107 protein-coding genes (2 of these 107 only partly in view) are annotated in these 115,343 nt (G+C 62.1%); 57 read left to right on the top strand and 50 right to left on the bottom strand.

Annotated elements, in window-relative coordinates:
* Positions 1-642, bottom strand: the 5' portion of a protein-coding gene (disA, locus tag ACN50D_RS14045; protein WP_024487741.1) for a DNA integrity scanning diadenylate cyclase DisA. 444 nt of this gene lie to the left of the window's left edge; 642 of the gene's 1,086 nt are visible here — the first part of the coding sequence; it begins with the start codon at positions 640-642; the stop codon falls past the left edge of the window.
* Positions 643-738: 96 nt separating this feature from the next.
* Here disA and ACN50D_RS14040 point away from each other — a divergent pair, with 96 nt between their 5' ends.
* Positions 739-1,299: a PaaI family thioesterase gene (locus tag ACN50D_RS14040; protein WP_003945494.1), complete on the top strand. Its 561-nt coding sequence runs from the start codon at positions 739-741 to the stop codon at positions 1,297-1,299.
* Between the two features lie 23 nt (positions 1,300-1,322).
* Here ACN50D_RS14040 and radA read toward each other — a convergent pair whose 3' ends face one another.
* Both radA and ACN50D_RS14030 read right to left on the bottom strand, forming a co-directional pair.
* Positions 1,323-2,756: a DNA repair protein RadA gene (gene radA, locus ACN50D_RS14035; RefSeq protein ID WP_003945739.1), complete on the bottom strand. Its 1,434-nt coding sequence runs from the start codon at positions 2,754-2,756 to the stop codon at positions 1,323-1,325.
* Between the two features lie 98 nt (positions 2,757-2,854).
* Positions 2,855-3,490 carry a lipoprotein gene (locus tag ACN50D_RS14030; protein WP_007726888.1) on the bottom strand — a complete coding sequence of 212 codons (636 nt, stop codon included), beginning with the start codon at positions 3,488-3,490 and terminating at the stop codon, positions 2,855-2,857.
* A 265-nt stretch (positions 3,491-3,755) separates the two neighbouring features.
* On the opposite strand from ACN50D_RS14030, the gene carD reads away from it, so the two are divergent.
* Genes carD through rlmB form a run of 5 tightly spaced genes read left to right on the top strand, consistent with a single transcriptional unit; the run spans position 3,756 to position 7,822 of the window.
* Positions 3,756-4,244, top strand: a complete 489-nt coding sequence (gene carD, locus ACN50D_RS14025) for an RNA polymerase-binding transcription factor CarD (RefSeq protein ID WP_003945666.1) — start codon at positions 3,756-3,758, stop codon at positions 4,242-4,244.
* A gap of 22 nt (positions 4,245-4,266) precedes the next feature.
* On the top strand, positions 4,267-4,965 hold the full coding sequence (gene ispD / locus ACN50D_RS14020; RefSeq protein ID WP_039972758.1) for a 2-C-methyl-D-erythritol 4-phosphate cytidylyltransferase: 699 nt from the start codon (positions 4,267-4,269) through the stop codon (positions 4,963-4,965).
* A complete protein-coding gene (ispF, locus tag ACN50D_RS14015) occupies positions 4,966-5,442 on the top strand; it encodes a 2-C-methyl-D-erythritol 2,4-cyclodiphosphate synthase (protein ID WP_003945901.1) in 477 nt (158 codons plus the stop codon).
* Between the two features lie 11 nt (positions 5,443-5,453).
* A complete protein-coding gene (gene cysS / locus ACN50D_RS14010; RefSeq protein WP_003945830.1) occupies positions 5,454-6,848 on the top strand; it encodes a cysteine--tRNA ligase in 1,395 nt (464 codons plus the stop codon).
* Positions 6,849-6,850: 2 nt separating this feature from the next.
* The gene (rlmB, locus tag ACN50D_RS14005; protein ID WP_003945749.1) at positions 6,851-7,822 is read left to right on the top strand and encodes a 23S rRNA (guanosine(2251)-2'-O)-methyltransferase RlmB; all 972 of its coding nucleotides are present in this window, start codon (positions 6,851-6,853) and stop codon (positions 7,820-7,822) included.
* Positions 7,823-7,856: 34 nt separating this feature from the next.
* Here the strand turns inward: rlmB and ACN50D_RS14000 are convergent, their stop codons facing one another.
* Positions 7,857-9,638, bottom strand: coding sequence for an ABC transporter ATP-binding protein (locus tag ACN50D_RS14000; protein ID WP_211921423.1), 1,782 nt, complete (start codon positions 9,636-9,638; stop codon positions 7,857-7,859).
* Positions 9,635-11,263 carry an ABC transporter transmembrane domain-containing protein gene (locus tag ACN50D_RS13995; RefSeq protein WP_211921425.1) on the bottom strand — a complete coding sequence of 543 codons (1,629 nt, stop codon included), beginning with the start codon at positions 11,261-11,263 and terminating at the stop codon, positions 9,635-9,637. The genes ACN50D_RS14000 and ACN50D_RS13995 overlap by 4 nt, the downstream gene beginning before the upstream one ends.
* 200 nt (positions 11,264-11,463) lie before the next feature.
* Between ACN50D_RS13995 and ACN50D_RS13990 the strand changes: the two genes are divergently transcribed.
* Positions 11,464-12,453 carry an iron-siderophore ABC transporter substrate-binding protein gene (locus ACN50D_RS13990; RefSeq protein WP_003945426.1) on the top strand — a complete coding sequence of 330 codons (990 nt, stop codon included), beginning with the start codon at positions 11,464-11,466 and terminating at the stop codon, positions 12,451-12,453.
* 4 nt (positions 12,454-12,457) lie between these two features.
* On the opposite strand, the gene ACN50D_RS13985 is transcribed toward ACN50D_RS13990, so the two are convergent.
* Both ACN50D_RS13985 and ACN50D_RS13980 read right to left on the bottom strand, forming a co-directional pair.
* On the bottom strand, positions 12,458-13,255 hold the full coding sequence (locus ACN50D_RS13985; RefSeq protein ID WP_031332820.1) for a helix-turn-helix domain-containing protein: 798 nt from the start codon (positions 13,253-13,255) through the stop codon (positions 12,458-12,460).
* A 180-nt stretch (positions 13,256-13,435) separates the two neighbouring features.
* Positions 13,436-14,155 (bottom strand): hypothetical protein, encoded by a 720-nt coding sequence (locus ACN50D_RS13980; protein ID WP_003945935.1) that lies wholly within the window; start codon positions 14,153-14,155, stop codon positions 13,436-13,438.
* Between the two features lie 365 nt (positions 14,156-14,520).
* Here ACN50D_RS13980 and ACN50D_RS13975 point away from each other — a divergent pair, with 365 nt between their 5' ends.
* On the top strand, positions 14,521-15,162 hold the full coding sequence (locus ACN50D_RS13975; protein ID WP_047269642.1) for a hypothetical protein: 642 nt from the start codon (positions 14,521-14,523) through the stop codon (positions 15,160-15,162).
* Between the two features lie 88 nt (positions 15,163-15,250).
* Here the strand turns inward: ACN50D_RS13975 and ACN50D_RS13970 are convergent, their stop codons facing one another.
* The 7 genes from ACN50D_RS13970 to ACN50D_RS13940 form a co-directional block, all read right to left on the bottom strand.
* Positions 15,251-15,943, bottom strand: a complete 693-nt coding sequence (locus ACN50D_RS13970; protein ID WP_211921427.1) for an LpqN/LpqT family lipoprotein — start codon at positions 15,941-15,943, stop codon at positions 15,251-15,253.
* 77 nt (positions 15,944-16,020) lie between these two features.
* Complete coding sequence (locus ACN50D_RS13965) at positions 16,021-16,893, bottom strand: biotin-dependent carboxyltransferase family protein (RefSeq protein ID WP_065456158.1); 873 nt, start codon at positions 16,891-16,893, stop codon at positions 16,021-16,023.
* A 57-nt stretch (positions 16,894-16,950) separates the two neighbouring features.
* Positions 16,951-17,565: a 5-oxoprolinase subunit PxpB gene (gene pxpB / locus ACN50D_RS13960; RefSeq protein ID WP_082845682.1), complete on the bottom strand. Its 615-nt coding sequence runs from the start codon at positions 17,563-17,565 to the stop codon at positions 16,951-16,953.
* Positions 17,562-18,323: a LamB/YcsF family protein gene (locus ACN50D_RS13955; protein ID WP_064443091.1), complete on the bottom strand. Its 762-nt coding sequence runs from the start codon at positions 18,321-18,323 to the stop codon at positions 17,562-17,564. Before ACN50D_RS13955 ends, pxpB begins: the two co-directional genes overlap by 4 nt.
* A 34-nt stretch (positions 18,324-18,357) precedes the next feature.
* Positions 18,358-19,239, bottom strand: a complete 882-nt coding sequence (locus tag ACN50D_RS13950; protein ID WP_003945811.1) for a metal ABC transporter permease — start codon at positions 19,237-19,239, stop codon at positions 18,358-18,360.
* Positions 19,236-20,078 carry a metal ABC transporter ATP-binding protein gene (locus ACN50D_RS13945; RefSeq protein WP_020723636.1) on the bottom strand — a complete coding sequence of 281 codons (843 nt, stop codon included), beginning with the start codon at positions 20,076-20,078 and terminating at the stop codon, positions 19,236-19,238. Before ACN50D_RS13945 ends, ACN50D_RS13950 begins: the two co-directional genes overlap by 4 nt.
* Before the next feature lie 120 nt (positions 20,079-20,198).
* Positions 20,199-21,149, bottom strand: coding sequence for a metal ABC transporter solute-binding protein, Zn/Mn family (locus ACN50D_RS13940; protein WP_042920537.1), 951 nt, complete (start codon positions 21,147-21,149; stop codon positions 20,199-20,201).
* 139 nt (positions 21,150-21,288) lie between these two features.
* On the opposite strand from ACN50D_RS13940, the gene ACN50D_RS13935 reads away from it, so the two are divergent.
* Entirely contained in the window at positions 21,289-22,377 is a 1,089-nt protein-coding gene (locus tag ACN50D_RS13935; RefSeq protein ID WP_003945452.1) for a LacI family DNA-binding transcriptional regulator, read from the top strand.
* Between the two features lie 3 nt (positions 22,378-22,380).
* Here the strand turns inward: ACN50D_RS13935 and otsB are convergent, their stop codons facing one another.
* Positions 22,381-24,921, bottom strand: a complete 2,541-nt coding sequence (gene otsB, locus ACN50D_RS13930) for a trehalose-phosphatase (protein WP_003945932.1) — start codon at positions 24,919-24,921, stop codon at positions 22,381-22,383.
* An 87-nt stretch (positions 24,922-25,008) separates the two neighbouring features.
* Entirely contained in the window at positions 25,009-25,647 is a 639-nt protein-coding gene (kstR, locus tag ACN50D_RS13925) for a cholesterol catabolism transcriptional regulator KstR (protein WP_003945752.1), read from the bottom strand.
* Between the two features lie 94 nt (positions 25,648-25,741).
* Here kstR and ACN50D_RS13920 point away from each other — a divergent pair, with 94 nt between their 5' ends.
* The 6 genes from ACN50D_RS13920 (at position 25,742) to ACN50D_RS13895 (ending at position 32,782) form a co-directional block, all read left to right on the top strand.
* The gene (locus tag ACN50D_RS13920; protein ID WP_211921429.1) at positions 25,742-27,904 is read left to right on the top strand and encodes an acyl-CoA dehydrogenase; all 2,163 of its coding nucleotides are present in this window, start codon (positions 25,742-25,744) and stop codon (positions 27,902-27,904) included.
* A gap of 83 nt (positions 27,905-27,987) precedes the next feature.
* A complete protein-coding gene (locus ACN50D_RS13915; RefSeq protein ID WP_050657065.1) occupies positions 27,988-29,028 on the top strand; it encodes an acyl-CoA dehydrogenase family protein in 1,041 nt (346 codons plus the stop codon).
* Positions 29,013-30,164 carry an acyl-CoA dehydrogenase family protein gene (locus ACN50D_RS13910; RefSeq protein ID WP_007734012.1) on the top strand — a complete coding sequence of 384 codons (1,152 nt, stop codon included), beginning with the start codon at positions 29,013-29,015 and terminating at the stop codon, positions 30,162-30,164. The genes ACN50D_RS13915 and ACN50D_RS13910 overlap by 16 nt, the downstream gene beginning before the upstream one ends.
* Before the next feature lie 7 nt (positions 30,165-30,171).
* Positions 30,172-31,173 carry a bifunctional MaoC family dehydratase N-terminal/OB-fold nucleic acid binding domain-containing protein gene (locus tag ACN50D_RS13905; protein WP_211921623.1) on the top strand — a complete coding sequence of 334 codons (1,002 nt, stop codon included), beginning with the start codon at positions 30,172-30,174 and terminating at the stop codon, positions 31,171-31,173.
* Between the two features lie 2 nt (positions 31,174-31,175).
* A complete protein-coding gene (locus tag ACN50D_RS13900) occupies positions 31,176-31,616 on the top strand; it encodes a MaoC family dehydratase (RefSeq protein WP_020968404.1) in 441 nt (146 codons plus the stop codon).
* The gene (locus ACN50D_RS13895; protein ID WP_003945661.1) at positions 31,613-32,782 is read left to right on the top strand and encodes a lipid-transfer protein; all 1,170 of its coding nucleotides are present in this window, start codon (positions 31,613-31,615) and stop codon (positions 32,780-32,782) included. Before ACN50D_RS13900 ends, ACN50D_RS13895 begins: the two co-directional genes overlap by 4 nt.
* 111 nt (positions 32,783-32,893) lie before the next feature.
* Here the strand turns inward: ACN50D_RS13895 and ACN50D_RS13890 are convergent, their stop codons facing one another.
* Entirely contained in the window at positions 32,894-34,204 is a 1,311-nt protein-coding gene (locus ACN50D_RS13890) for an HNH endonuclease signature motif containing protein (protein ID WP_211921431.1), read from the bottom strand.
* An 85-nt stretch (positions 34,205-34,289) separates the two neighbouring features.
* On the opposite strand from ACN50D_RS13890, the gene ACN50D_RS13885 reads away from it, so the two are divergent.
* The 6 genes from ACN50D_RS13885 to ACN50D_RS13860 all read left to right on the top strand — a co-directional run bounded on the left by ACN50D_RS13885 (position 34,290) and on the right by ACN50D_RS13860 (position 40,163).
* Positions 34,290-34,856: a GNAT family N-acetyltransferase gene (locus ACN50D_RS13885; RefSeq protein ID WP_073512042.1), complete on the top strand. Its 567-nt coding sequence runs from the start codon at positions 34,290-34,292 to the stop codon at positions 34,854-34,856.
* A 31-nt stretch (positions 34,857-34,887) separates the two neighbouring features.
* Positions 34,888-35,889, top strand: coding sequence for an AraC family transcriptional regulator (locus ACN50D_RS13880; RefSeq protein ID WP_211921433.1), 1,002 nt, complete (start codon positions 34,888-34,890; stop codon positions 35,887-35,889).
* A 134-nt stretch (positions 35,890-36,023) separates the two neighbouring features.
* Entirely contained in the window at positions 36,024-36,434 is a 411-nt protein-coding gene (locus tag ACN50D_RS13875; protein ID WP_047269632.1) for a VOC family protein, read from the top strand.
* A gap of 126 nt (positions 36,435-36,560) precedes the next feature.
* Positions 36,561-37,754, top strand: a complete 1,194-nt coding sequence (locus ACN50D_RS13870; RefSeq protein ID WP_070160475.1) for a serine hydrolase domain-containing protein — start codon at positions 36,561-36,563, stop codon at positions 37,752-37,754.
* A 103-nt stretch (positions 37,755-37,857) separates the two neighbouring features.
* On the top strand, positions 37,858-38,706 hold the full coding sequence (locus tag ACN50D_RS13865; RefSeq protein ID WP_047269630.1) for a mycofactocin-coupled SDR family oxidoreductase: 849 nt from the start codon (positions 37,858-37,860) through the stop codon (positions 38,704-38,706).
* Positions 38,703-40,163, top strand: a complete 1,461-nt coding sequence (locus ACN50D_RS13860; RefSeq protein WP_047269629.1) for an MFS transporter — start codon at positions 38,703-38,705, stop codon at positions 40,161-40,163. Before ACN50D_RS13865 ends, ACN50D_RS13860 begins: the two co-directional genes overlap by 4 nt.
* Positions 40,164-40,193: 30 nt before the next feature.
* Here the strand turns inward: ACN50D_RS13860 and ACN50D_RS13855 are convergent, their stop codons facing one another.
* Positions 40,194-41,741 carry a glycoside hydrolase family 71 protein gene (locus ACN50D_RS13855; protein WP_211921435.1) on the bottom strand — a complete coding sequence of 516 codons (1,548 nt, stop codon included), beginning with the start codon at positions 41,739-41,741 and terminating at the stop codon, positions 40,194-40,196.
* Between the two features lie 278 nt (positions 41,742-42,019).
* On the opposite strand from ACN50D_RS13855, the gene ACN50D_RS13850 reads away from it, so the two are divergent.
* The 3 genes from ACN50D_RS13850 to ACN50D_RS13840 are packed head-to-tail and all read left to right on the top strand — an operon-like array spanning position 42,020 to position 44,433.
* Positions 42,020-42,976, top strand: a complete 957-nt coding sequence (locus tag ACN50D_RS13850) for a daunorubicin resistance protein DrrA family ABC transporter ATP-binding protein (protein ID WP_019746865.1) — start codon at positions 42,020-42,022, stop codon at positions 42,974-42,976.
* The gene (locus ACN50D_RS13845; protein WP_003945537.1) at positions 42,973-43,773 is read left to right on the top strand and encodes an ABC transporter permease; all 801 of its coding nucleotides are present in this window, start codon (positions 42,973-42,975) and stop codon (positions 43,771-43,773) included. The genes ACN50D_RS13850 and ACN50D_RS13845 overlap by 4 nt, the downstream gene beginning before the upstream one ends.
* A gap of 30 nt (positions 43,774-43,803) precedes the next feature.
* A complete protein-coding gene (locus ACN50D_RS13840; protein WP_007734052.1) occupies positions 43,804-44,433 on the top strand; it encodes a TetR/AcrR family transcriptional regulator in 630 nt (209 codons plus the stop codon).
* Here the strand turns inward: ACN50D_RS13840 and ACN50D_RS13835 are convergent.
* Positions 44,424-45,218 (bottom strand): putative protein N(5)-glutamine methyltransferase, encoded by a 795-nt coding sequence (locus ACN50D_RS13835; protein ID WP_058039241.1) that lies wholly within the window; start codon positions 45,216-45,218, stop codon positions 44,424-44,426. The two genes, ACN50D_RS13840 and ACN50D_RS13835, sit on opposite strands and share 10 nt — an antisense overlap.
* A gap of 209 nt (positions 45,219-45,427) precedes the next feature.
* On the opposite strand from ACN50D_RS13835, the gene ACN50D_RS13830 reads away from it, so the two are divergent.
* A complete protein-coding gene (locus ACN50D_RS13830; RefSeq protein ID WP_007734054.1) occupies positions 45,428-46,588 on the top strand; it encodes a lipase family protein in 1,161 nt (386 codons plus the stop codon).
* 10 nt (positions 46,589-46,598) lie between these two features.
* Here the strand turns inward: ACN50D_RS13830 and ACN50D_RS13825 are convergent, their stop codons facing one another.
* Positions 46,599-47,165, bottom strand: coding sequence for a TetR/AcrR family transcriptional regulator (locus tag ACN50D_RS13825; RefSeq protein ID WP_007734055.1), 567 nt, complete (start codon positions 47,163-47,165; stop codon positions 46,599-46,601).
* 127 nt (positions 47,166-47,292) lie between these two features.
* On the opposite strand from ACN50D_RS13825, the gene zapE reads away from it, so the two are divergent.
* Positions 47,293-48,240 carry a cell division protein ZapE gene (gene zapE, locus ACN50D_RS13820; protein WP_211921437.1) on the top strand — a complete coding sequence of 316 codons (948 nt, stop codon included), beginning with the start codon at positions 47,293-47,295 and terminating at the stop codon, positions 48,238-48,240.
* Positions 48,241-48,249: 9 nt separating this feature from the next.
* Here the strand turns inward: zapE and ACN50D_RS13815 are convergent, their stop codons facing one another.
* Positions 48,250-48,999, bottom strand: a complete 750-nt coding sequence (locus tag ACN50D_RS13815; protein ID WP_042920562.1) for a helix-turn-helix transcriptional regulator — start codon at positions 48,997-48,999, stop codon at positions 48,250-48,252.
* On the opposite strand from ACN50D_RS13815, the gene ACN50D_RS13810 reads away from it, so the two are divergent.
* Together ACN50D_RS13810 and ACN50D_RS13805 are read left to right on the top strand one after the other, a co-directional pair.
* Complete coding sequence (locus ACN50D_RS13810; protein WP_007734065.1) at positions 48,974-49,819, top strand: ABC transporter ATP-binding protein; 846 nt, start codon at positions 48,974-48,976, stop codon at positions 49,817-49,819. The genes ACN50D_RS13815 and ACN50D_RS13810 overlap by 26 nt on opposite strands.
* Complete coding sequence (locus ACN50D_RS13805) at positions 49,816-51,123, top strand: FtsX-like permease family protein (protein ID WP_070160491.1); 1,308 nt, start codon at positions 49,816-49,818, stop codon at positions 51,121-51,123. Before ACN50D_RS13810 ends, ACN50D_RS13805 begins: the two co-directional genes overlap by 4 nt.
* 18 nt (positions 51,124-51,141) lie before the next feature.
* Here the strand turns inward: ACN50D_RS13805 and ACN50D_RS13800 are convergent, their stop codons facing one another.
* From ACN50D_RS13800 to ACN50D_RS13785, 4 genes are all read right to left on the bottom strand, one after another.
* Entirely contained in the window at positions 51,142-51,990 is an 849-nt protein-coding gene (locus tag ACN50D_RS13800) for a sterol desaturase family protein (RefSeq protein WP_070160493.1), read from the bottom strand.
* A gap of 82 nt (positions 51,991-52,072) precedes the next feature.
* On the bottom strand, positions 52,073-52,882 hold the full coding sequence (locus tag ACN50D_RS13795) for a PE-PPE domain-containing protein (RefSeq protein ID WP_003945630.1): 810 nt from the start codon (positions 52,880-52,882) through the stop codon (positions 52,073-52,075).
* A gap of 188 nt (positions 52,883-53,070) precedes the next feature.
* Positions 53,071-54,258 (bottom strand): serine hydrolase domain-containing protein, encoded by a 1,188-nt coding sequence (locus ACN50D_RS13790; protein WP_050794088.1) that lies wholly within the window; start codon positions 54,256-54,258, stop codon positions 53,071-53,073.
* Between the two features lie 133 nt (positions 54,259-54,391).
* Entirely contained in the window at positions 54,392-54,679 is a 288-nt protein-coding gene (locus ACN50D_RS13785) for a MerR family transcriptional regulator (protein WP_003945791.1), read from the bottom strand.
* A 484-nt stretch (positions 54,680-55,163) separates the two neighbouring features.
* On the opposite strand from ACN50D_RS13785, the gene ACN50D_RS13780 reads away from it, so the two are divergent.
* Entirely contained in the window at positions 55,164-55,400 is a 237-nt protein-coding gene (locus ACN50D_RS13780) for a hypothetical protein (protein WP_007734072.1), read from the top strand.
* Between the two features lie 135 nt (positions 55,401-55,535).
* On the opposite strand, the gene ACN50D_RS13775 is transcribed toward ACN50D_RS13780, so the two are convergent.
* The 3 genes from ACN50D_RS13775 to kstD form a co-directional block, all read right to left on the bottom strand.
* Complete coding sequence (locus tag ACN50D_RS13775; protein ID WP_042449392.1) at positions 55,536-57,299, bottom strand: cholesterol oxidase substrate-binding domain-containing protein; 1,764 nt, start codon at positions 57,297-57,299, stop codon at positions 55,536-55,538.
* 69 nt (positions 57,300-57,368) lie between these two features.
* Entirely contained in the window at positions 57,369-58,226 is an 858-nt protein-coding gene (locus ACN50D_RS13770; protein WP_003945880.1) for a MaoC/PaaZ C-terminal domain-containing protein, read from the bottom strand.
* Positions 58,216-59,940, bottom strand: coding sequence for a 3-oxosteroid 1-dehydrogenase (gene kstD / locus ACN50D_RS13765; protein ID WP_007734077.1), 1,725 nt, complete (start codon positions 59,938-59,940; stop codon positions 58,216-58,218). Before kstD ends, ACN50D_RS13770 begins: the two co-directional genes overlap by 11 nt.
* Positions 59,941-60,055: 115 nt before the next feature.
* Between kstD and ACN50D_RS13760 the strand changes: the two genes are divergently transcribed.
* The 6 genes from ACN50D_RS13760 to ACN50D_RS13735 are packed head-to-tail and all read left to right on the top strand — an operon-like array spanning position 60,056 to position 65,635.
* The gene (locus tag ACN50D_RS13760; RefSeq protein WP_211921439.1) at positions 60,056-61,654 is read left to right on the top strand and encodes an FAD-binding protein; all 1,599 of its coding nucleotides are present in this window, start codon (positions 60,056-60,058) and stop codon (positions 61,652-61,654) included.
* A gap of 3 nt (positions 61,655-61,657) precedes the next feature.
* Positions 61,658-62,443 carry a 2-keto-4-pentenoate hydratase gene (locus ACN50D_RS13755; RefSeq protein WP_211921441.1) on the top strand — a complete coding sequence of 262 codons (786 nt, stop codon included), beginning with the start codon at positions 61,658-61,660 and terminating at the stop codon, positions 62,441-62,443.
* An 8-nt stretch (positions 62,444-62,451) separates the two neighbouring features.
* Positions 62,452-63,354 (top strand): acetaldehyde dehydrogenase (acetylating), encoded by a 903-nt coding sequence (locus ACN50D_RS13750; protein ID WP_007734082.1) that lies wholly within the window; start codon positions 62,452-62,454, stop codon positions 63,352-63,354.
* Positions 63,351-64,394 carry a 4-hydroxy-2-oxovalerate aldolase gene (gene dmpG, locus ACN50D_RS13745; protein WP_020906144.1) on the top strand — a complete coding sequence of 348 codons (1,044 nt, stop codon included), beginning with the start codon at positions 63,351-63,353 and terminating at the stop codon, positions 64,392-64,394. The genes ACN50D_RS13750 and dmpG overlap by 4 nt, the downstream gene beginning before the upstream one ends.
* A 3-nt stretch (positions 64,395-64,397) precedes the next feature.
* Positions 64,398-65,150 (top strand): SDR family NAD(P)-dependent oxidoreductase, encoded by a 753-nt coding sequence (locus ACN50D_RS13740; protein ID WP_003945607.1) that lies wholly within the window; start codon positions 64,398-64,400, stop codon positions 65,148-65,150.
* Complete coding sequence (locus tag ACN50D_RS13735; protein ID WP_064688613.1) at positions 65,147-65,635, top strand: VOC family protein; 489 nt, start codon at positions 65,147-65,149, stop codon at positions 65,633-65,635. The genes ACN50D_RS13740 and ACN50D_RS13735 overlap by 4 nt, the downstream gene beginning before the upstream one ends.
* Here ACN50D_RS13735 and ACN50D_RS13730 read toward each other — a convergent pair.
* Complete coding sequence (locus ACN50D_RS13730) at positions 65,622-67,229, bottom strand: FAD-dependent monooxygenase (RefSeq protein ID WP_211921443.1); 1,608 nt, start codon at positions 67,227-67,229, stop codon at positions 65,622-65,624. The genes ACN50D_RS13735 and ACN50D_RS13730 overlap by 14 nt on opposite strands.
* 140 nt (positions 67,230-67,369) lie before the next feature.
* Here ACN50D_RS13730 and ACN50D_RS13725 point away from each other — a divergent pair, with 140 nt between their 5' ends.
* The 7 genes from ACN50D_RS13725 (at position 67,370) to ACN50D_RS13695 (ending at position 72,571) form a co-directional block, all read left to right on the top strand.
* A complete protein-coding gene (locus ACN50D_RS13725) occupies positions 67,370-67,846 on the top strand; it encodes an HIT family protein (RefSeq protein ID WP_007734089.1) in 477 nt (158 codons plus the stop codon).
* Positions 67,847-68,017: 171 nt separating this feature from the next.
* A complete protein-coding gene (locus ACN50D_RS13720; protein WP_211921445.1) occupies positions 68,018-69,193 on the top strand; it encodes an alkane 1-monooxygenase in 1,176 nt (391 codons plus the stop codon).
* On the top strand, positions 69,190-69,360 hold the full coding sequence (locus tag ACN50D_RS13715) for a rubredoxin (RefSeq protein WP_007734092.1): 171 nt from the start codon (positions 69,190-69,192) through the stop codon (positions 69,358-69,360). The genes ACN50D_RS13720 and ACN50D_RS13715 overlap by 4 nt, the downstream gene beginning before the upstream one ends.
* A 30-nt stretch (positions 69,361-69,390) precedes the next feature.
* Positions 69,391-69,582, top strand: a complete 192-nt coding sequence (locus ACN50D_RS13710) for a rubredoxin (RefSeq protein ID WP_007734094.1) — start codon at positions 69,391-69,393, stop codon at positions 69,580-69,582.
* Entirely contained in the window at positions 69,582-70,838 is a 1,257-nt protein-coding gene (locus ACN50D_RS13705) for an NAD(P)/FAD-dependent oxidoreductase (RefSeq protein ID WP_007734096.1), read from the top strand. Before ACN50D_RS13710 ends, ACN50D_RS13705 begins: the two co-directional genes overlap by 1 nt.
* Positions 70,839-70,912: 74 nt before the next feature.
* Positions 70,913-71,539 (top strand): TetR/AcrR family transcriptional regulator, encoded by a 627-nt coding sequence (locus tag ACN50D_RS13700; RefSeq protein ID WP_007734097.1) that lies wholly within the window; start codon positions 70,913-70,915, stop codon positions 71,537-71,539.
* 198 nt (positions 71,540-71,737) lie between these two features.
* Positions 71,738-72,571, top strand: coding sequence for a hypothetical protein (locus ACN50D_RS13695; protein ID WP_003945441.1), 834 nt, complete (start codon positions 71,738-71,740; stop codon positions 72,569-72,571).
* 70 nt (positions 72,572-72,641) lie between these two features.
* Here the strand turns inward: ACN50D_RS13695 and ACN50D_RS13690 are convergent, their stop codons facing one another.
* Together ACN50D_RS13690 and ACN50D_RS13685 are read right to left on the bottom strand one after the other, a co-directional pair.
* The gene (locus tag ACN50D_RS13690; RefSeq protein ID WP_003945499.1) at positions 72,642-73,013 is read right to left on the bottom strand and encodes a hypothetical protein; all 372 of its coding nucleotides are present in this window, start codon (positions 73,011-73,013) and stop codon (positions 72,642-72,644) included.
* Between the two features lie 2 nt (positions 73,014-73,015).
* Positions 73,016-74,176, bottom strand: a complete 1,161-nt coding sequence (locus tag ACN50D_RS13685) for a Rieske 2Fe-2S domain-containing protein (RefSeq protein WP_003945847.1) — start codon at positions 74,174-74,176, stop codon at positions 73,016-73,018.
* A gap of 195 nt (positions 74,177-74,371) precedes the next feature.
* Between ACN50D_RS13685 and hsaA the strand changes: the two genes are divergently transcribed.
* Genes hsaA through hsaB form a run of 4 tightly spaced genes read left to right on the top strand, consistent with a single transcriptional unit; the run spans position 74,372 to position 77,919 of the window.
* Positions 74,372-75,547 (top strand): 3-hydroxy-9,10-secoandrosta-1,3,5(10)-triene-9,17-dione monooxygenase oxygenase subunit, encoded by a 1,176-nt coding sequence (gene hsaA / locus ACN50D_RS13680; RefSeq protein ID WP_039973406.1) that lies wholly within the window; start codon positions 74,372-74,374, stop codon positions 75,545-75,547.
* A gap of 10 nt (positions 75,548-75,557) precedes the next feature.
* Positions 75,558-76,436, top strand: coding sequence for a 4,5:9,10-diseco-3-hydroxy-5,9,17-trioxoandrosta-1(10),2-diene-4-oate hydrolase (hsaD, locus tag ACN50D_RS13675; protein WP_003945808.1), 879 nt, complete (start codon positions 75,558-75,560; stop codon positions 76,434-76,436).
* Positions 76,436-77,338 carry an iron-dependent extradiol dioxygenase HsaC gene (hsaC, locus tag ACN50D_RS13670; RefSeq protein WP_003945585.1) on the top strand — a complete coding sequence of 301 codons (903 nt, stop codon included), beginning with the start codon at positions 76,436-76,438 and terminating at the stop codon, positions 77,336-77,338. The genes hsaD and hsaC overlap by 1 nt, the downstream gene beginning before the upstream one ends.
* A complete protein-coding gene (hsaB, locus tag ACN50D_RS13665; RefSeq protein ID WP_003945677.1) occupies positions 77,335-77,919 on the top strand; it encodes a 3-hydroxy-9,10-secoandrosta-1,3,5(10)-triene-9,17-dione monooxygenase reductase subunit in 585 nt (194 codons plus the stop codon). Before hsaC ends, hsaB begins: the two co-directional genes overlap by 4 nt.
* A gap of 67 nt (positions 77,920-77,986) precedes the next feature.
* On the opposite strand, the gene ACN50D_RS13660 is transcribed toward hsaB, so the two are convergent.
* Positions 77,987-78,811: an Abi-alpha family protein gene (locus tag ACN50D_RS13660; protein ID WP_003945623.1), complete on the bottom strand. Its 825-nt coding sequence runs from the start codon at positions 78,809-78,811 to the stop codon at positions 77,987-77,989.
* Positions 78,812-78,813: 2 nt separating this feature from the next.
* Positions 78,814-80,088 carry a DUF445 domain-containing protein gene (locus ACN50D_RS13655; RefSeq protein WP_003945674.1) on the bottom strand — a complete coding sequence of 425 codons (1,275 nt, stop codon included), beginning with the start codon at positions 80,086-80,088 and terminating at the stop codon, positions 78,814-78,816.
* Positions 80,089-80,418: 330 nt separating this feature from the next.
* Between ACN50D_RS13655 and thrS the strand changes: the two genes are divergently transcribed.
* Positions 80,419-81,639, top strand: a complete 1,221-nt coding sequence (gene thrS, locus ACN50D_RS13650; RefSeq protein WP_211921447.1) for a threonine--tRNA ligase — start codon at positions 80,419-80,421, stop codon at positions 81,637-81,639.
* Here the strand turns inward: thrS and ACN50D_RS13645 are convergent.
* Positions 81,636-82,082: a MarR family winged helix-turn-helix transcriptional regulator gene (locus ACN50D_RS13645; RefSeq protein WP_003945852.1), complete on the bottom strand. Its 447-nt coding sequence runs from the start codon at positions 82,080-82,082 to the stop codon at positions 81,636-81,638. The genes thrS and ACN50D_RS13645 overlap by 4 nt on opposite strands.
* Positions 82,083-82,225: 143 nt before the next feature.
* On the opposite strand from ACN50D_RS13645, the gene ACN50D_RS13640 reads away from it, so the two are divergent.
* A complete protein-coding gene (locus ACN50D_RS13640) occupies positions 82,226-83,422 on the top strand; it encodes an MFS transporter (RefSeq protein ID WP_064112427.1) in 1,197 nt (398 codons plus the stop codon).
* 81 nt (positions 83,423-83,503) lie between these two features.
* Here the strand turns inward: ACN50D_RS13640 and ACN50D_RS13635 are convergent, their stop codons facing one another.
* The 3 genes from ACN50D_RS13635 to ACN50D_RS13625 all read right to left on the bottom strand — a co-directional run bounded on the left by ACN50D_RS13635 (position 83,504) and on the right by ACN50D_RS13625 (position 87,242).
* Positions 83,504-85,561 (bottom strand): neutral/alkaline ceramidase, encoded by a 2,058-nt coding sequence (locus tag ACN50D_RS13635; RefSeq protein WP_047269613.1) that lies wholly within the window; start codon positions 85,559-85,561, stop codon positions 83,504-83,506.
* Positions 85,562-85,656: 95 nt separating this feature from the next.
* Positions 85,657-86,385, bottom strand: a complete 729-nt coding sequence (locus ACN50D_RS13630) for an acetoacetate decarboxylase family protein (protein WP_003945787.1) — start codon at positions 86,383-86,385, stop codon at positions 85,657-85,659.
* Positions 86,382-87,242 carry an SDR family oxidoreductase gene (locus ACN50D_RS13625; protein WP_054782036.1) on the bottom strand — a complete coding sequence of 287 codons (861 nt, stop codon included), beginning with the start codon at positions 87,240-87,242 and terminating at the stop codon, positions 86,382-86,384. Before ACN50D_RS13625 ends, ACN50D_RS13630 begins: the two co-directional genes overlap by 4 nt.
* 139 nt (positions 87,243-87,381) lie before the next feature.
* On the opposite strand from ACN50D_RS13625, the gene ACN50D_RS13620 reads away from it, so the two are divergent.
* Positions 87,382-88,587 (top strand): cytochrome P450, encoded by a 1,206-nt coding sequence (locus ACN50D_RS13620; RefSeq protein WP_211921449.1) that lies wholly within the window; start codon positions 87,382-87,384, stop codon positions 88,585-88,587.
* On the opposite strand, the gene ACN50D_RS13615 is transcribed toward ACN50D_RS13620, so the two are convergent.
* Entirely contained in the window at positions 88,576-89,010 is a 435-nt protein-coding gene (locus ACN50D_RS13615) for a cupin (RefSeq protein ID WP_003945598.1), read from the bottom strand. The two genes, ACN50D_RS13620 and ACN50D_RS13615, sit on opposite strands and share 12 nt — an antisense overlap.
* A 125-nt stretch (positions 89,011-89,135) precedes the next feature.
* Here ACN50D_RS13615 and ACN50D_RS13610 point away from each other — a divergent pair, with 125 nt between their 5' ends.
* Positions 89,136-89,492 carry a hypothetical protein gene (locus ACN50D_RS13610; RefSeq protein ID WP_249342965.1) on the top strand — a complete coding sequence of 119 codons (357 nt, stop codon included), beginning with the start codon at positions 89,136-89,138 and terminating at the stop codon, positions 89,490-89,492.
* A gap of 17 nt (positions 89,493-89,509) precedes the next feature.
* Here ACN50D_RS13610 and ACN50D_RS13605 read toward each other — a convergent pair whose 3' ends face one another.
* Entirely contained in the window at positions 89,510-90,454 is a 945-nt protein-coding gene (locus tag ACN50D_RS13605; protein ID WP_209922162.1) for an alpha/beta hydrolase family protein, read from the bottom strand.
* A gap of 118 nt (positions 90,455-90,572) precedes the next feature.
* Between ACN50D_RS13605 and ACN50D_RS13600 the strand changes: the two genes are divergently transcribed.
* Positions 90,573-91,172 carry a TetR/AcrR family transcriptional regulator gene (locus ACN50D_RS13600; protein ID WP_007734129.1) on the top strand — a complete coding sequence of 200 codons (600 nt, stop codon included), beginning with the start codon at positions 90,573-90,575 and terminating at the stop codon, positions 91,170-91,172.
* A gap of 10 nt (positions 91,173-91,182) precedes the next feature.
* Here the strand turns inward: ACN50D_RS13600 and ACN50D_RS13595 are convergent, their stop codons facing one another.
* The 4 genes from ACN50D_RS13595 to ACN50D_RS13580 form a co-directional block, all read right to left on the bottom strand.
* The gene (locus ACN50D_RS13595; protein WP_031332841.1) at positions 91,183-92,265 is read right to left on the bottom strand and encodes an ABC transporter substrate-binding protein; all 1,083 of its coding nucleotides are present in this window, start codon (positions 92,263-92,265) and stop codon (positions 91,183-91,185) included.
* 78 nt (positions 92,266-92,343) lie between these two features.
* Entirely contained in the window at positions 92,344-93,141 is a 798-nt protein-coding gene (locus tag ACN50D_RS13590; RefSeq protein WP_042449420.1) for an ABC transporter permease, read from the bottom strand.
* The gene (locus ACN50D_RS13585) at positions 93,138-93,968 is read right to left on the bottom strand and encodes an ABC transporter permease (RefSeq protein WP_063315027.1); all 831 of its coding nucleotides are present in this window, start codon (positions 93,966-93,968) and stop codon (positions 93,138-93,140) included. The genes ACN50D_RS13590 and ACN50D_RS13585 overlap by 4 nt, the downstream gene beginning before the upstream one ends.
* The gene (locus ACN50D_RS13580; RefSeq protein ID WP_083056051.1) at positions 93,965-94,798 is read right to left on the bottom strand and encodes an ABC transporter ATP-binding protein; all 834 of its coding nucleotides are present in this window, start codon (positions 94,796-94,798) and stop codon (positions 93,965-93,967) included. Before ACN50D_RS13580 ends, ACN50D_RS13585 begins: the two co-directional genes overlap by 4 nt.
* 97 nt (positions 94,799-94,895) lie before the next feature.
* Here ACN50D_RS13580 and recC point away from each other — a divergent pair, with 97 nt between their 5' ends.
* Genes recC through recD form a run of 3 tightly spaced genes read left to right on the top strand, consistent with a single transcriptional unit; the run spans position 94,896 to position 103,363 of the window.
* Positions 94,896-98,177, top strand: coding sequence for an exodeoxyribonuclease V subunit gamma (recC, locus tag ACN50D_RS13575; RefSeq protein ID WP_211921451.1), 3,282 nt, complete (start codon positions 94,896-94,898; stop codon positions 98,175-98,177).
* A gap of 3 nt (positions 98,178-98,180) precedes the next feature.
* Positions 98,181-101,498, top strand: a complete 3,318-nt coding sequence (locus ACN50D_RS13570; RefSeq protein WP_211921453.1) for a UvrD-helicase domain-containing protein — start codon at positions 98,181-98,183, stop codon at positions 101,496-101,498.
* Complete coding sequence (gene recD, locus ACN50D_RS13565) at positions 101,495-103,363, top strand: exodeoxyribonuclease V subunit alpha (protein WP_211921455.1); 1,869 nt, start codon at positions 101,495-101,497, stop codon at positions 103,361-103,363. The genes ACN50D_RS13570 and recD overlap by 4 nt, the downstream gene beginning before the upstream one ends.
* A 26-nt stretch (positions 103,364-103,389) precedes the next feature.
* On the opposite strand, the gene ACN50D_RS13560 is transcribed toward recD, so the two are convergent.
* Together ACN50D_RS13560 and ACN50D_RS13555 are read right to left on the bottom strand one after the other, a co-directional pair.
* Complete coding sequence (locus ACN50D_RS13560; RefSeq protein WP_007734139.1) at positions 103,390-103,758, bottom strand: cupin domain-containing protein; 369 nt, start codon at positions 103,756-103,758, stop codon at positions 103,390-103,392.
* A 250-nt stretch (positions 103,759-104,008) separates the two neighbouring features.
* On the bottom strand, positions 104,009-104,572 hold the full coding sequence (locus ACN50D_RS13555) for a TetR/AcrR family transcriptional regulator (RefSeq protein ID WP_007734140.1): 564 nt from the start codon (positions 104,570-104,572) through the stop codon (positions 104,009-104,011).
* A 98-nt stretch (positions 104,573-104,670) separates the two neighbouring features.
* On the opposite strand from ACN50D_RS13555, the gene ACN50D_RS13550 reads away from it, so the two are divergent.
* Positions 104,671-105,897, top strand: a complete 1,227-nt coding sequence (locus ACN50D_RS13550; protein ID WP_249342966.1) for a metal-dependent hydrolase family protein — start codon at positions 104,671-104,673, stop codon at positions 105,895-105,897.
* Positions 105,894-106,766 carry an alpha/beta hydrolase gene (locus tag ACN50D_RS13545; protein ID WP_211921457.1) on the top strand — a complete coding sequence of 291 codons (873 nt, stop codon included), beginning with the start codon at positions 105,894-105,896 and terminating at the stop codon, positions 106,764-106,766. Before ACN50D_RS13550 ends, ACN50D_RS13545 begins: the two co-directional genes overlap by 4 nt.
* Before the next feature lie 163 nt (positions 106,767-106,929).
* On the opposite strand, the gene ACN50D_RS13540 is transcribed toward ACN50D_RS13545, so the two are convergent.
* Both ACN50D_RS13540 and ACN50D_RS13535 read right to left on the bottom strand, forming a co-directional pair.
* The gene (locus tag ACN50D_RS13540; RefSeq protein WP_211921458.1) at positions 106,930-108,240 is read right to left on the bottom strand and encodes an NAD(P)/FAD-dependent oxidoreductase; all 1,311 of its coding nucleotides are present in this window, start codon (positions 108,238-108,240) and stop codon (positions 106,930-106,932) included.
* Between the two features lie 234 nt (positions 108,241-108,474).
* Positions 108,475-109,839 carry an MFS transporter gene (locus ACN50D_RS13535; protein WP_003945654.1) on the bottom strand — a complete coding sequence of 455 codons (1,365 nt, stop codon included), beginning with the start codon at positions 109,837-109,839 and terminating at the stop codon, positions 108,475-108,477.
* Positions 109,840-110,240: 401 nt separating this feature from the next.
* On the opposite strand from ACN50D_RS13535, the gene ACN50D_RS13530 reads away from it, so the two are divergent.
* Positions 110,241-111,458 (top strand): PucR family transcriptional regulator, encoded by a 1,218-nt coding sequence (locus tag ACN50D_RS13530; protein WP_211921460.1) that lies wholly within the window; start codon positions 110,241-110,243, stop codon positions 111,456-111,458.
* Positions 111,459-112,100: 642 nt separating this feature from the next.
* Here the strand turns inward: ACN50D_RS13530 and ACN50D_RS13525 are convergent.
* From ACN50D_RS13525 to ACN50D_RS13515, 3 genes are all read right to left on the bottom strand, one after another.
* The gene (locus ACN50D_RS13525; RefSeq protein WP_192711936.1) at positions 112,101-113,525 is read right to left on the bottom strand and encodes a PQQ-binding-like beta-propeller repeat protein; all 1,425 of its coding nucleotides are present in this window, start codon (positions 113,523-113,525) and stop codon (positions 112,101-112,103) included.
* A 142-nt stretch (positions 113,526-113,667) separates the two neighbouring features.
* Positions 113,668-114,969 (bottom strand): TrpB-like pyridoxal phosphate-dependent enzyme, encoded by a 1,302-nt coding sequence (locus ACN50D_RS13520; RefSeq protein ID WP_003945451.1) that lies wholly within the window; start codon positions 114,967-114,969, stop codon positions 113,668-113,670.
* 287 nt (positions 114,970-115,256) lie between these two features.
* On the bottom strand, positions 115,257-115,343 hold the 3' end of the coding sequence (locus ACN50D_RS13515) for a PaaI family thioesterase (protein ID WP_003945940.1). It continues 372 nt past the right edge of the window; only the last 87 of its 459 coding nucleotides appear in the window; its start codon lies off the right edge, out of view; its stop codon occupies positions 115,257-115,259.

The raw sequence follows: 115,343 nt of genomic DNA, 5'->3' as shown, positions 1-115,343 counted from the left end.
GTCGGTGCCGAGTTCGAGGACATCCTGTTCGATTTCGATCGACACGCGGCGAACCATTTCGAGGCGCTGTACGACGGTCAACGCGTCGCGCAGAGTCACGAAATCCTCGATCTCGACGACCGACAGTTGCCGTGTCACTTCGTCGAGTCGCGCTTTGTATCGTTCGAGCGTCGCGACGGCCTGGTTGGCGCGCGAAAGTATGGTGGCCGAGCCGTCGATGACGTGCCGGATGCCGCCGACGTACACACTGACGATCGACATCGACTGACTGACCGAGACCACGGGATAGCCGGTCTGAATTGCCGTGCGCTCGGCAGCGCGGTGCCTCGTGCCGGATTCGACGGTGGGAATCTTGTGATCGGGAACCAGCTGGACGTTGGCACGCACGATGCGTGTGCCGTCCGTCGAGAGGACAACCGCGCCGTCCATCTTCGACAGCTCACGCAATCGGGTCGGTGCGAACTCCACGTCGAGGTTGAATCCGCCGTCACACAGCGCTTCCATTTCCTCGTCGTATCCGAGGACGATCAGCGCGCCGGTACGGCCGCGCAGAATTCGTTCGAGCCCGTCTCGCAAAGCGGTACCCGGCGCCAACCTGGCGATGGTCTCTCGCAATGCCGACGACGACTGTGTGTCCGCCATCGCACTGATCATTGAGAAACTCCCTGCTGAGGTCGATGTCACTTCGGTCGGGTCCGATGCCTGCGCCGGACGGATCCCCGTTTAGATTACCTATCCATGAGTAGTACCTGGACCCTGCCTGATGACCTGACTGTCCCGGAGCCGGTCGAATTCTTTCCGGCCGCCGGCGAGAAGCTGCCTCAGCACTGGTCGAAATGCTTCGGCTGCGGCGACGACCAGCCTGCGGGAATGGCGATGAGTTTCAGGGCTGGTAACGGACTGGAAGTGACCGGTCGTCTGGAGGTCGCCAAGAAGTATCAGGGCGGTCCAGGTGTCATTCACGGCGGCATTCTGTCGACGGCATTCGACGAGGCTCAAGGTATGGCATGTATGGCTCTCGGCTCGCCGGTGGTGACCGGGCACCTCGAGATCGACTTCGCCCGGCCGATCCCGTTGGGATCGGTGCTCGAATTCCGGGCTCGCATCGACGGCGTTGTACGCCGCAAGGTCTACACCAGTGCAGAAGCGGTGATCGTCGAAGGTCCGACAGCGGATCCGGACACGGTGGTGGGAACCTCCCGCGGACTGTTCCTGACCATCACCTCGGAACACTTCGCCAAGACCAAGGAGTTCGTGGACGGCGAACCGACGTCCCCGTTCGGCACCTCGTCGGTCTGACGAGGTAGTCGGCCGAGGGACGATCACTTCACCGGCGTGAGCTTGGGGCGAGACGGGGCTTGTTTGCCGCCCATCAATCCGGCGTAGGCCAGTGCCTCGGCCAGATTCGCTACTTCGTTGACGCGCATGCCGGGAATGTTCGGGCCGGAATCGACCGGCACGATGGCGCTGGTGAATCCCAGTCGGGCAGCTTCGATCAGCCGTCGGTTCACCCCGGCAACCCGTCGAACCTCCCCGGCGAGTCCGACCTCGCCGAGGATGACGAGCCCCTTGGGGACGGGTTTGGCTTTCACGGCGGAAGCGACCGCAATGGCGAGAGCCAGATCGGCACCCGGCTCGGTCATCCGCATACCGCCGACGGTCGCGGCGTAGACGTCGGCCTTCGAGATCGACACTCCGACGCGGCGTTCCAACACGGCCAGAACCATGGCCACACGGGCGGTGTCGAGCCCGCTGACGGCTCGGCGAGGTGTCGGTAGCGGCGTGGCGGCGACGAGCGCCTGAACTTCACCGAGTAGAGGTCGCTTACCGTCCATCATCACGGTGACGGCAGTGCCTTCCACAGCTTCTTCACGGTGATGCAGGAACAGGCCGGACGGATCGCTGATCTCGTTGATGCCCTGCTCGCTCAGCTCGAAGCATCCGACCTCGTCGGCCGCACCGAATCTGTTCTTCACGCCGCGGACCATGCGCAGGGTGGAGTGCTTGTCACCTTCGAAGTGCAGAACCACGTCCACGAGATGCTCGAGCGAGCGCGGACCGGCGACGGCGCCGTCCTTGGTGACGTGGCCGATCAGAAGCACCGGGATTCCACTGGCCTTGGCCAGTGAGGTCAGGGCGCTGGTGACGGCCTTGACCTGAGTCACGCCGCCGACGACTCCGTCGACGTCGGCAGCAAGCATCGTCTGTACCGAGTCGACGATGACCAGGGTCGGCTTGACCTGCTCGATGTGGCCGAGAATGGTCGCGAGATCGGATTCTGCCGCGAGATACATCCGTTCGTGGACAGAGTTGGTGCGATCTGCCCGAAGTCGAACCTGACCGGCGGACTCCTCGCCCGTGACGTACAAGGCTCGATCATCCGCGCTGCGCATCGCCCAGCGGTAGACGACCTCGAGAAGTAGCGTGGATTTTCCGACACCGGGTTCTCCGGCGAGCAGAACCACCGAACCAGGTACGACGCCACCGCCGAGTACACGGTCCAACTCACCGATCCCCGTGGGTTTGGCCTGCGTCGAGGTGCTGTCGATCTGTGTCAGCGGCGTGGCCGGCGTCGTAGGCAGCACGGCGCTTGATCCTGCTTTGGCGAGTGAGGCGCCGGCGCGACTGGCGACGGGTGCCACTACGGCGACCTCGGTCATCGAGCCCCACGAATCGCAGTCCGGACATCTACCGACCCACTTGGGCACTACCGACTGGCATTCGGAGCAGCGGTAGTTCGATTTCACTTTGGCCACCGGGACAGACTAGAGGCGGGGTCCGACATGGACCCCGCCTCTAGTGTGATTTTGAAGTTGTTCTGCGAGGCGCATTGTGCGCCTTGATAATTCGAGGCTCAGTGCCCAGCTTCTGCAACGTCGGGCGACTTGTCCGACTCGTTGCGCTCGAGCTGCGGGCCTGCGTCGACAGGTACGTCGACGGTGACCGATCCGGCCTTCTCGAACTTGAAGGTGATCGGGACGGTCAAGCCGGGGCGAACGCCTGCCTTGATGTCCTGCAGAACGACGAGAGAGAGCGCAGCGGGTGCGTCGTCGTTCTCTTCGTTGTTCTTGATCTGGGTCTCGGCCTCGGTCGCGGCGCCTTCGCCTGCGGGCAACTGACCGGCCTGCAGCGACGTCTGCGGCTTGATCGTCAAGCCACCTACCTCTTCACCTGCGATGACGCGTGCTGCGTAATCGGTGGTGATGCTGACGAGCTTGTCCGTGGTCTCGGCGCTGTCGTTCACGACGGTGAACGCGAGCACGGCGTTGCCGCCCGGCTCGATGCTGTACTCCTCGGACGAGGGATAAGCGATGTGCACGTTGCGCAGTGCGATCTCACCGAGGTCGGCGCTGTTGCCGTTCACGGCGGCCTGCTGGACGGCGGTCTGGCTCACCTGTCCGGAACCGCAAGCGGACAGCGCGATGGCTGCGCCTGCAGCCAGTGCAATGGCGGTAGCGACTCGACGAGTCGGCTTACGGATAGCAGTCACGATTTGTCCTCCACGGCGTCAGGTTCGCACTCCACTAGGCAGAGTAGTAGATAAGGTCCCGCGGGCTGGCCGTCGGGTCGCCACAACGGTTGTCTGCGTGGGCTTTCAGTCCGTTACGCAGGGGTGCTCCAGACCAGTTGAATGCACGTACAACAAGCCCTGTCAACCCCTACGCTCGAGCAAGGATGCCCCTGACCTGCACAGTTGATGAGTGGTCGGTTCTTTCACGTGTTAAACTAGTGGAATCGAAAGGGGCACGGGACACATGATTTTCAAGGTCGGAGACACCGTCGTATACCCCCATCACGGTGCGGCGCTGATCGAAGCTATCGAAACCCGCACCATCAAGGGTGAGCAGAAGGAGTACCTGGTTCTGAAGGTCGCTCAAGGCGATCTCACAGTACGGGTTCCTGCAGACAACGCAGAGTACGTCGGAGTTCGTGACGTGGTCGGCCAAGAAGGCCTCGACAAGGTTTTCCAGGTTCTGCGAGCACCGCACACCGAAGAGCCCACCAACTGGTCTCGTCGATACAAGGCAAATCTCGAGAAGCTTGCCTCAGGTGACGTGAACAAGGTTGCAGAAGTTGTTCGTGACCTGTGGCGTCGTGAGCAGGACCGCGGACTTTCCGCTGGTGAGAAGCGCATGCTCGCCAAGGCTCGTCAGATTCTCGTCGGAGAGCTCGCGCTCGCCGAGGGCACTGACACCGAGAAGGCAGAGACCATTCTCGACGAGGTCCTCGCGGCCGCGTCCTGACTGCAACACAACAAAGCTGACAGTGGCAGTAGTAGCCCTGGTACCTGCCGCAGGTCGGGGAGTGCGATTGGGCGAGAAATTGCCCAAGGCATTTGTCGAACTCGGTGGGTGCACCATGCTTGCACGCGCGGTCGATGGACTCCGGAAATCCGGAGCGATCGACCGCGTTGTTGTCATTGTGCCGCCTGAACTGGTCGAATCCGTCGTAGCCGACCTCGGTCGTGCAGCGGACGTCGACGTCGTCGGCGGTGGTGCCGAAAGAACCGATTCGGTTCGAGCCGGCCTCAGCGCTGCCGGCGACGCAGATTTTGTACTCGTGCACGATGCCGCACGGGCATTGACACCGCCGGCGTTGATCGCGCGCGTCGTCGGAACTCTCCGAGCCGGCAGCTCCGCTGTCATCCCGGTACTTCCGGTTACCGACACGATCAAGTCGGTCGACGTACTCGGCGCAGTCACCGGTACGCCTCTGCGTTCGGAGTTGCGTGCGGTTCAAACTCCCCAAGGATTCTCCACCGACGTCCTGCGCAGTGCGTACGACGCCGGTGACGTCGCCGCGACCGACGACGCCGCTCTGGTCGAGCGTCTCGGTGTTTCGGTGCAGACGATTCCCGGCGACGCTCTCGCCTTCAAGATCACCACTCCGCTCGACCTGGTCCTTGCACGGGCGCTCCTGAGCTCGGAGACAGCGTTGAGTGCGGATTCACAGGACGGAAATTAGATGCGCGTCGGTCTCGGCACGGATGTTCATCCCATCGAGGTCGGTCGTCCTTGCTGGATGGCCGGGTTGCTGTTCGAGGAAGCAGACGGGTGCTCGGGCCATTCGGACGGCGATGTCGCCGTCCACGCGCTGTGTGACGCGTTGCTCTCTGCGGCGGGCCTCGGTGACCTCGGTTCGGTTTTCGGCACCGGCAGGCCCGAATGGGACGGCGTGAGCGGCGCTCGAATGCTTGCCGAGGTTCGCCGACTGCTCGAAGAGAACCAGTTCGCCGTCGGCAACGCCGCGGTGCAGGTCATCGGCAACCGTCCGAAGATCGGGCCGCGTCGCGACGAGGCGCAGAAGGTGCTTTCCGAGATACTGGGCGCGCCTGTTTCGGTGTCCGCGACCACCACGGACGGCCTCGGCTTGACCGGTCGAGGCGAGGGGATCGCCGCCATGGCCACCGCGTTGGTCATGACAACCGAACACGACAGGTAAGATCGCTGGTCGTGACCCTGCGCCTATACGACACCGGTACGCGGGCCCTTCGGGATTTTGTTCCGTTGGCCCCCGGACATGCATCGGTGTACCTGTGTGGGGCGACAGTTCAGGGTGATCCTCACATCGGACACGTACGCAGCGGCGTCGCTTTCGACGTGCTGCGTCGCTGGCTGTTGGCGCACGGCAACGACGTTGCCTTCGTGCGCAACGTGACGGACATCGACGACAAGATTCTCAACAAGGCCGCCGGCGCCGGTCGACCTTGGTGGGAGTGGGCGGCGACGTTCGAGCGGTCGTTCACGTGGGCCTACGACCAACTGGGTGTGCTGCCACCGTCCATCGAGCCACGGGCCACCGGCCACGTGACGCAGATGGTCGAGATGATGGAACGTCTGATCGAGAACGGCCACGCGTACGCGGCGGGTGGTGACGTCTACTTCGACGTGCAGAGCTACCCCGAGTACGGCGCACTGTCCGGCCACAAACTCGACGACGTTCATCAGGGCGAGAGCGCTGCCGAGGGAAAGCGTGATCCTCGCGACTTCACCCTCTGGAAGGCCGTCAAGCCCGGTGAGCCCTCGTGGCCGACACCGTGGGGACCCGGCCGTCCTGGCTGGCACCTCGAGTGCTCGGCCATGGCGGAGTTCTATCTCGGGGCGGCATTCGACATCCATTGTGGTGGACGCGATCTCGTCTTTCCGCACCACGAGAACGAAATTGCGCAGGCCAAGTGCGCCGGTGACGATTTCGCTCAGTACTGGTTGCACAACGGCTGGGTCACGATGAGTGGCGAGAAGATGTCCAAGTCGTTGGGCAACGTTCTCTCGGTGCCGAACGTGCTCAAGAAGGTTCGTCCGCAAGAACTTCGGTACTACCTCGGTAGTGCGCACTACCGTTCCAATCTCGAGTACTCGGACGAGGCGTTGGACGAAAGTGCGAAGTCCTACCAGGGGCTCGAGTCGTTCGTCCTGCGCACACACAAGCGTGCGGGCGGCGTCGAACTCGGTACGTGGACCGAAGGTTTCGCGGCGGCTCTCGACAACGACTTGTCGGTGCCGATCGCGTTGGCCGAGATTCACGGCAAGGCGAGCGAGGGTAATTCCGCGCTCGCTGCCGGTGATCTCGACGCGGCTCGGGTGGCTGCCGGCCAGGTGCGGGCCATGCTCGCGATCCTGGGCGTCGACCCACTCGACGAGCATTGGACGCAGTCCGGTGGCGACACCGAGACGGCAATGGAAGCTTTGGACGTGTTGGTGCGGGCCGATCTCGATCGTCGGCAGCAGGCACGTACGGAAAAGAACTGGGCGGTGGCGGACGAGGTCCGCGATCGCCTCATCAAGGCGGGTATCGAAGTAACCGATACTCCCGACGGACCCGAATGGTCCCTTAAGGCAGGGCAGTAACAATGGCTGGAAACTCGAGCAGGCGCGGCGCAGTCCGTAAGGGCGGCACCAAGAAGGGCCAGGTTGCCGGTTCCGGCGGTAAGCACCGTCGCGGTCTCGAAGGGCGTGGCGCTACGCCGCCCGCCGAGGCACGCACCAAGCATCCCGCGGCAAAGCGTGCAGCGCGCGCCGCACGTGCCGACGAGAAGCAGGGCCGCGGTGGCCGTCCGGGTCCGGGCCGCAAGGTTCTCGACGGTCCCGAGACAGTGCTCGGACGCAACCCGGTGGTCGAGTGCCTACGCGCCGGCGTTCCGGCGACTGCACTGTGGGTCGCCGTCGGCACCGAGAGCGACGATCGACTGAAGGAATCCGTTCAGCTCGCTGCGGATGCCGGCATCTCGATCCTCGAGGTCCCCCGCACCGATCTGGATCGCCTCAGCGCCAACGGTCTTCACCAGGGCATCGCCCTGCAGGTTCCGCCGTACCGCTACGCGCACCCGGACGATCTTCTGTCGGAGGCACGCAAGCATGCCGAGCCGCCGCTGCTCGTCGCGCTGGACAACATCACCGATCCCCGCAACCTGGGTGCCGTCGTGCGCTCGGTCGCAGCTTTCGGTGGACACGGCGTCGTGATTCCGGAGCGTCGTAGCGCGAGCGTGAGTGCTGTCGCTTGGCGCACCAGCGCCGGCGCTGCCGCTCGTTTGCCGATTGCTCGGGCAACCAACCTCACCCGCACGCTCAAGGACTGGGCATCGAAGGGTGTTCAGGTCGTCGGTCTCGACGCCGAGGGCGACACCACTCTCGACGATTTCGACGGCAGCGGTCCCGTTGTGATCGTGGTCGGTTCCGAGGGCAAGGGCCTTTCGCGCCTCGTCCGCGAGAACTGCGACGCGATCCTGTCGATTCCGATGGCCGGTCCGGTCGAGTCGCTCAACGCCTCGGTTGCCGCCGGAGTCGTCCTGGCGGACATCGCCCGCAGGCGTCGTAGCAGCTGAGTTGTAACGGCTTTCGGGTGAGTCTGGCGGGGTTCTAGCTCCGTACCGACCAGGCTTCCCACAGTGCAGCGTAGGAACCGTCCGCGCCGATCAGTTCGTCATGTGTCCCGCTCTCGACTACGCGGCCACCGCTCATGACGAGTATGCGATCGGCGCGGACTGCTTGGCTCAGCCGGTGTGCGATCACCACGGCGGTCCGGCCGGTGACTGCTAGCTCGGCTGCCTGATCGAGTAGACCGGCTGCGGTGGTTCCGGCTTCGGCAGTCGCCTCGTCGAGGATGACGACGGGAGGATCGAGCAGAGCCAGTCGGACGAGGGCTATGTGCTGTGCCTGCGCCGCCGTCAACTGGTACCCACCGGCCCCGACCCTGGTCTCGAGTCCGTCCGGAAGCTCATGAATCCATTGAGCTTTCATCGTGTCGACGGCTTCGGCGATCTTCGCATCGTCCGAATCTGGTGCACACAACCGGAGATCGTCGGCGATCGTCCCGACGAACACGTGAACTTCCTGGCTGATGAGGACGACTTCGTGCCGAAGTTCGGCATCACTCAGGTCGTCAATCAGTGTGCCGTCGACGGTGATTCGCCCGTCCCCGACGGGAATGATGCCGGCAATCAGTTTGGCGAGCGTGGTCTTTCCGGCGCCGCTGCTTCCGACGACGGCGATTCGTTCTCCCGGTGCGATCGAGATCGAGATCGAATCGATCACCGGGGTGGAGTTGTCGTACGAGTAGGAAACCCGGTCCACCTCGACGCCGATGGGTTCGGACCGAGCCGAGGCAGGAATGCTCGTGGGCCGCCCGGGCATCGCGGTGACTCCGATCAGGCGAGCCAGGCTGGCACCCGCATCCTGCAATTCGTCGATGTTCGAGAGAAATACCGCGATGGGGCTGAACAGACTGTGGAAGTAGAGGGCGGCGGCGGTAGCGGCCCCGATGGACACCGAGCCTGTGGTCACGAGCCAGTAGCCGACGCTCAGGACGGCGGCCAGTCCGAGCAGTTCGGCGCCGTTGAGTTGGGCGAAGAAGTTGGTGCGCAGGCGAACTGCCTGCATGTCGAAGCTGATGGCATGCTCGGAGGTCTCGGCGATTCGGCCGATGTGCTCGTCTGTTCGCCGCAGGGCAGTGACAGTGCCTGCGCCTCCGAGAGTTTCGATGAGCTGTTGTCCCCGCCTGGCCTGCGCAGCGCGAGAGCGTCGGTAGACGGGGCCGGAGCGTCGGAGGAAATGACGAAGAGCGAAATAGTGAATCGGCGCAACGGCAACGATTGCCACGGTGAAGCGCCAATCGATCACTCCCACACCGACAAGCGTCAGTGAAATCATGAACAGGGCAGACACGGTGGCGGGTAGTACTCGCGCGATGACGGTGTTTACCGCTTCGACGTCGCCCGAGACCCGGGAAATCAGATCACCGGTTCCGGCATCCTCGACCAGTGACGACGGCTGCGCGAGGGTGGCGGCGAACACGTCCTCACGAAGATCGGCCAGCACGTTCTGCGCGACATTCGCGAGAAGCTGTGTGCTCCACCAGGTCAGCGCAACCCCTGCTGCCGCTGCGCCGAGCATGAACGCGGTGATACGCAGGAGTGAGGCAAACGGTTTGCCCTCCGTGACCGCATCGACCATGAGTCCGAGCAGTGCCGGGGTGGACAGGCCGCAGGCCGTAGCAGAGAGAAGCACGACGGTCGTGAGTGCGAGCGCTCGCTTGCGTGGCCGAAGCAGTGCGATCAATGCGCGGACGGTCTGCTTGGTCGACGCGATCGGCAGGGCGGATGCAACCGGAACAGCAGATGCATCCGGAAGGGGATCGGTCACAGCGACTCTCCCTCCCGAACGCAGTGGTCGATCGTGACGACACGGTCACACGAATGGAGCAGGGTCGGGCTCGAGGTGATCACCAGAATGGCCTTGTCGGGGAAGTTTCTCAGGGAGTGTGCAATTCGATGCTCGGTGACAGAGTCCACGGAAGTGGTGGGTTCGTGGAGGACCAGGATCGGCTGGGGTTGATGGAGAGCGCGGGCGAGGAGAAGGCGTTGGCGTTGACCTCCGGAGAGTTTCTTTCCTTGCTCGCCTACCTCGGAGAGGTGGCCGTCGGGCAGATGCGTCAACACGTCGTCGAGCGCAGATGACGTCATTGCCGACGAGTCGACGTTCGGTGCAGCCAGATTGTCGAAGACGGTGCCGGTGAACACGGTTCCTTCATGGGCGGAGACGAACACCTGATCACGAACTCCGTCCGGGCCGAGGTCGGTTGCATCGGTGCCGAATACGAAGTAAGAGTCGGGGGCGAGCGGGGTCTGATAGGCGAGTTGTCGTGCCAGTCGGTCGGCGGAATCGTCAGCGCGCACACCCACCACTTCTCCGCGGCGAGCTGAGACGACAGTTCCGTTGTCCGCCGAAATCAATAGGGCGTCTTCACTTCTGGCAGGTTCGGTCGTGGCCGTGGCGGCCAGCGATTCGATCAGGTGTGGCTCGGCCAAAAGTTCGGAAAGTCTGCGCGCGGAACCTCGCTTGGCAGCGAGTTCGGCACCGAAGAACCCCAGCGTTTCCATCGGACCGGCAATCACTCTGCTCAAGCCGACAACGGTGACGAAATTGCCCACGGTGATCGTGCCTTGATGCGCCATCCACGCGGCTCCAAGCGCAACCGAAGCCAGCACCAACGCGGAGACCCCGGAATTGAGCGCGGTCAGGCTGGACATTGCTCTGACCGTCCGGATCGCTGCCTTCATCGACTCCCGGCTCGCGTTGACGTATCGCGACAGGGCGGTGGGTTCAGCCCCGAAACCCTTCAGTACCCGCAGGCCCAGCGTGAAATCCGTTGCAAGCATGCCTGCCTCGGCTGCCTTCTTCTGCTCTGCATACACGCGCTCGTCCAGTGGACCGCTGATCTTGTGGATGAATATGAGCTGCGCAGCGGTGATGAGTACGACGATCAGTGCGAGCGGCCACGAGACGAAGGCAAGCGAAATCACTGCCGCGGCGAGCCCCGCAAAAGCCGAGCCCTGTTCGGCGACAACCCAGGAAAAGCCCGAGACGTGTGAGGCATCCGAGGTAGAGATGGTGAGAACTTCACCGGTCGAACGCTGAGCTTTCATCCCCCTGGCATCGAGTACTCGTCTGGCAGCATTCAGTCGTAGGTCGTGTTCGCCGTAGACGAAGACCTGCGTGTTCAGGCGAACTGCGATGCGCCACGACAGAGCGAGTCCCACGAACAGAGCACACAGCACCGCAAGCCACACGAGAAGTGCTGTGCTGTCGGACTTTCCGATTGCCCGGTCGACGACGGTGCCGATCAGCACCGGGATGAGGGCTTGAGCTACCTGATACGACGCCTGCCCGGTGACGGCTGCAACCAGTCGCGGGCCGCGTCCGGAGGAGAATGATCCGACTCGGATCATCTCCATCGGACCGGAACGAGTTTCGGGCAGCGCTGACACTCGTGAAACTCCTCGCCCAGATCTGAACACTCGTTGTGCAGTTCTACGGTAGAGCCGGTGCGAGTGCGGAAAGTGCTCGCAGATGCCAAGGGCTACGCGGCAGCGGCCAGATGGAGTATCGACACCCCATTACCGGGATCGGGTCTCGATATACCTGGCTGGTCGAAACAAAGTACGTTTGCGAAGAGAGCTGACAGAAGATGAAGAGCACTACCCGAATAGTGGCTGCGTTGGCCGCGATTGCCCTGCTCGCAGGCTGCCAGAGCAGCACCGAGTCAACAGCGTCGGAGGGCACGACGCAGTTGGCCGAGGCCGGCGCGCTGCCGGTCACCGTTGATCACGCGTACGGGTCGACCACCATCGAGACCGAACCTCAGCGGATCGTGACTATCGGCTGGAACAGCCAGGATTCGGTCCTCGCACTGGGCAAGACACCCGTCGCCATGGAGTCGTTCAGTGGGGCAGGCTTGGAGAACGGCATCCTGCCGTGGGACGAAGAATTGTTGGGCGATGTCGAACCCACGTTGCTCGACAGCACGTCCGGTGTGCCGTTCGAGCAGATCCTGGCGTTGGAGCCGGACGTGATCATCGCAGTGGTCTCGGGAATCACCGAAGACGACTATGCACGTCTTTCCCAGATCGCACCCACCATTCCGTTCAAGGAGACCGCATGGGCGACCACGTGGCAGGAACAGTTGTCGACCATCGGATCAGTACTCGGCCAACCGAAGCGGGCTGCCGAGCTGATCGAGGAAACTGACGATTCCATAGCCGACCTGGCTGCCGGATCGCCCAATCTGAACGGGAAAACCTTGACCTTCCTCTCGGGAAACATCGACGGCCTCACCAATTACTGCGCTGACGACGGCCGAGTCATCCTGATGTCCCAGCTCGGACTGAAGCAGTCGGCCGGAAGCGCAGAGCTGTGCGGCGACACCCAGGGGTCGGTGACTGCATCGCGCGAACAGTACAACGAACTGGACGCGGACGTGATCGTGCTCAACGACGCGAGTGGTCAGGGGCTACCCGGATTGATGGGGGACAAGTTGTTTGCCGACCTGCCGGCAGTCAAGGACGGCAGGCTGATTCAGCAGCTCGGTCTGGCGCGAGTCATGGCCTTGGCGTCACCCACGTCGCTGAGCGTCAAATATGCTTTCGCGGAACTGGTCTCGAAGATGAACGGGTTCTGACCAGTTAGGCTGACAACTCGCACGCGTCCGAGTAGTAGTTCTTCGGTGTGCGTCCGGTGACCTTGCGGAACACGCTGGTGAAGGCGCTGGGGGTTTCGTATCCGACGCGACGGCTTACCGTCGAAACAGGAACGCCCGCAGCGAGATAGGACATCGCAGCGCGGACGCGAACTTGAATTCGCCACTCGGTGAAGGACATCCCCGTGCCTTGAGAGAACACGCGGCTCAGGGTGCGGGGGCTTCCGCCGACCACGTAGGCCCAATCGGCAAGCCCGCGTTGATCGGCGGGGTCGGCGATCAGGCGGCGTGCGACGGCGAGGGCCCGGGGATCGGCGGGCATCGGTACTGCGACATCAGCCGCCTCGATGGGCGCGAGCGTGTCGAAGACTACGGATTCGGCGCGCAAGCGAGCCTCGGTAGGCATATTTCGCTGGTGCAGATGGATGAGCATCGTCTTGACGACGTCGTCGATGCCGATGATCGCGGGTTTTGTCCACGGGTGGGGGAACGACTCGGGCCGGAAATAGGTGAAACGAGCCTCGGTGGATGCGCCGAGCGTGATGCGCCGTGGAGTTCCAGCTGGGATCCACATGCCGACCGTCGGTGGTATCTGCCAACGAACGTCGTCGATGTACGCGCTCATCTCGCCGGAAGCGCCCCAGAGGAGTTCGTGTTCGGGATGGCGGATCTCACGCCACGCGCGCTTCTGATCACGCCCGATGGTGGACGTCGTCATCGAGAAGGGGAGCGGAACGTACCGGCCTGCCGGCACAGCCCAGTACGGAAATCCTGTGGAACTCATCGGTGGATCATACCGCGAATGACTTAGGTAATGCTTTCCTATTTGGTTCTTTGATGCAGGCGCGACGGAGTGTGATCGCCACAAAAGATCGAGGGTGGCACCGAGTCCGAAGACTCGATGCCACCCTCGAACACATTCCCCGACGGAGTGTTTACAGGTGGAGCAGGCGGAGCGAGTGAATCAGCTGCCGTTGGCCAGGACACCGCTGATGATGTCGGAGATGAAGCCGGCCGGGTTGTCGAGGATGGAGGATCCGGCCGAACCGGTTCCGCCCTCGCCGTCAGAAGAGCCGAAGCCCAGATCTGCCGAGCCCGATGCGGCCGCCTCGCCGGGGTTCTTGGCGCGGATCTTGGCGTAGACGCCGCTGATGTTCTGTTCGGTATTGAACGTCGAGATACCGATCGAGCTCGACATTTCCTGGTACGAGCCGATCGGTGCATCGTCGGCGACGAGGTACTGCGCCTCGATCGTCACGGTCTTGCTTCCGGTGGGTGAGATCAGCCAGCCGGTGCTGGGCACATTCACGGTTCGGGCGGCAGTGTCAACCGAAGGCGTGACGGATTCGGTCTTCTGACCGCCGATCAAGTGCCACGCGTTGACCGTTGCCGTGCCCTGGATGTACTTGAACGTGGCGGGGTAGCGGTCGACGAACTGGTCGACGTAACGCTCGGGGTGGCCTGTTGTGGAGATGACCGTGCGCACGGTGACTTTGCCGCCGGGTGCAACTTCGCCGTCGCCCACGATGCTCTTGGTGATTCGGACGTTGGAGGAGTTGACCGTTGCCGCGGACGGGTGGGTGGCATCGGCGCTCGCGGTGCCTGCGGTCATCACGAGTCCGCTGGTGGCAAGTGCAGCGATTGCGATTCCGGTGAGTGTTTTGCGCATTGAAAAACGTGACATGAAATTCTCCGTTCGAGGGGTTCACGCTGACGGCGATGGGATGACTCTTCAAAGGTTGCGCCGCGGTAACCATTGAAACCTATCGGACGCTTGCCTATGTATCAGTTCGGCAGAATTTACGGAAAAGTCCGAATTGAGAGGGCTTTTTCGGTGTCGATTGCCTGCCGTTAACTGATTGTCGACTATTTCGACGAAAAGCTGGGCGAATGTCCAGGTCGACTGTATCGTACTTCGAGAGTCGGGTTGCAACAAGTTCCAGTAATCAATGAATTCGGTTGTCCTGGAACCACACAGAGTGGAGATTGTTCGTGGCAAAGTTTGGATCCAGGAATCGTAGTCTGTCCACCGTTGGAGCTGGTTTGGGGGTGATTGCTCTTGCTGTGGGCGCAAGCGCGCTGGGTGCGGGAGTCGCGACTGCCGAGACAGCAACTTCCGGTGCCTACACATTTACTCGCACCGTGGACAATGCGTCGCCGAAGATCGGTGACACGATCACCTACACGACAGTGTCGAAGAAGAGCGGAATCGACGGGTATATCAGCAGGTTCACCGAGACGCATGCCGCATGCTTGACCTTTGTCCCGGGCTCGGCGAAGGTCACGAAGTTTCACGTTGGCGGGACGATGACCGAAACCACTGAAACGCCGGAACTGACAGCCACGACGCTCGAGGTGACCAGTGCCGGCTGGATCAACAACGGCAGCAAACCGGTGACCATGAAGACCAGCTACACGGTTACTGCTTCGTGTGCGCCGGGAACCGTGTACGGAAGTGGATTGGCGGTAGGTGCCACGGTGATGGGCAACGGATTCCAGTCGAGTGCGAATTTCGCCAACTTGGGCCCGTCCATCACTGTCCGCGCCGCGGATGTGGTCGATCCGGTTGACCCGGTCGATCCCGTTGATCCGGTTGATCCCACTGGCCCCGGAACCGGTGGCGGAATCGGATCGCTCGGCTCGTTGAGTGGTGGCCTCGGTTCCCTCAGCGGCCTGTTCGGTTCGAGCTAGGCGAGAGTTGTGAAACGGCGGGCCGAGACTGTCGTGGTCTCGGCCCGCCGCGGTTGTTCGGTGATCGGGTATTCAAACCATCAGGTGCTCAGCCGAATTCGATCGAGGTGTTGATTTCTTCCACCTGGTTGGAGGTCTGCATGTTCGTCGTGTCGGTGAACTGGTTTGCAAAGCTGACCAGGTAGACCGGCGAGTTGTCGTCGGCTTGGTAAGCGACGACCGTCATGACGGCGTAGAGCGGAACGTCCAGGTTTGGGGCGGTCCAGGTTCCGGAGAGGCGGAAACCCTGCTGTCCGTCGACGTCGATCTCGGTGTACTTCACCTCGGTCCACCCGTCGAGAGTGGCGATCGTTTCACGCGCAGCGGCAAGAACCTCGTCTTTTGTTGCGGTGCCCTGGTTTTCGACCGTCACCGTGGTGTTCGGCATGAAACCGCTGGGTTCCTGGCTGTTGCTGGACAACGCGTCCGTAACGCCGGCAGGGATGTTCTCGCCGTGAGTCCAGCTCGGCGGGAGGCTGACGCTGATGCTCGGCGCTTCGGGGTCGTCGCCGGTTTCGATCGTCGTCCGCTCACCGATGAACGGTGTTCCGTCCCGCAAAGTCGGCGTCGCGGCAGCGGCAGACGGCGAGGATGCAGAACTTTCGGAAGCAGTGGTCTCACTGGTGTTGGTATCACTGGAGACGGCGTCGCCGCTTTCCGAACTGCTGCATCCGGACAAGACGAGTCCAGCAGTGATCAGTGACGCTATTCCGAGAGCAAGTGTGCTGCTCTTAGGGCTCATAGTGTGACAGTCCTTCAGGTTCTGGCGACGGCCGAGCGCCGCCGGCAGCATTGCTGGCGCGGCTGAGACTATCAGCGCTACGACGGCCGAGTAGTGGCCTTGAAGGTAATGGTGCTGCCGGGCCGCAGCTGTGCCAGCGACGCAATCCCGGCGTCGGAAACGACGGCGATGACCGGGTATCCGCCGGTCACGGGATGGTCGGCGAGGAACACGACGGGCTGGCCGCCTGGTGGCACCTGGATGGATCCCGTCACGACGCCTTCGCTCGGCAATTCCTCGGTGCGTGAGCGATGCAAAGGCCCTTGGCCCTGTAACCGGACCCCGACTCGGTTGGTGTGTTCGGTGACTTTCCACGTGGTGTGAAGGAGCGCGTGAACGGAGGCGGCGGTGAACCAGGAATTTCGGGGGCCGAGCGTGATCTCGATCGGAACTGCGCCGAGTGCAGATGCCGGCGGTGGAATCAACTCTTCGGTGGGCCACGTCCCTTCCTCGGCCCCGAGGAGGACTAGATCGCCGGCGGCGAGCGGCGGCGGTCCGAGTCCGGAGAGCGTGTCGGTGGATCTGCTTCCGAGTACCTGCGGGACGTCGACGCCACCGCGTGCAGAGATATACGTTCTCAACCCGGTTGTGCTGTAACCCAATTCGAGAATGCTGCCACCACCCAGATGGATGCTCGCGTAGTCAGGTGCCGGCCGTCCGTCGACGGCCAGCGGCACCCGCGCGCCTGTCGCTGCCACCGTCATCGAACCGACGGCCCGCATAGCGAAACCGCCAGCGGTGACTTCGATGGTTGCTGCTCGAAAAGTGTTGCCTACGAGTCTGTTGGCGCTGTCGTGCGAGATCATGTCGACGGCGCCGGATCTTCCGACCCCGAGGGCGCCGTAGCCTCTCCGCCCGCGGTCCTGAACTGTGGCGAGCGGGCCGGTACGCACAACCTCGAGCCAGGCCATGAATCCATTGTCCCGCAACAGCGCGGTGAAGACACCAAAATCATGCTTGCACCAAAATCATGCACGAACAAAGGTGACTGTGGTGCCGGGTAGAAGCAGCGCCGGCGGGCGGCGCTCGGCATCCCACACCGACAGTTCAGTCGTTCCGATCAACTGCCACCCGCCTGGGGAACTACGCGGGTAGACGCCCGAGAACGGTCCGGCCAACCCGACTGCACCGGCCGGGACCTGCCTGCGCGGGTCCGATCGACGTGGAACCTCGAGCTTTCTCTCGTTGCTGGTCAGATACGCGAAGCCGGGGGCGAAACCGATGAACGCGACGGTCCACGACGCAGACGTGTGAGCGTCGATCACACCGTCGACCCCGAGGCCGGTCAGCTTGCCCACCTCTACGAGATCGGGGCCGTCGTAGCGGACCGGAATCTCGACAGCAGACCCGCTCTCGTCTGCTGTGAGTTCGATCGGTACGGCCCCACGTACCCATTTCTCCACCAGTTGGTGCGCGGTGATCGTGTTGTCGTACTCGATCAAGATGGTTCGCGCCGCGGGAATCAGGTCGATCACGCCGGGGATCCGACTGGCGTCGAGAGCCCTGAAGTTGCCCAGCACACTCGGCAGTTCGTCGTACTCGACGAGGACTGCGGATTCACCGGCGGGCAGGATCGCGATCATGTGAACGGCGTGATCTCGACGTCGGAAGATTCGAGGAGAGTGCGGATTGCCACGGCCATGTCGACGGCTGCCGGACTGTCACCGTGCACGCACACCGATGCGGCAGAGACTTTCAACGTGCTCCCGTCGACTGCGTCCAACTCGCCGTCGACGACCATTCGCCGAACCCGCTCTGCAACAAGTGTCGGGTCCTGCAGAACGGCGCCCGACTCGGTGCGGGGGACCAGGGTGCCTTCCGCCGTGTACGCACGATCGGCAAAAGCCTCGGCGACCACGTCGAGACCGGCCTCGCGCGCCTCTTCCAGAAACACCGAACCCGGTAGTCCGAGAACAGGTAGCGAACTGTCATAGGCAACGACGGCGGCGACCACGGCCCGCGCCTGCCGTCGGTGATGGACTATTGCGTTGTAGAGCGCGCCGTGGGGTTTGACGTACGTGACCCGCGATCCGGCGACACGAGCCAAACCGTCGAGCGCCCCTACTTGATAAATGACGTCGGCGGTGAGGTCCTTCGGGGAGACGTCGATGAAGCGTCTGCCGAAACCGGCGAGGTCTCGGTACCCCACCTGCGCGCCGATCCGGACGCCGCGGGCGGCGGCGGATTCGCAAGTCGCCAACAGCGTTGTCGGGTCGCCGGCATGGAATCCGCAGGCGATGTTCGCGCTGGTGACAAGTTCGAGCATGGCGTCGTCGTCGCCCAGGGTCCAGGCTCCGAAGCCCTCGCCGAGGTCGCTGTTCAGATCAACGCTGTAGCCCATACCTCGATTCTAGGTAGGTATGGGCTCTCGGTGTTCAGGCGTGCGCCGGAATCCGTCCGGCATTCTTGCGACGTGCGGATCCGAAGAGTCGGCATATCAGGTAGATCACGAACGAGACCGAGGTGACGAAACTCGAGACGGGAACGCCGGGGGCCAGCGAGAGAAGGATGCCGCCGACGGCTGCCAGTTCGGCGAACACGACGGAGAGGATCGTGGCCTTGAGTGGGCTTGCCGTGACGTACGCGGCGGCCGCTGCGGGGGTGATCAGCAGCGACATCACCAGCAGAGCACCGACGATCTGTACGCCGAGTGCTGCGGTGATGCCGACCAACACTGCGAACACGATCGACAGTGCCCGGACCGGAACACCGCGAGCTGCAGCAACTTCGGGGTCGGTGCTTGCGAACAGCAAAGGGCGGTAGATGAATCCGAGTGTGCCGATCACGATGACCGCGCACAGCAGCAGAAGTTCGAGACCGCTGTTTCCCGGCGCCACGATCTGTCCGACCAACAACGAGAAGCTGGTTCCCGTGCGACCGTCGTACGCCCAGAGGAACAACACCGACAGGCCGAGGCCGAAAGCCATGATCACGCCGATCACCGAATCTCGGTCGCGCGCTTTGGCTCCGAGCAGTCCGAACAGCACTGCCGCGACCACGGATCCGACGATGGCACCGAAGCCGACGCCCACACCGACGAGAAGTGCGGCGGATGCGCCCGTCAGTGACAGCTCACTCGTTCCGTGCACCGAGAACGACATCTGACGGCTCACGATCAGCGGCCCGATGATGCCGGCCAACAATCCGAGGATGGCACCGGCAATCAACGCCTGTTGGACGAAGTCGTACTGCAGTAGGTCGACGGTGGCGGACACGTCGAACATCCGCGACATCGCGTCGGTGAACTTGTTACTCACTGGTGGTGATCCTCATCAGAATGGTGAACGCCTTCTCCCGGGCGTAGTCCGCCTGCGCTGCCGAGCGCGTCGATGGCGTCTCCGGTGCCGATCACGACGAGGCGGCCACGAACCTGCAACACTTCGACGTCGGTGTTGTACAGATCCGAGAGAACCTCGGACGTCATCACTTCGGCCGGCGTCCCGATCCGGAATTTACCGTCCACCAGATAGAGCACTCGATCCACCAACGGCAGGATCGGATTGATCTCGTGCGTCACGAACAGCACCGCGGTGTCGTGGCTGCGCCGCCGCTTGTCGATCAGCGTCGAGACCAGGTGCTGGTTGGCGAGGTCGAGGCTGAGCAGCGGCTCGTCGCACAACAGTATCCGCGGGTCGCCGACCAAAGCCTGTGCGATCCGCAGTCGCTGCTGCTCACCGCCGGACATGGAACCGATGGGAGCGTCGGCGAACGACTGGGCGCTGACCTGTGCGATGGCGTCGTCGACGATCTTGCGGCGACGACCCCGACGCAGTAGGCCCGTACCCCACTGGTGACCGTCGACGCCGAGGCCGACCAGGTCGCGGCCGCGGAGCGGGAGGCCGTCGTCGATCGATTTCTGCTGCGGGATGTACCCGACGTGTGAGTTCCCGGCCCGTGCCGGCGTGCCGACGATCTGTGCACTACCGCCGCTGAGTTGTAGTTGGCCCAGCAGAATCTTCAGGAGCGAGGTCTTGCCCGACCCGTTCGGCCCGAGTACGGCGATGAACTCACCTGGCTGTACCTCGAGATCGAGCCCGTCCCACAATGTGCGGGCGCCGAAGGACAATCGAGCGTCCTTCAGCGTCACAGCGGGCACGGAGGCCTCTGAAGGCGCGGTGTTACCAGAAGGCACGGTGTTACCAGGGGGCACAGGAGTATTCGCGGAAGTTTCTGTCACAAGCCGATCGGTTCTTCTCGGAAATGGTGGGGCAAATAATTACTGGGCAGAGAGGGCGTTTGCGAGCGACTCCGCGGTCTGCGTCTGCCACTGAATGTAGTCCAGGCCCTCGGGGAGAGTCTCCGTAACCTCGACGACGGGCACTCCGGCGGTTTCGGCTGTGGTGCGCATGTCCTGGGTCACTTTGTCCTGCGTCTGGATGTTGTAGACCAGTGCGCGGGCCTGCTTCTCCGAGAGGAGTTGGCGGGTTGCGGCGATTGCGGCCGGTGACGGATCGTTGCCGTCTTCGATGGCGCTGGTGAACTCCTCGGGAGTTGCGTCCTTCAGTTCAGCTGCGACCAGGAGGTAGTGCGCGATCGGCTCGGTCTGAGCCACCGGTGCGCCCGCGTGGGCAGCGGCGATGGAATCGGTGATCGCTGTGACGCCGGCGAGCTTCTGGCTGTATGCCTTCGCGTTGTCCTCGTAGGTCGCCGCGTTGTCCGGATCGAGAGCGCTCAGCTGATCGGCCACCGAATGTGCGACGGCGTCGACGGTCGGGATGTCGAACCAGACGTGTTCGTTGACTGCGCCGTGGGTGTGACCGTCATGCGATTCGCCCGCGGTTTCGCCGGCGTGGATGCCGCCGTCGAGCAGGTTGTAGGCGTTGACCGTCTTCTGCTCGCCCTTGCCTGCGTCGAGGACGTCGGTGATGAACTGGTCGTAGCCGCCACCGTTGTAGACGACGAGCGATGCGTCGGTGATCTTGGCGGCATCGGCGGGAGTCGCCTCGAACGAGTGCGGGTCCGCGGACGGCTCGTTGATGATCGACGTCACGGTCAGCTTGTCGCCGGCGACGGCCTGCGCGACGTCGCCCCACACGTTCGTCGATGCGACGACGGTGATGCCGTCGTCCTTCGAGGAGGTTGAGCTGCACGCGGTGAGCGCGAATGCTGCGGCGACCGAGACGGCCGCGAGGGCGGTGGCGGTGCGGAATTTCGACGACGAACGCACGTGCTTTTCTCCTGAACAAAGGCTGGGCTAAATGCTATTGGAAACCGTTACCGTTACACATTAGCGCATAGTCGCTGGTAGTTCACCTTCGGTTCAGCCCCAACGCGCCGTCTGCGGGCACTACGGCTAACGTCCGTTTATGCCCCGGTCCCGTCAGCCACGCCGTCAAGCCACTTTGGCGTCGCTTGCCGCCGAGCTCAATGTGTCGAGAACTACAGTCTCGAACGCGTACAACCGACCCGATCAGCTCTCCGTCGAGCTGCGGGATCGAGTGCTCCAAGCGGCCAAGCGACGCGGATACCCCGGACCTGATCCGGTCGCCCGCTCTTTGCGAACTCGCAAAGCCGGCGCCGTCGGTCTCCTGCTCACCGAAGCACTCAGTTATTCGTTCCGCGACCCGGCCGCCATGAGCTTCCTGGCCGGTCTCTCGGAATCGTGTGAGGACGCGGGCCAGGGCTTGCTGCTCATCCCGGCCGGGCCCGGGCGCGACGAGGTGGATGCTGCGGCCGTGGTCCAGCAGGCGGGCGTCGACGGCTTTGTCGTCTACTCGGTGGCCGACGACGACCCGTATCTTGCCGCCGTGCTCGAGCGTCACATTCCGATCGTCGTCTGCGACCAGCCGCGCGAGATTCCCGGTGCATCCCTCGTGGGCATCGACGACCGCGCTGCCATGCGCAAGGTCGCCGACTACCTCATCGGTCTCGGACACCGTGACATCGGCGTGCTCTGCATGAGGCTGGGGCGCGACCGGATGGACGGCGTCGTCAGCCAGGAACGACTCAAGTCCCCACACTTCCACGTCCAGCGTGAGCGGATCGAAGGAGTGCGCGACGCGATGGTGGCGGCCGACATGGACCCACTCTCACTCACCGTGATCGAGCGGTACGTCCACACATCGCAGTCCGGGCACTCGGCGGCGGCGGAAGCTCTCGCGACCAACCCCGAGATCACCGCACTGGTCTGCACCACCGACGTGCTGGCTCTCGGCGCTTTGGACTGGGCGCGCTGGCAGGGCATCGATGTACCTGGCCAACTGTCGATCACCGGATTCGACGGCGTCGACGAGGCGCTGCGCGAATCACTGACAACGGTGCGCCAGCCCCAGGAAGAGAAGGGCCGGCGCGCCGGTGCGCTCCTGATGTCGCCGTCTGGATCCGGCGTTCCGATAGTCGAGATGCTCGACACTGAACTACTGGCCGGGCGAACATCAGGTCGGATCAAGGGGTAGCGCTCACGCCAGGAGTTGGGCGCAGCGCAACAATCCCAGATGGCTGTACGCCTGGGGGTGGTTGCCCAGCGAGCGTTCCGCGATGGGGTCGTACTCCTCCGCGAGTAGTCCGGTAGGACCCGCTGCCGCGACCAACTGATCGAACAGTGCCTCTGCTTGCAGGCGTTGTCCGATCAGCAGGTAGGCCTCGACGAGCCAGGCGGCGCAGAGGTGGAACCCACCTTCGATGCCGGGCAGACCGTCGTCGTGATGGTATCGGTATACCGTTGAGCCGCTGCGTAGTTCGGCCTCGGTGGCTACGACGGTCGCTGCAAAGCGCGGATCCGTCGGATCGATCAGCCCCGACAGTCCGATGTGCAGAGTCGCCGCGTCGAGATCGGTACCGTCGTAGGCTGCGGTGTACGACTGGACGTCGTCCTTCCAGCCTTTGTGTCGTACTTCGTCGGCGATCTGGTCACGCAGTTCCGCCCACTCGGGCAGAGCCTCGCGAGAAAAGCGGGTCGCAAGATCGACGGCGCGGTCGACGGTGACCCAGCCCATAACCTTGGAATAGACGTGGTGGCGCGGGTTGTCGCGAATTTCCCAGATGCCGTGATCGGGTTCGAACCAGCGCCGCTGCACTGCTTCGACCATGGCGCACACCAGTTCCCAGTCGCGGTCGCTCAAAGGATCGGGATCACCGGCCTTTTCGCGTGCATTCGCCAGTTCGACGATGAGCTCGACGATCGGGCCGAACACGTCCAGTTGAACCTGCTGATTCGCGGCGTTTCCGACGCGGACCGGCCGGGAGCCGGCGTATCCGGGGAGTGAATCGATGACGGCCTCTGGCGGTAGCGAAGTCCCGTAGAGCGTGTAGAGGGGGTGCAGGCGCTCGGGTCCCGGCAGTGTTTCGAGCACGCGGTGGACCCAGTCCAGGTAGTTCTCGGCCTCGTCGGTGGATCCGACGCTCACGAGAGCTGTTGCGGTGAGGGCGGCGTCGCGCAACCAGCAATAGCGGTAGTCCCAGTTGCGGACTCCGCCGATCTCTTCCGGCAGGGACGTCGTCGCGGCAGCCATGATGGAACCGGAATCGGCGTGGACCAGCCCGCGCAAGGTCAGTGCAGAGCGTTTCATCAAGTCCGGCTTCAGCTTCGGGAGTTCGAGCGTCTTGGCCCAATCGGACCAGTAGGCCTCCGAGGTCGCTCGACGCTCCAGCTCCGGAACGTCGGAAGGGCCGATTTCTTCTGTTCCGCAGCGCAATTCGAGGACGACGTCACCCTTGGACGGCTCGACGATGGCGTGGGCGGTCTGCTGGTTTCCGTCGGTGGCGATGTTCCACAGCACGCCGGGGGAGCGGAGTACGTACGGCTCGTTGGTGCCGAGGACCCGAATGCCCTCGTCGACGACCTCGAGCGTGACCTGACCCTGGCCGAACTCGGGACGGGGTGCAAACGAGACGATCGCGTCGGCCTGACCGGAAATGATGCGGGTCAGGTCGGTTCGTCCCTGTGGGACGTCGTGGGGGAGGTAGTCGGTGACGGACAGGCTCGCCCAGCGGGTCTGAACTGTCATCGTGCTGTCGATGTACTTCTGGCTCAGCGGCAAGGCTGTGCGTCGAGGCCCGACCGAGAAGTGGCCGGCCCCGGTTCCGCCGAGAAGGTGTGCGAAGACGGCCGCTGAATCCGGTTCCGGGTGACACAACCAGGTCAGCGTCGCATCCGGGGTCACCAAAGCGACGGTGCGCGGACTGGCGAGCATCGAGAGTCGCTCGATGGGCGGAGCGTCGGCGCCGGAAAGCCACGTACGACGCTCGTCGAGCAGGAACGCCAGAGCGGCAGCGACGTCCTCGGTGCTGTCGACGCGATAGTCGGCGACGGTGTCCCCGCTGCCGACCTTGATTCCGATGTCCGGCCCCTGAAGCCTGCTGAACGCCTTTTCGTCGGTCACGTCGTCCCCGATGAAGACGGCAGCGGTTGCGCCGTCCTGATGGCGAATCAAGTCGAGTGCGTGGCCCTTGTCGGTGGCGATGACAGCCAACTCGACCACCGATTTGCCCTCGGTGACCTGAACGCCTGGCCAGAGTGCCGATTCGGTGCGGACGGCGATGAGCGCCTTCTCGGCGTCGTCGGCACTGGTGTTGCGTACGTGCAGTGCAACGCTGGCGGGCTTCTTCTCCACCGTTGCCCCAGGGGTGTCGGCGGCGATTCGGCCCAACTCGGTGACGATCTCGTCGAGCAGTTTCCTGGCGTCGGCGTCGATCGCGTGAACGAATCCGATGTCGAACTCGGAGCCGTGGCTGCCGACCAATTGCACTTCGGCGGGAAGTCGGGACAGCGCAGCCAGATCCTTGAGGGCGCGGCCCGAGATCACGGCAGCCGTCGTCGACGCGAGGCTGGCGAGAGAGCGAAGCGCACGCACCGTTTCCGCCCGGGGATACGCCTTGTCCGGGTTGGCGACGATGGGTGCCATCGTCCCGTCGTAGTCGGAGGCTACGAGCAGACGCGGTGTGCGTGCCACGCCTGACAGCGCTCGGCGGAGTTCGATGGACAGATCTTGTGCGCTCACCTCTTCAAATCTAGGTGATGCAGCGACTCCTGGCTCGATACGTTTCCGGCCGATCAGTGCAAAAATGACAGATGCGACAAAGGATGTCTATTCGGGTTTCCGAGTTCCGTCACCGAGCAGCAGTTCAACCGTCAATTCCAGTCGATTGGCGACATCGGTAGCCGAAGAGCGTCGCGTGAGCCATGCCACCAAATTGGACAGCCACACATCGGAGATCACGCGCGCGATCGCCAACTGCTCTTCGGTTGGCTCCTCTTCGGTCATCGCTCGTGCGAAGAGGCGGTCCATCAACTGGCCCACCTGATCGACCTCGGCCGCTGCGGAGGCGTCGGCGAACATGAACGCGCGAGTCATCGCTTCGGTGAGGAGCGGATCGCGCTGCATCGCGCGGGTGATGAGGCTGAGGATCAGCTGCATCCGCTCGAGCGGGCTGGTTCCAGGTGGGATCTTGCCCTTGGAATCGATCTTCTCGAATTCGCGTGCCAGGGCGGACACCAGTAGGTGAACCTTGGACGGGAAGTAGCGATAGAGCGTTCCGACTGCGACGTCGGCACGCTCGGCCACGGCGCGCATCTGAACAGCCTCGTAGCCCCCCTTGGACGCCAAGGCGAGTGTTGCGTCGAGAATCCGCTTGCGGCGTTCACGTTGCGCGTTGGAGCTGAGATCGTCGTCCCCGAGCGTTGCAGAAGCAACCGCGTTGGAGCGGGATCGGGATGTTGTGGTCATCGACAAATTCCTTCGCGCCTTGACTCTTGGCCAGGTGTCATATTAGAACACGTTCTAAACAATTGTGTCACTTATCGAGAGGCGGGAACCAGTTGTGACAATCGCCACGACCGATGAACAGCGGGCGGTCCAGGAATCGATAGAGGCCTGGGCTCGCTCGGCCACGCCGATGGACATGGTACGCCGTGGACCAGCAGTTTCGTGGCGGGAGAAATGGTCCGAGTTCGCGTCTCTCGGGATATTTTCGGTCGCCGTTCCCGAAGCGGTAGGCGGAGCCGGGGCCGAAATCGTCGATCTCGCAGCAATGCTCGAGCAGGCGGCAATCGAACTCGTGCCGGGTCCTGTTCTCACGACTGCACTCGCAGCTCTGGTGGTGGGGCGTAGTTCGTCGCCCGCTGCCAAGCGATGGTCCGAAACGCTCGCCGACGGTGCGCTGCCGTGTGCCGTCGTATTGGACGAAAGTCCAGTTGCGGCAACGGTGAATGCGTCCGGCGGCATCGAGCTTCATGGCGAAGGAGGTTACGCCTGGGGCGGCGATTCGGGCGTATCGGTACTCGTGTCGGCGGGCGTCGTGTCCGAAGACGAAGGCTCGCGTGTCGTCTGGGCTCTCGTCGACGGAGACGGCGAAGGCGTGACCTACGAAGCGGTCGACACGATCGACAAGTCGCGACCACTGGCGCGAGTCTCCTTCGATCGAGTGACGGTCGATGCCGACCGAATCCTCGATGACATTGCGCCAGGATCGGTTTCCGACCTAGCGGCGGTACTTGGGGCTGCCGAAGCTGCCGGAATTGCGGCGTGGAGCCTGCGTACTGCGGTGGAGTACGCGAAGATTCGCGAACAATTCGGAAAGCCCATCGGCTCGTTCCAGGCGATCAAACACATCTGCGCCGAAATGCTGTGTCGCGTAGAGAATGCCGGAGCCGTCGCCTGGGATGGTGCGGTCGCTGCCGAGTCGGGCGACGAACTTCCGATCGCCGCAGCAGTGGCCGCCGCGGTGTCGCTGGATGCCGCTGTCGACACGGCAAAGGACTGCATTCAAGTGCTCGGCGGCATCGGATTCACCTGGGAGCACGAGGCGCACTTCTACCTTCGTCGAGCACTGTCGCTCCGGCAGATTCTGGGCGGATCGTCTCATTGGCGCGCACGCGTCGCGGAATTGACGATCGGCGGCGCACGGCGTCACCTTCAGATCGACTTGAGTGAGCTCGAATCCGACCGGTCCGAAATTCGCGAAGAGGTAGCGCAATTGGTGGCGCTGCCCGAATCCGAGCAGCGCAACGCGTTGGCCGAATCGGGCTACCTTGCGCCGCACTGGCCCAAGCCGTACGGCCGGGGCGCCAAGGCCGCGCAACAGATTCTGATCGAAGAGGAATTGGCGGCCGTCGGTATCGGCCGACCCGATCTGGTGATCGGCTGGTGGGCAGTGCCGACCATCCTCGAGCACGGCAGTGCGGAGCAGATCGAAAGATTTGCGACTCCGACGCTCAAGGGCGAGATCACCTGGTGCCAGCTCTTCAGTGAACCCGGCGCAGGTTCGGATCTTGCGGCACTGCGGACGACCGCGGAAAAGGTCGACGGCGGTTGGAAGCTGAACGGCCAGAAAGTCTGGACTTCGCTTGCGCGTGAAGCTGACTGGGCCATCTGCCTCGCCAGGACCGATCGCGAGGTTCCCAAACACAAGGGCATCACGTACTTCCTTCTCGACATGAAGACGGCTGGGATTCGGATCTCGCCGCTGCGCGAGATCACCGGAGATGCCCTGTTCAACGAAGTCTTCCTCGACGACGTCTTCGTCCCGGACGAGTGCGTCGTCGGCCAGCTCGGTGGAGGCTGGAAACTGGCCCGAACGACCCTCGCCAACGAGCGGGTCGCAATGAGCGGTGGCTCTTCGCTCGGCGGTGCGATGGAGGAATTGCTCGAGCTGGCCGGCGACCCCGATCCTGTGGTGGCAGACAAGCTCGGTGGGCTGATCGGAACCGCCATGGTGGGCTCACTGCTGGAATTGCGCACGACACTGCGGCAATTGGACGGTCAGGATCCGGGTCCGGCGTCGAGCGTCCGCAAGCTGGTGGGCGTGCGCCAGCGTCAGAATGTCGCGGAGTTCGCCATGGAATTGGGTGGTACTGCCGGGTGGGTGGAGGGCCCGCTTTCGCGTGAGTTCCTCAACACGCGATGCCTGTCGATTGCCGGCGGAACCACGCAGATTCTGTTGACCGTCGCCGCGGAGAGAATTCTGGGCCTGCCCCGTGATTAGACGGCGTGAGTAGAGGCCTTTAGAAATGTCCACGTTGGTGATACAACTAGAACACGTTCTACATCAGAGACAGGATTGCCAGCGTGGACTTCACTCCCGATGAAACCCAGGAAGCGGTAGCCGAGGTGGCTACCGCGCTCCTTGCCCGCGAACTGGAGCCGGACGCGCTCTGGGCGGCATTCGCCGATGCCGACCTGCTCACGCTGGCCCTGCCCGAGCGTCTGGGCGGCGAGGGACTCTCCGTCGCCGACGTCGGTTCCCTCCTCGTCGAGGTCGGCCGGGCCGCCGCTCCAATTCCGGCTCTCGCAACCCTCGGCTTCGGTGTACTCCCCATAGTCGCACTGGGGACCGACGCTCAACAGGACGAATTGCTCACCGGAGTCGGCGCCGGACGGGTGTTCACCGCGGCGCTCGGTGAGCCGGGTCAGCAGTTCCCGGCACAGCCGTCGACCACCGCCCATCAGTCGGGCGACTGGTATCGCGTCAGCGGGACGGTGCTTGCCGTTCCCTTCGCGGCGAGCGCACACAGAATTCTTGTGCCCACCGACGCCGGAGTCGTTCTCGTCGATCCGACCGCCGCCGGCGTCGCATTGACGCCGACTCCCAGTGCGTCCGGCAGTCCGGAGTTCGCAGTCACCATGGACGAGGCAGTCGGTGAACTTCTCGGTGCCGGCGAGGAAGCCGTCCAGACGCTGTACCGGATCGCCACGGCAAGCATCGGAGCCGTTGCAGACGGTTTGGTGTCCGGTGCCGTCGATCTCACTGCGGCGCATGTCGGCTCGCGTGAGCAATTCGGTAAGCCGCTCGCCACGTTCCAGGCAGTCTCACAACAGATAGCCGACGCGTACGTCACCTCTCGGACCCTTCACGTCGCGGCGTTGTCGGCGTCCTGGCGCGTGTCGGAGGGCCTGGACGCCCAGTCGGACCTCGACGTCATGGCGTACTGGATCGCCCAAGAAGTGCCTGCCACGATGCAGGTGCTTCACCACCTGCACGGCGGTCTGGGCGTCGACGTCACGTATCCACTTCATCGTTACTACTCGACTGCAAAAGACCTGGCACGCCTGCTCGGCGGTGCTTCGCAGCGACTCGACCTCGTGGGGGCCCGGTGTTCATCGATCTGACCGACAGTCAGCGCGCATTGCAAGCTGAACTTCGACGCTACTTCTCGACGCTGATCTCGCCCGAAGAGGCCAAGATCATGCGCGTGGAGCGGCATGGCCCTACCTATCGCGAGGTCATCCGTCGTATGGGCAAGGACGGCTGGCTCGGCGTCGGCTGGCCGGTGGAGTTCGGCGGACGTGGGTTCGGTGAAGTCGAGCAGCAGATTTTTGTCAACGAGGCTGTGCGGGCGGATGTCCCACTGCCTTCGGTGACGTTGCAGACCGTCGGTCCGACCCTGCAGAAGTACGGCAGCGAGGAGCAGAAGCAGAAATTCCTGCCCGCGATCCTCGCCGGTGAAGTGCACTTCGCGATCGGCTACACCGAACCGGAAGCCGGCACCGACCTTGCAGCACTGCGCACTTCGGCGGCACGAAATGGTGACGAGTACGTCGTCAACGGCCAGAAAATTTTCACCACCGGCGGGCATGACGCCGATTACGTGTGGCTCGCCGTGCGGACAGGGTCTGCCGATTCACGGCACCGCGGCATCTCCATCCTGATCATGGACACCAAAGATCCCGGCTACACCTGGACCCCGATCATCACCTGCGACGGTGCGCATCACGTCAACGCCACCTACTACGAGGACGTTCGCGTTCCGGCGAACATGCTTGTGGGTGAGGAGAATCAGGGCTGGCGCTTGATCACGACGCAGCTCAACCACGAGCGCGTCATGCTCGGTCCGGCAGGTCGTGTCGCAGGGATTTACGACCACGTCTTCGATTGGGCCAAGCGTGAAAACCTGCTTGATCACGTTGACGTACGGCGCGCGCTCGGCGAGATTCATGCGACGTACCGCCTCAACGAACTGCTCAACTGGCAAGTGGCGTCGAGTGATTCGGATTCGGTGGATATCGCCGACGCTTCGGCAACCAAAGTGTTTGCGACCGAGCGTATCCAGCGGGTCGGTCGACTCGCGGAAGAGATCGTCGGGCGGTACGGAAATCCGATCGATCCCGAAACTGCTGATCTCATGGAGTGGTTGGACATGCAGATCAAGCGCAACCTGGTGATCACCTTCGGCGGTGGAGTCAACGAGGTGATGCGCGAATTGATTGCGACCGCCGGCCTGAAGCTTCCTCGCGTTCCGAGATAGGAAACAAATCGTGTCAGATCCCATTCTCACTGCTGCCGAGCGGGTTCGAGAGGACGGGCCAAGCGCTCCTCGCGCCGGCCGGGACCCCGTGAACCTGCCGATGATCCGCAACTGGGTCGAGGCGATCGGTGACGAGAACCCGATCTACGTCGACGAATCGGCTGCCCGCGCCGCCGGACACGACGGAATAGTCGCACCGCCGGCGATGGCGCAGGTATGGACGATGCGCGGTCTGGGGGCAATTCGAGAAGCCGACGATCCGTTGGGCCGGATGACGGACATCCTCGACGAGGCCGGATTCACGTCCGTCGTCGCGACCAACTGCGATCAGATCTACCACCGCTACTTGAAGCCGGGTGAAGAAGTCACCATCTCCTCGGTGTTGGAAGACGTTGTGGGACCTAAGAAGACAGGTCTTGGTGAAGGGTGGTTCTTCACTACCCGTAGCTTCTGGCGGGTCGGCGAAGAACTGGTCTCGGAGATGATGTTCCGGATCTTGAAGTTCGCGCCGCCAGTCAGCGAGAGTTCCTCCACTGACGTGCCTGCGGACCTGGACGCATCTCGAATGCTGCGTCCGACAGCATCCCTCGACACGCAGTTCTTCTGGGACGGTGTCGCCGCACACGAGTTGCGTATTCAACTGCGTGCGGACGGTTCGGTACAGCACCCGCCGGTGCCCGCGATCTGGAAACACAAGTCGGAGCAGACCGACTACGTGGTGGCGTCAGGTCGGGGAACGGTCTTCAGCTTTGTCGTTCACCACGCCCCCAAGGTTCCTGGTCGGTCGTTGCCGTTCGTCGTTGCCCTGGTCGAACTGCCTGAGGGTGTGCGGATGCTCGGCGAATTGCGCGGCGTCGATCCGTCGAGTGTGTCGATCGGAATGGAGGTGGAGGCGATCTACCTCGACTTCCCCGGAGACGACGGAACCGGGGGAACTCCCTGGACTCTGTACGCCTGGCAGCCGGTTTCTGTGTCTGCGGTGTCTGCGGTTTCTGCGGTGAAGGAGTGACGATGACTTTGACGACGGATATCACTGTGGGAGAGGTTCTTCCGCAGCTTTCGATTTACGGCGACCCGACGTTTGTGGTCTCGGCGGCGCTCGCTACCCGCGATTTTCAAGATGTTCACCACGACCGCGATCTCGCACAGAAACGCGGCTCGAAAGACATTTTCGTCAACATCCTCACCGACACCGGCTTGGTGCAGCGATTCGTGACCGATTGGGCCGGACCGCGGGCTGTACTCACGTCGATCAAACTCCGCCTCGGAGTCCCCTGGTACGCCTACGACACCTTGACGCTCTCCGGAACGGTGACCTCCTACGACGAGGATCTCGTGTCGCTCGCGGTGGTCGGCAAGAACAGCCTGGGAGATCACATCACCGCACAGGTCACACTGGCATTTCCGGCGTCGGGCTCGAATGGAGACATTGAAAACGGAGACATTGAATGAGCGCATTGTCCGGCAAGGCAGCGATCGTCGGAATCGGAGCCACGGATTTCTCGAAGGACTCCGGTCGCAGTGAACTGCGACTGGCCGCCGAGGCTGTTCAAGCCGCGTTGGACGACGCCGGTCTGACACCCGCCGACGTCGACGGTCTTACCTCGTTCACCATGGACACCAACACCGAAGTGGCAGTAGCTCGTTCGGTGGGGATTCCGAACCTCAAGTTCTTCAGCCGCATTCACTACGGAGGCGGTGCCGCTGCGGCGACGATTCAGCAGGCCGCCATGGCTGTTGCCACCGGCGTCGCAGACGTCGTCGTCGCTTACCGCGCGTTCAACGAGCGATCGGGTGCCCGTTTCGGGCAGGTGAACTCCGGCCTTGTGGCGCAGGTCAATTCGTCGGGCACGGATAACGCTTTTTCCTATCCTCACGGATTGGGTACTCCTGCATCGTTTGTCGCGATGGTCGCGCAGCGATACATGCACGTATACGGAGCGTCCAGCGAGGACTTCGGTCGAATCGCCGTCGCCGACCGTAAGCATGCAGCCACCAATCCGAAGGCGTTCTTCTACGGGAAACCGATTACCCTCGAGGACCATCAGAACTCGCGATTCATCGCTGAACCTTTGCATCTCCTCGATTGCTGCCAGGAATCCGACGGCGGCATCGCGATCGTCGTCACCTCGGCAGAACGAGCCAAAGATCTGAAGAACACCCCCGCCGTTATCGCTGCCGCCGCACAGGGCAGCGGGGCAGATCAATACATCATGACCAGCTATTACCGCGACGGTTTGACCGGCTTACCGGAGATGGGCCTTGTCGGCGATCAGCTCTGGTCACAAAGTGGGCTGCGCCCGTCGGACATGCAGACGGCGATCTTCTACGACCACTTCACGCCCTATGTTCTGATGCAGCTCGAGGAACTCGGTTTCTGTGGCAGGGGAGAGGCAAAGGACTTCATCGCCGGTGGCGCAATCGAACTCGGCGGCAAGCTTCCGATCAACACCCATGGTGGACAGCTCGGCGAGGCATACATTCACGGGATGAACGGTATCGCCGAGGGTGTTCGGCAGATCCGCGGTACTTCGGTCAACCAGGTCGACTCCGTCGAGAATGTACTGGTGACTGCGGGAACGGGCGTTCCGACATCGGGGCTTGTGCTGACTCGCTGATTATCGTGGGCACAGCTTCATCAAGCGTCACGGCCGGTTGGCACCGCATCGAGGTCTCCTTCGATGCGGTGCTCGGTCCGTGTTCTGTTGTCGCCAAAGAGGTTTGACCTCTCAGGTTTTGAAGGTGGTGTTCGCCGGCCTGGGTTGCTGTCCGGGGTCGATCGAGGGCGGCGGGATGAACCAGGGCTTGTTGTCGACACCGATCCGGATTTCCCATTTCCCGACGAACCCGGATTTTCGGTGCATCAACCGGTGATGTGAACGGCACAGCAGGACCAGGTTGTTCATCACCGTCGGGCCACCGTTGGCCCAGTGCCGGATATGGTGCGCATCAGTCCACGCGGGCACGCATGTGCAGCCCGGGAACGCGCAGCCTCTGTCTCGGGCAATCAACGCCACTCGCTGTTCGGCGGTGACCAACCGTTTTCCTGGTTGCGCATCGAGCGGTGCCCCATGATCGTCGAGCAGAACAGTGGACAGGAAACAATCGCACCCGAGGAGTCGGGTCTGCGAGACCGAGAGTGGCCCGAGCCAGGGCATGTGCCCGACATCAAGATCGGACAGCTCCAGTGAGCCGTCATCACCCGAATCCGAAGACTGTGCGGCACAATCCCGATGCTCCGCCAAATCACGAGCATTGATGTGCACGTTCACATGCGGACGCTGACCACCATCGGTACCAGTCTTGGCGCAATCGAGATAACGCCGGATCAGTTCGGTGAACCCGTCCGCCGTGCGTTTCGCCGCCGACCGAGAATCCGGGGTTCCGTCCGGTGCTGGGGTGGGCATCGTCAGATTCGACAGGGCCGAGAGCAGCATTTCTCCGGTGAGGGCGTCGAAATCACCACGCACCACCACTCGACCGTTCAATGTCGAGGCGATGCGGAGCTCGTTCCGGTCGATGTCTTCGGCGGGCGGGATCTCATCCGATTCGAAGATTCGCTCCAAGGTCGCGATCGCGTTCCGCACTTTCGTGGTCGTCGCTTCCACACCCGACGCAGCCGCAAGCAGTAGGTCGATACAGCGAGGGAGCGCGGCGTCTGGCATGCCTTTCGGTGGTGATTCGCAGAACGCCACGATCAACACGGCGTGCTCGAAGGAGCAGTCCCCGCCATCGAACCGAGCCGCCACCGCCGGAAACGGCCGCAAAGCCGCACCCAGGGCGGCGATCTTCTTCCCGTCCCGAACCTGCAGCATGGTGTTCGCCGCCAACCACGAACCGACACCGCGGCTGGCGATCACCTGATCATCGGAACGCAACGAGAGTTCGTCGACCACGGCCACTCGAACGGCTTCCAGGCGCAGAATCTCCGCGCTCGCCGACACCGCAGCCGCACGTAACTCAGCAGCCGACAACTGCCACAGACGTCCACGTAACCCCACCGCAGAACCCGACACCACATCCGACAACAAGACACTCATTGAATCCCCCGATCCCCTCCCCAAATCATACTCGAACATGCGTTCGAGTCAAGAGGTGCTTTTGGGCTCGCTCTAGGATCGCTGGATGTTCACGTTGACTACGGAACGCCTTGTTCTTCGAGATTTCACTGCCGCGGATGAAGGTGCCGTCCATCAGTACGCGTCCGACCCTGCCGTCTGTAGATATGTTGATTGGGGGCCGAACACCCCCGCGGTGACCAGGACATTCCTGGCTGACGCGGCACTCGAAGCTGCGCTCGTCGAACGTCGCACGTTCACCCTGGCCATCACGTCGAAGGCCGATGGAGCGGTCATCGGTTCGGTAGCTGTGTGGGAAGTATCCGCCGCGCACCGGCGGGCGGAACTCGGTTTTGTCGTGAACCCGAAGTTCCAAGGGCGAGGCTATGCGTCGGAGGCGGGGCGCGCGGTTCTGGAATTCGCCTTTGCTCGCTTCGGAGCGCAGCGAGTGCAAGCAACGTGTCGTCCCGAGAACTCGGCGTCGGCGTCGGTGCTCACCAAAATCGGAATGGAGGAGGAGGGGCGAATGAGGGCACACATGGTGATCCGGGGGACCGCGGTGGATTCGCTGCTTTTTGCTGCAACACGACCCGCCGCCGTACAGCCAGAGATCACGTCATCTCACTTCGCGTGACCTTCCCGGGCCCTGGTGCGATACTCGAACCATGTTCGAGGATGCCTTGCTCATCGACGCGGCCGGCCGGCCCACTATGCAGCATCACCAGGCCTTTTCTCGGGACTGGGACCGCATCAAGGAGTGGTCCGACAACATCTACATGCCGTATACGGTCACGCCGATCGGAAGTCGGTTGAAGCCGGCTTCGGACATGTACTCCGCGGCAGTCGGCAAGATCGACGTCACCAGATTCTGTTACGGGATTCCGGTCTCCGTCGGTGAATGTTCGCCTGAGGCCGGAAACATTCTGGTTCTGACGACTATCAGAGGCAACGGTCGACATGCCCTCGGCGGAGGAACTGCGGTGAATACTGCCGTGGGGGAGACCTTTGTCGCCGACTGTAGCCGGACCGACTACTTCGTCGAATTCGACGAAGATCATCTGCAGCTGAATCTCACTGTGCCGCATCAGCTTGTCGCCGATCACGCCATGCAATGGTTCGGGTCGGTTCCCGACGACCGTCTGTGGCGGCACAAGTGCACCATTGGCGGGCGGGGCTCGAGTTGGCTGGCATTGATGGACTACGTCGTTCGCGCAATTGCAGAGTCGCCTGAGGCGATGTCGAGCGAAAGGCTGGGTGCCAGGGTTCAAGAACTCATCGCGGCTCAGCTTCTCGACGAGTGGGCGACGCAGGCCGGGCTGCAACTCGGCGTCGACGTCGCCTCCGCCGAACCTGCCTACGTGCGATCGGCAGAGGAGTACATCGATAGGTTTGCTCGCTCGGTGCCGACGGCATCGGAGATCGCGGCTGCGGTGGGTGTCAGTGTCCGGGCGCTCACTGCGGGATTTCGACGGTACCGAGACACCACGCCGGGGCAACGATTGCGCGCGCGTCGGTTGGAGGGTGTACGCGGCGAACTGTTGCGTTCCGACGGGAGAACCGTCTCCGAAATCGCCAACGCCTGGGGCTACGTCAATCTGGGCATGTTTGCGGCCACATACCGGAAACGGTTCGGAGAGTTGCCTTCCGAGACCCGGAATCGACTCTGAGGAGAGTTGTTTGAACGGTCATGACGATCGTTTTACGCACTCGATGAACTGCCGTGATCCGTTGTTTCGTGTCGGAGCGTTCTGCAAGGATTGAAATCGAACGTGACAGCAATCCCACGAGCTAGGAGTACGTCATGGCAACTCGACTCAATCCGTACATCAGCTTCAACGGCAATGCCCGTGAGGCGTTGGAGTTCTACAAAGAAATCTTTGGTGGCACGCTGGCGCTGAGCACGTTCGGTGAGTTCGGCAATCCCGGTGAAGGCGGCGACAAGATCATGCACGGAATGCTCGAAACCGATCAGGGATACACCCTGATGGGTGCCGACACTCCGCCCGGCATGCCGTACAACCCCGGCGACAACATCACGGTCAGCCTCAGCGGCGACGACGGCGATGTGCTGCGCGGGTACTGGGAGCAGTTGTCGGGAACGGGAACGGTGAGCGTTCCACTCGAGAAGCAGATGTGGGGCGACGAATTCGGCGCCTGTACAGACAAATTCGGCATTTCCTGGCTGGTGAATATCGGAGCGCCCCAGAGCTGACTCCAATCTCTGCCCGGTTCTGCCGAAACGAGACAGTTTTCCTGCCGTTTCGAGGCAGAGCCGGGTGTGTGATCGCCGTTACATTCTGTTCGACAAGACAAGTTGCAAGTCGGATGGAGAAATGCAGTGACGATCGAAGATATTGCGCGGAAGCCCCTTTCGAAGCAGCGCCTCGACGACGTGCTGGCGCGAGCAACTCAGGGGGCTGATCGCGTCCCGGGTGTGGTCGCGATGATTACGGATCGAGAAGGCAACATCTACGAGGGTGCTGCGGGCGAGCGGACTCTCGGTTCCGGCGTTCCGATGACCCTCGATACAACCTTTGCGCTCTTCTCCACCACCAAGGCGATCACCGGTACCGCTGTCCTGCAATGTGTGGAGGAGGGATTGCTCGATCTCGATGCACCTGCAGCGACCTATGTTCCCGACATCGGTGAGCTGAAGGTCCTGGACGGTTTCGACGCCGGCGGAAACCCCGTTCTTCGGGAACCCAAGCGTGACATCACCACTCGCATGCTGCTCCTTCACACTGCGGGGTTCGGCTACGACTTCTTCAACGAGTCGTACAACCGGCTCTCACAGGAACATGGGCAGCCCAGCGTGATCACGTGTAGCAAAGCGGCGCTCAAGACACCGCTGCTCTTCGACCCGGGTGAGAAGTGGGAGTACGGCACCAACATCGACTGGGCCGGACAGGTCGTCGAGTCGATTCGAGGTCAGCGACTCGGCGATGTCATGCGTCAGCGCATCTTCGAACCTCTCGAGATGGCCGATACGGCATTCACGATGAGCCCGTCGATGAAGGATCGACTTGCGCCGATCCATCAGCGTGAGAGCGACGGAAGCCTCACTCCGCTCATCGGATTCGAGCTTCCGGCCGAACCCGAGGTGCACATGGGTGGTCACGGTTTGCACGGCACTGTCGGCGACTACATGAAGTTCATCCGTATGTGGCTCAACGACGGCGCGGGCACTTCGGGTCGCGTGTTGTCGTCGGAGACGGTAGCTGCAGCCGTTCAGAACGGGCTCGAAGGCCAGCACGTGGGGTTGTTGCCCGGAGTTCTCCCGACGCTGTCCAACGATGCGGAATTCTTCCCCGGTGTACCCAAAGGATGGGCATACTCCTTCATGACAAATGAAGAGGTGGCACCCACCGGTAGGCCGGCCGGATCGCTGGCTTGGGCGGGTCTTGCCAACCTCTATTACTGGATCGACCGGCAGACCGGCGTCGGCGGGTTCTGGGCAACGCAGATTCTGCCGTTCGCGGACGCTGGATCCATCAACGGATACCTGGAATTCGAGACCGCCGTTTACCAGTGATCGGCTGGATTCCCGCTGTCCGGGATCGACTGTTTCTTTCGGGCGGGTTCGGAGTACGCATGCAGTACAGCGCACGCTTGCATACGACGAACTAGGAGACGGCATGAACAGCCTCGAAGGCAGCTTCGAAGGAAAAGTTGCACTGATCACCGGCGCCGCACGCGGTCAGGGGCGCGCCCACGCTGTCGCATTCGCGGAGCGTGGCGCGGACATCGTGATCTGCGACCGGTGCGAGAACAGTGATGTCGTCGCCTACCCCCTCGCAAACGAGGAGGATCTGAAGGAAACCGTTCGTTTGGTGGAAGCCACCGGTCGTCGGTGCATTGCCGTCAAGGCAGACACTGCTGATCGCGAAGCAATGGACGCGCTCGTTGCCCGCGCTGAAGCCGAGTTCGGCCGTGTCGACATCGCCGTCGCGAATGCCGGTGTGTCCGTGCCCGCTCCGGTCACGTCGATGACGTCGGCACAGTGGAACGAAGTCATCTCGTCGAACCTGACCGGTGTGTTCAACACCGTTGCGGCCGTGTCAGGTGGAATGGCGGAACGTGGTTACGGTCGCATCATCACGATTTCCTCGATGATGGGTCGATCCGGTGGCACCCAGATGGCGGCGTACGGCGCCTCCAAATGGGGCGTCATCGGTTTGACGAAGAGTGTGTCGCTCGAACTGGCCAACTCGGGTGTGACCGTGAATGCTATTGCGCCGGGGAATATCTCGACGCCGATGATTCACAACGACATGATGTACGCAATGATGCGGCCTGACCTCGAATCGCCGACGGCAGACGACGTCGAACCCGTGTACGCGACTCTGCATGCGCAGCCGGTCGGTTGGCTGGATCCCTTCGAGATCACGCGAGTAGTCCTGTTCCTCGCCGCCGACGCGAGTGCCCACATGAGTGGCATCGTGGTTCCTGTCGACGCCGGAGTAGCCGCTCGCTCGAACGCTTGACGGACAAGACTGTTCGCGCGAAAGCGCGGACCGGGTGGGTCGTCGGCGTCCTGAGTCTGAGCGGTGTGGTGGTCGCGCTGCAACAGACCTTGGTGGTGCCGGTCCTGCCTGCGTTCGCGACGGCATCGGGAGTATCGTCCTCCACCGCTTCCTGGCTGGTGACCTCGACGTTGCTGACCGGTGCCGTCGCGACCCCTCTCATCGGCAGACTCGCCGACATGTTCGGTAAGCGCGCGATGATGCTCGTCTGTCTTGCCGTGATGATCGTCGGCTGCATGGTTGCGGCGCTCAGCCAGAGTTTCTGGTTACTGATCCTCGGGCGCTCGTTGCAGGGGTTCGCGACGGCACTTCTGCCCGTCGGAATCAGCATCATGCGCGATGTCCTTCCTCCGGAAAAGCTCAGTGGTGCAGTAGCTCTCATGAGTGCGACGTTGGGGATCGGTGGCATGTTCGGTATGCCGATGGCTGGGGTGATCTCGGCGCACTGGGGACTACCCGCGCTTTTCTGGGTCACCGGTGGATTCGGGGTAGTACTGATAGTCGTCTTGCCGCTGGTGGTGCCGGAATCGGCTGTGAAGAGTCGCGGACGCTTCGACTTTCTGGGGGCCACGGTCCTCACACTCGCTATGACTGCACTGCTGCTGGCCGTTTCGAAAGGAACCGAATGGGGCTGGGCAAGCCCCGAGGTTCTGGTTCTGATCGCGTCCGGCGTGGTCTTGCTCTGTGGATGGATTCCGTGGGAACTGCACACGCCGGCACCGCTGGTCGATCTGCGGACTTCACTTCGCGCTCCGATTCTGGTTTCGAACGTCTGCGCAGTATTACTCGGTTTTGCCATGTTCATCAGCGCGTTGGCGGCAACGCAGGAACTTCAGTTGCCCCTGGCGTCGGCGGACGGTCTCGGACTCTCGGCTGCCGAAGCCGGACTGGCGATGATGCCGGGCGGAGTCCTGATGATCGGATTGGCGCCGGTGTCGTCGAAGGTGACGAGGCGATGGGGAGCGAAGGCCACGTTGGCCTCAGGAGCGATCGTCATCGCAATCGGATACGTCTTGCGTGTGCTGTTGACGCCGACGCTGGTCAATATCGTGATCGGCGCTGCCGTGGTATCGGCCGGTGTGGCATTTTCCCTGGCAGCCATGCCGACTCTGATCACCGAATCTGCGCCGATCCATCAGACTGCCTCGGCCAACGGATTCAACAGCCTGCTCCGTTCGGTCGGTACCTCCACCGGAAGCGCCGTTGCGGCAGCGGTATTGGCCGGTTCGACGGTGGTGATCGGTGCGAGCACTGTGCCGACCCTGCATTCGTTCGCGGTTTTGTACTGGATCGGAGCGGGCGTATCGGCACTGGCGGCCGCGGTGACCTTGGCAGTGAGGGTGGAGCGGACGGGGGCGGTATCGCGGCCCGAGTTACCAATTGCAGCCGAAACCGATGGCGCAACGAAGATCGGGTGAGTCGACGGACTCACCCGATCTTCGTCACCGTTATCTCCGACTGGAATCGACCAGGTACTCGAGATTCTGGTTGTACGGTGTGGCCGTCACCGCCGCGTGTGAACTCACCCGAGACACCTCGGTAGTGCCGCGAACGACAGAGGCCTTGATGGAACCTACTTTCAACGGGGCGATGCAGCTGCTCATCCCGGCCGGGGCATTGCAGGTGGTTGTCGTGCTTCCAACAGTCACTTTGACGACTGCGGGAGCGGTCAAGAAGGTGAGAACCTCGACGGTATCGCGAGCGGGGGATGACCATTGGCGCAGTGACATCGGGGGTGTCGAAGGGTTGGCCGGAACTGCGGAAACTTTCTGCGTTCGATAACTCAGATAAGCAGTATCGCGGACGATCGTCGGCATTACCCCTGACCGGAACCAGTACAGACCATAGGCGTTGATGTCCAGCAGGGAGCGTCCGTGCCCCGCGCTGGGAGCAAAGGAAGTCCCCTCGCTGTAATCGTTCCAGGTTGTCAGTTGGACCCATTCGCTGCCTGAATCGAGCGCGATCTGCCAGGTATTGCGAAGATTCTGCGTGTTTTCCGCTTCGTCGTAGATGGCCTGGTTCGGTCTGACGTCTTGGAAGGAGACCGATTGCATCCAGATCTTTCCCAACGCATGAGCCGCGGCAGCCAAATCAAGCGGAGTATTTGGGCTGTTTACCACTGGGTTTCCCGCCGGATTCCGGTTTCCCCAACTCGACATGCCATAGCTGATGGAGGCAAACGCATTGCGGTTTGCCGCTGCGTCTAAAAATACCGGAACTAATGCGACATTTATCCCATAGGACTGACTCATCAGGGTTATGAACTGCGACCACCATGTTGGACTTTTGGCTTCTGCAAGAAATGGGGAAATCACGAGGCGCCCGTCCCCAAGTTTGAATACGGACGGTTTTGTCGCATATGGTGCCATTTCTGCGGCGAGCTCTGCAGGGGTCATGTTATTGAAGGAAGCGCTCTTATCGGGCATGAGCATTACTTTGAAATTCGGATCTACTGTGGCTGCGGCTTGCATGAGCGCGCCGGGAATGATTGAACCCCACCAACTGGTGTCCGTTGCCTTGGCCATGATGTCTACAGAGAACCCGTCGAGCCCAGCAGCGACCGCCTGACGAACTTCAGTTTCGAGATCTCTCTGACGCCACTGGGGATCTGCGATCGGAGGGCGTGGAGCAGGCCGATCGCGTATGAATCCAGCTGAGTTGACGTGTGCATTGTTCTCTCCGTGCACTGTCATGTACTGAGTTGTGTAGAAGTCGCTGTTCGGGGTCGCGTTGTCGATAGATACCGGGTACGGCGGAAAATAATGTCCGAATACCTTCCTCCCGTTCAGCGTTTCCCGGTCCGGAATGTCGAAGGGGAGAGCAGCAGATTCCGGATTGACAGAAAGAGTAGTGGGGGCAAACGTAGGTGATTCTGTGTGCCCTTGCCCCTGATAGGAATAGGCAAACGTGAGGGATAGCGCGATTGCTGTCGAGAGACATAGGACTCGGATTGTTTTCGGCAGGATCGCGTACCGCTGAATGCGGACTAAACGCATGGGAGTTATCCTCCAGGTCGTATTTCTCGGCTGTAGAGACGTTTGTCTGGGAAGTGTTTGTGAGGCGCGAGTCGTGCGACGTTAACATGAACTGGATTCCGGGGCACTTTTTATCTGCTTGGATACGCGAGCGAGCCCAATTGTGAGGATTCTGGACGGTTGACTCATGTCAATGGCCCCATGTGCAGCGCCCTTGCGGAAAATTTCCTGGAATGTGTCGGCCTCCTGGGTCACACTGGGGAACGGACTACCGACGGATTACCGATGCGGGAGGGCTCATGACCGAAGCGATTGTGGCCGAGGGGCTGGTCAAGAAGTACGGCGACGTCACGGCATTGGACGGCATCGACCTGGAAGTGCGCGAGGGTTCGGTGATGGCTCTATTGGGCCCCAACGGCGCCGGAAAAACCACTGCGGTAAGGATATTCACGACGCTGCTCATTCCGGACGGTGGACGCGCCAAGGTTGCCGGGCTGGACGTGGTCGAGGATGCGCGGGCGTTGCGATCCAAGATCGGTGCTTCGGGTCAGTACGCCGCGGTCGACGAGTACCTGACGGGCTATGAGAACTTGGACATGGTCGGGAGGCTGTATCACCTCGGCGCCCGAAGCAGTAAGGCCCGAGCGCGTGAATTGCTCGAGCAGTTCGATCTCGTCGAGGCTGGAGATCGGCCGGTCAAGGGCTATTCCGGCGGAATGCGGCGACGTCTCGATCTCGCCGGCGCATTGGTTGCTCGGCCGCAGGTGTTGTTTCTCGACGAGCCGACCACCGGCCTCGATCCTCGGGCGCGACTCGGTCTCTGGGACGTCATCGAAGGGTTGGTGGCTCAGGGGACCACGCTGTTGCTCACGACGCAATACATGGAGGAAGCCGAGAGGTTGGCCGACCAGATCGCCGTCATCGACCGCGGCTCGGTCATCGCGCGCGGTACTGCAGACCAGTTGAAGGCGCGGGTCGGGGGTGAGCGCATCGAATTGAGCGTGCACGAGGTCGAACATCTCGACATCGTCCGCGAGGAATTGCGCTCGCTTGCCGTGGGGGACATTCAGGTTCAAGAGAATGTCCGTCGCGTCACCGTTCCTGTCGACGACGGCACCGACGCGTTGGTGGCGGCGCTGAATCTTCTGTCGGTACGAGGCATCCGCGTATTCGACGTCGGCTTGCGCAGACCCACTCTCGACGATGTCTTCCTCACACTGACCGGGCACCAGGCTGAACTGGAGGATCAGAAATGACCGTGCAGATGGCGCTCGAAGACGGTTTGACCATCGCCAGGCGAAACTTGATCAAGATCAAGCGCGTTCCGGATCTGCTGGTGTTCACCACTTTGTCGCCGATCATGTTCGTGCTCTTGTTCGCGTATGTGTTCGGCAGTGCGATCTCGGTCCCGGGCACGTCGTATCGAGAATTCCTGATCGCCGGAATCTTCACGCAGACGGTCATATTCGGTGCGACCTGGACTGGTTTGGGGATGGTCGAAGACATTCAGAAAGGAATCATCGACAGATTTCGATCGCTGCCCATGGCTCCGTCTGCCGTGCTGACCGGCCGAACATCGAGTGACGTGTTGATCAACGTCATCAGTTTGGTGGTCATGTCGTTGACCGGTCTTCTGGTCGGGTGGCGGATTCACTCCAGTTTCCTCGAAGCGGTGGCGGGTTATGCGCTGCTTCTGTTCTTCGCGTACGCGTTGTCGTGGGTCATGGCTGTTGTCGGGCTTTGGATCCGGACACCGGAGGTATTCAACAACGCGAGCTTCATCGTCATCTTTCCGCTGTCGTTCATCGCGAACACTTTTGTCGAGACCACCAATCTTCCCGGCCCGCTCAAAGTGATCGCCGAATGGAATCCGGTGTCGGCGGTTACCCAGGCGGTGCGTGAATTGTTCGGCAATACCAATCCTGCGATGACGGTTCCGGATGCGTGGCCATTGCAGAATCCGGTCATCGCGTCGTTGTTGTGGACTTTCGGTTTGCTGATCGTCTTCGTGCCGTTCGCTATTCGTCGGTATCAGAAGGCAGTCAGCCGCTGACCTGGTGATTCCGGCCGGTAGGGTGGATATGTGCCGGAGCCCGAACGCATCGACAAACGCAGCCTGAGATACGCCGGGCGACGTGAGGAGTTGCTCGACGCGCTGACCCGCTACGTCATCGACAACGGTGTCGGGGAATTGACGGTGAGGCAGCTCGCCAAGGCCGTGGGTGTGTCGCATGCGTCGTTGCTCAACCATTTCGAGAGCAAGGAGAATCTGCTCTCCGAGGTCATCGAGAACATGCGTGGTGAGTCCATTCCGATTGCGGTGCCGATGAAACCGGGGGTCGATCCGGCGACAGTGCTGACTGCGTGGTGGACCGAACGTACGACGCCGGAGGTCCTGCCGCGGTTCCGGGTGATGGTCGAGATCTACGCCCTCGCGCTCGGCGACCGCGACCGCTACGGACGGTTCCTGGACCGTTTTGTGGGCGATTGGATCGAGGCACTGGAAGCCGGTCTACGACAAGCGGGTTGCCCCGAGGACGATGTTGCCTCTGTCGCTACTCTGTTGCTCTCGCAAATGCGGGGTCTGTCGATGGATCTTCTGGCCACCGGGGACCGGGCCCGCGTCGATCGCGCGTTCGGGCTTTTTGTCGACGGCTTTGCCGCCCGCGCTCGGGAGTGGTCCACGCCAGGATCCGATCGCCTTCAACGCTGACCGATCACCACGGTCGACGCGGTCTCGCTGTAGGTTGCCACCCGAGTGAGAAACCCTCCCCGAGTGAATGTTTCAACAGTCATTTCGACCTGCTCCGTACTCGTCTCGACGAGAAGACAGCCACCCGGTCGTAGCCACGGCGCGGCGTCCGCGATGATGCGACGCTGCAGTTCCAGTCCGTCGGTACCGCCGTCCAACGAGACCAGCGGTTCGTGAAGACGGGCTTCGGGCGGCATCAGCCTGATCGATTCGGTGGGGACGTAAGGTGCATTGGCGACGACGACATCCACGCGACCGAGTAATTTCGTCGGCAGTGGTTCGAATAAATCGCCTTCGAGTACACGCTCGGGCGGTGTGATGTTTCGGCGAGCGCACCGCACTGCGGCCGGTTCCACGTCTACCGCGTACAAATCGACGGCGTCGAGCGTCGACTGCAGGACAGCACCGACAGCTCCTGAGCCGCAACACATGTCGACGACGACGCTTCCTGGGGTGACAAGTGAGCAGGCCTGCCAGGCGAGGAACTCGGTGCGCCGGCGTGGGACGAAGACTCCGGAGTCGATGTGAATGCGCAAGCCGCAGAACTCGGCCCATCCGAGGACGGGCTCGAGTGGTTCGCCGGCAACTCGTCGGTCGACCATCGCGTCGAGTTCATCGCGAGAGCGTGCGGTGTGAAGAAGTAGGCGAGCCTCGTCTTCGGCGAAGACGCAACCTGCTGCTCGGAGGATCGCGGCCACCGACTTCTGCTGCGAAGCAGGGAAGGTCGGGAGATCAGGTGCTGACATGAGAGAGCCTTTCGGCCTCCTGATCTCGCGGGGGACCTGCACGTATCGAACACCGCCACCCTACCCGAGCAGGCGTGTCACGACGGTCGATGCGGAGCGGAAATTTAGGTTGACCAAATGGTAAGGCTGTTCTATGGTCTGAACTCGATCAGCTGATGTGGGGCCGATCACCACATATGCACCGTCACCGCAATCGGTAGGAGAAGTACGTGAGTAAGCGACTGTGTAGGACGCTCGTCGGACTGAGTGCGAGTGCGTTGGTGGCGTTGACAGTTGCGGCGCCGGCCGGAGCGGAACCGAACGATGCTCCGGGTGCTGTCGTGAGTCAGGAGTTGCTCGGTCCCGACCGGGTGATCCCGGGTGCCGTGAGCGCAACGAAGGTCACGTACTGGTCGACGGGCCCGAAGGATGCGCCGATGACGAGTACCGGTGTGGTGTATCGCCCAGAGGGAGCTCCGCCCGAGGGTGGTTGGCCGGTCATCTCCTACGCGCACGGGACGGTGGGTGTCGCGGATCAGTGTGCGCCGAGCAGCAGTGTTCCACTCGAACGGACCGCGACGCATCTGGGTCACTGGCTGGAGCAGGGATACGCGGTCGTGACCACCGACTACGTGGGGCTCGGAACACCCGGTGTTCACCCGTATCTCGACGGTCGTTCCGCTGCACACAGCGTTGTGGACATGGTGCGTGCCGCTCGTGCGGTCGACGACGACCTGTCGAGCGCATGGGTTGCGATGGGGCAGTCGCAGGGCGGGCAGGCGACTATGTTCACCGCTTCGCTTGCCACTGCTTACGCGCCGGAGTTGGACTACCGCGGCGCTGTCGCTACTGGTGTCCCCTCGAACATCGAGAATCTTCTACCGCTCGGTGGTCCGGCTTTCCCGGCGCTTCCGCTCAAGGGTACGACGGTCTACATCGCGAACGTTCTTGACGGACTGCGTGCTTCGCGGCCGGATATCGACATCGACTCGTATCTGACCCCGCTCGGCAAGACCATCCTCGACGACGTCGAGAACAACATGTGCTACACCGAGGCGCGCACGAAGTACGGAACCGTCACACTCGGGCAGGTGCTGACGAAGTCGCTGGACAATCCAGTATTCGTGGAGGCTGCGCGTGACCTGCTCACTGTGCCGACCGCAGGATACGACCGCCCGTTCTTCATCGGTCAGGGGTTGTCGGACATCGATGTTCCGGCACCGCTGACACTGAAGTTCGCGGCCGACCTTACTGCCAACGGTGTCGACTTTGCATTCCATACCTATCCCACTGATCATCTGGGAACCGTTCCGGCTTCGGTTCCAGACAGCACCCCGTTTGTCGCGGCACTGTTCTCTGGTCAACGGCCCTGCACCGGAAGCCTCTGCTGACCAACATCTTTCAGGCGGCACCAACTCCGCGCAGATAGATGTCGATCGGGATCCGAAGTTGCCGAACGGTTTCGGAGGAGCGGGGATCTCGGCTACGCGCTCCGAGGCAGTAGTCGAAGATCAAGCCCTCCAGAAGGCTCAGAAAATTTTCGGCGGCGACGTCAGGATCGTCAACGCCAATGATGTCGAAGACAGGCCTTGCCTTCTCCCGTGAAAACAGGCTGTCTTCGAGGAGTTGGTGCAATGCCGAATCTCGGGGAGTTTCCAAGAGCAGTGCATATCTCGCGATCAATTCGTGTCTGCGGTGCGAAAGAAGATCATCGAGATACTCGGCCGTCAGGGCAGCAGGATCGCTGGGCCTCTCGCGGAGTTCGTCGAATATCGAACGTGACCGGTGCACGATGTGCAATGCGGTTGCTTCGAGTAGTGCCTCGCGAGTGCGGAAATAGTACGACGTCGAACCGGCAGGAAGTTCCAGGGACTGATCAACCGCCCGATGGGTGAGTGCACGCGGGCCCTGCTCGGCGATGATCGTGACGGCGGATGCCGCGATGAGGGCTCTGCGATCAGGCTTCATGTCGTTCCTTGTTGTCGATGTTGCATGCTGCCGGAGTTGAATGTTGCTGATGGTGCGTCGTGAGGGTCACATTGACTCGATTTGCCTTCGATCACTAGCCTCGACTCTACAGACGTAGAGGAGTCTTATGCTACTGGACAAAGAGCAGTTGGCGGCACGCGAAGCCCTCGACGCACTGCAGGCCCGGATCTCGGGCGGTGAGGTCGGGGGTGGGATCTATCTCTGGGGTAGCGTCGGCCGCGGGAAGACGATGCTCATGGACGAGTTCTACGACGGGCTCCCGGTCAGCAAGCGGCGCATTCACTTTCATCGGTTCTTTGCAGATCTGCACTCTCGGGCGCATGAACTCGGCTCGATGGGCGTGGCACTGGATCACGTCGTCGATGGAATCCGTGTGCTCTGTTTCGACGAGTTCCACCTCGACGACGTCGCCGACGCCATGTTCATGGCAAGGGTTCTCGACACAATCGTCGCGAAAGGCGTGACTGTTGTCGTCACGTCCAATGTTCCGCCGACCGATCTTCTTCCCAATCCGCTTTTTCACGAGCAGTTCGTTCCGTCGATCGAGTTGATCGAACGGACTCTCGGGGTGATCGAGTTGGGTGGCTCCGTCGACTATCGGACGGCGGGACAGCCAGGTGCCGGGGACTACCGATTTGCGACAGGGGAATTCCTCCTCGGCTCGGGAATTACGCGGCCTTCGGGCGAAAGTGTCGAATTGACGATAGGCACACGCACATTGGAGTGCTCGGCGATTCGAGACGGTGTCGTCTGGTTCGATTTCGAGGTGCTGTGCGCTGGTTCGACCGCGGCTGCCGATTATCTCGCGCTCGCCGCACGCTTCGACGACTGGGTGATCTTCGGAGTGCCGGTGCTCGCCCAGGCGTCGGAATTTGCCCTTCGCCGTTTCGCGAATGTCGTCGATGTTCTCTATGACGTCGATGCGCGGCTGACGATCTACGCCGACGCCTACGTCGAAGAAGTGGCAGGCAGCCTCCGGGACGTGCCGGGGTTGGCGCGCCTCTACAGTCGTCTGTCGCTACTGGCGAGGTCGGCGGCGGGCAGCATCAGTTGAGGAGTAGCGTCAATTCCAGGTGAGGCCGCCGGTCGCGGCGCTGGGCGTGAGCCCGAACATACTGTGGCAGATCCGGTTGAGATGGGCGCTGTCGGTGAAACCGGCCTCGTGTGCACTGGTTGTCAGGGTTGCGCCACTGCTCATCACTTCCATGGCACGTCGTAGCCGCAACCAACGAATGTAGGTCGAAAAGCTCATCTGCAGTTGATCGTTGAAGATTCTTCCCAATCGGCCAGGTGAGATGGAGACCAGCGCGGCGGTGTCCGTCAGCGTTATCGGCCCTGAAAGTCGCTCGTGAAGTAGCGTCAGGGCATGCTCGAGCGCCGGGTGAAGAGCGCGTACGCTCGACGGCTGTCTACTTTCGGACAGTGAATCGATCAGCCTCGCTGCGTATTCCAGATCCGAATCAGCGCCGCGGTCCGTCATCGCTACTGCGGTCTGCCCACGGTCCGACCAGTCGGCCACACCACCGCGGCCCGGCTCCGGTGGCCTGATGCGCAGACCCATCCCGGTGGTGGAGTCAATGTAAATCGCCCGTCCCCGCGCACCCTCGGAGGCGGACAACGCGTGGACCGCCCCGGATGGAATGACCACGGACCGCACGACTTCACTGTGGCCGTCCCCGTCCGTGACCGTGACGTCCCCGTCGTCGATGATCATGATCTGAACAGCGGCGTGCGAATGCATGTGCGCGGATCCCACTGCGCCGGTGAACATGAGAATTCCGGGCTCCATGTGGACGGCGCCGGACCAGGTCATGTCGGAAATCATAGTGACGACCCTGACAGAGCTCGGGGTCCGGTCATCCTCCGGTAGGACCGCACTCGGTTCGAAGATCGTGCGCTGGGCCGATGTGCTGGCGAGGGGTTCACGAGAAGGTGGAATCATGAACAACGCACAAGCACCCGCAGTCCTGTCGGTCCACGCGCTGGGCAAGTCGTACGGCGACGTTCCAGTGCTCCGAGGTGTATCGCTGGAAGTGCGCGCCGGTACTGCTACGGCCATCATGGGTCCTTCAGGGTCGGGCAAGTCGACTCTGCTGCATTGCATGTCAGGAATCGTCAAGCCCGACTCGGGAGCAATCCTGCTGAGCGGCAGGCATATCGAGAACCTCGGTGAGAACGACCGCAGCCGCCTCCGACGCGAGTCGTACGGATTCGTTTTTCAATCGGGCCAACTGTTGCCGGAGCTTCCGGCGATCGAGAACGTCGCTTTGCCCTTGGTGCTCAACGGGTTGTCCATCGCCGAAGCCAAGCGGACGGCGCACGGCTTCTTCGCGCCATTGGGACTGGACGGGCTGCAGGACCGTCGCCCGGGTCAGATGTCGGGTGGGCAGTCGCAACGTGTGGCGATTGCGCGAGCGTTGGTGACCAAACCCGCCGTTCTCTTCGCAGACGAGCCGACCGGTGCCCTCGACGCGCAGACGAGTTGGGAAGTGATGAGGGTGTTGCGTGATTCGGCTCAACAGATCGGTTCTGCGTTGGTCGTCGTCACTCACGATGCCGAAGTCGCTCGGTGGTGTGATCGCACGATGATGATGCAGGCCGGTTCGCTCGTCGGGACACAGGTGGCGGCATGAAGGCCACAGCGCGCGTTGCATTGATGACGGTGCGAGGTGAAGGCCGAAAGGCCTTGAGTACCTTCGCGCTCCCAGTGTCCGCATTTGCCGCCTCGACGACGTTGTTGCTGACGGTGCTCGGCGGCTACGGTGCATTTGCGGGCAGATCGAGCGAACCCGAAGCCGAGGCGTACCTAGCGCTCGCAGGGGTTGCTTCGGTGTTGATGATCGTTCCAGCCGTCACTCTCGGTCTGGCGGCGGCCCGCTTGGGCGCGCGCCGTCGCGACGAACGACTTGCCTCGCTGCGAGTCATCGGATCCACCCCTCGCCAGATCGTTGCGCTGTGCGCTGCGGAATCGGGTATCCAGGGCTTGGCCGGTGCGTTGATCGGTGTGGTGGGATACCTCCTCGCGTTGCCGCTCGTAGCTCTCTTGAGATTTCAAGGTCGGACATTCGAGTGGAGTGAGCTTTGGGTAGGCGCACTTCCGCTGGTGGGCATCGTATTCGGAATGACCATCCTGGCTGCTTTGACGTCGATGCTCGGGATGCGCCAGGTGTTCGTGAGCCCGTTGGGCGTCACGGCGGGCAATCCCAGCGCCGCACCGAAGATGATCTTCGCGGTGGCTGGGGTGGGGGTTCTTGTGGGATGGAGTGCATTCGGGGGCTCCGCGGCAAGCATCGCGGCAATCCTGGTGGGCCTTGGTCTCTGCTTCGGCGTTGTTGCGTTGGTCGGTCCGTTCGTCATTTCGCTGCTTGGACGGATCATGCTCAAATGCGCCAAAGACGGTGCTTCGCTGATTGCGGCGCGTCGGGTCTTGGATAATCCGAAGGCTGTGTGGCGCACGGTCAGCGGTGTGACGATGGCCAGCTTTGTTGCCGCAGGCACATCTCTCCTCGCCGCGATCGGCAACGGGGAAGGGCAGGATTTGCAGCCAGGGCAGGAGTTCCTGTTCGCGGACATGAGAACCGGGGTGTTGTTCACTCTCGGAGCAACATTCACTTTGGCGGCCATCTCGTCTGCGCTCACCCAGGTATCCGGGATCCTCGACAACCGTGAGCTGTATCGGAGTCTGACTCTGGCCGGTACACCTGTCGAGGTGATGGACAGCGCCCGCATGCGGCACGTTCGCACTCCCGTGGTGGTGATGGCACTGGCCGGCGCCGGCGCTGCACTGCTGTTCCTCTTCCCGCTGGCAGGGGCAGCCGTATTGACCACTCCGATGGCGCTGGTTCAGTTGGGCGTCACCCTGGCTGTGGGGATCGCGTTGGTGTTGGCCAGTGCGTTTGCAGCCAAGCCCGTCATGCGACGGGTACTCGCGGGCTGAATCTCCACCGATCGTCCGTCAGTTCTGTCTCCGGAACGGTTCGGCCAACTGGCCGAGGTAGTCGTTCGGGTAGTCGGGCTTGGCCGCCATTCCGAGATCGTCACTGCTGAATCGCTTTTCCGGATCGAAAGAATAAGTGCGGAACAGGTGATCCCAGATCAGAGTGAACAAACCGAAATTGACGTCACCGATTCCCGCCCACTTCAGGTGATGGAATCGGTGGCCGGCGTTGAGGGCGAGTATCGGGCGCAGGGGGCCGATGCGGTAGTCGGCATTCGAATGCTGAAGCAGGAGTTGGACAGCGACACAAACCGCGAGCGCCGAGGCAACTGGAACGGGCATCCCGAGGAGGATCAGTGGCAGGACGCCACCGGCGGTTTCGAAAGTCTGATGTACGGGGTGCTTCATCAGTCCGTTCATACCGTAGAACCGTTCGAGGCTGTGATGAACCGCGTGGAAACGCCACAACCATCCAACCTTGTGGCTGATCAAATGCACGACGGTGATGCCGAAATCGGCAACCAACACTGCGAAGACGACCTGAACGACAAACGGAAGACCGATCGGCCACAGCCCGTCGAACGGAATCACCGCTGCCATCAACGGGATGACCGCGACGCTGACCAGGATGAGAGATTCGTTGACAAACGCATGGACCGCGTCGCGAAACCTGTCCGGTCCGGGGGCATTCCACGAAGATTCGTAGGGAAGCGTCCGTTCGGCCGCGAAAGAGCAGACCACTGCGAAGAGAATCAATGCCACCAGTGACCATTTCGGCGCGCCGGATGCCGCCAGCGCGATTGCGGCTCCGTTGATTCCCAAGAGCATGAACGGGACGTACCCGTATCTGACGATGAAGGTGAGCATGTATTCGATGGTGCACGGCGCGGGTGGTCCTCGACTTGTACGAATCGGTCGACTTTCAGTCAGCCGAACAAGCGGTGTCGCGTTACTTCGTCAGCACGGTGGCGAGTGCAGCGCTCAGATACGGAGTGATGTTCTCGACGACCCGTGTCACGATCGCAGTGGCGACGTCAGCCGGTTGCAGTGGCACCGACGGTGTCTGCGGCAGCGCCGGGGGAGCAGGCGGAGCGGGCTCGGACATCATCGGCGTGTAGGTGTTGTGCTTCGTGAAGTAGCCGAAGACCGAATCCACGAACACCTCGGGCGCATCACGCGGCTTGGGCATGTTGCAGATGCCGTCACCCTCGATGCAGACTTCCTGCACTGCGATGTCTCCGAATCCGCCGCGTGCTCCGGACATCGTCGCTCCCGGAACGACATTGGGCACTACGGTTTCGATGCCCCCGGCCGAGTTGCGAGGGTCGGCGTAGAGGACGCCTTCGACTTGCGATTGGGGAATGGATCCGTCACGTGCGATGTCACCGAGAACGTCGCCGGCAATCCGTGCTCCCTGTGAGTATCCGGTGACGACGATCTCGCTGCCCGGGCACTGAGCGTGGAAAGCGTTGACTTCGGTGCGAAGCGTCTGGGCGCCGGCGGCAACGCTCTGGTCGTACGTCTGTTCGCCGAGCGGCCAGAAGCTGGCGGGGTAGGTCACCGGCTTGGAGGCGTAACCCTGGGCGACGTAGCGGTCGGTGACGGGTTGCGTCGTTTGTCCCGTCGGATCCCACGTTCCGCCGACCGCGAATACCGCACCGGCCGGGCACGACCCACCGTCATTCGGGTCCGCTCCGGCAGGTACCGACATCACAAGAGTCACCCCCGCTGTGACTGCAACCGTGCATGCCACTGACATCGCGTATTTCCTCATCGGGCCTGTCCCCATCTATCTACGTTCTCGTTCACTGGCGAGACAACCCGCGGTCCGACGCGTTTCGTTCGGTACTGAAGAGAATGGTGATGGGGCGATAAGTCCTGGAGGTAATCCGTGCGTAAACAGGAAGTTGCCGACCGGCGCTGTTTACTACCAGCGTGTGTGGGGCGTCACGGCGTCGGTACCTGCGGCGGGTGATCCGGCTCGAGGAGGGTTCCGATCTCCTTCCCCATCGACACGGCGTTGTTGAGGTCCGCGTTGGTTGTCGGCCCGAGTGTGGCGTAGACGACGATCGTCGTCTTCGAGTCGGGGTAGTAGAGCGCGAGACCGTTGTAACCGCCGTACGACGGGTTCATCACCAGCCAGCCGTCGAGGTGCCCGGTCCCGAAGGAAAAGAACTTGTCCGCCGTCATACTTCCCAAGCCCGCAGTCGTCGGCGCCATCTGCTGCTCGAAAGCCTTGTCGGATAGTAACTCTCCCGTTCCCAGTGCGCGCACCCACTTTCCGACGTCGGCGACAGGCGCGTTCATGTTTCCGCTGTGCAGGAACGCCGTCGGATTCCAGAAAGTGGAGTCTTCGAATACTCCACGTTCATTGGTGTAACCGTGCAGGATCGGTTCGTCCATCTGCGACGTGAGTACAACGCTGCTGTGATCCATCCCGAGTGGATCGAAGACGCGCTGCTGAAGTAGTTCGCCCAGCGGTTTTCCAGTCGCTTTCTCCATGACGTCGCCGAGCAGCGTCAGGTCGCTGTGCGCGTACGCCCAACTGGTGCCGGGTTCGAACAACGGCGGGCGGGAGTTGGCAAGATCCAGGATCTCTCGAGAAGTCCAGCCCTTCATCGGGTTGTCCGTGAAGAGTTTGAGGAACTGTGGATCGGTCACGTAGTCGGAGATGCCCGACGTGCTGTTGGCCAGCATTCGCGGAGTGATGGTGTCTGCGCGTGGAAAGTTCGGTTCCCACTTCGCGATCGGTTGATCGAGGGGAAGCGTTCCCTCTTCGTCGAGTTGCAGCAGGACTGTCGAGAGCATCGGTTCCATCGGTTGGCCGACGCGCAACTGCATGTCGGTTGTCGCCGGAACTCCGACAGGGGACTCTCCGACGGCGCCGAGAGCAACTTCGTCGTCGCCTCGCCACACCCCGAACACAGCGGCACTGAGGCCCAAGTCGGCCACTTGGCGGCGGACGATGTCCGTGATCTCGGTGGATTCCCGACTGCTCGAGGTGCTGGGAGAGGCGCTGCCCGTGTTTGTTGCGGAGTCATCGTCGGAACTGCACGCAGCGGTTGCAATGGCAACGGTCAAGGCGATCGACAGAGCAGACAGCCGCACCCGAGCGCGGTGGTGGGAGGAAGTCATGCCTGCGATCCCTTCGATGTGGAAATCGAGCAACCGACGCCGAGCAATGTCCCAATTGGCCGAATTTACCGCAGTTGGAAGGAGGAGGGGTCAGATCGACCGTATAGGCGCAACTGCTGTTCCAGTGCAGTCCTCATTCGGGTGCCGCATCCGGTTCCTCTCGCAGGTCCTGCGCTTGCTGAAGCTCGGCGTTGATGCGACGGGCTTCGGTGAGTTGGTCTTCGAGGATGATGATGCGGCAAGCCGCGTCGAGCGCCGTGCCGTTGGCTACGAGTTCGTGCGCGCGGGCTGCGATGCGCAGCTGGTAGCGGGAGTAGCGGCGATGTCCGCCCTCAGAGCGTTGCGGGGTAAGTAGTTTCGCGGCATCGAGGCTACGAAGGAAAGCTTGCCTGACACCGAGGATCTCGGCCGCATGTCCCATGCTGTACGCAGGATAGTTCTCGTCGTCGAATCTGCCGGAGGGGTCCCCCGGTGGTGTATCTGCCGGAATGGCTCGCTTCTTTCGCTGAACGGACGGGGCCCCCGGCGCGAGGAGCGCCGGGGGCCGGATGGGGTTGAACTTACTTACATAACTGCATTCTTTCGAACTTCCGGACTCGCACAAGACATCCGGTAGCCGCTTTGAAGGGGGGTGCCGGGTCCGACTACACACTCACACACGAATTCGGCCCCGGCACGTCCCTGCCCTGCGGTACTGCTTGCGGGTAGTTCATCTCTCCCGCATCTCTTGACTCGTTCCTTGCTACGAGAAAAACGATACAACAGCCTCGCGAGAATGTCTACCCTGACCGCTGTAGATATTTTGTTGCGAACATTCTAGGTGTTGATATTCAGGAACGGCCTGGTCGCCGGGGGTGAGAGCGCTCAATGTGAGTCATAGGAGATGGATCTGGGACAATGCTCCGATGCGAAATACCCCGAAGTCCGAGTCGTTGTTGCGCGCCCGCGCGGAGAGGGAAGAGCGCACCGGCTCCTCCGAGCATCCAGCTGGTGGCGCGCCGAACCCCGGAGAGGACTCGTCGTCGTCCGAGCCGGGGGCACGCAGCGACAGCGCCACGATTCGGTCGGCTCGGTCCGAGCTCTCAACTCACGCCAGGGCAGTGGAAAGTATGCACGAGGCGATCCATCCTGATCGCGATTGAGGCAGCTGCCTCGTCGGGATGCGGGGGACTCCTTCATCCCGCTCACTGCAACGCACGACGGCCGCCGCACTCCCGAAAGTAAGGGGAGTGGCGACGACCGTCGAGTTGTCAGAGTGTGCGCTCAGTACTTGAACCTCAAGGCAGCAACTGGTCCAGGAAGGTGTTGCTGAAGACCTTGTGCGGATCCAACGCGTTGAATGCGGCGTTGGCGGTGTCCCAGTTGTCGCTCGATGGGACGCCGTCGCGGTAGGTCTGGGGGAGGCCCTGGGTGATGATCGGGGTGTCGGTGTACGGCTTGTCGGGGCCGAACGCCCAGCCCTTGGACCACTCGGGGCGGAAGGTGGCGTCGTTGTTGTTGTAGTGATTACGCATCCACTGTTCCATTTCGCGGTAGAACGCGAACATGCCGGGGGTTCCGGGGACGCCGAGGACGTTGAGCCAGATGGCAGTGTCCCATTCCGGATGGTCGGGGCGCGGGCGCATGGCCGAGATGGTGGGGGCGCCTGCCGAGTCGACCTCGACCTCGGATGGTTGATCGAGGCCGCAGCAACGGATTTCGACGGGCCCGTTGAGGGGGAACTGTCCGATGGAGCGGTAGTACTCCATGCGGCCGTTGAACCACTGGGTGAAGTCGTGGATGACCTGGCCGATGTTGGCGCGCGAGGTGATGACGGCTCCGCCGCCCTCGGTCAGGCGCAGGGTGGTGGCCCGGATGTAGAACTGGACGTCCTTGGACCATCCCCACAGGTCGTTGGAGAACGTCGCGGCGAGTCCGGCAACGGTGGTGGCGTACATGATCTGCCCGAATGCCGGTGCGATGCCCGGGTTTCCGGAGTTGATCTGGCCGATCATGTCGGTGACCGGCTCCGGGAGGTTGTCGGAGAAGATGTAGTTGTACGGTCCGGTCACCTCACGCGAGAACGGCGGCTTGGTGGGGGCAAGTGACCACACCTTCATCCACGGGCGTTCGGTGAAGGGGTACCAGATTGCTTCTGCGCGACCGTTTTCGCGGACGAACTTCTCGAAGGTGCGTCCGGACGCTCCGCGGGCGCCGAAGAGTTCCTGCCAACCGATGTCGGTGTGGCTGACGCAGCGCATGCGGTAGTTGGGGGCGGCCTGCAAGGTGACGGAGGTGAGGAAGGTGCGTCCGAGGTGAGTCAGCAGCGGCTTGATCGCCGCGTCGCTACGCGCGTACGTCTTCAGTGCGTACTCGCTGCCGTTCCAGACCACTGCGGTCAGGGAGGTGACGAGGTTGGAGAGTGAGCCGAAAGTCTGTCCGGGAACGTGTGCTTCGCCTTCGGCGGGGAGAGCTGCGCCGTGAGCGTCGACGGCGAGGCAGCCGGCAATGGTCAACACACCCGGCGCCGGCAGGTTCGCGAACCCGAGGCCCTGTGCCTGCAGTGCGGTCGTGATGGCGTCGAGGGTCGCGCCGGGTCCTGCGGTGACGGTGGCTGGGCTGCCACCGGCGTTGACGGAGACTCCGGTGAGGTGGACCGTGGTGTCGGCGAGGATGACCTTGTCGACCGGCGCACCGTTGACGATGGTCAGCGGCGTCCAGCCGTGCATGGCGCCGCGGGGACGAATGGTGTAGCCGTTGGCATGACCCCAGTTAGCGAGGCGGACTACGTCTTCGGGCGTCTTGGGCGAACAGGTCCAGATCGCGTCGAGCATGATCTCCTTGGACCAGTTCTGATATGCCTGCTGGTACAGCGCGATGCCTTCGGGGAAGGCAGGCGGCGGCGTGAGGGTGGACACGGGACCACCCGCGGAGCCGGAAGAGCCGGCGGGGACGGCGTAGGCCGGCGTCCAGCCGGCGAATGCGGTCGCTGCCACGGCGCCGGCTCCAGCGGCCATGAAACCTCGTCGGGACAGTCGGAACTTTTCGTCTTGTGCCGTCATCTTCGGGCTACTCCATCGGGTTCGAGAACTACGGTGAGTTCTAACAGGTGGGTATCAGACAGGTTGGTATCAGACAAGAGTGAGAACTACGTCAGCCAGGGCAGGAGCTTCGCGCTCCAGTACAGAAGCTGAGATCAGGAGTCGCCCATTGTCTTTCCAGATCTGGATACTCAAGTTCTCGCCGGGAAATACGACCCCGGCAAAGCGGGCCCGAAATCCGGCTACCCGACTGCTGTCGCCGTCGAGCATGGTATCCACTGCGGTCTTGCAGACCATTCCGTAAGTACACAGTCCATGCAGGATAGGCGCTGGAAAGCCTGCCGCGGAGGCGAATTGCGGATCCGAGTGCAACGGATTCCGATCACCACACATCCGGTACAGCAAAGCCTGCTGTGGAAGCACAGGCGTCACCACTGTCTCATCTGCTTCGCGATCCGGAAGCGTAATCGACTCCGACGGACCACGTTCACCCCCGAAACCACCCTCGCCGCGGGCGAAAATGGACGAGCGAGCTGTCCACAGCGGGTTGCCCTCGGCGTCAACCGTGACGGATTCCTGCACGATCACCGCGGCCTTGCCCTTGTCCCAGACCTCGGCGATTCGAGTTGTAGTGCGGCCACTTCCACTTGCCGGGATCGGCTGATGGACAGTGACTTCCTGGCTCCCGTGGACTACCTTCGCCAGATCGATTTCGACGCCGGGGAACGACACCTTCGGTGCTTCGGTGGCGTGGAAGTTGGCGGCGACGGTGGCAAAGGTGGGTAGTACCTGAGGCTTTTCGTCGTCGAGGTATCGAAGCTCGTTCGGATCAAGCGGACGAGCACCTGCCCCCAGTGCCAAGTGGTAGTGCTGCACGTCCGACGGGGTCCACGAGAACTCTTGTGGCGCAAGCTCGGCGCCGAGTGCGATCTTCGGATCAATTGGCATGGTCGACCGCCGTCTTTTCAGCTGCCGGTGCTTCGGTTGTCTCGGCCTTCTTCGCACGCTCGACGATGTCGAGTACGGCCAGGTAGCCGAAAGTCATTGCGGGACCGATGGTCGCGCCTGGTCCGGCGTAGGTGTGGCCCATGACCGGAGCGCTCGCGTTGCCAGCCGCGTAGAGGCCGTCGATGACGCTTCCGTCTTCGCGTAGTGCTCGGCCGTTGACGTCGGTGCAGATTCCGCCCTTGGTGCCGAGGTCACCCGGAACCATCTTGATGGCGTAGAACGGAGCCTTGCTGATTTCGGCGAGGCTGGGGTTCTTCAGTCGGGGATCGCCGTAGTACGCGTCGTAACCACTGTCACCGCGTCCGAAGTCCTCGTCCTTGCCGTTGCGCGCGAAGCCGTTGAACCGATCGACGGTTTCGGTCAGCGATGCGACGGGAAGCCCTGTCTTCTCTGCCAATTCGGCGATGGTTCCCGCCTTGACCACGATGCCGGCCTTGAGCCAGCGGCCGGGGAAGGGGGAGCGGGGAGTGATACCGGCAAACGTGTAGCGGTTGCGGTAGCGCTGATCGAGAATCATCCACGTCGGGATGTTCTCGCCGGGGCCCTCGCCCTGACCGTACTCACCGCCGTACATCGCATGGGTTGCCTCGACGTACGGAGCCGCCTCGTTGCCGAAGCGCTTGCCCGACATGTTGACCATCATGCAGCCCGGGAGGGTGCGCTCGGAGAGAGCGAACCACGGTCCGCCGGTCAGCGGAATGGACGGGCCCCACCAGGCGTCGTCCATGAAATCGACTGCAGCGCCCACTTCTTGGCCTGCGCGGATACCGTCGCCGGTGTTTGCCTTCGCGCCGACGGTCCATTCGGTGCCGATAGGTGCGCGCTGGTACTTCTCACGCATTTCCTTGTTGTGCTCGAATCCGCCGGATCCCAACACGACTCCGTGGCGAGCGCGGATGACCTGCTCCTCGCCGTCGACGATGACGTTGACGCCGCGAACTGCGCCGTCTTCGGTGTACAGGGAGGTCAGCGGGGTGTTCAGCAGGATGGGTACTCCGGCGGACTGAAGTCCGAGTCGAATACCGGCGACCAGTGCCTGGCCGCGAACCAGCAGATCCTTCTTGGTGGCCTTCGCTGCGAGGAATCGCATGCCGACCTTCATGGCGCGCAGGGGTCCGCGAGGATTGCGCATCAGCAGGTTGAGCCACTTGTAGTCGGCCTGGGTGATGACGAAGTTCTTGGGGGCCTTGACGTAGTCGGGCTCGAGGTTCTTGCGGTCGGCGCCCAACTTGTTGCCGTCGAACGGGGTGGGCTCGACACTGCGGCCACCGAGGCGTCCGCCGGGTGCTTCCGGGTAGTAGTCGGAGTAGCCGGGAACCCACTGCAGCTCGAGCGGGCTGTTCTTCAACACGAACGAGAGCATCTCGGGACCGCGCTCGAGATAGGTGTCGATGCGTTCGGGAGCGACAACGTCGCCGATGATGCTGTGCAGGTAGGAACGTGCGGCCTCCGGTGTATCGGTGACACCGTCCGCTTGAAGTGCCTCGTTGTTGGGGATCCAGACCCCACCACCGGAACGGGCGGTCGATCCGCCGTAGTGGGCGGCTTTCTCCACGATGACCACACTCAAGCCCTGGTGGGCTGCGGTCAAGGCCGCTGTCATACCTGCGGCACCACTGCCGACGACGACGATGTCGTATTCCTGCTTGCTCATGTAGAACACGTTATAGAATGATGGGGGTGTCAGTCCATGCTTTCTGCCAGGAAGTATTTCCGGACGTTGTCATTGATAACGAAACACGTTGCAGTGAGATTGAGGATGGTGCGGTGTGACCTGGGATACTTCGGTTGACGTCCTTGTGGTCGGGTTCGGTGTGGCGGGCGCCAGTGCGGCGCTCGAAGCTGTAGCGGCCGGTTCGTCGGTTTTGGCAATCGACCGAGCACTCGGTGGTGGTGCCAGCACGATTTCCGGAGGAATCTACTACGCCGGCGGCGGCACCGTGATTCAAAAGGAAGCCGGTGTCGAGGACAGTCCCGAAGCCATGCTCGCCTACCTGAACCGCGAGGTCGGTGACGCGGTGACGCCGCAGACTCTGCGCCGGTTCGTCGACGAGAGCCCGGCGTCGATCGACTGGCTGCGCAGTCACGGCGTGCCGTTCGAGGCCTCACTCTGTCCGTACAAGACGTCGTACCCGAGCAACAAGCACTACCTCTACTTCTCGGGTAGCGAATCGGCCGGCGGGTTCCGTGACATCGCAAAACCTGCTCCGCGTGGTCATCGCGCCAAGGGGCGTGGCACGTCGGGAAAGATGCTGTACGGCCCGCTCGCGAAGTCCGCGGAGGCGAAGGGCGTCCAGTTGCTCGGCCAGACGCGAGCGGACCGGCTGATCATCGAGGACGGCCGGGTGATCGGCGTCGAAGCACTGACGCTGCGTGACGCACCCGCCGGAGTTCGTCGCCGTCACGCGACGCTCGGGTCCCTGTCCTCCAAGCCCGGCGTCTACGCACCGCAGTTGCGCACGATTCTCGACGCACTCATCGCGAAGATCGAGAAGAAGCACGCCAAGCGGATTCGCATCCAGGCACGCGGCGGCGTGATCCTGAGCGCCGGCGGCTTCGTGTCCAATCGCGAGATGATGCGCACCCATGCCCCCGCCTACAAGGGCGGTATCCCGCTCGGCACGTCCGGGGACGACGGCAAAGGCATCAACCTTGGCGTCGAAGCCGGGGGAGCCACCGACAAGCTCGGCAATGTGTCCGCCTGGCGATTCATCGTCCCGCCGAGTGCTTTTCTCGGTTCCATTTTGGTGGGTGAATCCGGTGCGCGAATCGTCGACGAGTCCCGTTACGGTGCCGCTCTCGGTCAGGCGATGGCAGAGAAGAGCAACGGAATCGGTTGGCTGCTGGCAGATTCCGAACTCGTTCGCGAAGCGAAATCGCAGATCAGTGACCAGTCGATGTGGTTCCAGCGGGTACAGACCACTGGCATGATGCGTACCGCAGTGCGTGGCAACACCATTGCCGAGGTCGCCCGTAAAGCGGGGATAGACGTCGCCGGCCTTCAAGCCACCGTCGACGCGCACAACTCCGCTGCCGCTGCCGGACAACCTGATCCGATGGGTAAACCGTCGGACTTCGTCAGGCCGATACTGTCTGCGCCGTTCACGATGTACGACGTCTCGATCAAGCCCAACATGATGAATCCGTGCCCGATGCTCACGCTCGGTGGATTGATGGTCGACGAATCGTCCGGCATGGTGAAAAACGAGGCCGGGGAGGGTATCCCTGGTCTGTATGCCGCCGGCCGTACCGCGGTCGGTATCTGTTCCAACTCGTATGTGAGCGGCTTGTCGCTCGCCGACTGCGTATTCTCCGGACGACGAGCCGGTCAGCACGCAGCCGCATTCTCCACAGTCGGAAAGGCCTGAACGATGCTCTCGACGCAGATCCGCGGCGAACTTGCCGACCATCTCGACTCGGCGGAACGGGATCGCGCTCCGATCAGCTCGCTGATCGCCACGTATCCGGACATCGACGTCGTCGACGCCTACGAGATCCAGCTCATCAACATCAGGCGTCGTGTTGCCGGTGGCGCAAAGGTGGTCGGACACAAGGTCGGACTCTCGTCACTGGCGATGCAGCAGATGATGGGCGTAGACGAGCCAGATTACGGTCACCTGCTCGCCGAGATGGAAGAGTTCGAGAACCGTCCGGTCGACACGTCGCGCTTCTGCTTCCCGCGCGTCGAGGTGGAGGTCGCCTTCATTCTGGGAGCAGATCTGCCGGGCGCCGGGTGCACCGAACAAGACGTCATCGACGCTACTGTCGCCTATGCGCCGTCCATCGAGTTGATCGACAGCCGGATCAAGGACTGGAAGATCGGCCTCTCGGACACCATCGCGGACAACGCGTCCTTCGCCGGGTTCATCCTCGGCAAGGAACGAGTTCGCCCGTCGGACATCGACATCAAGGCCATCGACGCGGTGCTGACCTGCAACGGGGAGCGGATTGCGGAGGGGCGCAGCGATGCGGTTCTCGGTAACCCGGTCACCGCTGTCGCGTGGTTGGCGCAGAAGGTCGACACGTTCGGAGTTCGGCTCAAGGCCGGCGACATCGTTCTGCCGGGTTCGTGCACGCGAGCGATCGACGCTCATCCAGGCGACAACTTCCGAGCCGAGTTCAGCGGCCTCGGTTCCGTCTCTCTTCAGTTCACGTAGGAGTAGTCATGACCAAGGCAAGTGTGGCGATCGTCGGATCGGGAAACATCAGTACCGATCTGTTGTACAAACTGCAGCGTTCCGAGTGGCTCGAACCGCGATGGATGATCGGAATCGATCCCGAGAGTGAAGGATTGGCGCGCGCCCGCAAGATGGGACTCGAGACCTCCGCCGAGGGCGTCGACTGGTTGCTGAACCAGGCGGAGAAACCGGACCTGGTCTTCGAGGCGACGTCGGCATACGTGCACCGCGAGGCAGCACCACGCTACGAGGCCGCCGGTATCCGTGCCGTCGACCTGACTCCGGCCGCGGTCGGCCCGGCTGTGGTTCCGCCCGCGAACCTGCGTGAGCACCTGGACGCACCCAACGTCAACATGATCACTTGCGGTGGGCAGGCAACCATTCCGATCGTCTACGCGGTGTCGCGTGTCGTCGACGTGGCGTACGCCGAGATCGTCGCCTCCGTTGCATCATTGTCCGCCGGCCCGGGAACTCGCGCGAACATCGATGAGTTCACCAAGACCACCAGCCGCGGTATCGAGACCATCGGCGGCGCACAGCGCGGCAAGGCGATCATCATCCTCAACCCCGCGGACCCGCCGATGATCATGCGCGACACAATCTTCTGCGCTATCCCCGAAGACGCCGACCAGGCCGCGATCACCGACTCCATTCACCGCGTCGTCAAGGACATCCAGCAGTACGTGCCCGGCTACCGGTTGCTCAACGAACCGCAGTTCGACGAACCGAGCGTCGTTTCCGGTGGCTATGCAACGGTCACCACGTTCGTCGAGGTCGAAGGCGCAGGCGATTTCCTGCCGCCGTACGCGGGCAACCTCGACATCATGACGGCAGCAGCCACCAAGGTGGGCGAGGAAATCGCCCAGAAGCTTCTGAGTGTGAAGGCATGAGCGACATGATTCATTTCGATTCGAGCTGGGACATCCGCGTCACCGACACGTCGCTGCGCGACGGCTCCCACCATAAGCGTCATCAGTTCACCGTCGAAGAAGTACGAGCCATCGTCGGTGCCCTCGACGGAGCCGGAGTGCCGGTCATCGAGGTCACTCACGGCGACGGTCTCGGCGGATCCTCCTTCAATTACGGCTTCTCGAAGACTCCCGAGCAGGAACTGATCAAAGCTGCAGTCGAGACGGCGACCAACGCGAAGATCGCCTTCCTGATGCTGCCCGGGTTGGGCATCAAGGACGACATCGTCATCGCACAGGACAACGGTGCGTCCATCTGCCGCATTGCAACTCACTGCACCGAGGCAGACGTATCCATCCAGCACTTCGGCCTCGCGCGTGAGCGTGGACTCGAAACAGTCGGATTCCTCATGATGGCTCACTCGATTCCGCCGGAGAAGCTGGCCAAGCAGGCTCGCATCATGGCCGACGCGGGTTGCCAGTGTGTGTACGTGGTCGACTCGGCCGGCGCGCTGGTACTCGAGCAGGTATCCGATCGCGTCGAGGCGCTGGTTCAGGAACTCGGCAACGACGCTCAGGTCGGCTTCCACGGCCACGAGAACCTGGGCCTGGGCGTCGCCAATTCCATTGCGGCAGTTCGTGCGGGAGCCAAGCAGATCGACGGTAGTACCCGTCGGTTCGGTGCCGGCGCCGGCAACGCCCCGGTCGAGGCCTTCGTCGGTGTTTGCGACAAGATCGGCGTCAAGACCGGTATCGACTTCTTCGCCATCGCCGATGCAGCCGAAGATGTTGTGCGCCCGGCAATGCCGCAGGAATGCCTGCTCGATCGTCAAGCACTGATGATGGGCTACGCCGGCGTGTACTCGAGCTTCCTCAAGCATGCCGAGCGTCAGGCCGAGCGGTACGGAGTGTCGTCCGCGGAGCTGTTGGTGCGCGCAGGTAAGCGCAAGTTGGTCGGCGGACAGGAAGATCAGTTGATCGACATCGCGCTGGAACTCCAGCGCGAAGCAGCGGCTTCCTAGGTCATGGCAGACGTACTGGCCGGAAAAGTGGCCTTGGTGACCGGCGCGTCCTCAGGGTTGGGGCGCGCGGTGGCCGAGATACTCCACCGCAGGGGCGCACAGGTTTTCGGTATCGCCCGCGACAAGGAAAAGCTGCGACAGTCGATGGTCGAGGTGGTCGGCGCGGATGGAGAGCGTCGTTTCGCGGCGACGGACGTCTCGGATTCCGCTCAGTGTGATGCGGCCGTGCAGGCGTGCGTCGACGAACTCGGTGGTATCGACATCCTCGTCAACGTGGCGGGATCGCACTCGCTTCGTCATACGGCGGATATTGCGGATTCCGAATGGGCACATGACCTTGCGGTCAATCTGAACGGACCGTTCTTCCTTTCCCGAGCAGCACTGCCGCACTTGCTGGAACGGGGCGGCAACATCGTCAACGTCTCCTCGATCGCGGGACTGGAAGGGCAGGCGTACTCGGCTGGATACTGTGCTGCCAAGCACGGACTCATCGGACTGACCCGAGCGATGGCGATGGAGTTCACCGGAAAGTCTCTGCGTGTCAACGCAATCTGCCCCGGCGGCATGATGACTCCTCAAGTCACCGGATTCACCTTCCCCGACGGAGTCGACTTCGACCTCGTCATGAAGGTTGCCTCGCCGCGTGGCTTGATGGAAGCCGAGGACGTTGCGAAGATGGTGGCTTTCGTCGCCTCCGACGACGCCTCGGCGATACACGGGGCCGTCTACTCGGTGGACAACGGAAAAATGGCATGACCCCGTTGGTCTCGGGACCGATCTTCCAGATCTGCTGGGTGGTCGAGGAGATCGAGGCCGCCGAACAGGAGTTCACTCGGCAGTGGGGAGTGGAGCGATGGCTACGTATGCCAGACATCGCCTTTGGTCCCGAGACCACAACGTATCGAGGTGAGCCCGCGGACTATGTCGTTCACGTGTCGATCGGATATGCGGGCAGCCAACAGCTCGAGTTGATCCAACCAGTGTCCGGACGCAACCTGTACACGGAGTTCCTGGAGACTCACGGCGTCGGAGTTCATCACATGGCTTGGGTTCCAGGCGATTACGAGGCGACGTTGCTCGAGGCCGAGCGTCGCGGAATGTCGGTGGTGCAACAAGGTCGGGTAGAGGGCGCCGGCATGGAGTTCTCCTACCTCGATGCCGGGCCGTTGGGTGGATACGTCGAGTTGATGAAGCTCTCGCCCGAGATTCGGTTGATGTTCGCTTCGCTCATTCCTGATTGACGGCAAATACTTTCGTGAAGTAGTCGGAAACGTTCTCCGGGTGACCACGGAATCCGAGGTAGCCGTCGGGGCGAATGACCAGCGCCGCCGTACCTTCGACCCCATACGCGGCGCACAGTTGCGAGGCGTTGTCCTCGATGATCGGCACCAGCGAGTCGACGGTCACGGTTTCCGGTGGCACTATCGCGTAGACGTCCAGCAAGCCGTGCGCTGATCGAATTGCGGCGTCGGCGACCTTCTCCAAGCTGTTGATGCTCTCCGCGGATCCGTCCGAAGTCAGCAGTAACGTGTGGTCGACTCCGGACAGCAAGTCGAACAACCGAATTGGATACTGCACACCGTCTCGGCGCATTCCGCGTGCATCGGGTGCACGCTCGCCCGGTTGAACGTGTGGACTCGAAGAATTACGCCCGGTGTTCAGCGGACTCTCCGAGTAGTCGATCAACAATTGAGCCTGGCGCCGCATTGCCGTGTCGATGGAGGACTCTCCCGAACCGATTCCTTCTCGAGCATTTCGGACCGTCATCCCGACGACTTCTTCACCGACCGGCCGCCTTTCGGCGTCGTAGGTCTCGAGAAGATCCGCTTTCGCAACACCTTTGACGGCGAGCGCTATCTTCCATGCGAGGTTGTGGGCGTCCTGGATCCCGGTGTTCATGCCCTGCGCGCCAGTCGGGGGATGGATGTGCGCGGCGTCGCCGGCGACAAAAACCCGTCCGCGGCTGTAAGCGTCGACGATGCGGTGGCTGATGCGGAAGACCGAGGACCATCGCAGCATCGAGGCGGTTGTCGGTTCTGGGGACAGTCTGTCGAGCACAGCCTGGATGTGATGGAGTTCAGGTGTCTTTCCGGTTGAAAAACCGTGTTGTACAGCGGCTTTGTTCGACGATTCGTCCGGCATCAACTCGTCCGGAACGAGCATCGACATGCGGTACCGCTTGTGTCCGGGAAGTGGGATGCAGACGAGTAGGTCGTCGGTGGTTCCGTCGTCGGCGGTGTGGTTGGCGCGGACGGAGTAGCCGCTGGGTATCGACCAGTCGACTTCGACGTCACCGAGCATGTAGCTCTCGGCAAATGCGCCGCCCTCGAAGCTCAGGCCCAGCCCTTTGCGGACCACGCTGTGCGCGCCGTCGGAACCCACCAGGTACTGAGCCGTCACGGTACTGCCGTCGCTGAGGGTGCAGGTGACGGCGTCGTCGGACTGTTCGAATGCAGTGAGGCCGACTCCGCGTTCGACGGTTGTTCCCAACTCGGTGAGGCGCTCGGTGAGGATGCGCTCCGTCGAGTACTGAGGCAGACAGAGAAACCAGTAAGGAACGTCGTCGGGGAGGGTGAGGTCGACGCGGCCGACCTCGACGCCGTTCGTGTACATGATCTGACCGCGCATCAATGTCGAGGCGTCGAGTGCCTGGCGGAGCACCCCCATGTTCTCGAAGAGTTCGAGAGTGCGTGGCTGAATCCCGACGGCTTTCGCGTATTGCCGCGGTTCGTCGAGGGGGTCGACTATTCGACAGGAGATACCGCGTCTGCGCAGCTCGATCGCGGTGGTCAATCCGATCGGGCCGGCGCCCGCTACCAATACGTCGGTATCCATGAGGACCCACTCACGTCGGGGACAGTCGGTCATTTCAGTATGGGTACGCGAACTTTTGTTTTGGGGAAATTCGCGCAGATCGGGCATTTTGGGGCTTTCCGCACGGGTTGCAGACGTTGAGGTCGTGGGAAGATCGCGACGTGAAGGCAGGCGAGTTGCATCATGAGCCGCCGGGGTACCGGTGCCCGTTCTGTCGCTTCGCGCTGGGCGAGTTCGACGAGCACAACTCGTCGACCGACCTGGTTGCTCGAACCGACCACGCAATCGCTCGGATTTCCCCGAAGTGGTGGCCGGGCAACCCCGGCCACGTACTTGTGTCGCCGATCGAGCACTTCGAGAATCTCTACACTTTGCCCACGAGCGTCGGGCACTCGGTTTTCGACCTGGTTCAGGCCGTGGCTGTTGCAATTCGTGAAGCCTACGGCTGCGACGGCGTCTCGACCCGGCAGCACAACGAACCGGCGGGCAACCAGGACGTCTGGCACCACCACGTCCACGTATTTCCGCGATACGAGGACGACCACCTGTATTCCCGGCATGGCGAGGCGGCCTACGTTCCGCCTGAGGCGCGAGCGCCTTTCGGCGCACTTTTGCGCCCTCGATTCCTTGAACGCTGATCTGCCGCCACATCCAAGTGATGTACAAATCTGCGTGTTTGTAAAACTTTTACCTCAAAAATCGTTGACAAAACGCTATCATTTGTCCACTCTCTATACATAGATGTTGTTCGTGTCGCGGATTACCGCGCAGGACGCACTCACTGATCCGAACGAGAACTGGAGAATTCGATGGCGGCGTTGGTGTACACCGAGCCAGATGGTCGGCTCGCAACTTGGAGAGACCGGAAACGCTACTTGTGGCTGCTGGCGCTGATTCCGTCATCGGCAACTTTCATCGCCGTGGGGTTTGTTACCGCCACCGGATGGAATGTCTTCTGGTGGACCGGCCCACTGATCGCGTTTGCTCTCATTCCCGTCATCGACATCCTGGCGGGTGAGGACGGGAAGAATCCGCCCGACGAGGTGATCGACGAACTCGAGAACGACCGCTTCTACCGGTGGTGCACCTACGCCTATCTGCCGCTGCAGTACACGGCCTTCTTCCTGTCCTGCTACATCTGGGCGCGTTGGGATTTGAGCGTTCTCTCCAATATCGGACTCGCAGTGACGATCGGTGTGACGGCCGGAATCGGCATCAACACAGCCCATGAACTCGGGCACAAGAAGGAGAGCGTCGAGCGCTGGTTGTCCAAAATCGTTCTCGCACAGAGTGCTTACGGTCACTTCTACCTCGAGCACAACCGTGGCCACCATGTGCGAGTGTCGACTCCGGAAGATCCGGCGACCTCGCGCTTCGGTGAGACCCTCTACGGTTTCTGGCCGCGCAGCGTCGGCGGGGGATTGAAGTCGGCGTGGCATCTCGAGAAGACCCGCTTCGAGCGTTTGGGCACCACGCACTGGAGCATCAAGAACGACGTGCTCAACGCCTGGCTCATGTCGGTTGTTCTGTTCGGTGTCGCGCTTGCAGTGTTCGGGATCGGCATCGCGCCGTACCTCGTGATCCAGGCGTTCATCGGGTTTTCGCTGCTCGAAGCGATCAACTACCTCGAGCACTACGGACTCCTACGTCAGAAAACCGCAAGCGGACGGTACGAGCGATGCACGCCGGCGCACAGCTGGAACAGTGATCGCATCTGCACCAACGTCTTCCTTTATCACTTGCAGCGGCACAGCGATCATCATGCGAATCCGACACGGCGCTACCAAGCGCTTCGCAGTATGGAAGAGGCCCCTCAGCTCCCGAGCGGCTACGCCAGCATGATCATGCTCGCAACAGTCCCGCCCCTGTGGCGCAAGGTGATGGACCACCGCGTTCTCGAGCACTACCGAGGTGACATCACCCAGGTCAACATCGCGCCGAAGAAGCGGGCCAAGATCCTCGCAGCCTACGGGGTGAACGCATGAATGCCTACATCTGCCCGATCTGCGACTACACGTACACCGAATCGACAGGCGCTGCGCGAGAAGGCTTTCCGCCCGGCACGCCGTGGTCGAGTATTCCGGACGACTGGTGCTGCCCCGACTGCGGCGTCCGCGAGAAGGTCGACTTCACCCTCGTCACGCAATCCTGATCGAAATACCCACCGGTGAAAGGAAAACCGATGTCCGAGACTGCCACTGCTTACAAATTGTTCCGCTGCCTCCAGTGCGGGTTCGAATACGACGAAGCGATCGGCTGGCCCGACGACGGTATCGAGCCGGGTACTCGCTGGGACGAGATTCCCGAAGACTGGTCCTGCCCTGATTGTGGTGCCGCCAAAGTCGATTTCGAAATGGTGGAGGTGGACCGCTGATGACAGCGGTCAGCGAGCCCGACACACGCACCGTCGTGATCGTGGGCACGGGCATCGCCGGTTCCGGTGCCGCGCAGGCCCTGCGCAAGGAAGGGTTCGGCGGCAGCATCATCCTGATCGGAAGCGAACCTGAGGAGCCGTACCGCCGCCCAGCGCTGTCGAAGGAGCTACTGTCCGGGAAAGCGTCGTTCGATCGGGTTCGGTTGCGGCCGTCGACTTTCTGGAACGAGCAGGGTATCGATCTTCGGATCGGCGCAACTGTCACGAGTATCGACACAGATTCCCGCACAGTACTTTTAGCCGACGGTGACAGCATCGACTACGACGTTCTGATTCTTGCCACGGGTGGACGGTCCCGACGGTTGGCCGCGGAAGATTCCGAGCGCGTTCACTATCTTCGGGATATCGCAGACATGCGACGCTTGCAATCCCAGCTGATCGAAGGATCCTCGCTATTGGTGGTCGGCGGTGGCTTGATCGGATCGGAGGTGGCGTCAACGGCACGCGACTTGGGTTGCAGTGTGCAGGTTCTCGAAGCGCAACCGGTGCCCCTGTCCAGGCTGCTTCCACCGTCGATAGCGGAGAAGATCGCCGCGCTGCACGTCTCGGCGGGCGTCGCCTTGCAGACGGGGGTCGACCTCGAGACGCTCACGACGGGTGCCGACGGCGTCACCGCACGTGCGCGTGACGGACGCGAGTGGACAGCGGAGTTGGCCGTCGTCGCAATCGGATCCTTGCCCGATACCGATGTGGCTGCTGCTGCGGGTATTGCGGTGGACAACGGGATTTCGGTAGACCGATACCTCCGGACCTCCGTCGACAATGTGTACGCGATCGGCGATGTGGCCAACGTGCCCAACGGTTTTCTCGGCGGCATGCACCGTGGTGAGCACTGGAACACTGCGCAGGACCACGCAGTTGCAGTTGCCAAGACCATCGTCGGGAAGGAAGAACCCTTCGAATCCGTCCCTTGGAGTTGGTCGAACCAATTCGGCCGCAACATTCAAGTAGCGGGTTGGCCAGGCGCGGACGACACCGTGATTGTTCGAGGAGACTTGGACTCCTATGACTTCACTGCGATCTGCATGCGCGACGGAAATATCGTCGGTGCTGTGAGCGTGGGCCGGCCGAAGGACATTCGTGCCGTCCGAACCCTTATCGAACGCTCCCCGGACATCAGCGCCGACGTACTCGCCGATACAAACAGGGATCTGACCGAACTTGCGGCGGGTCTTGTCGCCTCACCGGTGCTCTGAGTGCACTCGTGACTTCTGTGGCTTGCGTGTCCACCGTTTTGACACCGAGCACGGGCGATGGAAATCTTCCCGATATGTCCACCGCTCGTGCCCGTGTCCCGTACCACGAGGCAGCTCGTCAACTCCTCCGTGCGTCAGCGCTCGACGCCACACGCGAACTCTTGACCGAGAAATCGTGGAACGACATCACGATGGCGCATATCGCGGAAGCTGCGGGTATGAGCCGGCAGACGTTGTACAAGGAGTTCACGTCTCGCCAGGGATTGGCGTCCGGATACCTCATCCGGTTTGTCGACGAGTTTCTCGAAGAAGTGGAACGCGAAGTAACGCTGCATCATTCGGATCCGCGTGGCGCGGTCTCGGCTGCATTTCGTGCCTTCTTCGACGCCGGTGCCCGGGATCCGATGGTGGTCAGCATTGTCGGTCCCCGGCCGCAGCACGACCTGCTGAGCTTGGTCACCACTGACGGGACTCCGCTGCTCGAACATGCGAGCGCGAGGTTGGCCGAGATCTTCATGACCAGTTGGGCGAACGTCGACCGCATCCATGCCGAGATGTTCGGCAGCACGATAGTGCGTCTGGCGATCAGTCACGTGACGTTGTCTTTCGGTACCCCCGATCAGATCGCCGAGAACCTGGGGGAGATGTTCGGGCCGTTCCTCGATCAGGTCATCGGTTCGGGCACAGTCGAACCGAACTGAGCCGACAGGATCGATACGGTTTCCGGGGCTAGGACGGAAGTTCGATCGAGCGTGATCGCCGTAGTTCTTTGGTGGGAAATATCGTCGTTATGTGTGAATCCGCGTCTCACTTCTCGGTAGCGTGCCGGGCGTAGATCGAGGTGCGATCCGCAGGGGGTGGCTCTCGTGAATTTCCGTCAACGGTGGAGGAATTCGAAGATGAAGAGCCGCAACAAATCTCGAGTGATGTCGACAGTCGCGCTAGTTGCAACATTTGTCATGGCCGGTGCAGGTGTGGCAATTGCCGACGAATCATCGTCAGGGTCTTCCGGCAGCGGATCGCTCGGTTCCTCCGGTGCGGCAGCGGTTGATCCGTTGACCTTCGACGGTTGGGGCACGTGCCCGATCGAGGATCTCGAGGTGACGACGTGCGCCAGCGTCGTAGTTCGCGGAGGGACCATGAAATTGGGCGCACTTTCGGTGCCGATCCCGGACGGAAGCCTCAAGGTTGCGGGCGGAGTGAAATACGCGACCCAGCCGGACAACAGTTTCATCGAGACGTTCGTCGCCAAGCAGGACGGGTCCAACGGGGTCTATTCCAATCCGATTTCGGTACCGGGAGGTGCTCTCGGGATCGATACTCCGCTGGGACTGACTCAGATCAGCGCGACGGTGGAATCGGTGGGAGTGCCGGATCTGAAGGTTCTCGAGCAGGAACTCACCATGCCTGTTCGATTGAAACTGTCTAATCCCTTGCTCGGTGACGATTGTTACATCGGTTCGGTTTCGAATCCGATCAACCTTCACCTGACCACAACCGGAAACCCTCCGTCGGAACCTATCGGTGAGTTCCCCGGTGCAGTGTTCCCGGCAGTCCCACATTCGGATGCGGTGTTTGCGGCGCCGGGAGCCAGCGGGTGTGGACCGCTGGGTGCGCTCAACTGGGCCGTGAATCTACGCGGGGGAGTGCCGGCGGCCAGCGGAAAGAACTCTCTCACCACGTCGAGCGACGTCTACGCGGTGGCTGCACGAAAGGTGCGACCGCCTGCCTGACGGACGCGCGGGCGCTGGAACGTAAAACGAGGGCCGACCCGTGGGTCGGCCCTCGTTCTACACAATCAGGTCAGCTGACCTCGGGATCACGCACCGTGATGGTGCCGTCCCTAACCGCGTCGGCGATGCTGTCGTGCAGTTTCGGGCATCCGTCTTTCAATGCCGACGACTGCCCGGAAGCAATTGCCTCTTTGAAGGTGTGGCAACGCAGCGCCGGGTCGGAAGTCCACTGAACGCTGGTGTGTTTGTACGTGTTCTTGCGAACCAGTACGCACGCGCCGCATGCCTTGCAGTCGACTTCCTGCAGACCCGAGTCGAGGTATTCGTGCTTGTCCTCGATCGTCTGGGCCGCGATCGCCTCGAGCCGTTCCGTTTGCCCGGCAAAGTCCGGTGCCTTGGCCCAACGAGCCCACCGTGCGTCGGTTCCGATCGAGGCGCTCACGACTAGACCTCTGCTTCCTTCTTTGCCGCTTCTGCTGCAGCTTCCTTCTCGGCCTTCTGGCGTGCGAGGTTTTCCTCGACCTCGGCGTGCCAGGCTTCGTTTGCCTTGGTGGTGTCCACCTCGAACTCGAAGCGCTGCGTCATCTTCTCGGTGACGTCGGCCTTGTCCACGTAGAACTGCTCGTACCAGCGTCGTAGCTGGTAGACGGGGCCGTCTTCTTCGCAGAGAAGGGGATTCTCGATCTTGGTCTTGTTCTTCCAGATCGCGACGTCCTGCAGGAATCCCTCGCTGATGCCCTCGGTGAACTTGCCGGCCAACTTGTCGGCCATCTCGTCGGAGACACCCGTCGGCTTCTTCACCGTCACGCCCCACTGCAGCACGAACGAGTCCGGGCTGATCGGGTAGTGGCAGTTGATCAGAACACTCTCGACCTCGTATCCGCTGTAGCTGTTCCACAGGGGATTGACCATGTACGACGGTCCGTAATACGCAGCTTCGGAGCGAAGCAGCGTGTCGCCGCCGTACTGGGAGGCCATTCCGATGTCGGGACGGCCCGTGGTGTTGAGGTACTGAGTGGCGATCTCACCTTCGAAGACGTTCTTGAAGTACGTCGGGAAGGCGTAGTGGATGTAGTAGAAGTGCGCCATGTCGACCACGTTGTCGATGATCTCGCGGCAGTTGGACCCCTCGATGACCATGGAGTTCCAGGTCCAGTCGGTCCATTCGTCGCTGTACGCGCCCTCGATACGAGGAATCACGATCTCTTCGGGCGGCGGATTGCCCTCGGGGTCGTTCCAGACGAAGAGCTGACCGTTCTGCTCGAGGGTCGTCCACGCGCGGGTGCGTGCGAGCGGAGGCACGCGGCGGGCATAAGGAATGCCGGTGCACTTGCCGTTGCCGCCCCAGCGCCAGTCGTGGAAGGGGCAGGCGATGGAATCGCCCTTGACCTCGCCTTGCGTGAGGTCACCACCCATATGACGGCAGTATCCGTCGAGAACTTTGATGTCGCCCTTGCTGTCGGCGAACACCACGAGCTTCGTACCGAAAGCCTCGATCGCGTGCGGTTTGCCGTCCTTGAAGGTCTTCAGTAGACCCAGGCAGTGCCAACCGCGGGCGAAACGAGTTTGCACCGTTCCGACGTCGATCTCGCGAATCTGCGCCATTGTGACCTCACATCCCTTCTAGCTGTTAGTAGAACACGTTATAGAACTCGATCCGGTTCCGCCAGATTTTGGGGGCACTTGTTACAGCATTGCGGCCACAAACGGGACCTTTGTCAGCGTCTCGACAGAAAAGAGAACGTGTTCTAGTCTCAAGTGTAAGTGAACCAACCGATCGAGGAAGACGGGAGCGTCGAAGTGGGTAACCATGACAGCCACGAGGTGATGCAGAGGCTCGACGCACTACTGCCGGCACTGCGCGAGCGCGCACAGGAGACCGAGGATCTGCGTCGTATCCCCGACGAGTCCATCAAGGCTCTTCAGGAAACAGGTTTCTTCCGCTTGCTGCAGCCGAAGCAGTGGGGCGGATACGAAGCCGATCCGGTGCTGTTCTACTCCGCGGTCAAGAAGATCGCCAGCGCGTGTGGTTCCACAGGGTGGGTCTCCTCGATCATCGGGGTACACAACTGGCACCTCGCCCTCTTCTCTCAGCAGGCACAGGAAGACGTGTGGGGCAACGACACTGACGTTCGCATCTCGTCCTCTTACGCCCCGATGGGTATGGGTGAAGTAGTCGAGGGTGGATACAAAGTCAACGGTGCGTGGGCGTGGTCTTCGGGTTGTGACCACGCCAGCTGGGCCGTTCTCGGTGGTCCGGTGTTCAAGGACGGCCGCGCAGTCGATTTCGTGAGCTACCTGATTCCTCGCGAGGACTACCAGATCGACGACGTGTGGAATGTGGTCGGTCTGCGTGGAACCGGCTCCAATACCGTTGTGGTCAAGGATGTTTTTGTTCCCAAGCATCGCGTTCTGAGCTTCCGGGCGATGAGCGAACTGACCGCCCCGGGCCTCGAGAACAACACCGCGCCGGTCTACAAGATGCCGTGGGGAACCATTCACCCCACGACGATCTCGGCACCGATCGTCGGAATGGCTTACGGAGCTTACGAAGCGCACGTCGAGCACCAGGGCAAGCGTGTGCGCGCTGCGTTCGCCGGCGAGAAGTCGAAGGACGATCCGTTTGCCAAGGTGCGCATCGCCGAGGCGTCCAGCGACATCGACGCCGCGTGGCGTCAGCTCTCCGGCAACGTCGCCGACGAGTACGCGTTGATCCTTGCGGGCGAAGAGGTTCCGATGGAACTGCGGCTGCGCGCTCGACGTGACCAGGTGCGCGCCACGGGCCGCGCGATCGCCTCGATCGACAAGCTCTTCGAGAACTCCGGCGCCACGGCGCTGCAGAACGGCACTCCTATCCAGCGTTTCTGGCGCGATGCTCACGCTGGTCGCGTCCACGCCGCCAACGATCCCGAACGCGCCTACGTCATGTTCGGAACCGGCGAATTCGGTCTGCCGATCACCGACACGATGGTCTAGAGGAGGCTCAGTGACAACCACCGAAGAAGCCCTCACCTACGAGTCCACTTCACGGTTCGCGCAAGTGCGCCCCGATCTGAAACTGCACTTCCACGAGGCGGGCGTCGGAAACGACAAGACCATCGTGCTGCTGCACGGCGGTGGCCCAGGCGCGTCGTCGTGGTCTAACTTCGCCCGCAACATTCCGGTGTTGGCGAAGAGCTTTCACGTCATCGCGGTCGATCAGCCCGGTTACGGGCAGTCCGACAAGCCGACGGAGCATCCGCAGTACTTCGTGCACAGTGCGTCGGCGCTCAATGATCTCCTGGACACGCTCGAGATCACCGGTCGCGTTGATCTGCTGGGCAATTCGCTCGGTGGTGGCGCTGCTGTTCGCTTTGCGCTCGACTACCCGGACCGTGCGGGTCGCCTCGTTCTGATGGGCCCCGGCGGTCTGAGTGTCAACCTGTTTGCGCCGGACCCCACCGAGGGCGTCAAGAACCTCGGAAAGTTCAGCTACCAGCCCACCCGAGAAAACCTCGAAGCATTCCTGCGGATCATGGTCTTCGATCAGAAGCTGATCACGCCGGAACTCGTCGACGAACGTTTTGCTGCCGCCAGCACTCCCGAGTCGCTGGCTGCGGCCAAGGCGATGGGTAAGTCCTTCTCCAGCGGTGACTTCGAGCTCGGCATGCTCTGGCGCGAGGCGTACAAGCTTCGTCAGCGTGTGTTGCTGATCTGGGGCCGTGAGGATCGGGTCAACCCTCTCGACGGCGCACTGGTCGCGCTCAAGATGATCCCGCGCGCGCAGCTCCACGTCTTCGGCGGTTGCGGTCACTGGGCGCAGCTCGAGAAGTTCGACGAATTCAACCGGCTCGCAACCGACTTCCTGCTCGACGGAGGTAAATGATGGGTATTCGATCTCTGGCGTACATGCGCATCGGGGCCACCGACATGGCTGCGTGGCGCGAATACGGACTCAAGATCCTCGGAATGATCGAGGGCAAGGGCGTCGACGCGGAATCGCTGTATCTGCGTATGGACGACTTCCCGGCGCGTCTTGTCATCGTTCCGAACGACACGGACCGTCTGCTCGTCTCGGGTTGGGAAACCGCGAATGCCGCTGAGCTGCAGGATATCCGTGACAGGTTGTCGGCAGCCGGTGTTCCGTTCAAGGAAGGCACGGCGGAGCAGCTCAAGGACCGTCGCGTCGTCGAGATGATCGCGTTCGAGGACACCTCGGGCAACTCCCTCGAGGTGTTCCACGGAGCTGCTCTCGAACACCGCCGGATCGTGAGCCCGTACGGGCACAGGTTCGTGACGGGTGAGCAGGGCCTCGGCCACGTCGTGCTCACCACCGATGACGACGATGCTTCGCTGCGGTTCTACCGCGACGTACTCGGATTCAAGCTTCGCGACTCGATGCGTCTGCCTCCGCAGATGGTCGGCCGGCCCGCGGACGGCGACCCGGCGTGGCTGAGGTTCCTCGGCTGCAACCCGCGTCACCACAGCTTGGCGTTCCTGCCGTTGCCCAACCCGACGGGCATCGTGCACCTGATGCTCGAAGTGGAGAACTCCGACGACGTCGGACTGTGCCTCGACCGGGCACTGCGCAAGAAGGTCAAGATGTCGGCGACTCTCGGTCGCCACGTCAACGACGAGATGCTCTCGTTCTACATGAAGACTCCAGGCGGGTTCGACATCGAATTCGGTTGTGAGGGGCTAGAGGTCGAGGACGAAAACTGGATCGCGAGGGAAAGCACGGCCGTGAGCCTGTGGGGTCACGACTTCACGGTGGGAATGAAGCCGTGAGTTCGCCCGACGCGTCGGTGAGTGCGGAGCAGGCGATCGATCCACGCCAGTTCCGCACGGTTCTCGGGCAATTCTGCACGGGTATCACCATCATCACGACAGTCGACGACGGTGAGCCTGTCGGGTTCGCATGTCAGTCTTTCGCGGCCCTGTCACTCGACCCGCCTTTGGTGTTGTTCTGCCCCACCAAGGGTTCTCGGTCGTGGGCGGCAATCGAGCGGACCGGTAAGTTCGCCGTCAACGTGTTGGCGGAGGAACAGCAGGCGGTGTGTGCTCGTTTCGGGTCACGTGAGCCGGACAAGTTCGCCGGCATCGATTGGACGCCATCGCCTCTGGGCTCGCCGATCATCGACAAGTCCCTTGCACACATCGACTGCACGGTGGAAACCGTCCACGACGGCGGCGATCACTACGTCGTCTTCGGTCGGGTGTCGTCGATGAGTGAGATCAAGACCGAACGCCCGCTGCTCTTCTATCGCGGGCAGTACACGGGCATCGAGCCGGACAAGACTGTTCCGGCTACCTGGCGTGACGATCTGGAAGCGTTCCTGACGACCACGACAGAAGATACCTGGCTGTAGGGGGCAAGCCCCCTGTGCGCCTTTTTGGTAGTGGTAACTACCAAAAAGGCGCACAGGGCCGGAGGCCCTACAGAGAAAAACAGGTATGACAGAAGTCGTCACCGAACGGCGTCAACAGGATGCTACGACGCACTATCTTGTTCGATCGTCCGGCTCGCTTGACCGCCTCGATCACCGATGGCTGTACCTCGACCACCTGGTACCGGTCGGCCTCGACGGGCTCGCGTGAGAACGCCACCAAACCGAGCCGATGCAGGTTGTTCAGGTAGGCGCTGATGCGGTCCAGATGACGACAGCCTGCCAGTTCTCCGATCATCGACAGACCCTCGTCGATCATCTCCGAGCCGACGCCGAACGGCCGCGCCGTACGTACGTCCACGCTCGGTTGCGCACCTGAAGTGGCCAACAACCGAAGAATTCGAGCTTCGTCCGGCGCGATCTCGTCGAGGATCCGGTCGTAGGCCGGGTGCAGATCGTCGCGATCGGTCACGTCCGCGGAACGGTCCAGCAACCTGTCGCCGCGTGCCCGCAGCGCCGCGAGAGTGGCTTCGACACTCTGTTTGCGATTGGTTCGAGTTGCCATTGCTGCCCGTAGGTTCTCGGTCCGCGAGCCGTCTCCATTGGAGTTCTCGGCCCGACGTTCGGATTGAACATTGGCCGATTCAGCGGCCTCTGCCGCGGCTTCGGCCGCAGCCTGAACGATCTGCCGCGTCGCCTCCTTCGCCGTTCCGAAAGCCCAACCCGTCAGCTTGATCGACGTGAGCGTCGTCGTGGCGGTCAGCCCGACGAGGCTACGGATCAGACGCTTTTCGACGGATTCGACCGGCGTGATGTCCGCAGCCCAGTCGTACGATTCCGCTTCGACGATCATGCGATGGTCGTGCTCACTCATGCTCATACTCCGAATATTGCGAGGTGTAGGAAACCGGCAAACGAGCCCAGCACGGCCCCGTGTACGAACAACAGCCACTCGTCCTGCTTGACGGCTGAGCGTAATAGTTCGCTGAAATCTTCCGGTGAAAGGATGCTCATGCGTTCGGTGACGAAGACACGAATCTTCTCCGACTGGTTCTCGGCGAACTCCGCGTCCTCGAAGACCCTTGGGTACAGGTCGAGCACTTCGGTGGTGGCCAGTCCGGGCAGACGCTTGTAACTCTGCGAACCGACGGTCATCTTGACCACCGACTTTGCCCAGCCGGCTGCGTCGTCGACGGATTCGCGCAGTACCTGATCGAGCATCCGCCGCGTTCGGTCCGAGCGGGGACCTTCGAGGAGTTCGGTGCCGATGTTCTCGAGCGTCACGACGTGATCGGCGAGGGTTTTTGCGTACCCGGCGATGATCTCGGTGCGTCGCTTCAGGAAGAGCCCCTGCCGCCACGGCACCCAACGGTTGGGGGTGATCGGCTCGAAGATCATCGTGATTCCGAGGTAGTTCACGATGTACCCGATGATCACGCCACCGATGGGAAGCACCCACCACTGCGGAACCAGATGGAGGATTCCGACGAGCACGAAGCCCATCGGGAACCCGAAGTAGAAGCCGAAGTTCTGCATGAACCTGAGCTCTTTGTTGCCCATCGTGCGGAAGATGTCGTTGAGCAGTTTGGGGTGCGAAGAGAGGTAGCGGATCACCATCAGCTTCGCGTCGATGAACTCGTCGATGTCCTCTTCGATGCGGTCGGTGATCATGCGCACGCTGGCCGGCAGATCGTCCTCCACCTTGCGGAAGACGGCCTCCTTCACCGACGTCGGAAGGTTGTGCCAGAGCTGAGGATTCTCGGCCGTCATGATTCTGGTGACCACGCCGCGCACTTCACTGCGAGAAATGTTCACCAAGTGCTCGGCGATGCTGTCCGGGTCCAGGACGCGATAGAAGTCGGCGATGCTGCCGACTTTCGCGAGGGATTTGTCGACGGCGATCGACGCCATCTTCTCCGCCCGCGAGGGGACGATGCCTTGCCAACCGAATCTGCCGTCGCTGGTGATCGCGGGGATCACCTGAACGCGCCGGGGGAGGAACGGGAAGAGCAGTTTGAGTCCGGGCACTTTGATCCCGTGGAAGTTGATCGGCGCAAAAAGCATCAGGACGCCCGACCAATTGGTGATGTACCCGATGATTCCCGTGAACAAAGGAATGGTGATCAACTGTTCGAGCAAGTGGTCCGGCACCGTCGCACATCCTCCTCATATCCGAGAACCTCACGTTCGGACATGATTGCCGAAACTTCGCTCTTCGTGGGTGTTTCGTTGGCTACTGCTGCGCCTTCCCAGTTGCGTCAGCATAGAGGCCCGACAATTCGGGCTGTAGGTGGGTAGGAAGTTGATGTAACCTCACGTACATGGTCAGTATTGCGCACAACACGACGACGCCGGTTCTCTTCCGGCGCATCGTTTAGCAACTGCTGACCGAACCCTTTCAGCCCCGGGAGTTATCGCCCCGGGGCTTTCCTGTTTCGTCGCTCCGTGTGCGTCTCCCCTTGAACGATTTGGAGACCTCTCATGAGCGTTGACCACCGCGAACTCGGGCGCGACCTGGAGTTTTTCGCCACCACCCCCATCGTCGGGGCGGGCCTCCCACTCTGGTTACCGGACGGCGCGATCATCAGGAACGAACTCGAAAAGTTCGCCGCCGAACAAGCAGCGCGATCCGGATGCCGGGGTGTCTATACCCCCGTGATGGCGAAGAAAGAGTTGTACGAGAGATCTGGGCATTGGTCCAAGTTCTCGGAAGACATGTTCCCCGAAATGAAGATAGGCGGAGAGTCATTTCTCCTTCGTCCGGCTAACTGTCCTCATCACGCTCAGGTATTCGCCGCTCGCGGTCGTAGTTATCGCGAGCTACCTTTCCGCGTTCGTGAACTCGGCTCGATGTTCCGTAGCGAACTCTCCGGAGTTCTCAGCGGATTGAGTCGAGTCCGACAGATCAATCTCGACGACGCACATGTCTTCTGTAGTCGTGAACAAGTGCAAGCAGAAGTGATCGTCGCGCTCGTCGCGATCGAGCGCTGCTACTCGACTCTGGGGATTGCCGAACGGGAGTACCGCCTCTCGATCAGAGGGGGAGAGGGGCAGTACCTCGGCACCGACGAGCAGTGGGCGGACGCTGAGGATCACCTTCGCGAGGCGCTGAATGCACGCTCGATCGAGTACGTGGAAGCGAAGGGGGAGGCAGCGTTCTACGGTCCCAAGATCGACGTCCAGGTGCGAGACGCGCACGGCCGCGAGGAAACACTCTCGACCGTGCAACTCGACTTCAATCAACCGGAGCGGTTCGACCTCGAGTACACCGCTGGGGACGGATCCAAGGCTCGCCCCGTCATGATCCATCGGGGCTTGCTCGGGTCGATGGAACGCATGACTGCGCTTTTGATCGAAAGGTTCGAAGGGCGGATGCCGCCGTGTCTGGCACCCAACCAAGTCTCGATTCTGCCCGTCGGCGACCGGCACCAGGTTGAGGCCGAGCGTTTGCGGGCCGATCTCGAGGCTCGCGATGTTCGAGTGGCGATCGCGCCTGACGGATCGTTGGGACGTCGCATCCGCGAGGCACGCACTCACCGTGACCCGTACATCGCGGTGATCGGGGACAACGAGGTGCACGGCGGCACCGTCGACGTTCTGGTCCCCGCGCGTGGTGGGCGGGTGGTCGTCGATGCGAGTGTGTTTGTCGCTCAGGTGGTCTCGGGCATCAAAGAGCGTGCCCTGCTTCCGGCAGACTTCTAGCCGACGGGAAGCTCGTGGAGGGCGCGCACCAGTGGCGCGAGTTCGGGTGTCTTGCATGCCTCGTCGAGCGCCGCCTCGAGGGTGGCGTCGTGCGTCGGCCGTGCGCTTTCGAGAAGCTCGCGGCCGGCCGGCGTCAGCTCGGTGTAGATGCCTCGACGGTCGTCGGCGCACAGGATGCGCGTCAATAGTCCTCGATCTTCGAGTCGATTGACCAAGCGCGTCGTGGCGCTGCTGCTCAGTGCGGCAGCGCGAGCCAACTGAGCCATCCGCATGTGCCAGCCGTCCTGGCGGCTCAACGCGTCGAGGACGGTGTATTCGACGACGGACAGTTTGTGCTCACGCTGGAGCGCGCGTTCCAGTTCGGTGTCGAGGGCGCCGTGCAGTGCTGCGAGCGTGCGCCACCCTTGCGAACGGATTTCGACGGCGTCGTCGGCGATCCCCATGTGATTCTCCTTGTCCGTTTCCTGCGACTCCAGGTTACCAGCTTGCGCATGTAGCGCGCGCGTGCAACTATTTATAGCGCGCCTGCAACTAATGCACACGCCCGCTAACGGCTTACGCGTAAATCTGTGAAAGGAACATCGAGATGCCATTGGGTCTCATTGCCCTCGCTATGGGCGGGTTCGGGATCGGCCTCACCGAATTTGTCATCATGGGCCTCCTGCCCGAGGTCTCGGCTGATTTCGAGGTCACCGAGTCCGTCGCGGGCTACCTGATCTCGGGCTACGCACTGTCGGTGGCGATCGGCGCGATCCTCCTGACCGCTGCCGTCACCCGCTTCGAGCGCAAGAAGGTCCTTCTCTCGCTCATGGTGCTGTTCATCATCGGCAACCTGATGTCCGCGCTCGCTCCCTCCTACGAGGTCATGATGGGCGGACGCATCGTCGCGGCGCTGTGCCACGGTGCGTTCTTCGGAATCGGCTCGGTGGTTGCCGCCGACATGGTCGCGCCCAACAAGCGCGCCGGCGCCATCGCGATGATGTTCGCGGGCCTGACCATCGCCAACGTTCTCGGCGTTCCGTTCGGCACGCTGCTGGGCCAGCAACTCGGATGGCGCTCGACGTTCTGGGCCATCACCGTCATCGGCGTCATCGCACTGATCGGAATTGCAGCACTCGTCCCGACGACGCCCGCCAGCACGACCGGTGGCGGATTGCGCGGAGAGTTGGGGGCATTCCGCAACAAGCAGGTATGGCTCTCGATCGCCATCACCATCCTCGGCTACGGCGGAATGTTCGGAGCCTTCACCTACATCGCCTTCACCCTCACCGAGGTCACCGGCTTCGCGACGTCCAGCGTTCCGTGGCTGCTCATCCTCTTCGGCTCGGGCCTGTTCGTCGGTAACTTCCTCGGCGCCAGGGCGGCCGACCGCTCGCTGACGAAGTCGCTGGTCTGGATTCTCGCGATCCTGACCGTCGTTCTGATCGTGTTCGCCGCCACCGCCGAGAGCAAGGTCATGACCGTGATCTCACTGTTCTTCATGGGCGCCTTCGGTTTTGCGACGGTGCCCGGGTTGCAGATGCGGATCATGAACTACGCGTCGGCCGCACCGACCATGGCGTCGGGTGCAAATATTGCCGCCTTCAACGTCGGCAACGCGCTCGGGGCATGGCTGGGCGGAATCACCATCGCCGCGGGACTCGGCTTCACCTCCCCGATCTGGATGGGGGCGGCGGTCACCGTCGCCGGTCTGCTGGTCCTGATCGTCGCGGCGAAGATCGACCGCCCGGCAGCGTCAGAGCAGTCGACGATGAGCACCTCGCTGCACCCGACCGCCGCCTGAACCTGGCCATTGCGCTCTGACCCCATCGCGTGAACGTATCGCTCCCCTTGTCCAACAAGGGGAGCGATACGTTCACGCGGGTCAGGTGAGGCGGAATTCGGACGTCAACCCGGAGAAGGGCGTGATCGCGCCGCTACCCCGAGCCTTCGACGCACCGAAGTGTTGGACTCGATACGTACCCGCCGGAGTATCGGCCGGAACATCCCACGTGATGCGCACGACGGAACCGTTGCTCCCGACCCGGCGCCAGTGCAGTTTGGTGGACCAGTCGTTGTCGTCGGCGACCCGTGTCCAGGATCCGCCGGTATTGCGCTGGATCTCGTAGAAGGTCCCGTTTCGGTGAGTGTCGTTCTTGGGGTGGCCGGTGACGAACTCGACGGCAACCTGCCCACCCGGTGAGGTGTCGCCGGGTTGGACGGTTGCGTCGCCAAATTGTGTTCCCGGCAAGGGCTCGTCGAAGTCGACGCCAGGTCCGAAGCTGGGTTGGAACCCGGACAGGTCGGCCGGAGCGGGGCCGCGAGGAGGTTCGGTGCCGTCGCGCATCGCGGCTGCAAGGGCGGCATACCCCTGCTGATAGGCCGGCAGTGTGTAACGACCGAACATCGTCGAACCGCCCTCGTACTGCTGCGAATCGTATTCCTGTGGTGTGGTGCAGTAGCTCGAGTACGAGTTCGCGTATCCCTGGAAGATGACGTTCTCGAGGGGAACCCCAAGCTCCTCGGCGACGGTTCGACGCACTCGTAATCCGGAGACGATGGTGAATTCCGCAGGGCCACCGACGATGTAGAACTGACCGATCCGCAGGATCTGGATCTTGAGTACGTTCGGCACCCATCCTCCCGGTGGCAGCAGGCCGACCGGAACGACTACGAGTTTGGGCGCCTGTGCGTCCTGAAGCCATTGAGGCACAGGAGCATCCATACCGCCCAGGGCGTCGATCATGGGGTTTCGGGTGCCCTCGGGGAAGATCGGGATTGCCGGTCCGTCCTCGACGCTTCCGGCGCTCATTGCCGCGCCGATCGCGGCCGGAGCGGTGCGGTGCTCGCGTCCGTCGGGGGTGAATCTTCCGCTCACCACCTGATTTGCCATGTCCAGGTACATGATCCGACTGTCGACGCCACCGGTGACGGTGTCGGACGCCGCGTCGAAGGCAGTTCGAGCTGCCGCTACCTGGCGCAGCCCGATGATGCGTGCGTTCTCGAATTCGTCTTCGGTCGGTCCGCGTCCGGGCTCGAGGAAGAGGTTCGGTGACATGTCGCCGCTGTTGGTCTGCGGAAACGCAGCAATGAAGCTGGTGTCGCCGTCGAGGTAGCGCACGCCCTGGTCGTCGTGCTCCCAGAAGTACGCCGCGGCGCCCTTGTTGTCCCCGGAGATGAGATGGTTCTCGTTCGTGAGCGAGGCGCAGTGGGTGGCGAACCAGTTGATCGCTCCGATGTCCTTGCTGCCCCGACTGATCCGCATGACACGCATGTGGTGGTCGTTGCCACCGGGGTAGTAGGCCTTGTCCTCTTCGGGGTTGAGGTCGAACGCCACTCGCGATCGGTTGACGCTGGCGTCGGTGAGATCGGACCGCCCGAAACGGACCGTGCCTGGCGCCAGGTTCTCGTGCGCAGCGCTGATCGCCTCGACCATGCCGTTGACCTCGGCTTCGAACACCTGCAGTTCGAAGCCGAGAACTGCGAGGTTGTACGCGTAGTTGTGCGAGGCCCCACCACATGCCGCGTGTGAATGGATGGCCGTCAACATGACGTTGCGTTCGGTGTAGATGTCACCGAACCTCCCGGCCAGTCGGCGCAGGACCTCGTCGTGAACGGACTGGAAGATCATGCAGTTGTCGACGCACACGTAGGCGACCCGCGACCCGCCGGACTCGAAGATGAAGGCGCGTGCGCGCATTCGCTGGTGCAGGCCTTCGGCGCGTTGATCGAAGCTCGAGTAGCCCATCATGCCGACTTCGGCGACCGGTCCGGTCACGTCGGAAATTCCGACGCCCACCTGCAGTGACGCCGACGACTTGTCGGTGCGTGCGGGTGAAACGGTGCGTGCCGGCGAAGCTGCGACGGCCTGGTTCGTCGACAGAGCGGCGAGCGCAGGTGCGGCGGCAGCGCCTGCCAGTACGGTGCGTCGGGTGATCTGCACGAGTGTCCTTTCGGGCGGTCTGACGCGAGTTGGTCAACCGTCCAGGAGTGTAGCCCGAGTCACACGTGACCGAAAGGGGTGCCGTCGGCCGACACTCAGATTGTTGTGGCCTCCCCGAACGTCATCGCCAGGTTCTTGATGGTCGTGGTCATCAGGGCCCGGCGGGGGAGTCCCAGTTTCCGAAGCTCCGCCGCCATCGGGTGACTGCCCAGTTGAACCTCGGCTCCACCAGGGCGCGATTTGACGCCGGTCGGTGCCATGTCCCACGACGTGCACCTGGTGGCGCCGTCGAGATGTGAGTACGCGGCCAACGACATGTTGGCTCCGCCGCCCGGCACGCTGACGCCGGATTTCACACTCAACTGTGTGATGAGTTTGCCGTCGCGAGAGACCGATCCGCGCTTGACCGAGCCGACGTGCTCGGTGTCGAACTCGGCGAGCACCTTCGGGAATCCCCAGATTTCCCGGCCGGCGGCCTTGGTGAACTCGCCGTCCACCGGCAACTCGTGAATGAGTGCCCCTGCAGTTCCGGCAGCGAGCGAACGTAGATCTCCCAGCACCGAGGTTTCGGGAGGCGCAGTGTGGCTGCGCACCATGTACGTCACTCCGAATTCGTTGTACGGCCCCAGATCCCCGTCGATGTAGTCGACAAAAACCAGGCCGCACAGCGCCCGGCCGGGACGGTACTGGAGCACGGTCAAGCCGGTGTAATCGATGATCGACTGCGCGGTTGTGCTGGGTACCGAGTACAACGCCATGAAGGCAGACGCGGTGCGAACTTCGACGGGCATCTCGACCTTCTTGCCCAGAATCGTGTAGCTCATGGCGCCACCACCCCGCGGAGTCCGTCGGAGCCGTAGACAGGTTCGAGCATCGAGCGGAAATCCGGTCCGCGGCGCAGCATTTGGCCTCCGTCGACGTTGATGATCTGCCCGGTGATCCAGGTGGAGTGCGGTCCGAGGAGGAAGGAAGCGAGTCCGGCGACGTCCTCGACCTCGCCGACGCGTTCGAGCGGCGTGTTGGCCAGGTAGTCGTCCAGGATGGGGCCACCGTCGGTGATGAGCGCGACCAGATCCGTTCGGGTCAGCCCCGGGCGGATCGCGTTGACACGAATGTTGCTGGCGCCCAGTTCGTCTGCTGCCAACTGCACCAGGTGGTCGACGCCGGATTTCGAGACTCCGTACGCGCCGAACCAGCGATGTGTGTTGCTGCTGGCGATCGACGAGATCGCGACGATGGATCCACCGCCTCCAGCCACCAGTGCCCGCGCGCCGTGCTTGATCGTCAGCATGGTCCCCGTGACGTTGAGGTCGACGGTGCGGCGCCAGGCGTCGACGTCGAGTTGCGTGACCGGTGCGATGGTTTCGTTCCCGCCGGCGCAGGCCACGACTCCGTCGAGCTTTCCGGTGACGGACACCGCCGCGGCGACAGCGGCGACGACGTCTGTCTCGATCGTGACGTCGGCGGGGGAGACGCTGACCGATCCTTCCGGACTCGACTGCCGGATCGATTCGGCGGCAGCTTCGAGTTTCTCCTTGTTGCGTCCGCAGATCGTGACGTGAGCGCCAGACGCAACGAGCGAACGAGCGATGCCCAGGCCGATGCCACTACCGCCGCCGGTCACCAGTATCGATGTGCCGGCGAAAGTGGGTATGCCCGCTGAGGCGGTGTCGTCGTCCATGCGTGTCTCCTGGTCGTTGCTCCGGCGGGCTCGCGTGCTGATTCTGGAGGATTTCCGATTCGGCTTCGGTGAAAACGCCCCACGCTATATAGGAACAGGTTCTACTTATTGAGGCAAGGGTTGTGCGAGAGGTGGAGTGATGGCTACCAGACCGACCTTCGATTTGATCGACGGACGCTTCTATAGCGGAGACCTCGGCAATGTGCGCGACGCGTACGCCTGGATGCGCGATCACGAGCCCGTGTACCGAGACGACGCCAACGGAATCACCGCGGCCGCGAGTTACGACGCCGTCGTCGCAGCCGAGCGGGATCCCGAACTGTTCTCCAACGCCGGTGGCATCCGCCCCGAAACCGGTCCATTGCCGCAGATGATCGACATGGACGACCCGCAGCACCTCACACGTCGACGCTTGGTCAATACGGGTTTCACACGTAAGAAGGTCGAAGCCAAGGCCGGCCGTATCCGGGAGATCTGCGATCAACTGATCGACGCCGTCTGTGAGAAAGGAGAAGCCGACTTCGTCGCAGACCTGGCGGCACCGCTGCCGATGGCCGTCATCGGCGACATGTTGGGTGTCCGTCCGGAGGAACGCGCGTTGTTTCTGCGGTGGTCGGACGATCTGGTGAAGGCATTGGGAAGCAACGCTTCCCAGGATCAACTGCAGGCCATGATGGTTGCGTACGTCGACTTCACCGCGTACATGATGCGAACCATCGCCGAGCGGAGGAGCGACCCGGCCGACGATTTGGTGAGCACGTTGATTCACAGTGAGGTCGACGGCGAGGCCCTCTCCGATCAGGAAATCGTCAACGAATCCCTGCTGATCCTGATCGGCGGTGACGAGACCACACGGCACGTGCTCAGCGGCGGCATGGAACAGCTACTGCGCCATCCGGACCAGCGCCGGGAGCTAGTCGACGATCCCGATGCCATTCCCTTGGCAATGGAGGAGATGCTGCGGTGGTCCTCGCCGATCAAGAACATGGCTCGAACCCTGACCCGTGACACCGATTTCTTCGGCGCGCAGCTGAAGGCAGGTGAGAAGATGCTGCTGCTCTTCGAATCGGCAAATTTCGACGAGTCCGTGTTCCTGAACGCCGAACGGTTCGATGTCGGCCGCACACCGAATCCGCACGTGGCCTTCGGCTTCGGAACTCATTTCTGTCTGGGCAATCAGCTGGCCAGGTTGGAGGGACGGATCATGTTCGAGCAACTGTTCGCCAGGCTGCCGGACATGGAACTTGCCACCGACGCGCCGTTGCAGCGGCGTGCGGCCAACTTCGTGTCCGGGCTCGAATCGATGCCGGTGCGGTTTAACTCTTCTGCCCCGTCAGCCGGGTAGTTGGCAGTTAGGAGGCGCAGCATCTTCGGAGAGGGGGCTGCCCGCCGGATTGACGTAGACGACCTCGAGCACCAATGGTGTTGTCTGCGAGTTGTTTCCGATGTGCACATGATCTGAACCGCTCGGTTCGATCAAAGTATTTCCGGCGCTGTAGATCCCGTCGACGGAGCAATCGGATCGGTAGTGGCTCAACGTGCCCTGCGCGATCAGCGCGTAGAGCGTCCCGTCGTGGAAGTGCCAACCGGTGGAACCGCCGGGGTCGATGGTGATCTGGCGCAGGATGTAGTCCTTGCCGTCGAAAGTCACCTGCCCGAGGATTTCTCCGTGTACCCCCGTGCTCGGTGTTGCCGACGCATTGATCGGCGTCAGCGACAGTCCGATCGCTGCGGACACTGCAAGCAGAACCTGATGGCGTTTACGCATGAGCGGCCCTCCCAGACGGATGTGCTCCTGAGTGTCCTCCGACAGTGTCCGATTTATCCCGGTTTTCGTGGATCTTGCAGGGTGAAGGCAGAGGTATGCCCTTGAGAGGCGGTTACGCTCGTGTCATGCAGCAAGTCGCGACGAGGCGCCGGAGCCAGCCGCCGCCTGCGCGCTTCATGTTCGAGGCATTGATCGATCCGTACCGCCAGCCCGCCCGGCACTGGCTGGAACTTCTCGAGAGCGAGATCTCACCGGAGATCGTCAGGGCTGTAGAACCGGAGCTGGTGATCTGGACGTCGATCTGGCCGGACCGACCCGACGCCGTCATCCGATTCGACATCGAGGCGGTTGGAAACAGTACGATGCTGCGTTGGACGCTCTTCTTGGACGATCCGATACCGCCCGAGGCAGAGGTTGTCAGCATGCGAAAGCGGCTCAACACCTTGATCAATGCGAATCTCAGGTTCAACTTCGGCCAATAAGTTGGATCACTGCCGCATTACTTGGTGTCGACTCGGCCGATCGGGTCGGCGTTGTCGCTGAATGCGGCCCGGGCCGCTGGCCAGCTGGTCTCATCGATGCGCAACGCGGTCCGAAGGTAGGCAGTACTCATCCGTTGGATGGCGGCGACCCGCTCTGGGTTCTCGTCGGTGGTCTCGGCGACTTCGTATCCGACGATTCCACCGAGTGCGTGCTCGGCACCGTAGAAGGAAAGGAGGTCGGTGGCTCCTGGGCTGTGCGTGTAGGCGTCGGTGAACCAGTCAGGTCCGCGGCTGGACATCTTGGACTGGTCGTGGTCGCCCGCGACGACGAGTGTCGGCGTCGTCAGTTCCTGGAACGAGGGGCGCATGAACGGGAAGTTCGCCTGCGCGAACGGATGCAGGTTCTCGCCGCCGAGACCGGTTGCCGCGAACAGGATTCCCGCGGTGACGCGACTGTCGGACATGTCCTGGCCGACCTGGCCGGCCTCGTCGAAGATCCTTGCTCCGAGGAGTGACTGAGCGGTTTGCCCGCCCCAGGAGTGACCAGTGGCGGCAACTCGACTGCGGTCGATGCGGCCGGCAAGCCCGGGCACGGCAAATTCGATGGTGTCGAGCTGATCAAGGATGCGTGTGAGATCCGCGATTCTCTCGGTCCAGATCGTCGGGAAAACCGGGTGGTCGAACCCGAAACCGTTCCGGCGCGAGTCCAGATGTGTCGGCTGGATCACCACGAATCCGTGGGATGCCCAGAATGCCGTGAGTGGCGAGTATCCATCGAGGTTCCAGCCGTTGCCGTGGGAGAACACCACAACGGGGAGGTTCGTGCCTGCTGCCGGAGCAGACACACGTACTTCCAGCGGGACAGGTCGATCGGGGGCGAACAACTCGACGGGGGCAACGGAGACGACCGGGGTGCCGGCGCCGATGATGCCGTTAAGAGTGTCGATCATTGATGAGGTCATGGCAAGTTCCTTGCTGAGGCTGCACCCTGCGATACTGTTTATCGGAGCGTCGCTCCGCAACATTACGGAGCGTTGTTCCGTAATGCAAACATATGTTGTGAGTCAGCGAGGAGTGCACATGGCTGATGCCCAGGACGAGCAGTCGCGCGTCGCGTCTCCCAAGCAAGTCGGTCGCCCACGTCGAAGCGAGCAGGCGCTGCTCGACGCGGCGGCAGCAGTGTTCGTGGAGTCCGGAGTCGACGCTCCGGTGCGGGAGATTGCGGCGAAGGCCGGCGTCGGCATGGGGACGATCTACCGCCACTTCCCGACGCGTCCCGAGTTGGTGGTCGCCGTATACCGACACCAAGTCGAGGCGTGTGCGGACGCGGGCCCACAGATGCTCGCGGAGAGTGCAACGCCCGAGGCGGCTTTGCGGGCATGGGTGGCTTTGTTCGTGGAGTTCCTGGTAACCAAGCATGGGCTCGCCGGTGCACTGCAAGGAGACAGCGCCGGGTCCGACGCTCTGCATATCTACTTCGTCGACCGCCTCGTTCCGGTATGTGACTCCCTCCTCGCGGCAGCGCTCGAGTCCGTTGGCACTGCTTCGCGGGTCGATGCGTACAACGTGCTCAAAGGCATCGGGAACCTTTGTATCGGTGCTGGGTCCGATGACCGGTACAAGGCCGAGGTCCTTGTACAGCTATTCATCTCGGGCGTACTCGCGCGGGAGGTTCGCTGACGCTCGGCAGTCAGATCAGCTCCGGATTCTCGGCGTACACCTCTTCGAGGATCGACATGTCGAACAGTTGCTCCGCCGTAATCTCCAGCCCCGCTTTCGACAGTGCCGCGATGTTCTGTTCGATCAGTTGGGGTGTCATCGTGAACAACCCGTTGGCTTTGGTATCTGCCGACACCACCAGATCATTCTGTGCGGTGGCTTCCTTGATCTGCTCTTCGAGTTCGAGGTTCTGGTCCTTGCCGTAGACCTCGACGGCAAGCCGTGCCGACTCTGCCGGATCGGCGACCGCATCCTTCCATCCTTGGATCTCGGCCTTCAGGAATGCCTTGAGTTTGTCCCTCTCGTTGTCGATGGTGGACTGGAGAACCGTGAACGATTCGGCGACCAACGGCAGGTTGTAGTCCGCGAAGAGGAAGTGGGCGTTGGGGAAACCTTTGGCGGCCAGTGTGATCGGCTCGTTGGTCACGTAGGAGACCCAGCCGTCCACCTCGCCGTTCGCCAAGGGGCTCGGATCGAACTGCGCGGGCACGATCGTCATCTGGCTTTCGGTCAGGCCGTTTGCTGCCAGGAGAGCTCCGAAGACGAGCTGATTGGAATCCTGGACGCCGATCTTCTTGCCGATCATGTCCTGTGGTGAGTTGATGGGTGCCGCAGCGGAACTGACAATCGCAAACGGATTCTTCTGGAATGTCGCACCGACAATCTTTGCCTCCAGTCCGTCGAGTACGGCGGGGGCTGTGAGCTGCGGTGCGGACATTCCGATCCACACCTTGCCGGTGTCCAGGCCGGCTTCGACGCCGGTGCCGGCTGCGCCACCTGCCACCAGGTCTACATTCCCGAACCCTGCATCCTTGTAGTACCCCTTGTCGAGAGCGAAGTACTCACCGGCGAACTCGATGTTCTTGATCCAGGACAACTGCACTGCAACTGTTCCGAATTCGGAACCGTCGTCCGTGGTTCCGCCACTCGAACTGCTGGAGTCACTGCTACACGCGAGCAATGACGCACTACCGGCGACTGCGATGCCGGTCAGCGCGGAGTAGCGGAAGAAGGCCCTGCGGTCCAGCTGGCGGACGGGCTTGAATGGCGTCATGAATCGGAACACTAGGGCCAGTCGGTTTCGTTCAGTTTGCTTGGGAGAGAGAGTTTGTTGAGGTCGTGTTAACAGATGTCACGACTTGCCCGCCGAAGGACCGAAACGAGACAGAGCGATGCTTTCGAAGATCCCGACCACGGCGTAGAGGACGATCGACACCACGGTGATCACCACGATAGATGCCCACAATTCGTTGTACTGGTAGCGCGGAATGGCTTTGATCATGCTCGAACCCAAGCCTTGGCCGCTACCGAGCCATTCGCCGATCAGTGCTCCGATCAAAGCGCCGGGCACTGACACCCTAGCGGCGGCGAACACCGCCGGAAGTGCGGACGGTACGGACACCATTCGCAATGCGGTCCAACGACTCCCGCCGTACGCAGCGATGAGGTCTTGTGCCTGAGCTGGAGCGGCACGTAGACCGACCATGATCATGACGAGGGCTGGGAAGAACACCACTATCGCAACCATGACTGTCACACCCACGATTCCGCGGCCGAATATCAGGACGATGATCGGGGTCATCGCAACGAGAGGAACAGATCGTAGAAGCATTGCAACGGGCATGAAAGTCTGTTCGACAGTGCGGGAAACGACGAAGATCGATGCCACCACGAGCGCGGCAGTCATTCCGACGGCAAAGCCGACACCGGCGTCGCGCAGAGTGATGAACAGGTTGTCGATGATGCCCGAACGAGCGTCGGCGGATTTTGGGCCGGAGAACAGGTACTCCCAGACGTCGGCCGGCGTCTTTCCCACACGCGGGCCGACCTGGGGGAAGGCGTTGAGGAAGACCACCCAGATGACAAGCAACAGCGCCGAGGCGATGGCAATCGGGGCGAGGAATCTCAATGTTCCTCGTACCGAGGTCATTTCTGTGCTCCCGGAGCGCTGGTCCACGGCGTGACGAGCCGGGCGATCGCTGCGACGACGGCGTACCCCAGACCGGCGAGCAAGGCGGCGGCGATAGCCATTCCCCACGTTCGCGGGACGTTGTACGACGTCTGAGCGGCCGTTAGTGCGACGCCGATCCCGCTGTCCACCCCGCCGAGATACTCACCGAGAATTGCACCCAGTACGGCCGAAGGTGCAGCAATCTTGAGGGCAGCAAAGGTGCTCGGAAGTGCGCTCACAAGTTGAACTTTGGTGAACTTCTGCCAACGCCCACCGCCGTAGGCGGCGACGAGATCGAGGCTCGTCTTGTCTGCCGATCTCAGGCCTGCGAGTGTGCCGACCATCGTGGTGAAGAAGCAGTACATTGCGGCGAGAAAGATTGTGGGGGTCCGGCCGCCGAAGACGACCAGGATGATTGGGCCAAGCGCCAACAGCGGTGTGCAGTAGCTCAGGATCGCCAATTGCGTGGCCAATCCCTCGATGGGCGGAATGAGAACGACAAGCACGGCAAGCGTGATCGCCAGCAGGTTTCCCCAGAGAAAGCCCTGCAGCGCACCGGAAGCCGTGACGGTGAAATTGGGTCCGTACAGCGACCAACCGTCGTCGAACATCGTCGAGACAACCACCCACGGCGTCGGAATCGTGCCTCCCGCAACACCGGCCGCCGCCAGAATCCACCAGAGCACGATCAGTCCGCAGATACCGACTGCACCGCCGAACCACGTAGGACGCCTAAATCGGATCCGGCGCGGTACAGATGGCTGCGCCGCCGCGGTCGCGACGTTCTCGATATCGGTAATTGTCATGCGACGCCTGCTTTTCCGAAGAGCAGTCCGGAGAGGTAGTCGTGGATCTCGTGGAACTCGGGTGTACGCATCATCTCGGGTGTACGCGGGCGCGGCAGGTCGATCGGCACGACTTCGAGGACGCGTCCGGGCCGCGGCGTCATGACGGCAACGACGTCGGAGAGGAACACGGCTTCGGCGATTCCGTGAGTCACCATCAACGTGGTCGCCGGTTTCTCGGTCCAGATCCTGAGCAATTCGATGTTGAGTCGTTGTCGGGTCATGTCGTCCAGCGCGCCGAAAGGCTCGTCGAGTAGCAGGACACTCGGCTTGACCACGAGCGATCGTGCGATCGACACACGCTGACGCATACCGCCGGACAATTGAGCGGGCTTGGCCTTCTCGAATCCTTCGAGGCCGACGAGAGCGATCAGGTCGGCTATCAGTCCGGGGTCGGGATCGATGCCGGCAACCTGAAGGGGCAGTTTGATGTTGGAGGCCACTGTTCGCCACGGCAGCAAAGCCGAATCCTGGAAGGCGATTCCGAGTTCGCGGCGCTTGCGTAACTCGGCCGGCGACTGTCCGTTGACAAGGGCCGTTCCCGACGTCGGACTATCGAGGCCCGCAAGGATGCGGAGAACGGTGGACTTCCCACATCCGGACGGCCCGAGCAGAGACAGGAAAGAGCCTTCGCTGGTTTGAAGGGACACGTCGGTCAGCGCGGTCACCGACCGACGACCCATCTCGAAGGTCTTGCCGAGGCCGGAGATGTCGAGACCGGTTCCAGCGGGGCGAGGTGTGGTGACGGGACTGGTCATTCCCGCACAGTACGAACGTCCGGTTGCGGTCATGTTGCCTGCGCGTCACCGCTGCGTGAGGCTGGTTCGGCGTCTCCTGTCATAGCGCCGTGGTGAGATGGACCTCTGGACGGAGTGAGGGGAGCGAAGATTGCTGAAGTTGTACCGGGCCGAGCGTTCGGACACCTTGGTCTCGGCGTTGGCCACGCTCCTCCGTACCCCGCTGTCGGATCCATACGCCCGGGAAACTGTTGCGGTGCCGGCCAAGGGCGTCGAGCGTTGGCTCAATCAGCGGCTGTCCTCCCAGCTAGGCACGTCCGGACCGTCAGCAGTGGACGGAATTTCTGCGAACATCGCGTTTCCTTCACCCGCGCGCCTGGTCGCGGAGTCCGTGGCCGCGGTCAGTGGAATCACGGCTGACGACGACCCATGGTCGCCGACGCGATTGGTGTGGACGGTTCTCGATGTGATCGACGAGTCCCTCGGCGAGCCCTGGTGCGGAGTCCTGGCGAAACATCTCGAAGGCCATCGTGAAGGTCGACGGTTTGCCTCCGCCACACATGTCACCGAACTCTTCCGCAGTTATGCCGCGCAACGCCCGCAGATGCTGATCGACTGGGCCGCCGGGCGGTTGACCGACGGACACGGATTGGGGCTGTCGCAGGATTTCGAATGGCAGGCACGTCTGTGGTGCATCGTCGCGGACAAGATCGACGTTCCGGGGCCCGCAGAGCGACTGGGGCAAGTGAGCCGCGCGCTGGTCGAGGACCCGGCCTTGGTCGACCTACCGGAACGTCTGTCGGTCTTCGGGCCGACCCGGCTGCCGGTCGATCAGCGAATGATCTTGAGCGCACTCAGTGCGAATCGGGACGTGCACATCTGGCTCCCGCATCCCAGCCCTGCGCTGTGGACCAAGATGAGCTCGCGCATACCGCCTCGAAGTGAGAGCACGATCCGACGTTCGGAAGACGGGTCAGCGCTGATATCCGCCAATCCGTTGCTGTCGAGTCTTGCTCGCGACGTTCGTGAACTTCAGATCAGCCTCGGTGCCGCCGAGTTCGAGTCGGTGCATCTTCCCGAACCAGCCGGCCCGAAATCTCTCCTGGCGACGGTCAAGGCCGATGTCATCGCAGATCGTGCTCCCAGGGTTGCAGCGGAACCGGATGGGACAGTTCAGGTCCACGCTTGCCACGGGCCGGCACGGCAGGTCGAGGTGCTCCGCGAATGTCTGCTCCGATTGTTCGAGGACGACCCGACATTGCAGCCGCGCGACGTACTCGTGATGTGCCCGGACGTCGAAACGTACGCACCTTTGGTTCGTGCTGCATTCGGGCAAGGCGTCCATGGCCACCCGGGGCATCTCCTTCGAGTAAGGCTGGCAGACCGCGGATTACGTCAGACCAATCCTGTCCTGGCCGTTCTCGGCTCTCTCCTCGAATTGGCCGACGGCCGGGCCACAGCCAGTGAGGTTCTCGACCTGGCCGCGACCGAGCCTGTCCGCACACGTTTTTCGTGGGGCGACGACGAGTTGGAAAGACTGCGGGAATGGACGACGGAAGCGGGTGCTCGCTGGGGAATCGGTAGTCGGCAGCGTGCCACGTTCGGCCTCGACGCATTTCCGCAGAACACCTTCAACACCGCCATGGACCGAATCTTGTTGGGGGTCAGCGCGGACGAATCGGAAAATGCCTGGTTGGATCTCGCGCTACCACTCGATGACGTGGACGGCACAGACATCGACCTGACTGGACGTTTCGCAGAGTTCGTCGATCGCCTGGCCGTCTCGCTTCGCGATCTTGCCGGCCCACATTCACCGGCCGAATGGCTTCGTGTGCTGATGCGGGCCCTGGATCTGCTGACCGACACAGCGCCCGCAGATTCCTGGCAGAGCGCGGGGGCCCACCGCGAACTGGTAGCTGCTGTCGAATTCGGCGGAGAGACGGTGTTACGTCTGGCCGATGTTCGCGCGATGCTCTCGCGCAGCCTCGCGGGCAGACCGACGCGTGCCAACTTCCGAACCGGCGAACTGACGGTGTGCACGATGGTTCCGATGCGTTCGGTACCGCATCGCGTGGTCGTGCTGATCGGACTCGACGACGAGGTGTTCCCTCGAACCGGTGGAGTCGACGGCGACGACATCTTGTCACGTGATCCCGTTGTGGGGGAGCGTGATCTGCGCAGTGAAGACCGGCAACTGCTTCTCGATGCCGTGATGTCTGCGGGCGAACATCTGATTCTGTTGTATACCGGTGCCGATCCGGTCACCGGTGTCGTCAGACCACCGGCGATCCCCCTCAGTGGCCTTCTCGACGTACTCAGTGCGACGGTGGGTCCGGAAGCGATCAACGGAGTGCTGACACGGCATCCGTTGCAATCGTTCGACAATCGAAACTTCGCGCCGAACAAGCCGTTCAGCTTCGACACGGCAGCGCTGGCCGGTGCGAGGGCTGCCTCCGGAACACCGGTCGAATTGCCGACAGTCTTGTCGGCCGAGCTACCCGAGGTGCATCCGAAGGAAGTTAACATCGCCGACTTGGTGAACTTCCTGGTACATCCCGCGCGTGGTTTTCTGCGCCAACGCCTCGGCGTCCGGGTACCGGAACTCGACGACGACATCGCGGATTCGCTGGCAACCGAGCTCGATCCACTGTCCACCTGGGCTCTGGGTGACCGAATGCTTCTCTCGCGCTTGGCGGGACGCAGCTCGGCGGATTTCCGTGCAGCCGAGTGGCGCCGCGGCACTCTGCCGCCCTACAACCTGGGCGCTACGGTTCTGGGCAACGTCGAATGGGTGGTCGATCAGATTGCCGGACTTGCCTTGCCGCACTTCGAGGGAGACTCCGAAGCTGTCGACGTCGACATAGACCTCGGTGACGGGCGTCGTCTCACCGGAACGGTAACCGGTGTGCACGGCAATTCAGTGGTGCGAGCGTCGTATTCCTCACTGGCGCCTAAACATCGGATGACGGCCTGGATCAATCTCCTCGCCTTGAAATCACACGGACGACCCGGTCCGCTCGATGCAGTCTCGATCGGACGGGGTCGGGGAAAGATCGCAGCGGCACGGTCGGTGCTCGATGCGCCAGGCAATGCGGTCGAGATCCTGCAGCAACTGGTGGACCTACGCGAGCGGGGGCTGCAGCGTCCGTTGCCGATGTGGGCCGCTACTTCAGCCGAATATGCGCGCCGACGCTTTGGTGGCGAGTCGGTCGACGATGCGACAAACGGTGCGGACACCCAGTGGACCGGGCAGTACGGCGAGATGATCGATCCAAGCAACGCTTACGTTTTCGGAGAAGCTCGAACACTTGCGGAGTTGGCTGCGGATCCGCCGTCGGACGACGAGTTCGTCTGGGCCGAGGAACCGACTCGATTCGGAGTTCTCGCCCGACGGTTGTGGGATCCGTTGCTGACCAACGAAAGAGCGGAGTAACCCGTGGACTTCGATCTATTGGGGCCACTGCCTACCGGCACTACGGTGTTGGAAGCGAGCGCCGGAACCGGCAAGACCTACGCGATCGTCGGACTGGCGACCCGTTGTGTAGCCGAAGGTCTCGCCGACATATCGCAAGTTCTGCTGGTGACATTCAGCAGGGCCGCCACTCAGGAACTTCGTGAGCGTGCCAGGGAGAGGTTCGCGGGAGTGTCCGCCGCTCTGGTCGACCCGGAGGCGGCGAGGCGGTCGGATGATGATCTGGTGGCGTACCTCGCCACAGCTGACGACGCGGAGATCGGCGTGCGGCGTCGTCGACTCCTGCGCGCTCTCGCGGAGTTCGACGCCGGCACCATCACGACCACCCACAGTTTCTGTCAGAGGATGCTCGACGGACTCGGCATCGCCGGGGAACGCGAACCGGACATAACTTTTGTGGAGTCGGTCGACGACCTGATCAGTGAGGTCGTCTCGGATTTGTACCTCAGCCGCTACAGCCGGACGGACTCGTCTCCACCGTTCTCCACGAAGGACGCGCTGGCCATCGCCCGAAGCGCAGTCGGTGATGGTCAGGCAATTCTCGAACCCGACGGCGAGGAGGAGACCGCACCCGGTCAGCGCGTCCTCTTCGCGGCTGCTGCTCGTGTCGAGGTCGAACGACGTAAGCGGACCAAAGGAATTCGCGACTTCAACGATCTGCTGACGCTGTTGCACGGTGTATTGACGGATCCGGAATACGGTCCCGTCGCGTGTCGTCGGGTGCGCGAAAAGTTCAAGGTTGTGTTGATCGACGAGTTCCAGGACACCGATCCGTTGCAGTGGGACATTCTGCGGTTGGCCTTCCACGGTCACACCACCCTGGTCCTGGTCGGTGATCCCAAACAAGCCATCTATGCGTTCCGCGGGGCAGAAGTCCTGAGTTATCTCGATGCGGTCGATCAGGCGGATGCGCACCAGGAGTTGACCACCAATTGGCGTAGCGACCCAGGGTTGTTGGCGGCACTCGAACACCTCTACGGTGGTGCCGCACTCGGCAACGAAGGCATCGTCGCGCATCCGGTGGAGGCTTCGCACAAGAAGTCTCGGTTGTTCGGCCCGGTGCCGATGCGTGTGCGCCATCTGCCCCGTACCGGAGCCGGACCGCTCAATCGTTCGGGATTTCCGGCCGTAGGCAGACTTCGCAGTCGCGTCGCGGACGACGTCGCAGCAGACGTGGTCGCGCTCCTGGGCGGCGATGCCCGCTTGGCAGTCGACGGTGATCCACGCCCGGTCGAACCGGGAGACGTCGCGGTGTTGGTGCGCACCCACAAGCACGTGGCGATGATCCGCGATGCTCTCGATGCCGTCGGTGTACCTTCCGTATTGACCGGAGGGTCCAGTGTTTTCGCGACACCCAGTGCGACCCAGTGGCTGTGGCTGTTGCAGGCGATCGAGCAGCCCCATCGCTCCGATCGTGTCCGGTTGACGGCCCTCTCGCCGATTTTCGGGCGCACCTCCGAAGAACTGGACAAGGACGGCGACAACGTCGTTGCAGAACTTGCAGGTCAACTGCGCTCCTATTCCGGGCTGTTCGCACGCGTCGGGTTTGCGGCTGTGTTCGAAAGAATCTCTGCCGAAACAAATCTGGAGAAGCGTGTACTCGCGGCCCCGTCCGGCGAACGAGATTTCACCGATTTGCGGCACGTCGCACAACTCCTCGGTCGCGTCGCCACCGAGGAAGCGTTCGGGTTGAGCGCACTGGTTCGCTGGCTTTCCGACCGAATCAAGGATCCGACGTCCGGGAGCGCGACCGACAGAAGCCGTCGCCTCGACAGTGACGCTGCCGCAGTGCAAATCGCTACGGTGCATGCCACCAAAGGGCTCGAGTTCCCGATCGTCTACGTCCCGTTCAGTTGGGAGAGCGTTGGCGGCTTCAACTCGCCGACGCAGCTGTTGCACGACCCGGAGGGACGCCGCATCCTCGACGTCGGCGGGCAGGAAGGCCCGGGGTACAACGCCAGAAAGACTGTTGCGGAGGCCGAAGAAGCGGGCGAAGAACTGCGGCTGCTGTACGTGGCGCTGACCCGGGCGCAGTGCCAACTCGTGCTCTGGTGGGCACCCAGCTACGGGACCTCCCGCTCGCCGCTGCACCGGTTGATGCTCGGACGTACACCCGGCATCGCCGAACCTGCTCGGGTAGTGAAGGTGCTCGACGACGGTACAACCGCAGCACGGCTCGCAACCTGGCCGGCAGCAGCTTCCGACGTGATCTCGGTGGAACCTGTTGGTCCCCATCCGCCCTCGCCCGTCCACTGGTCCAGAGCGGCTGCGGACGTGACCGAACTGGCCGCGGCGCGTTTCGATCGAGACCTGGACACTCTGTGGCGTCGTACGTCGTACTCGGCACTCACCGCCGGAGCGCACCACGCGGTCACGACCACGGGCAGCGAGGTCGAGGATCCCGAAAAAGACGACGAGCCAGAGGATTCCGTAGACCTCGGGAGCATTACCCCCTCGCCCCTGGAGGCGTTCCCGTCACCCATGAACGGACTTCCCGCGGGCGCCGCATTCGGCACGCTGGTGCATGAGGTGCTCGAGGTGGTGGACACGGCTGTGGCAGATCTGAGAGAGGAACTCGGGATGCGTTGCGCCGAGGCGGTCTCGGTACGGGCGGCCGAGGTCGACTCCGAAGCACTCGCGGATGCGCTGTATCTGGTGATGCAGACTCCCTTGGGATTCGGAACCTTGGCCACGATCGCGCCGAAAGATCGTCTTCCCGAACTCGATTTCGAACTCCCACTGGCCGGTGGCGACGATCCGGTGTCGATGAGTGTCACACTCCGCGGAGTGTCGGAACTGTTGAGGCGCCACCTTTCCTCCGACGACATTCTGGCGTCGTACGCCGACTATCTGGACCGTGTCGAGACGTCACCGATGCGCGGATTCCTGACGGGCAGTATCGACGCAGTCTTGCGGATCCCGGGCCCGTCGTTCGTGATCGTCGATTACAAGACCAACCGGATCGGTCGTGGCGATCTGACGGCTGCCAACTACACGCGTGAACTCATGGCGACGGAGATGATGCGCTCGCACTATCCGCTGCAGGCACTGCTGTATTCGGTTGCACTGCATCGGTATCTGCGGTGGCGCCTGCCCGACTACGATCCGCACCGTCATCTCGGGGGCGTGCAGTATCAATTCGTGCGTGGGATGCTCGGCCCGGACAGCCCGCCGGAATGCGGTGTCTTCGAATGGAAACCGCCTGCTCAGCTGACGGTTGAACTATCGGATCTGCTGGCCGGTCTTGATGCGTCCCACACAGTAGGGGAGAAGATTCGATGACCGAGGCGCAATTGGCGCAGCGCGCCAAAGGGATCGTGCGAATCTTCAACGAAGCCGGGGTTCTGGTTGCCGCCGATGTTCATGTCGCGACGAGAGTGTGCAGCCTGGGCGGTGAAACGTCGGACGAGGTGATGCTGGCCGCAGCGTTGGCGGTCCGCGCTGTGCGCTCAGGTTCGGTGTGCCTCGATCTGCAACGGATGCGTGATGTGAGCGTCGACAATGCGACGGAGGAGGAACTCACGTCGTTGCCGTGGCCCGAACCGTCGGAGATCGTTGCCGCCCTTCGGCTGAGCCCTCTGGTGATCGGCGGAAACGCCGGACCTCTCAGACCGCTCCGGTTGGTCGACACGGACGACGGTGAACTCCTCTACCTCGATCGATATTTTCTGCAGGAGCAGACGATTCGGCGAGTGCTCGACGAGCGGGCGTCCACGTGGCCGCCCGCCGACCTGAAAGCGGTCCGAACGCGGCTGGATTCGCTGTTCGTCGACGAGAACGGGCCGACCATCGCGCCGGATCGTCAACGGATAGCAGCTGCTCTCGCCGCGACACAGTGGACCACCGTCATCGCCGGTGGGCCCGGAACCGGCAAAACCCATACGGTCGCACGTATTCTCGCTCTCCTGTCGGAGGAACTGGGTTCGAATGCTCGTATCGGTCTGGCCGCACCGACGGGTAAAGCCGCAGCACGGCTGCAGGAGTCCGTACGTGAGCAGACCGCGAGCCTTGGCCTTCCCGAAGAACTCGCGGCCATGACCCTGCACCGCCTACTCGGTTGGCAGCGGGGGAGTTCGAGTCGTTTCAAATACAATGCGACCAACAGACTTCCCTACGATGTGGTCGTCGTCGACGAGACGTCGATGGTCTCCCTCACGTTGATGGCGCGCCTGCTCGAAGCCGTTCGCCCCGATACCCGGCTACTGCTCGTCGGCGATCCCGATCAGTTGACCTCAGTCGACGCGGGCGCTGTTCTTGCTGATCTTGTCGCCCGCCCGGTAAAGGTCAGTGGAAATCCGACGCTGACACAGTTGGTGGGTGACGATCTCACGGCCACTGGTTCCGAAGAGGCATTGAGTGCGGATGAGCAGGATCGTCTGCGGGGCGGGATCATTCAACTCTCACGCGGGCGCCGCTTCGACGGAGCCATCGCGTCGTTGGCCAGGGCAGTTCGAGCGGGAGATTCCGCTGAGGTTCTGCGTATCCTGCGCAACGGTGATCCCGCCGTCTCCTTCCATTCGCCCGAGGATGTTGACGCATTGCGCGCCGACATCGTTGCGAGTTCAGAGGTGGTGACGGCGTCGGCCGAGGTGGGTGATGCGATCGGCGCGCTGAAAGGCTTGGAATCGCACCGCCTTCTGTGCGCCCACCGTGACGGACCGTACGGTGTCGGGAGGTGGGCGCAGCAGGCGATGGAGTGGGTCGGCACGGCATCAGGGCAATTCCTGGACCCGACGAGGTGGTATCCGGGCCAACCCCTGTTGGTGACGGCCAACGACTACGAGGCGAAGATCTACAACGGGGATGCCGGGGTGATCGTGCAGCGTGAGGATGGCGTGCCTATTGCCGCATTCCAGCGGGGCAGTGATGCGTTTCTGATTCACCCGAGCCAACTCTCGTCGGTGCAGACGGTTTACGCGATGACGATTCACCGGAGCCAGGGCAGCCAGTACGACACCGTATCGGTGATGTTGCCGGCCGAGGCGTCGTCACTGCTGACTCGGGAGTTGTTGTACACGGCGATCACTCGCGCCAGAAACCATGTGAGAGTAATCGGCACCGAGGATTCCGTGAGGGCGGGAGTGCAGCGACAGGTACTCAGGGCAAGTGGGCTGCGTCGGGAGATCCGTCCGTACGACGGGCCGTGAAAGTCGGATGTTGCGGATTCTCTTGGTCATTCGTTGTATACGACGAACACCTTGCGTACGGTCTCGGTGACCGTCCACGTACCCTTCCATCCGATTGGGAAGATTGCACTCGTACCGGCAACGAGATGTACGGGATCGCCGTCGTCCTCCTCCACGGTCATGGCGCCGGAGACGATGGTGATGATCTCGCCGCGGGTGAGGAACTCCCACCGCGACTTTCCCGGTTCGCTCTCCCAGACTCCGGATTGAATGCGGCCGTCGTCACTGGTGAACTCGACATCTGCACGAGTGATGATGTCTCCGCCGAGTGGCTCTGCACTGGGTTGGCCGAGCAGTGCTTGCTGGAAGATCCCACTTGCGCTGTTCAACTCTGCGGCACGGAAGGTAATGGTCACAATTCAATCCTGACTTTCGAAACTCATGTGAATCATCGGACTTGTCGATGATGTCGTGTGTCTGCTGAGCCGGGATACATTCACTTGTCGCATCTTTCGGCGTTTCGCTCGTACAGATGTCGAAAGGGTGATCGACCATCATTCAACCGGGGCTCAGGGAACCGTCTCACGCCGAAACATGCCCGAGCCCAGGGAAAACGCCCCCGCGCCGGTGATCTCGAACGGGGGTGATCGGTTGTGTATGAGGGGTTTACGTGGTGGACGCTGTCAACGAGGTGATGAAGCGCTCGGCTGCCGCGTCGACCTCGGCGTCGGGGGTGAGCAACCTCTGTAGCAACAGTCCTCGCAGACATGCGGTTGCGATGATGCTCTGCTGCTTTGCGTCCACCATTGTGAACCCTTCGCGGAGGGCCGCCGCTTCGAGGAGGTGCGCCAAATCGTCGAGGTCGGCGGCGAAATCTTGAAATGCTTTGTGCTCGTAAACCGCAAGTCCGGCCAGGTGAAAAAAGGTGCGGCTTCGATCTTCGTGCTCGGCGTTCGAGTAGAAGGTCCAGATCGCCCTGCACAGGGCCGCGAACCCGAGATCCTTGCCCATCGCGGCGATGACGAGGTTGTCACGGCGGCGCGCTTCCGACAGCACGGCGCTGAGGAGTCCCGGTCGTGATCCGAAGTGATAGGTCAGCAGCGTGTGGTGCACTCCGAGTCGCTCCGCTACTTGGCGCATCGACAGCTTCGGGCTTGGGCCGGTTTCACCGAACTCGTCGAACAGTGCCTGCAACAGTCGCTCTCGACCCTCCCCAACCGGCGATCTCACGCTACCTCCATTGACGGGTTCACCACTGTTGAGTACGGTACCGCATATCGAATTCACCAGTGTTTAGGAGAGTGGTTTCCAATGCTCGGGAGGTCCCTTTGACTGACGTATGGTTTGCCGGCGGCATGGTCGCGGATGGATCGGGCACCGACCCGGTCGAAGTCGACGTGTGCGTGAGTGGCGGCATTGTCACCGCGATCGGACAGGCGCCGTCGGGTTCGACGACAGTTGACTTGGACGGCATGCTTCTGACTCCGGGGCTGATCGATGCTCATGTGCACCTGGGTATTTCGAGTCCGATCCGAAGGCAATTCGGGTTTGAGCTCTCGGCAGCCGAACTGGCTGCGGGCATCTTCGCCACCGCGGGCGATGCCCTCGACGCGGGCTTCACCACGGTGCGAGACGTCGGTGGCATCGACGGCGGAGTCGTCGACGTTATTGCGAGCGGCAAGGTGCGTGGTCCGCGTGTCCTCTCGTGTGGTCCTGTGCAGTGCCAGACCGGTGGACACGGCTACTACGGGGCCGCATGGGAGCCGACCGAGCTGTGGAACATGCACCACATTCCAGGGCTCTGCGCCTTGTCCTTGATGTCGGGCAATGCCGACGAGCTACGACGCAACGTGCGCGAATCGTTCCGCCGAGGCGCAACATTTCTGAAACTGTGCGTCACCGGCGGTGTCGTCGGAGGCCATGACAGCCTCACCGACACACAGTTCACCGTCGAGGAAATCTCCGTGGCAGTGGAAGAAGCAGCGTCGCGCGGCACCTACGTCACGGTCCACGCGCACAACAATGCGGGCATTCGCAACGCGGTGCGGGCCGGCGTCCGGTGCGTGGAACACGGCACCGACATCGATGCGGAGACGGCCCAGCTGATGCGGGAACATGACGTGGCTCTGGTCCCTACCTTCGCCGTGGTCGAGCAGTTGACGGACACCGAGAGCATGGACCTGGACCCTGCAATACGAGACCGCGCCGCCGGAGTACGTCAACGCATGGCCTCGGCACTCGCGGTCTCTCGCGCAGCAGGCCTGAGGATCGGCCTGGGCTCGGACCTCATCGGGCCGCACCAGCAGCGCCGAGGCGAGGAGTTGCGCTTGCGGGCCGAGTTGGAGTCGCCGATGCATGCTCTCGTATCGGCCACCAGCGTCAACGCCGACATCCTCGGTATCGGGGACACCGTTGGAACTATCCGCGTCGGAATGCAGGCGGACATGGTCGCCTGGCAGCAAGACCCGCTCCACGACGCCAAGGTGTTCGCCGATCCGGACATGGCTGTTCTCGTCGTGAAGGCCGGCCACGTAGTGAAGGGAGAGGTTCGATGAGCGCAATGCTGCACGGATGCTTTGCAGACACGGAGTACTTCGAAATAACGGCGAAGTCGGGACACAGCTACGGCGTCTGGGTGACCACACCCCCCGGCTACGCGGACTCCACGGATCCCTTACCGCTGATATACGTGATGGACGGCAACTGGGCTGTAGGTCTTACCGCCCCGCTCATCGTCACGCAGGCAGACCCGTACCTGACGGTCGCCCCGTACATCCAGGTCAGCGTCGGTTATGCCGGTGAAGAAGCTGCCAACTGGGCACGACTACGCAACCGCGATCTCGTGCCGCCCGGGGAACCGGTAGGCGACGAAATGACGGCCACTCTTGCCGCTGCTCGCGACTCGGGTGCAATGACCCAGGAGTATGTGGACGCCTACCTCGAGGAGCTGGCAGACACCCACGCGGACGTCTTCCTCGACTTCCTGACCAACGAACTCCACCCTCGCCTGTACTCGTCGGAGCTACGTGTCAGCGAGTCCGGGCACGGACTCTTCGGGTACTCGTACGGAGGCCTTTTCGCCCTCTACGCATGGCTGAGCGACGCGGCCCCATTCGCGACCTTCGGTGCGGGTAGTCCCGGAGTTGTGAACGCTGACAGCCAGATCCACACACTGGTCGAGGCCCGGCAGAAGCGCGGCGTGGGCTCAGTCGTGCCGCAATTGCACGTCACGCTGAACGAAGCCGAACTGACAGGGCCCATTCCGATCTATCGCGGACTGTCACGCAACGTTCTCGCCGTCGTGGAGCAGTTGCATGGCAAGGGACGGTCGCAGGATGTTTCGACCGCGTTGTTGCACGAGACGCACGTAACCGGGCTGCAGGCATCGTTCCTGAGCTACTTGAAGAGCTGCCATGCACGTTAGCTCTCCGTCCCGGAGGCGATGTGCCGCTGACACGTTCTAGGGCGATTTTCCGTAGACGCCGTTGAAGGAGAAGTCGGCTGTGGGTGTCCACCACGTAGCGGACACCCACAGCCGTGTCTATTCAGTTGTCGCGGCTATCGATTCTCCAAGCCGGACAAGACTTCTAACCCATGACCGTCCCGGTCGACTCGGCATTGGGTGCCCGAAGGCGGGAGAATGCGCCGAGGTCGATTTCGAGCCCGGTGTGCATCCCGACATAGGTCAGGGGATCAGCGTCGTGATCGTGTCCAGCTTCCACCTGGTCGATGATCCTGGACATGAGGCGCCCAGCGATGGGCGCATTTTTGAATTGGTTCCCGCTGGTGCCCATGGCGACGTAGAAACCTTGCCTGTCTGTCTTGTCATAGATCGGGGTCCAGTCGGATGCTGCGTCGTACACGCCGGCAATACCTTTCGGTTGTGACGGGACCTCCAGGGTGGGGAAACGCCTGGCGGCGCGGAAAACCTGCGCTTCGAACCGGGCAACAGTGCGATTCGGGTTGGCGGTATCAGGGTCGTCGATCCACTCGAGCGGATCGCAATCCGGTTCGGTTCCGCCGACAAGGAAACCGTTTCCACGTTCGGCTCGCATGTAGGTTCCGAGATCCAAATCGGCGATCATCGGGCCGAGGATCTCGTCGTCGTTGTAGCCAGTGGGTGCGGTGACGTGATGAACTTCCTGGCGCAAGGGCCGAACCGAAACCTTGAAGTCGGCCCCGACGTTCGACAGCTTGTTGAACGCTCCTGACCAGGGGCCGGCGGCATTGACGACAATCTTGGATTTCACACTTTCCCCGTCGTCGAGCCCTAGCTGCCAGATGCCGTCAGGCAACTGCTCGACTGCCACTACACGCGTGTTGTATGCGAAAACCGCACCGTGCGAACGTGCTGCCGAAGCAAGATTCGCGGCAGCCAGTTGCGGGTCGTCGACGAACCCCGCCTGAGGTGTGTACAGCGCTCCGAGCGTGGTTTCCGCATCTGCGAAGAAGGACTCCGAGTCGACTGGCTTCGGAGGATAGTATTTGCCGGCGTCGATACCGGGAATCTTCTCGACGAGTGTCGTTGCGTCCCAAAGCTGGTAATCGATTCCTATCTTCTCGAATAATCCGATCGTGCGCGCGTGGGGCGCGACGTCGACATCGAGCAGTGCCATCCCGCATTGCCGAAACTTCGCAAGCGCGCCGTCGACTGTCGCGTTGAGATGCTCGTTCCAGTTTTGCCAGCAATGCAGCGACTCCCAAGCCGCAGCCATACCGTCGAATGTGGAGTAGTTGAACCGGATAACCGCACTGGATGCACTGGTCGAGCCGTAGCCCGGACCACCAGACTTGTCGATGACCAGGACTTCGTAACCTCGAGCGGCCAGTTCGTAGGCGATGGAGCTGCCGATCACTCCAGCTCCGACCACAACTGCATCGGTCTTGTCGGTAGGCACTTTCGGCCTCTCTTTCTACTGATGGCTTTGCCGGATCGAAAGCACAGCTGTTCGATCCGGCAAGCTTGGGTTCTGGTAATTCCGACGCCGTCGACTTCCTCTGGAGAGCTTCATCCCGACTTCTCGGATTCGGCTCTGTCTTAATGAATTTGGCACCTGAAAGTCCAGAGGTGTTCGTCGTCCTCAACTCTCTCGTGGCGGCCATCGGAACGCTATCGACAGCTGCGCAAAAAATCACAGCCGTGGCGCGTCCGTTGTCAGAAATGTTTCGTCGGGCTGCCCTGCGTGGCAGACCAGTTTTTTCGTTTCCGGAATCCCTCGCCACAGAATGGGAAGTGCGATCAAAGCGATGGCGGTCGCGTAGAAGGCAGGCGACAGATCGCTTCCAGTGGCGTTGACCAGTGCTGCGCACACCAGCGGCGCAGTTCCTGCAAAGAGCGCATATGCGATGTTGTAGGGGATTGCCGTGCCGGTGAATCGAGCATGCGTCGGCATCATTTCGAGGATTACGAGCAAAGCGGACGCGAGTAAGGAAAGCGCGATGACCAGAGCAGCCAGTGCAATGGCAATCGCGAAAATGTTTCCGGTACCGATGAGCATGTAGCTGGGCACCGAGACGAAAACTGACATCACCATGCCGATTCTGACGAGTGGCCTCCGGCCGATTCGGTCGACTGTGGCGCCGAAGAAGATGAACAGCGGTACTGCGAGAACCAAAGCGCCGGTTGTCATCAGCAGTGCAACCGTGCTCGGAACATCGGCTGAGAGAACCAGAAATGTCGGCATGTAGCCGAGCAGCATATGAGTAACGACACCGAGCGAGGCGAAGTACACGAAGGACGTGAGCAGAGTCCGCCAGTGATTGCGGAACAGATCTGCGAGTGGGCGGGTTGGAAGGGAATCGTTTTCTTGCATTTCCTTGAACGCCGGAGTCTCCTCGACGGCAAGCCTCATGAACAGGCCCACCATGGCGACAACGCCTCCGATGATGAACGGCCAACGCCATCCTCCGTCGGCGAAGTGCTCAGCGCCGACCGAGCTGAATGACAAGACTGTGACCGTGGCCAAGATACTGCCGACGAACGACGAAGAGCTGATAATCCCCGCGTACAAGCCTCGGCGGTGAGACGGCGCATGCTCGACGACGAAGGTTGCCGCTCCGGTGTATTCGCCGCCGGCCGAGAATCCTTGAACCAATCGGCACAGCAGCAGCAACAGCGGTGCTGCAACACCGATCGAAGCGTACGTCGGTAGGAGACCGATTGCCGCTGTCGAGCAGCCCATGAGCGTAATTGCCAGGGACAATGATCTCCGTCGGCCGAGGCGGTCACCAAGCCGTCCGAAGAATATGCCGCCGGCAGGTCTGGCCAAGAAGGCGACTCCGTAAAGAGCGAAGGTGGCAAGCAGTGCGCCACTGCCGAACTCCGGAGGGAAGAACACTGTCGCGAGAACTGCGGCAGTGAAGCCGTAGATCGTGAAATCGAACCATTCGACGATGTTGCCTGTCGCCCCGGCGATCAGGGCCCTACGGCGCGCCGATCGACGTCCAGGTGACGTCTCGGTTTGATGCTCTACAGGAGCATTTGCTGTGCCGGTCATGATGATTCCTCTCGGGATATGCTGAATGGCAACGGCTTTGCGATATCACGGTCACCGATGTCATTCGAGGTATTCGACATTGAAAGAGGTCGGTGGGATTCGATGTTGAACTGGCGACCGAAGGTCGTTTGTCGATTTCGGGTCGGAGGCGACTTCGTCTGAGGGAGATAGTGCCGGCCGGCCTCGCTCCCCATTACGCAAATCCCACGGCTGCAACAGATCTCGTCACTGCCACTTCTGCCGGTTTGCGGACCGAGTGAAGACGTCACGGGTCTCGGGTGCTTGGCATGAAGCGAGCCTATGGTGCGAAAGTTAGTTGCATCACTGTCATGTGTTCAATTTTCTACGTAGAAATTTGGGCATATGTTGCAAACCGGAGAGGGGGCTCGTACAGTTCGACCATGGTCGGAGAACTGCAGCATTTGGTGGACACTACCGGGCGCCGACTGGACCGTTCCGTTGCGATCGATGATGTACAGATTCGTCTGCTCGCGTACAACTCGCATGACAGTGCCGTCGATTCAGTCAGAATGAATTCCGTTCTACAGCGGAATGTTTCACGCGAGATCGTAGACTTCATCTACGCGAGTGGAGGCCGTGAAGCCCTCGATCTCTTCACTGTTCCCGTCAACGAAGAACTAGGGCTGACCCTTGGCCGGGTCGGGATGCCGATCCGGTACCGCAATGCGCTGCTGGGCTTCGTCTGGCTGTTGACTTCGGAGGGCGAAGTTGACGAGGATCAAGCCGAGGTCTTGAGGCGCACGGCTGATGCGGCAGCGATGATCCTCCACCGCGAACAGTTGCTGGACGAGTTGTCCCGAAGTCGGGAGCGGGAACTTACCCGAGACGTCCTGTCGGGCGAGCGGTCGCTGCGCGAGGACGCGGCAAACAGGTTGGCCGAGGAGGGCTTGTTGGCTGCGGGTCCAGCAGTCGTGGTCACTGTGTTGCTCCGTCCTGGCGACCAGTCGACATTGACCGAAAGAGATCGTCTGAGTGTTGCCGTCGGCGTCGATCAGCTTCGACGGAGGCTCCCGCGGAACAGTGCAATCCAACTCGACCGCCCCGACCACAGTCTGTTGATCGTATCGGTGGCCGAACGCTCGACTCAAACCCATCTGGACTCGCTGATCGTGGCAGCCCGGGAGCGAGTCTTGTCTGAAAGTGGGCGCCAGAACATCGAATGTTGGGTCGGTATCGGTGAACCGCGAACCTCGGTTGCACACGTGCGCGAATCCTACGAAGAGTCCAGACGTTCCGCAGATGTGGCCCAGGTCGTCAAGGTGCTCGGAAATGTTTTGCGTTATCGGGATCTCGGCGTCTACGGACTACTGGCCGAACTGTCGGAGGATCGACTCGAGAACAGTATTCACTCAGGTTTGCAGTCCTTGCTCAGCCATGAGGACTCGAAAAGTGAGGCTCTTCTCGCGACGCTGGAGAGCTTTTTGGACAATGCCGGTGACGTAAAGCGAACGTCAGAGGCGCTCTGTGTGCATCGAGGGAGCTTGTACTATCGCTTGCGGCGAATTCAGGAGATAACACGAGCAGACTTGGCAAACGGCGACGACCGGTTGGCCTTGCATTTGAGCCTGAAAGTCGCGCGGCTGTTGGATCTCCGATGATCCCGATCCGAGAAGAGGGGACTGCGGAAGAATCCAGCGGCTCAACGTAGTTGGCGGCTTTCGATCGTCAAGCATGATGGTTCTGGGGTGGGAAAGGAAGCGCGTCGTACATCGGCCGGGGTGGGTTGGCTTGACCTGCTGAGACGTTCATACGTTTGATCGGGCACCTTCTATCCTCCTGTCGGCAGATGCGGCGGAGTGCAACTTTTTCGGGCATTGAAAGTGCAGAATCGTCCAGATGGGTGTCGAGCTGCGTGAAGAACGCGCGTTTTTGCAAACCGAAATGACGACGAATTTGGTCTGAGTTCGGTCCCCCGGTACGCAGATGTTCGCGCGCGAACTGGACTATTTGTTGCCGACTGCAAATTGGGGATTTCGCATCCATTCCCGTTGGCTCCCTTTATCGTTGGATTGGATCAGATACCTGAGTCGGTGCGATTCGTATGCACCCCTTCACCGCAGGTCTGGTCTGATCTTTCCGAAGTCGGAGTCGCGGAGATACATGCAGTTGTTCGAGATCGTTCCCCCGAAATTGAACAAACGCGCCAGACTGGATTGTGGCCATCGAGGCTGTACGTCTATCCATTTGCTGGTTGCTGAGCCGGCTGGTCAGTACGACATTGAACCGGTGATGTTGCCGGCCTATCGCCAAACGGTGAAGTGGTTTTGCCAGGAGAACGACACGTTTTTGCCGGCATTCGAGACGACGACTCCGCGCGGATCGACCTCTGGCGGAAGGGGGACCGACCACATCATCTTTCCGTCGCGAGCCCTGATCGAATGCATGCCGGTGTAGTCGCTGAAGACGAAGTGATCGCCATCAGTCGCACCGCTTCGAACCCAGTACGCGTCTTGCCAGGGTGTTTGCCACAGTTGTCGGCCACTCTCGACGTCGAGACCCGAGATTGTGCGGGTCTCCGGCGACGTGACGAGGATTGTTTTTCCTACCACTGCGGCGATGGCGCTTCCTGTCCCGGCCGTCGCGGTGTTGACGATTTGTGAACTGCGCCAGAGTTCGTCACCCGACTCCGGATCGTAGGCGCCGTCGCCGAGAAACATCGGCACCGCCGTCGAGGGCTTACTCGGGTAGGACGACGATGAGTACGAGGGAATCGGTATCGCACGAATCGTGGATCCGTCGGAAGCCAAGAGGTTTTGGGTTCCGGCATATCCCGACCGGCCGCCGACACTGGTGAGGAACAATCCGTTCCCGGTAGGGACAAGCGAATCGCCCTCGAATCGGAATCGTTCGGCGCCGGACTGCAGATCGTAGATTCGATAGCGGTACTGCGGGTCCCCGCCGTCGCCCTGTTCCATCGCAATGACAGTGTCGGTGTGAGGGACCGTGTAGACGGCTCCGAACTTCTCACTTGGTTCGAAGGTACGCACGAAGTTGGCAGTCAAATTGGTTGTGGTGCCGCTGGCAAGAATTCGTGTTCGAACCGTTCCGTCCATCCTTTCGCCGGACGTGTACACGGTGTCTCCGGCGATGGTGGCGCCATTGAGATCGAAGTCGGTTCCGAGGTCGGACATCAGAGTTCCGGTCGCGGTATCGACAAAGATCATCCGTCGATCGCCCCAGCACGCGATGATCGTGGATTCGTTCTGCTGACTGCACTGGCCGATGACTCCGCCGATTCGCGTTTTCCACAGCGGACTTCCGTCGTCGGGATTCACCCCGACGAGTGTGACGGCACCGACTCCCTGACTCGACGAAGACTCGTCGGTCTTGGGAAGCGGATAAGCAGTCGCGGCCACCAGCACGTCACCGACTTGGTACGTGTTGCCGTAGCCGTAGTAGCTATCGAGCGTGGAAGGCATCGACAGCAGCACGTGCCCGGGGTTGTCCGTGAGCGCTCGGACATCGAGTTCCCAGGCTTGTTGCGGAGGATCGGAGAGGTCTACGTCGACAACGCCTTGCTCGACGATCGGACCGCCTGTCTTCTGCTTCGGCCATGCCGCATCACTGGAGTCGGAGATTACCGATACGACGATGAACGCGATCGCCACGAGCAATGCCAGTCCGAGTGCGACCAGTTTCCAATGTTCCTTCAACCGAAGCTGCATCGAAAGACCGTAACCGATCGATCAAACTGATCGGTTCGTTTCGCGGACGGCCGGCACGATGTCGATCGCGAGATCGAGCCCACGTGCTCGGTGTGACGAAGTGTGGTGGCCTCGTACGCACGAGACCACCACACCGACGGCGTCAGACGTAAGGCGAGTACGCCGGAAGATCCAACTGACCGTTGCCGGACAGCCCGATCACGATCACCTCGGGTTCGGTGACGGCACGGGCGTGAGCGATAGCGCCGGCAACCGCGTGGGTTGATTCCGGAGCCGGGATGATTCCTTCGGCGCGGGCGAAAATCAGACCTGCCTGGAGTGCGTCGTCCTGATCGACGGCAATTGCATCCATGAGTCCGAGGTTGACCGCGTGCGAGACCATCGGCGACATGCCGTGGTAGCGGAGGCCACCGGCATGGATGGCCGGCGGTACGAAATCCTTACCCAGAGTGTGCATCTTGAGCAGCGGCGTCAGGCCGGCGACGTCACCGAAGTCGTAGCGGTACTCGCCCTGGGTGAGGGACGGGCATGCCGACGGCTCGCAGGCGACCAGACGAGTCTTGGTGCCTTCGCGAAGGTTTCGTCCCAGGAACGGGAAGGTGAGTCCGGCGAGGTTGGAACCGCCGCCGGCGCAACCGAACACGGTGTCGGGGACGGCGTCGCCGGCTTCTTCGAGCTGGACCATTGCTTCCTGACCGATCACGGTCTGGTGCAGCATGACGTGGTTCAGCACGCTACCGAGTGAGTAGTGCGTGTTCGGATCCTGCGCAGCGACCTCGACGGCCTCACTGATGGCCATACCGAGCGAGCCGGTGGTGTCGGGATGCGACTTCAACAGTGCGCGTCCGGCTTCCGTCAGGTCCGAAGGCGACGGGTGACAGATTCCGCCGTACGCCTCCATCTGGATGCGTCGGTACGGCTTCGAATCGAAGGACGAGCGAACCTGCCATACCTCGACGTCGAGTCCGAGCAGCGCGCCCGCGAACGAAAGCGACGCACCCCACTGTCCCGCACCGGTTTCGGTGGTGAGCTTGGTGGTTCCCTCGATTGCGTTGTAGTAAGCCTGCGCGACAGCAGTATTCGGCTTGTGTGAACCGACCGGGCTCACGCCTTCGTACTTGTAGTAGATGCGGGCAGGTGTGCCGAGAGCGCGCTCGAGTCGATGCGCGCGGAACAGGGGAGAGGGCCTCCACATGCCGTAGATCTCGCGAACCGTCTCCGGGATCTCGATGTAGCGCTCGGTTGCGACTTCCTGCGCGATGAGGTTCATCGGGAACAGCGGCGCCAAGTCCTCGGGGCCGAGCGGCTCACGAGTGCCCGGATGCAGGTGCGGGGGAACAGGCTCGGGGAGGTCAGCCGCCAGGTTGTACCAGTGCGTCGGCACTTTCGACGGGATGGAGACGCCCAAAGGCTCGAGCGAACGGTTGAGTGGGGTGGTGGTCAACTAACTCTCCTTCGTGGATTCGGTACCTGATCTTGGCGGTCGTAGCGACGACGCGTACGGCATTTGCCGGATCGGGGATCCTGAGAGGAGCCTGCTGGACCACCCGATATCGGTCCGGGCAGCACGCAGTTGCGGCTGACCGTCAGCGGTCGGGCCACCAGAGGTGCGCAGTGAGCAGGGTCACGAGCCGATCGTACATCGGCACTCGCACCCTGCTCACGTCGGGCGCAGCTACATTCTCGCCATCCTTCGTCGGCTCAGCTACATTCTCGCCATCCTTCGTCGGCTCAGCGAAAAATCATGCACGTCGTGGTTCCATGCGCCACCAACTTGCCGTTCTTGTCCAAGACCTTGCCCTCTGCCGTCGCGGTACG

This window comes from Rhodococcus sp. SB1D (assembly GCF_048573875.1).
In the GTDB taxonomy this organism is placed as follows: Bacteria; Actinomycetota; Actinomycetes; order Mycobacteriales; family Mycobacteriaceae; genus Rhodococcus_F; species Rhodococcus_F qingshengii.
The sequence above is the reverse complement of the archived record's forward strand: the minus strand, read 5'-3'. Positions and strand labels throughout refer to the sequence as shown.

Coding starts and splice junctions, on each gene's coding strand:
- ACN50D_RS13880 (WP_211921433.1), top strand. CDS start 34,888: ATGTTCGAGGATGCCTTGCTCATCGACGCGGCCGGCCGGCCCACTATG.
- ACN50D_RS13630 (WP_003945787.1), bottom strand. CDS start 86,385: ATGAGCTACACGATTCTGGGCAAGAAGGTCGAGATGCCCGTCGAAGTT.
- ACN50D_RS13590 (WP_042449420.1), bottom strand. CDS start 93,141: ATGACCTCGGTACGAGGAACATTGAGATTCCTCGCCCCGATTGCCATC.
- ACN50D_RS14040 (WP_003945494.1), top strand. CDS start 739: ATGAGTAGTACCTGGACCCTGCCTGATGACCTGACTGTCCCGGAGCCG.
- ACN50D_RS13580 (WP_083056051.1), bottom strand. CDS start 94,798: ATGACCGCAACCGGACGTTCGTACTGTGCGGGAATGACCAGTCCCGTC.
- ACN50D_RS13695 (WP_003945441.1), top strand. CDS start 71,738: ATGAAGAGCCGCAACAAATCTCGAGTGATGTCGACAGTCGCGCTAGTT.
- ACN50D_RS13700 (WP_007734097.1), top strand. CDS start 70,913: ATGTCCACCGCTCGTGCCCGTGTCCCGTACCACGAGGCAGCTCGTCAA.
- recD (WP_211921455.1), top strand. CDS start 101,495: ATGACCGAGGCGCAATTGGCGCAGCGCGCCAAAGGGATCGTGCGAATC.
- ACN50D_RS13620 (WP_211921449.1), top strand. CDS start 87,382: ATGGCTACCAGACCGACCTTCGATTTGATCGACGGACGCTTCTATAGC.
- ACN50D_RS13815 (WP_042920562.1), bottom strand. CDS start 48,999: ATGACCTGGTCCGGCGCCGTCCACATGGAGCCCGGAATTCTCATGTTC.
- ACN50D_RS13780 (WP_007734072.1), top strand. CDS start 55,164: ATGCGAAATACCCCGAAGTCCGAGTCGTTGTTGCGCGCCCGCGCGGAG.
- ACN50D_RS13955 (WP_064443091.1), bottom strand. CDS start 18,323: ATGGGCTACAGCGTTGATCTGAACAGCGACCTCGGCGAGGGCTTCGGA.
- ACN50D_RS13810 (WP_007734065.1), top strand. CDS start 48,974: ATGTGGACGGCGCCGGACCAGGTCATGTCGGAAATCATAGTGACGACC.
- ispF (WP_003945901.1), top strand. CDS start 4,966: ATGCGCGTCGGTCTCGGCACGGATGTTCATCCCATCGAGGTCGGTCGT.
- ACN50D_RS13585 (WP_063315027.1), bottom strand. CDS start 93,968: ATGACAATTACCGATATCGAGAACGTCGCGACCGCGGCGGCGCAGCCA.
- ACN50D_RS13800 (WP_070160493.1), bottom strand. CDS start 51,990: ATGCTCACCTTCATCGTCAGATACGGGTACGTCCCGTTCATGCTCTTG.
- ACN50D_RS13735 (WP_064688613.1), top strand. CDS start 65,147: ATGACCCCGTTGGTCTCGGGACCGATCTTCCAGATCTGCTGGGTGGTC.
- ACN50D_RS13600 (WP_007734129.1), top strand. CDS start 90,573: ATGGCTGATGCCCAGGACGAGCAGTCGCGCGTCGCGTCTCCCAAGCAA.
- kstR (WP_003945752.1), bottom strand. CDS start 25,647: ATGACCACAACATCCCGATCCCGCTCCAACGCGGTTGCTTCTGCAACG.
- ACN50D_RS13850 (WP_019746865.1), top strand. CDS start 42,020: ATGACCGAAGCGATTGTGGCCGAGGGGCTGGTCAAGAAGTACGGCGAC.
- ACN50D_RS13825 (WP_007734055.1), bottom strand. CDS start 47,165: ATGAAGCCTGATCGCAGAGCCCTCATCGCGGCATCCGCCGTCACGATC.
- kstD (WP_007734077.1), bottom strand. CDS start 59,940: ATGAGCAAGCAGGAATACGACATCGTCGTCGTCGGCAGTGGTGCCGCA.
- ACN50D_RS13705 (WP_007734096.1), top strand. CDS start 69,582: ATGACAGCGGTCAGCGAGCCCGACACACGCACCGTCGTGATCGTGGGC.
- hsaC (WP_003945585.1), top strand. CDS start 76,436: ATGGGTATTCGATCTCTGGCGTACATGCGCATCGGGGCCACCGACATG.
- ACN50D_RS13710 (WP_007734094.1), top strand. CDS start 69,391: ATGTCCGAGACTGCCACTGCTTACAAATTGTTCCGCTGCCTCCAGTGC.
- dmpG (WP_020906144.1), top strand. CDS start 63,351: ATGAGCGACATGATTCATTTCGATTCGAGCTGGGACATCCGCGTCACC.
- ACN50D_RS13895 (WP_003945661.1), top strand. CDS start 31,613: ATGAGCGCATTGTCCGGCAAGGCAGCGATCGTCGGAATCGGAGCCACG.
- ACN50D_RS13965 (WP_065456158.1), bottom strand. CDS start 16,893: ATGGCCTGGCTCGAGGTTGTGCGTACCGGCCCGCTCGCCACAGTTCAG.
- ACN50D_RS13990 (WP_003945426.1), top strand. CDS start 11,464: ATGAAGAGCACTACCCGAATAGTGGCTGCGTTGGCCGCGATTGCCCTG.
- ACN50D_RS13750 (WP_007734082.1), top strand. CDS start 62,452: ATGACCAAGGCAAGTGTGGCGATCGTCGGATCGGGAAACATCAGTACC.
- ACN50D_RS13640 (WP_064112427.1), top strand. CDS start 82,226: ATGCCATTGGGTCTCATTGCCCTCGCTATGGGCGGGTTCGGGATCGGC.
- carD (WP_003945666.1), top strand. CDS start 3,756: ATGATTTTCAAGGTCGGAGACACCGTCGTATACCCCCATCACGGTGCG.
- pxpB (WP_082845682.1), bottom strand. CDS start 17,565: ATGATCGCGATCCTGCCCGCCGGTGAATCCGCAGTCCTCGTCGAGTAC.
- ACN50D_RS13785 (WP_003945791.1), bottom strand. CDS start 54,679: ATGGGACATGCGGCCGAGATCCTCGGTGTCAGGCAAGCTTTCCTTCGT.
- ACN50D_RS13795 (WP_003945630.1), bottom strand. CDS start 52,882: ATGTCAGTGGCATGCACGGTTGCAGTCACAGCGGGGGTGACTCTTGTG.
- ACN50D_RS13890 (WP_211921431.1), bottom strand. CDS start 34,204: ATGAGTGTCTTGTTGTCGGATGTGGTGTCGGGTTCTGCGGTGGGGTTA.
- ACN50D_RS13855 (WP_211921435.1), bottom strand. CDS start 41,741: ATGCGTTTAGTCCGCATTCAGCGGTACGCGATCCTGCCGAAAACAATC.
- ACN50D_RS13845 (WP_003945537.1), top strand. CDS start 42,973: ATGACCGTGCAGATGGCGCTCGAAGACGGTTTGACCATCGCCAGGCGA.
- ACN50D_RS13720 (WP_211921445.1), top strand. CDS start 68,018: ATGGCGGCGTTGGTGTACACCGAGCCAGATGGTCGGCTCGCAACTTGG.
- ACN50D_RS13615 (WP_003945598.1), bottom strand. CDS start 89,010: ATGCGTAAACGCCATCAGGTTCTGCTTGCAGTGTCCGCAGCGATCGGA.
- ACN50D_RS13610 (WP_249342965.1), top strand. CDS start 89,136: ATGCAGCAAGTCGCGACGAGGCGCCGGAGCCAGCCGCCGCCTGCGCGC.
- ACN50D_RS13980 (WP_003945935.1), bottom strand. CDS start 14,155: ATGTCACGTTTTTCAATGCGCAAAACACTCACCGGAATCGCAATCGCT.
- rlmB (WP_003945749.1), top strand. CDS start 6,851: ATGGCTGGAAACTCGAGCAGGCGCGGCGCAGTCCGTAAGGGCGGCACC.
- ACN50D_RS13625 (WP_054782036.1), bottom strand. CDS start 87,242: ATGGACGACGACACCGCCTCAGCGGGCATACCCACTTTCGCCGGCACA.
- thrS (WP_211921447.1), top strand. CDS start 80,419: ATGAGCGTTGACCACCGCGAACTCGGGCGCGACCTGGAGTTTTTCGCC.
- ACN50D_RS13900 (WP_020968404.1), top strand. CDS start 31,176: ATGACTTTGACGACGGATATCACTGTGGGAGAGGTTCTTCCGCAGCTT.
- ACN50D_RS13805 (WP_070160491.1), top strand. CDS start 49,816: ATGAAGGCCACAGCGCGCGTTGCATTGATGACGGTGCGAGGTGAAGGC.
- ACN50D_RS13525 (WP_192711936.1), bottom strand. CDS start 113,525: ATGCAGCTTCGGTTGAAGGAACATTGGAAACTGGTCGCACTCGGACTG.
- ACN50D_RS13660 (WP_003945623.1), bottom strand. CDS start 78,811: ATGAGTGAGCACGACCATCGCATGATCGTCGAAGCGGAATCGTACGAC.
- ACN50D_RS13875 (WP_047269632.1), top strand. CDS start 36,024: ATGGCAACTCGACTCAATCCGTACATCAGCTTCAACGGCAATGCCCGT.
- ACN50D_RS13770 (WP_003945880.1), bottom strand. CDS start 58,226: ATGCCAATTGATCCGAAGATCGCACTCGGCGCCGAGCTTGCGCCACAA.
- ACN50D_RS13685 (WP_003945847.1), bottom strand. CDS start 74,176: ATGGCGCAGATTCGCGAGATCGACGTCGGAACGGTGCAAACTCGTTTC.
- ACN50D_RS13535 (WP_003945654.1), bottom strand. CDS start 109,839: ATGACCGGCACAGCAAATGCTCCTGTAGAGCATCAAACCGAGACGTCA.
- ACN50D_RS13885 (WP_073512042.1), top strand. CDS start 34,290: ATGTTCACGTTGACTACGGAACGCCTTGTTCTTCGAGATTTCACTGCC.
- ACN50D_RS13595 (WP_031332841.1), bottom strand. CDS start 92,265: ATGACGCCATTCAAGCCCGTCCGCCAGCTGGACCGCAGGGCCTTCTTC.
- ACN50D_RS13730 (WP_211921443.1), bottom strand. CDS start 67,229: ATGGATACCGACGTATTGGTAGCGGGCGCCGGCCCGATCGGATTGACC.
- ACN50D_RS13775 (WP_042449392.1), bottom strand. CDS start 57,299: ATGACGGCACAAGACGAAAAGTTCCGACTGTCCCGACGAGGTTTCATG.
- ACN50D_RS13835 (WP_058039241.1), bottom strand. CDS start 45,218: ATGTCAGCACCTGATCTCCCGACCTTCCCTGCTTCGCAGCAGAAGTCG.
- ACN50D_RS13740 (WP_003945607.1), top strand. CDS start 64,398: ATGGCAGACGTACTGGCCGGAAAAGTGGCCTTGGTGACCGGCGCGTCC.
- ACN50D_RS13530 (WP_211921460.1), top strand. CDS start 110,241: ATGGTCGGAGAACTGCAGCATTTGGTGGACACTACCGGGCGCCGACTG.
- ACN50D_RS13935 (WP_003945452.1), top strand. CDS start 21,289: ATGCCCCGGTCCCGTCAGCCACGCCGTCAAGCCACTTTGGCGTCGCTT.
- ACN50D_RS13790 (WP_050794088.1), bottom strand. CDS start 54,258: ATGACTTCCTCCCACCACCGCGCTCGGGTGCGGCTGTCTGCTCTGTCG.
- zapE (WP_211921437.1), top strand. CDS start 47,293: ATGCTACTGGACAAAGAGCAGTTGGCGGCACGCGAAGCCCTCGACGCA.
- ACN50D_RS13715 (WP_007734092.1), top strand. CDS start 69,190: ATGAATGCCTACATCTGCCCGATCTGCGACTACACGTACACCGAATCG.
- ACN50D_RS13645 (WP_003945852.1), bottom strand. CDS start 82,082: ATGGGGATCGCCGACGACGCCGTCGAAATCCGTTCGCAAGGGTGGCGC.
- ACN50D_RS13755 (WP_211921441.1), top strand. CDS start 61,658: ATGCTCTCGACGCAGATCCGCGGCGAACTTGCCGACCATCTCGACTCG.
- ACN50D_RS13970 (WP_211921427.1), bottom strand. CDS start 15,943: ATGAGCCCTAAGAGCAGCACACTTGCTCTCGGAATAGCGTCACTGATC.
- ACN50D_RS13865 (WP_047269630.1), top strand. CDS start 37,858: ATGAACAGCCTCGAAGGCAGCTTCGAAGGAAAAGTTGCACTGATCACC.
- ACN50D_RS13985 (WP_031332820.1), bottom strand. CDS start 13,255: ATGAGTTCCACAGGATTTCCGTACTGGGCTGTGCCGGCAGGCCGGTAC.
- ACN50D_RS13545 (WP_211921457.1), top strand. CDS start 105,894: ATGAGCGCAATGCTGCACGGATGCTTTGCAGACACGGAGTACTTCGAA.
- ACN50D_RS13605 (WP_209922162.1), bottom strand. CDS start 90,454: ATGACCTCATCAATGATCGACACTCTTAACGGCATCATCGGCGCCGGC.